Annotated in this window: 78 protein-coding genes and 12 pseudogenes; 47 read left to right on the forward strand and 43 right to left on the reverse strand. The window is 69.7% G+C overall.

Features of this window, described 5'->3' with window-relative positions; all coding sequences use genetic code 11:
- Positions 1 to 127: 127 nt before the first annotated feature.
- Positions 128 to 751 (reverse strand): annotated as a pseudogene (locus ACH5AF_RS25605) (alcohol dehydrogenase catalytic domain-containing protein); the annotation flags it as partial.
- Positions 752 to 2,187: 1,436 nt separating this feature from the next.
- On the opposite strand from ACH5AF_RS25605, the gene ACH5AF_RS25610 reads away from it, so the two are divergent.
- From ACH5AF_RS25610 to ACH5AF_RS25625, 4 genes and pseudogenes are all read left to right on the forward strand, one after another.
- Positions 2,188 to 2,478 carry a helix-turn-helix domain-containing protein gene (locus tag ACH5AF_RS25610; protein WP_398904564.1) on the forward strand — a complete coding sequence of 97 codons (291 nt, stop codon included), beginning with the start codon at positions 2,188 to 2,190 and terminating at the stop codon, positions 2,476 to 2,478.
- A gap of 332 nt (positions 2,479 to 2,810) precedes the next feature.
- Positions 2,811 to 3,092, forward strand: coding sequence for a hypothetical protein (locus ACH5AF_RS25615; RefSeq protein ID WP_398904566.1), 282 nt, complete (start codon positions 2,811 to 2,813; stop codon positions 3,090 to 3,092).
- Positions 3,092 to 4,711, forward strand: a complete 1,620-nt coding sequence (locus tag ACH5AF_RS25620; protein WP_398904568.1) for a cation acetate symporter — start codon at positions 3,092 to 3,094, stop codon at positions 4,709 to 4,711. The genes ACH5AF_RS25615 and ACH5AF_RS25620 overlap by 1 nt, the downstream gene beginning before the upstream one ends.
- Before the next feature lie 67 nt (positions 4,712 to 4,778).
- Positions 4,779 to 5,242 (forward strand): annotated as a pseudogene (locus ACH5AF_RS25625) (IS5 family transposase); the annotation flags it as partial.
- A gap of 12 nt (positions 5,243 to 5,254) precedes the next feature.
- Here ACH5AF_RS25625 and ACH5AF_RS25630 read toward each other — a convergent pair.
- From ACH5AF_RS25630 to ACH5AF_RS25640, 3 genes are all read right to left on the reverse strand, one after another.
- Entirely contained in the window at positions 5,255 to 5,761 is a 507-nt protein-coding gene (locus ACH5AF_RS25630; RefSeq protein WP_398904569.1) for a hypothetical protein, read from the reverse strand.
- A gap of 78 nt (positions 5,762 to 5,839) precedes the next feature.
- Positions 5,840 to 6,073: a ferredoxin gene (locus ACH5AF_RS25635; RefSeq protein ID WP_398904571.1), complete on the reverse strand. Its 234-nt coding sequence runs from the start codon at positions 6,071 to 6,073 to the stop codon at positions 5,840 to 5,842.
- A gap of 82 nt (positions 6,074 to 6,155) precedes the next feature.
- Positions 6,156 to 6,770 carry a DUF6233 domain-containing protein gene (locus ACH5AF_RS25640; RefSeq protein ID WP_398904573.1) on the reverse strand — a complete coding sequence of 205 codons (615 nt, stop codon included), beginning with the start codon at positions 6,768 to 6,770 and terminating at the stop codon, positions 6,156 to 6,158.
- Between the two features lie 597 nt (positions 6,771 to 7,367).
- Between ACH5AF_RS25640 and ACH5AF_RS25645 the strand changes: the two genes are divergently transcribed.
- Positions 7,368 to 7,571 (forward strand): cold-shock protein, encoded by a 204-nt coding sequence (locus tag ACH5AF_RS25645; RefSeq protein ID WP_398904575.1) that lies wholly within the window; start codon positions 7,368 to 7,370, stop codon positions 7,569 to 7,571.
- A gap of 827 nt (positions 7,572 to 8,398) precedes the next feature.
- Positions 8,399 to 8,950, forward strand: coding sequence for a GNAT family N-acetyltransferase (locus ACH5AF_RS25650; RefSeq protein WP_398904577.1), 552 nt, complete (start codon positions 8,399 to 8,401; stop codon positions 8,948 to 8,950).
- A gap of 109 nt (positions 8,951 to 9,059) precedes the next feature.
- On the opposite strand, the gene ACH5AF_RS25655 is transcribed toward ACH5AF_RS25650, so the two are convergent.
- The 6 genes from ACH5AF_RS25655 to ACH5AF_RS25680 form a co-directional block, all read right to left on the reverse strand.
- Positions 9,060 to 9,578: a hypothetical protein gene (locus tag ACH5AF_RS25655; RefSeq protein ID WP_398904579.1), complete on the reverse strand. Its 519-nt coding sequence runs from the start codon at positions 9,576 to 9,578 to the stop codon at positions 9,060 to 9,062.
- On the reverse strand, positions 9,568 to 10,377 hold the full coding sequence (istB, locus tag ACH5AF_RS25660; protein WP_398904581.1) for an IS21-like element helper ATPase IstB: 810 nt from the start codon (positions 10,375 to 10,377) through the stop codon (positions 9,568 to 9,570). The genes ACH5AF_RS25655 and istB overlap by 11 nt, the downstream gene beginning before the upstream one ends.
- A gap of 200 nt (positions 10,378 to 10,577) precedes the next feature.
- On the reverse strand, positions 10,578 to 11,198 hold the full coding sequence (locus ACH5AF_RS25665) for a Mu transposase domain-containing protein (RefSeq protein ID WP_398904583.1): 621 nt from the start codon (positions 11,196 to 11,198) through the stop codon (positions 10,578 to 10,580).
- A 48-nt stretch (positions 11,199 to 11,246) separates the two neighbouring features.
- Complete coding sequence (locus tag ACH5AF_RS25670) at positions 11,247 to 11,714, reverse strand: transcriptional regulator (RefSeq protein ID WP_398904584.1); 468 nt, start codon at positions 11,712 to 11,714, stop codon at positions 11,247 to 11,249.
- A gap of 406 nt (positions 11,715 to 12,120) precedes the next feature.
- Positions 12,121 to 12,645 (reverse strand): helix-turn-helix domain-containing protein, encoded by a 525-nt coding sequence (locus ACH5AF_RS25675; protein WP_398904586.1) that lies wholly within the window; start codon positions 12,643 to 12,645, stop codon positions 12,121 to 12,123.
- A 54-nt stretch (positions 12,646 to 12,699) separates the two neighbouring features.
- The gene (locus ACH5AF_RS25680) at positions 12,700 to 13,113 is read right to left on the reverse strand and encodes a DJ-1/PfpI family protein (RefSeq protein ID WP_398904588.1); all 414 of its coding nucleotides are present in this window, start codon (positions 13,111 to 13,113) and stop codon (positions 12,700 to 12,702) included.
- A gap of 125 nt (positions 13,114 to 13,238) precedes the next feature.
- Here ACH5AF_RS25680 and ACH5AF_RS25685 point away from each other — a divergent pair, with 125 nt between their 5' ends.
- A complete protein-coding gene (locus tag ACH5AF_RS25685) occupies positions 13,239 to 13,562 on the forward strand; it encodes a putative quinol monooxygenase (RefSeq protein ID WP_398904589.1) in 324 nt (107 codons plus the stop codon).
- A gap of 5 nt (positions 13,563 to 13,567) precedes the next feature.
- On the opposite strand, the pseudogene ACH5AF_RS25690 reads toward ACH5AF_RS25685, so the two are convergent.
- From ACH5AF_RS25690 to ACH5AF_RS25700, 3 genes and pseudogenes are all read right to left on the reverse strand, one after another.
- Positions 13,568 to 13,757: pseudogene (locus ACH5AF_RS25690) on the reverse strand (IS256 family transposase); the annotation flags it as partial.
- 172 nt (positions 13,758 to 13,929) lie between these two features.
- On the reverse strand, positions 13,930 to 14,757 hold the full coding sequence (locus tag ACH5AF_RS25695) for a tyrosinase family protein (protein WP_398904591.1): 828 nt from the start codon (positions 14,755 to 14,757) through the stop codon (positions 13,930 to 13,932).
- A 19-nt stretch (positions 14,758 to 14,776) separates the two neighbouring features.
- On the reverse strand, positions 14,777 to 15,175 hold the full coding sequence (locus tag ACH5AF_RS25700; RefSeq protein ID WP_398904592.1) for a tyrosinase family oxidase copper chaperone: 399 nt from the start codon (positions 15,173 to 15,175) through the stop codon (positions 14,777 to 14,779).
- A gap of 878 nt (positions 15,176 to 16,053) precedes the next feature.
- Between ACH5AF_RS25700 and ACH5AF_RS25705 the strand changes: the two genes are divergently transcribed.
- The 3 genes from ACH5AF_RS25705 (at position 16,054) to ACH5AF_RS25715 (ending at position 18,717) form a co-directional block, all read left to right on the forward strand.
- The gene (locus ACH5AF_RS25705) at positions 16,054 to 16,404 is read left to right on the forward strand and encodes a hypothetical protein (protein WP_398904594.1); all 351 of its coding nucleotides are present in this window, start codon (positions 16,054 to 16,056) and stop codon (positions 16,402 to 16,404) included.
- Positions 16,405 to 16,564: 160 nt separating this feature from the next.
- Positions 16,565 to 17,614 (forward strand): hypothetical protein, encoded by a 1,050-nt coding sequence (locus ACH5AF_RS25710; protein ID WP_398904596.1) that lies wholly within the window; start codon positions 16,565 to 16,567, stop codon positions 17,612 to 17,614.
- 2 nt (positions 17,615 to 17,616) lie between these two features.
- Positions 17,617 to 18,717: a hypothetical protein gene (locus tag ACH5AF_RS25715; protein ID WP_398904598.1), complete on the forward strand. Its 1,101-nt coding sequence runs from the start codon at positions 17,617 to 17,619 to the stop codon at positions 18,715 to 18,717.
- A gap of 107 nt (positions 18,718 to 18,824) precedes the next feature.
- On the opposite strand, the gene ACH5AF_RS25720 is transcribed toward ACH5AF_RS25715, so the two are convergent.
- Positions 18,825 to 19,796 (reverse strand): alpha/beta fold hydrolase, encoded by a 972-nt coding sequence (locus ACH5AF_RS25720; protein WP_398904600.1) that lies wholly within the window; start codon positions 19,794 to 19,796, stop codon positions 18,825 to 18,827.
- A gap of 274 nt (positions 19,797 to 20,070) precedes the next feature.
- Here ACH5AF_RS25720 and ACH5AF_RS25725 point away from each other — a divergent pair, with 274 nt between their 5' ends.
- The gene (locus ACH5AF_RS25725; protein WP_398904809.1) at positions 20,071 to 20,247 is read left to right on the forward strand and encodes a DUF6381 family protein; all 177 of its coding nucleotides are present in this window, start codon (positions 20,071 to 20,073) and stop codon (positions 20,245 to 20,247) included.
- A 688-nt stretch (positions 20,248 to 20,935) separates the two neighbouring features.
- Here ACH5AF_RS25725 and ACH5AF_RS25730 read toward each other — a convergent pair.
- A complete protein-coding gene (locus tag ACH5AF_RS25730; protein ID WP_398904602.1) occupies positions 20,936 to 21,544 on the reverse strand; it encodes a YdeI family protein in 609 nt (202 codons plus the stop codon).
- A gap of 706 nt (positions 21,545 to 22,250) precedes the next feature.
- Between ACH5AF_RS25730 and ACH5AF_RS25735 the strand changes: the two genes are divergently transcribed.
- Complete coding sequence (locus ACH5AF_RS25735; protein ID WP_398904811.1) at positions 22,251 to 22,895, forward strand: transposase; 645 nt, start codon at positions 22,251 to 22,253, stop codon at positions 22,893 to 22,895.
- 154 nt (positions 22,896 to 23,049) lie between these two features.
- Here ACH5AF_RS25735 and ACH5AF_RS25740 read toward each other — a convergent pair whose 3' ends face one another.
- Positions 23,050 to 23,988 carry a sigma-70 family RNA polymerase sigma factor gene (locus ACH5AF_RS25740; RefSeq protein ID WP_398904604.1) on the reverse strand — a complete coding sequence of 313 codons (939 nt, stop codon included), beginning with the start codon at positions 23,986 to 23,988 and terminating at the stop codon, positions 23,050 to 23,052.
- Positions 23,989 to 23,998: 10 nt separating this feature from the next.
- A complete protein-coding gene (locus ACH5AF_RS25745) occupies positions 23,999 to 25,189 on the reverse strand; it encodes an NAD(P)/FAD-dependent oxidoreductase (RefSeq protein WP_398904606.1) in 1,191 nt (396 codons plus the stop codon).
- A 651-nt stretch (positions 25,190 to 25,840) separates the two neighbouring features.
- On the opposite strand from ACH5AF_RS25745, the gene ACH5AF_RS25750 reads away from it, so the two are divergent.
- The 7 genes and pseudogenes from ACH5AF_RS25750 (at position 25,841) to ACH5AF_RS25780 (ending at position 32,855) form a co-directional block, all read left to right on the forward strand.
- Positions 25,841 to 26,995 (forward strand): aminotransferase class V-fold PLP-dependent enzyme, encoded by a 1,155-nt coding sequence (locus tag ACH5AF_RS25750; protein ID WP_398904607.1) that lies wholly within the window; start codon positions 25,841 to 25,843, stop codon positions 26,993 to 26,995.
- A gap of 129 nt (positions 26,996 to 27,124) precedes the next feature.
- Complete coding sequence (locus tag ACH5AF_RS25755; protein ID WP_398904609.1) at positions 27,125 to 27,478, forward strand: hypothetical protein; 354 nt, start codon at positions 27,125 to 27,127, stop codon at positions 27,476 to 27,478.
- Between the two features lie 115 nt (positions 27,479 to 27,593).
- Positions 27,594 to 28,124: pseudogene (locus tag ACH5AF_RS25760) on the forward strand (IS701 family transposase); the annotation flags it as partial.
- Positions 28,125 to 28,556: 432 nt separating this feature from the next.
- On the forward strand, positions 28,557 to 29,609 hold the full coding sequence (locus ACH5AF_RS25765; RefSeq protein WP_398904813.1) for a sigma-70 family RNA polymerase sigma factor: 1,053 nt from the start codon (positions 28,557 to 28,559) through the stop codon (positions 29,607 to 29,609).
- A 114-nt stretch (positions 29,610 to 29,723) separates the two neighbouring features.
- Entirely contained in the window at positions 29,724 to 31,190 is a 1,467-nt protein-coding gene (locus ACH5AF_RS25770; protein WP_398904611.1) for a PepSY domain-containing protein, read from the forward strand.
- 15 nt (positions 31,191 to 31,205) lie between these two features.
- Positions 31,206 to 32,477, forward strand: a complete 1,272-nt coding sequence (locus ACH5AF_RS25775) for a hypothetical protein (protein WP_398904613.1) — start codon at positions 31,206 to 31,208, stop codon at positions 32,475 to 32,477.
- Between the two features lie 27 nt (positions 32,478 to 32,504).
- Positions 32,505 to 32,855 (forward strand): hypothetical protein, encoded by a 351-nt coding sequence (locus tag ACH5AF_RS25780; RefSeq protein WP_398904615.1) that lies wholly within the window; start codon positions 32,505 to 32,507, stop codon positions 32,853 to 32,855.
- Positions 32,856 to 33,124: 269 nt separating this feature from the next.
- Here ACH5AF_RS25780 and ACH5AF_RS25785 read toward each other — a convergent pair whose 3' ends face one another.
- From ACH5AF_RS25785 to ACH5AF_RS25795, 3 genes are read right to left on the reverse strand one after another with little or no spacing between them, the layout of a single operon-like run.
- The gene (locus tag ACH5AF_RS25785) at positions 33,125 to 34,171 is read right to left on the reverse strand and encodes an ABC transporter ATP-binding protein (RefSeq protein WP_398904617.1); all 1,047 of its coding nucleotides are present in this window, start codon (positions 34,169 to 34,171) and stop codon (positions 33,125 to 33,127) included.
- Positions 34,168 to 35,754, reverse strand: a complete 1,587-nt coding sequence (locus ACH5AF_RS25790; protein WP_398904619.1) for an ABC transporter permease — start codon at positions 35,752 to 35,754, stop codon at positions 34,168 to 34,170. The genes ACH5AF_RS25785 and ACH5AF_RS25790 overlap by 4 nt, the downstream gene beginning before the upstream one ends.
- 5 nt (positions 35,755 to 35,759) lie before the next feature.
- Positions 35,760 to 36,779, reverse strand: a complete 1,020-nt coding sequence (locus tag ACH5AF_RS25795) for an iron ABC transporter substrate-binding protein (protein ID WP_398904621.1) — start codon at positions 36,777 to 36,779, stop codon at positions 35,760 to 35,762.
- Between the two features lie 214 nt (positions 36,780 to 36,993).
- Here ACH5AF_RS25795 and ACH5AF_RS25800 point away from each other — a divergent pair, with 214 nt between their 5' ends.
- Positions 36,994 to 39,564, forward strand: coding sequence for an AMP-binding protein (locus ACH5AF_RS25800; protein WP_398904623.1), 2,571 nt, complete (start codon positions 36,994 to 36,996; stop codon positions 39,562 to 39,564).
- 255 nt (positions 39,565 to 39,819) lie between these two features.
- Here the strand turns inward: ACH5AF_RS25800 and ACH5AF_RS25805 are convergent.
- Together ACH5AF_RS25805 and ACH5AF_RS25810 are read right to left on the reverse strand one after the other, a co-directional pair.
- Positions 39,820 to 40,128: pseudogene (locus ACH5AF_RS25805) on the reverse strand (transposase); the annotation flags it as partial.
- Between the two features lie 153 nt (positions 40,129 to 40,281).
- A complete protein-coding gene (locus ACH5AF_RS25810; protein WP_398904625.1) occupies positions 40,282 to 41,082 on the reverse strand; it encodes a CAP domain-containing protein in 801 nt (266 codons plus the stop codon).
- Between the two features lie 545 nt (positions 41,083 to 41,627).
- Here ACH5AF_RS25810 and ACH5AF_RS25815 point away from each other — a divergent pair.
- A pseudogene (locus ACH5AF_RS25815) lies at positions 41,628 to 41,852 on the forward strand (IS5/IS1182 family transposase); the annotation flags it as partial.
- On the opposite strand, the gene ACH5AF_RS25820 reads toward ACH5AF_RS25815, so the two are convergent.
- The gene (locus tag ACH5AF_RS25820; protein WP_398904829.1) at positions 41,846 to 42,049 is read right to left on the reverse strand and encodes a hypothetical protein; all 204 of its coding nucleotides are present in this window, start codon (positions 42,047 to 42,049) and stop codon (positions 41,846 to 41,848) included. The pseudogene ACH5AF_RS25815 and the gene ACH5AF_RS25820 sit on opposite strands and share 7 nt — an antisense overlap.
- Before the next feature lie 136 nt (positions 42,050 to 42,185).
- On the opposite strand from ACH5AF_RS25820, the gene ACH5AF_RS25825 reads away from it, so the two are divergent.
- The 3 genes and pseudogenes from ACH5AF_RS25825 (at position 42,186) to ACH5AF_RS25835 (ending at position 44,630) form a co-directional block, all read left to right on the forward strand.
- On the forward strand, positions 42,186 to 42,512 hold the full coding sequence (locus ACH5AF_RS25825) for a winged helix-turn-helix transcriptional regulator (protein WP_398904815.1): 327 nt from the start codon (positions 42,186 to 42,188) through the stop codon (positions 42,510 to 42,512).
- 170 nt (positions 42,513 to 42,682) lie between these two features.
- Positions 42,683 to 43,874: pseudogene (locus tag ACH5AF_RS25830) on the forward strand (IS701 family transposase).
- A gap of 183 nt (positions 43,875 to 44,057) precedes the next feature.
- Positions 44,058 to 44,630, forward strand: a complete 573-nt coding sequence (locus ACH5AF_RS25835; RefSeq protein WP_398904626.1) for a hypothetical protein — start codon at positions 44,058 to 44,060, stop codon at positions 44,628 to 44,630.
- 86 nt (positions 44,631 to 44,716) lie between these two features.
- Here the strand turns inward: ACH5AF_RS25835 and ACH5AF_RS25840 are convergent, their stop codons facing one another.
- The 3 genes from ACH5AF_RS25840 to ACH5AF_RS25850 form a co-directional block, all read right to left on the reverse strand.
- Entirely contained in the window at positions 44,717 to 45,565 is an 849-nt protein-coding gene (locus ACH5AF_RS25840; RefSeq protein WP_398904628.1) for an IS5 family transposase, read from the reverse strand.
- A gap of 69 nt (positions 45,566 to 45,634) precedes the next feature.
- A complete protein-coding gene (locus tag ACH5AF_RS25845) occupies positions 45,635 to 46,054 on the reverse strand; it encodes a RacP protein (protein WP_398904629.1) in 420 nt (139 codons plus the stop codon).
- Between the two features lie 2 nt (positions 46,055 to 46,056).
- Positions 46,057 to 47,067, reverse strand: coding sequence for a DUF6192 family protein (locus ACH5AF_RS25850; protein ID WP_398904631.1), 1,011 nt, complete (start codon positions 47,065 to 47,067; stop codon positions 46,057 to 46,059).
- Positions 47,068 to 48,252: 1,185 nt separating this feature from the next.
- Between ACH5AF_RS25850 and ACH5AF_RS25855 the strand changes: the two genes are divergently transcribed.
- The 3 genes and pseudogenes from ACH5AF_RS25855 to ACH5AF_RS25865 form a co-directional block, all read left to right on the forward strand.
- Entirely contained in the window at positions 48,253 to 49,404 is a 1,152-nt protein-coding gene (locus ACH5AF_RS25855) for a tetratricopeptide repeat protein (protein WP_398904816.1), read from the forward strand.
- Positions 49,405 to 49,475: 71 nt separating this feature from the next.
- On the forward strand, positions 49,476 to 50,522 hold the full coding sequence (locus tag ACH5AF_RS25860; RefSeq protein WP_398904633.1) for a polyprenyl synthetase family protein: 1,047 nt from the start codon (positions 49,476 to 49,478) through the stop codon (positions 50,520 to 50,522).
- 606 nt (positions 50,523 to 51,128) lie between these two features.
- Positions 51,129 to 51,396, forward strand: a pseudogene (locus tag ACH5AF_RS25865) (IS5/IS1182 family transposase); the annotation flags it as partial.
- A gap of 578 nt (positions 51,397 to 51,974) precedes the next feature.
- Here the strand turns inward: ACH5AF_RS25865 and ACH5AF_RS25870 are convergent.
- The 3 genes and pseudogenes from ACH5AF_RS25870 to ACH5AF_RS25880 all read right to left on the reverse strand — a co-directional run.
- Entirely contained in the window at positions 51,975 to 53,207 is a 1,233-nt protein-coding gene (locus tag ACH5AF_RS25870) for a cytochrome P450 (protein WP_398904635.1), read from the reverse strand.
- 1,074 nt (positions 53,208 to 54,281) lie between these two features.
- Positions 54,282 to 54,719 carry a VOC family protein gene (locus tag ACH5AF_RS25875; RefSeq protein WP_398904817.1) on the reverse strand — a complete coding sequence of 146 codons (438 nt, stop codon included), beginning with the start codon at positions 54,717 to 54,719 and terminating at the stop codon, positions 54,282 to 54,284.
- Positions 54,720 to 54,776: 57 nt separating this feature from the next.
- Positions 54,777 to 55,157, reverse strand: a pseudogene (locus tag ACH5AF_RS25880) (IS1380 family transposase); the annotation flags it as partial.
- Positions 55,158 to 55,427: 270 nt separating this feature from the next.
- Between ACH5AF_RS25880 and ACH5AF_RS25885 the strand changes: the two are divergent.
- Complete coding sequence (locus tag ACH5AF_RS25885) at positions 55,428 to 55,661, forward strand: hypothetical protein (protein ID WP_398904819.1); 234 nt, start codon at positions 55,428 to 55,430, stop codon at positions 55,659 to 55,661.
- Between the two features lie 167 nt (positions 55,662 to 55,828).
- Here the strand turns inward: ACH5AF_RS25885 and ACH5AF_RS25890 are convergent.
- A pseudogene (locus tag ACH5AF_RS25890) lies at positions 55,829 to 56,008 on the reverse strand (transposase); the annotation flags it as partial.
- A gap of 128 nt (positions 56,009 to 56,136) precedes the next feature.
- Between ACH5AF_RS25890 and ACH5AF_RS25895 the strand changes: the two are divergent.
- On the forward strand, positions 56,137 to 57,207 hold the full coding sequence (locus tag ACH5AF_RS25895) for a lactonase family protein (RefSeq protein ID WP_398904637.1): 1,071 nt from the start codon (positions 56,137 to 56,139) through the stop codon (positions 57,205 to 57,207).
- 490 nt (positions 57,208 to 57,697) lie between these two features.
- On the opposite strand, the gene ACH5AF_RS25900 is transcribed toward ACH5AF_RS25895, so the two are convergent.
- Positions 57,698 to 58,603: a MerR family transcriptional regulator gene (locus ACH5AF_RS25900; protein ID WP_398904820.1), complete on the reverse strand. Its 906-nt coding sequence runs from the start codon at positions 58,601 to 58,603 to the stop codon at positions 57,698 to 57,700.
- A 127-nt stretch (positions 58,604 to 58,730) separates the two neighbouring features.
- Here ACH5AF_RS25900 and ACH5AF_RS25905 point away from each other — a divergent pair, with 127 nt between their 5' ends.
- Positions 58,731 to 60,236, forward strand: coding sequence for an alpha/beta fold hydrolase (locus tag ACH5AF_RS25905; protein WP_398904638.1), 1,506 nt, complete (start codon positions 58,731 to 58,733; stop codon positions 60,234 to 60,236).
- A 64-nt stretch (positions 60,237 to 60,300) separates the two neighbouring features.
- Here the strand turns inward: ACH5AF_RS25905 and ACH5AF_RS25910 are convergent, their stop codons facing one another.
- Positions 60,301 to 61,620, reverse strand: a complete 1,320-nt coding sequence (locus ACH5AF_RS25910; protein ID WP_398904640.1) for a hypothetical protein — start codon at positions 61,618 to 61,620, stop codon at positions 60,301 to 60,303.
- A gap of 447 nt (positions 61,621 to 62,067) precedes the next feature.
- Here ACH5AF_RS25910 and ACH5AF_RS25915 point away from each other — a divergent pair, with 447 nt between their 5' ends.
- Complete coding sequence (locus ACH5AF_RS25915) at positions 62,068 to 62,307, forward strand: hypothetical protein (RefSeq protein ID WP_398904642.1); 240 nt, start codon at positions 62,068 to 62,070, stop codon at positions 62,305 to 62,307.
- Between the two features lie 91 nt (positions 62,308 to 62,398).
- On the opposite strand, the gene ACH5AF_RS25920 is transcribed toward ACH5AF_RS25915, so the two are convergent.
- Positions 62,399 to 64,543, reverse strand: coding sequence for a glycogen debranching N-terminal domain-containing protein (locus ACH5AF_RS25920; protein ID WP_398904644.1), 2,145 nt, complete (start codon positions 64,541 to 64,543; stop codon positions 62,399 to 62,401).
- A gap of 120 nt (positions 64,544 to 64,663) precedes the next feature.
- On the opposite strand from ACH5AF_RS25920, the gene ACH5AF_RS25925 reads away from it, so the two are divergent.
- The 4 genes from ACH5AF_RS25925 (at position 64,664) to ACH5AF_RS25940 (ending at position 69,188) form a co-directional block, all read left to right on the forward strand.
- Positions 64,664 to 65,722, forward strand: a complete 1,059-nt coding sequence (locus ACH5AF_RS25925) for a LacI family DNA-binding transcriptional regulator (protein ID WP_398904646.1) — start codon at positions 64,664 to 64,666, stop codon at positions 65,720 to 65,722.
- A 137-nt stretch (positions 65,723 to 65,859) separates the two neighbouring features.
- On the forward strand, positions 65,860 to 67,104 hold the full coding sequence (locus tag ACH5AF_RS25930; protein ID WP_398904648.1) for an extracellular solute-binding protein: 1,245 nt from the start codon (positions 65,860 to 65,862) through the stop codon (positions 67,102 to 67,104).
- A 201-nt stretch (positions 67,105 to 67,305) separates the two neighbouring features.
- Positions 67,306 to 68,292, forward strand: coding sequence for a carbohydrate ABC transporter permease (locus ACH5AF_RS25935; RefSeq protein WP_398904822.1), 987 nt, complete (start codon positions 67,306 to 67,308; stop codon positions 68,290 to 68,292).
- Entirely contained in the window at positions 68,289 to 69,188 is a 900-nt protein-coding gene (locus ACH5AF_RS25940; protein WP_398904649.1) for a carbohydrate ABC transporter permease, read from the forward strand. The genes ACH5AF_RS25935 and ACH5AF_RS25940 overlap by 4 nt, the downstream gene beginning before the upstream one ends.
- A 465-nt stretch (positions 69,189 to 69,653) precedes the next feature.
- Here the strand turns inward: ACH5AF_RS25940 and ACH5AF_RS25945 are convergent, their stop codons facing one another.
- The 7 genes from ACH5AF_RS25945 to ACH5AF_RS25975 form a co-directional block, all read right to left on the reverse strand.
- Complete coding sequence (locus ACH5AF_RS25945) at positions 69,654 to 70,748, reverse strand: serine hydrolase (protein WP_398904650.1); 1,095 nt, start codon at positions 70,746 to 70,748, stop codon at positions 69,654 to 69,656.
- A 361-nt stretch (positions 70,749 to 71,109) separates the two neighbouring features.
- Positions 71,110 to 72,405: a phosphatase PAP2 family protein gene (locus tag ACH5AF_RS25950; RefSeq protein ID WP_398904652.1), complete on the reverse strand. Its 1,296-nt coding sequence runs from the start codon at positions 72,403 to 72,405 to the stop codon at positions 71,110 to 71,112.
- A gap of 297 nt (positions 72,406 to 72,702) precedes the next feature.
- Positions 72,703 to 73,581 (reverse strand): STM4011 family radical SAM protein, encoded by an 879-nt coding sequence (locus tag ACH5AF_RS25955; protein ID WP_398904654.1) that lies wholly within the window; start codon positions 73,579 to 73,581, stop codon positions 72,703 to 72,705.
- Between the two features lie 8 nt (positions 73,582 to 73,589).
- Positions 73,590 to 74,936: an STM4012 family radical SAM protein gene (locus ACH5AF_RS25960; RefSeq protein WP_398904656.1), complete on the reverse strand. Its 1,347-nt coding sequence runs from the start codon at positions 74,934 to 74,936 to the stop codon at positions 73,590 to 73,592.
- Positions 74,933 to 75,739 (reverse strand): STM4013/SEN3800 family hydrolase, encoded by an 807-nt coding sequence (locus ACH5AF_RS25965; protein ID WP_398904824.1) that lies wholly within the window; start codon positions 75,737 to 75,739, stop codon positions 74,933 to 74,935. The genes ACH5AF_RS25960 and ACH5AF_RS25965 overlap by 4 nt, the downstream gene beginning before the upstream one ends.
- A 43-nt stretch (positions 75,740 to 75,782) precedes the next feature.
- Positions 75,783 to 76,922: an STM4014 family protein gene (locus ACH5AF_RS25970; protein ID WP_398904825.1), complete on the reverse strand. Its 1,140-nt coding sequence runs from the start codon at positions 76,920 to 76,922 to the stop codon at positions 75,783 to 75,785.
- Entirely contained in the window at positions 76,922 to 77,869 is a 948-nt protein-coding gene (locus ACH5AF_RS25975) for an STM4015 family protein (protein WP_398904658.1), read from the reverse strand. Before ACH5AF_RS25975 ends, ACH5AF_RS25970 begins: the two co-directional genes overlap by 1 nt.
- Positions 77,870 to 78,050: 181 nt before the next feature.
- On the opposite strand from ACH5AF_RS25975, the gene ACH5AF_RS25980 reads away from it, so the two are divergent.
- Positions 78,051 to 78,377: a hypothetical protein gene (locus ACH5AF_RS25980; protein ID WP_398904660.1), complete on the forward strand. Its 327-nt coding sequence runs from the start codon at positions 78,051 to 78,053 to the stop codon at positions 78,375 to 78,377.
- Positions 78,378 to 78,443: 66 nt separating this feature from the next.
- Positions 78,444 to 79,469 (forward strand): DUF6745 domain-containing protein, encoded by a 1,026-nt coding sequence (locus tag ACH5AF_RS25985; protein ID WP_398904662.1) that lies wholly within the window; start codon positions 78,444 to 78,446, stop codon positions 79,467 to 79,469.
- Positions 79,470 to 79,542: 73 nt separating this feature from the next.
- On the opposite strand, the pseudogene ACH5AF_RS25990 reads toward ACH5AF_RS25985, so the two are convergent.
- A pseudogene (locus ACH5AF_RS25990) lies at positions 79,543 to 79,832 on the reverse strand (TetR family transcriptional regulator C-terminal domain-containing protein); the annotation flags it as partial.
- A 138-nt stretch (positions 79,833 to 79,970) separates the two neighbouring features.
- On the opposite strand from ACH5AF_RS25990, the gene ACH5AF_RS25995 reads away from it, so the two are divergent.
- From ACH5AF_RS25995 to ACH5AF_RS26005, 3 genes are all read left to right on the forward strand, one after another.
- Positions 79,971 to 80,198: a hypothetical protein gene (locus ACH5AF_RS25995; protein ID WP_398904664.1), complete on the forward strand. Its 228-nt coding sequence runs from the start codon at positions 79,971 to 79,973 to the stop codon at positions 80,196 to 80,198.
- Between the two features lie 234 nt (positions 80,199 to 80,432).
- On the forward strand, positions 80,433 to 80,807 hold the full coding sequence (locus tag ACH5AF_RS26000) for a VOC family protein (RefSeq protein ID WP_398904666.1): 375 nt from the start codon (positions 80,433 to 80,435) through the stop codon (positions 80,805 to 80,807).
- Positions 80,808 to 80,815: 8 nt separating this feature from the next.
- Positions 80,816 to 81,607, forward strand: a complete 792-nt coding sequence (locus ACH5AF_RS26005) for a DUF6081 family protein (protein ID WP_398904668.1) — start codon at positions 80,816 to 80,818, stop codon at positions 81,605 to 81,607.
- On the opposite strand, the gene ACH5AF_RS26010 is transcribed toward ACH5AF_RS26005, so the two are convergent.
- A complete protein-coding gene (locus tag ACH5AF_RS26010; RefSeq protein ID WP_398904670.1) occupies positions 81,526 to 82,299 on the reverse strand; it encodes an aquaporin in 774 nt (257 codons plus the stop codon). The two genes, ACH5AF_RS26005 and ACH5AF_RS26010, sit on opposite strands and share 82 nt — an antisense overlap.
- Positions 82,300 to 82,509: 210 nt before the next feature.
- Between ACH5AF_RS26010 and asnB the strand changes: the two genes are divergently transcribed.
- From asnB to ACH5AF_RS26035, 5 genes and pseudogenes are all read left to right on the forward strand, one after another.
- Positions 82,510 to 84,363: an asparagine synthase (glutamine-hydrolyzing) gene (asnB, locus tag ACH5AF_RS26015; protein ID WP_398904672.1), complete on the forward strand. Its 1,854-nt coding sequence runs from the start codon at positions 82,510 to 82,512 to the stop codon at positions 84,361 to 84,363.
- A 99-nt stretch (positions 84,364 to 84,462) separates the two neighbouring features.
- On the forward strand, positions 84,463 to 85,155 hold the full coding sequence (locus ACH5AF_RS26020; protein ID WP_398904674.1) for a DsbA family protein: 693 nt from the start codon (positions 84,463 to 84,465) through the stop codon (positions 85,153 to 85,155).
- Positions 85,156 to 85,173: 18 nt separating this feature from the next.
- Positions 85,174 to 85,887 carry an SDR family NAD(P)-dependent oxidoreductase gene (locus ACH5AF_RS26025; RefSeq protein ID WP_398904676.1) on the forward strand — a complete coding sequence of 238 codons (714 nt, stop codon included), beginning with the start codon at positions 85,174 to 85,176 and terminating at the stop codon, positions 85,885 to 85,887.
- A gap of 18 nt (positions 85,888 to 85,905) precedes the next feature.
- Positions 85,906 to 86,255, forward strand: a pseudogene (locus ACH5AF_RS26030) (chorismate synthase); the annotation flags it as partial.
- 1,027 nt (positions 86,256 to 87,282) lie between these two features.
- Positions 87,283 to 88,101: an alpha/beta fold hydrolase gene (locus tag ACH5AF_RS26035; RefSeq protein ID WP_398904678.1), complete on the forward strand. Its 819-nt coding sequence runs from the start codon at positions 87,283 to 87,285 to the stop codon at positions 88,099 to 88,101.
- A gap of 1,816 nt (positions 88,102 to 89,917) precedes the next feature.
- On the opposite strand, the gene ACH5AF_RS26040 is transcribed toward ACH5AF_RS26035, so the two are convergent.
- Positions 89,918 to 90,487 carry an MmpS family transport accessory protein gene (locus tag ACH5AF_RS26040; protein ID WP_398904680.1) on the reverse strand — a complete coding sequence of 190 codons (570 nt, stop codon included), beginning with the start codon at positions 90,485 to 90,487 and terminating at the stop codon, positions 89,918 to 89,920.
- 97 nt (positions 90,488 to 90,584) lie between these two features.
- Between ACH5AF_RS26040 and ACH5AF_RS26045 the strand changes: the two genes are divergently transcribed.
- Together ACH5AF_RS26045 and ACH5AF_RS26050 are read left to right on the forward strand one after the other, a co-directional pair.
- A complete protein-coding gene (locus ACH5AF_RS26045) occupies positions 90,585 to 90,713 on the forward strand; it encodes a hypothetical protein (protein ID WP_398904830.1) in 129 nt (42 codons plus the stop codon).
- Positions 90,655 to 90,951 (forward strand): DNA/RNA non-specific endonuclease, encoded by a 297-nt coding sequence (locus ACH5AF_RS26050; RefSeq protein WP_398904682.1) that lies wholly within the window; start codon positions 90,655 to 90,657, stop codon positions 90,949 to 90,951. Before ACH5AF_RS26045 ends, ACH5AF_RS26050 begins: the two co-directional genes overlap by 59 nt.
- Positions 90,952 to 91,131 lie beyond the last annotated feature (180 nt).

Here is a 91,131-nt window from a genome sequence, read left to right on the forward strand (position 1 = left end):
GTACGTCAACGGGTTGTGCAGCAGTTCTTTGCCTAAGCGGTACAGGTGGTTCCGGCCAGGAGAGCACTGTGGACCCGGCGTCATGGGACGCCGGGCCGGAGCTGGAAACGACCGCAGGAGGGCACCGCAGGACATAGTGGGTTGCGCCCGCCCGGCGGACGAGCTTCTCCTTCGCCGGCGATCCGGGCGGCCTGCAGCGTGGCCAGCCCCACGCCGAACACCACCAGGGACTCGGCTTCGCGGACGCGCGCGGAGTGGTGGACGCACCGTGTCCGGTGAGCACAGCGCAGCCGAGCAGCGCCGCCTCGGTGAGCCGGACCCCGGCGGGCCGGCAGCACACAGGCCGCGGCGACGACGGTCGCCTCGACGAAGGCGGCGACGTTCAGACAGGGATGGAGCTCGGTGCCGTCGTCGGCCCTCTTCGCCTGGACGGCACCCACGCCGGTCAGCGCCTCGGAGCACAGCCGCCTCGCCGAGCGAGCAGGCGTTGGCAACGGCCGCAGAAAAGCGCCCAGTTGCGCACGACCCCGCCGCCGGACGCCGCATGCCTGACGCCCTCGCCGACGGCGGAGGTCCGTACCCGCCCCTCGTGACCCAGCACGGCGGGCACTGGCACCTGGTGTACTTCTCCGCCGCGGTCGAGACGGTGAGCCGGTACGTCAAGGGCAACGCCGACGGCCTGCCCCTCACCGAGAACCCGGTCTTCGCCGAGGCACAGGCCCGCACCGAGGAGTTCGCCTGCGGCGGGCAGATCTGCGTCGACCCGCGCACCGGGGGCTGGCTGCCCGACGCCTGCATCGACATGGGCAGCCCACCGAGAACGTCGCCCAGCTCATGGGGGCTCACCCGTGAGGAGCAGGACACGTTCGGGGTGAGCTCCGGGATCGGTGGAGGCGCTATGCGCTGACTCCAGCGCCATTGGGGCTGGCGTTGAGCGTAGTGGTTGGTCTCGTGCTCGTGGGGTGGGATGTCTCCCTCGCGCTGTGGAGGCGCTGGTTGTTGAACCAGCCGACCCATCCCGCGGTGCCGAGTTCGACGTCGGCGAGGCCGTGCCAGGGCCTGCGGGGCTTGATCGGATCGATCACGTCACCGAACTCTGGCTCCTCATCCAGCTTCCCGGCCGCCGGCCAGACGGCGTCGCCACCAGAGGTCAGAACGCCAGTGCCGATGAGTGGCAAACGGATCCGGCAGCGTGCGCTCGACGTACCTGGCGTCCAGGACACGCACTCGGCGTTCAAGCTCGGCGCGGGGTCTGGGAGGCAACTGCCGCACGACCTCCTCAAGCACGTCGCGAGCGTGCCGCACGTCGTCGAAGGAACAGCCGCGGCACGAACACTCCGCATCCTCCGGATAAAGGGGTCGTCGTCCCGGTGGATGCAGAAACGCCAGATACCGCCGCAGCGCACGGTCGGTGGCGCCGGGGTAGACGTAGTAGTCACCCGAGAGCCTCTCTGCCCGATCTATCGCGACGCTGGTTCGGGCAGAGAGGCCGTGGATCCGGTCTGGAGGCAAGCTCCACGTGACGCGGAGAGACTGTTCAGTGCGCAGGGCGCCGGGCCGCTTACGCGGCATCGGCCCTTCGGTATGTGGACATGAGCATCATCATGCCAGTGTCTACGGTCCGTTGACGGCCGGGAAGCCGCATCCGGCACAGGCTCATCGCCCCTGGACTCAACCCCGCATGCCGTCCGGGCGGCGTAGCGGGACAGCCCTTACAGTAGTGGACTACCCGGGCACGTCCAGCGGCCCGCTGGTGGCATCGCTTCCTCGGCATCTTCTGACGATCATGCATCGAGGACCAAGCCGGTGCCGGTGAGGCAACCGTCGATCACGTGTGGCCGGTACTGGAACTGCTTGAGCTGCTCTTCACCGCCCGGGTGACCTCAACGAGGTGGCGGCGGCAAGGTTGCCGAAGTCACGCTTGACCAGCGACCAAGACCCCTTCAGTCGTATTGAGGTCAGGTGCGTAGGTGGGCACCTGGCCGACACTGAGCCACTCGCAGTTTCCGGCAATGAACTCGCGTGGGCGGGTCACGGGGAGACACACCAACACGATCGGGGCCGCCGAGCTGGACAGGGGTGCGGACGATCAGGTCACGGAAGTCACGCCAGCCGAAGCCCTTCGGCTGCCCGCGGCCTGCCTGATAGCTGGTCTCACGGCCGACCTGTCCGCCGAGCTGCCTGCGGGTGCTCCGGCCGCTGTACGACCTGGAGCCCGCCGACCGCGAAACGCTGATCGACACGCTCGGAGTGTGGATCGGGAAGGGCGGCTCCGCGGTCCAGGCGGCCCGGCACATGCTGTGCCACCGCAACACGGTGCTGAACCGGCTGCGCCGCTGCGAGCAGATTACGGGTCTCGAACTGTCCCGCCCCCGCGATCTCGTACGGCTCACGCTCGCCTTCGACACGCTCCAAGTGCTCGGGCCGGCGGCCGTCCTCGGCTGCGGGGACTCCTGGGACTGCGACCCGGAAAGCTGAAGCCGCACGGCGGTACGCCCGTCTGGCACGCGTGGTCCGCACGGGAGTACGGCTACCTGGCACGCGTGCGGCTTCACCTCGGTGGACAGCTCCCGGCACGCGTATCACCATGACCGGATTCCTTACCGTGGATGGCCGAATGGGCATCGGCACAGTCGGGCCCCTACGGCGTTGGGAGCGGACAACGGGGTGCCCCAAGCGCATGGACTGACTGGTCGGTACGTGCTCTGGTGAGCCCTCATCAGGGGGCAATGCCGTCAGGGGCAATGCCCTCGCCAGGCATCGCCCGAGCGAGGCGATGCGCGCGCATCCCTGCCTGCCCGGAGAGCTCCATGGCCTATCAGCACGCCCATCCGCACACTCCCCCGTTCCATCAAAGACCCCGGCCCCACCGGCCGGGCAGATCCTTCGCGCTCGTCAACGGACTGACCTTCGCGGTCCATCTCCTGCTTGCCTGCGCCGCAGAGGACCTGCTGGCCACCCGTGTCGCCGGACAGATCAACCTCGGCGTCGTCGCCCTTCTCGCGCAGGGCTCGCTCCTGTTGTGGACGGCGGCGCGTTACGACCGCGCCGCCCACGAGGAGGCCGCGTACGAGCCGGAGGAGGAGCACTGATGCTTCCTCAGGCTCTGCTCGCCGCAGGGGATCCCGGCACCCTCGACCTGGACTCGGGCACCCGCTCCTGGGTTCTCGTCGGCTTCCTCGCCTTCATCGTCCCGATCCTGTTCATCTGCGTGCTCAACGGCCCCGAGCGGGACCGGGTCGACGACTTCTACACGGCGGGCCGCAAGCTGCGGCCCGTCCAGGGCGCCCTCGTCCTCACCGGCGTCTACCTCTCCGCTGCGACCGTGCTCGGCACGACGGGAGCCGTCGCAGTCTTCGGCTTCGACGGCCTGTTCATCGCCCTGTGCACCGTGCTGTCGCTCGGCGTCCTGCTCCTGCTGTCCGGCCCGCTGCGGGAACGCGGCACCTACACCCTCGGCGACACGTTCGCCCTGCGGACCCCGGGGCCCGCGGTCAGGATCGCGGTCGCCGTCGTCACGCTGAGCGCGTGCGTCCCGTATCTGATCGTCCAGCTCTCCGGTGCGGGCAGGACCACCGCCATGCTGCTCGGGCTGTCCGGTCCCGGCGCCGAGCAGACCGCCATCGTCATGATCGGCACCCTCGTCGTCTGCGCCACGGCCTTCGGCGGGATGCGCGGCATGATCGCGATCCAGGTGATCAAGACGGTGATCCTGCTCGCCATGGCCGTGGCCGTGGTGGCGGTGCTGCTCCACCGCTTCCACTGGAGCCCCGATTCCCTCATCGAGGCCGCCGGGCGGGGCAGCGGCCGTCCCGAGGGCTATATGCGTCCGGGACTGCGGTTCGCCGCCAGCAGCCCGGTCGAGGGGACGCTCGACTTCATCGGTCTGATGATCACCGTGGTGCTGGGCGTCGCGTGCATGCCCCATGTCGCCACCCAGCTCAACACCGCACCCGACGCCGCCGCGGCCCGCCGTACGGTCCGCCACACCATCGCCATCGTCGGTGCCATGTGCCTGCTCACCACCGTGATGGGATTCGGGGCCGCGGCGCTGATCGGCGCCCCGAAGATCCTCGCCGCCGACCCCGGGGCCACCAGCAGCCTGCTGATGCTCACCGGCGATCTGGCGGGCGGCTCGTCGGCGCAGACGGGCGAGGCATGGCTCGTGGTGCTGGTCTCCTGCGCGGTGTTCCTCACCACGCTGGCAGTCGTCGCGAGCGTGACGCTGGCGGCCGCAGGCTCGGTCGCCCACGACCTCGTCACCAACGTCGTCCGCCGCGGGCGCACGACCGAGGGCCGGGAGGTGGCCGCGGCCCGTATCGCGTCCGCCTTGGTCGGGGTGCTGAGCATCTGCCTCGCGGTGTGGGTGCAGGGGTGGAACATGGGCTTCCTGTCCACGATCTCCCTGGCGGTGGCGGGCTCCTGCCTGCTCCCGGCGCTGGTGTACTCGCTGTTCTGGCGCGGCTTCACGCGCAGGGGGCTGCTGTGGACGCTGTACGGAGGTCTCGGCTGCGCGATCGGACTCCAGGTCCTGAGCCCCATCTTCTCCGGCAGCCCGATGGCACTGTTCCCCGAGTGGGACATCTCCTGGTTCCCGCTGCAGACGGTCGCTTTGGTGTCGCTGCCGGTCGCGTTCCTGCTCGGCTGGCTGGGAAGCGTCACGGGACGGCGGCGTGCGGCCGCGTTGCCCGAGCAGCCCGTCAGGGCCTGACGCACGCATGCGGCGGCCGGCGGAGCGCCCTCACACGCTCCACCGGCCGCCGCCGCGTGCCGCGCCCCGCGGCGGGCTGACGATCAAGATCCACCTCGCCGCCGACAGCCGTTGCCCGCCACTGGCGTTCGTCATCACACCTGGCCAGGCAGGTGACGCACCCGCGTTCACCGAGGTCATGGCCTGCCTGCGGGTGCCCCGGCCGATTGGCCGACCCAGGACCACACCGGAGTGGTCCTGGCCGACAAGGCCTACTCATCCCGCGCGATCCGGACCCGTCTCCGTCGGCGCGGAATTCGGGCGGTGATCCCTCAGCCCGCCGACCAGACGGCCAACCGCAAGCGACTCGGTCGGCTGGGCGGCCGTCCGCCGTCCTTCGACCGCGAGGCCTACAAGCAGCGCAACACGGTCGAGCGGTGCATCAACAAGCTCAAGCAGTGGCGAAGTCTGGCCACCAGATACGACAAGACCGCGACCATCTCCCTCACTGGACTCCACCTCGCAGGGGCCTTCATCTGGTCGGATAGGTGACCCGCAGGCGGTCTAGCCTGCCCGGTCGAGCGTGACTTCGATGTCGATCGGAGCGGACCGCCACATCACGTTGAGGAGTGGGTCCTGTTCGATGAAACGGCGTGTCTCCGCGAGCGCCTCCGCTCTGGGCCCGCCGATGGCAGCATGATCGAAGCCGCTGTCTCCGCCACCGCTGATGTGTAGGTCCGCCCAGGCGGGGTCCTCGGCGAAGCACGCCTGGAACTCCACCTTCCAGTACTGGGGCTGCCAGTACGGATCCTGCCGATCGCCGTCCTCGTTGACGGCCAGCAGCCGCCCAAGAGTCAGGGCAGGCCGATTCCCGGTCCAGTCCCAGACGCCCCACTCAACGATGAAGCCGTCTCCGTCGTCCTCAGGACCCTCGATCCCTTCGACGGGTACCTGCATGAACTCCTCAAAGGCGGCCCACGCCGCCTCCATGGTGCAGGCGCCAGCCGCGACGCCACGCTGGCCCAGAATCTGCTCAAACGCTGCGGCACTGGACCGCCATGGGATGGACATGCCGTCAGGTTAGCCACGTCGATCGGCCTCACCCGACTCAGGGCGGAGATCCTCGTCTCATGATCCGCAGGAAACGGCCTAGTCCTCTGGAGGGAACACGGCCTCGCCCGTTCCGGCCAGCCGCAGGGAAATCGCCTCGACGGGACAGTTCTCCGCCGCCCCCATCAGTTCTTCCGACGCCGGCGTCTCCTGCTCCACCGGATGCGATTGCCGCGCAGAGTCCAGCCGGAATCCATCGGGCAACGCGGCCACGCACATCGCCGACCCGATACAGACCTCCCGGTCTACGTCCACTTGCCACCGCTCACCCATCAGTCCGTTCCCTTCCAGCGCGCGGGCAGGTCATGTGTTCCAGAACGATCAGAGCGCATGCGGGAACGCAATGCTTTCTGGCCTAGGCCAGACCGGTCTCGGGATGGCAGATCTCGCACGGCTTGATGTCCGATTCCCCGAGCGCGACCAGCGCCTCATCGCGGTCCAGCCAGCCCATCGGGTGCTGGTACATGGTGCAGCCGCCACGGCGCAGCACCGCGAAGCTCTCATCGCCCTGAGATCCACGACCCGCAGCTTCTGGAGGCGGACAGCTCGGGCGACGGCTCAGACATGGCAGGGCTCGCGCAGGGGCAGGCGGCGGAGACAAGGACGAGGACGGGTGCCACGGCGGGGAGGGTTTCCTGCTTGAGCCGCATCCGTTCGGCGACCAGGTCGCTCGCGACATGACACCCCCGACCGCCGCACCTCGTACCGAAGAGCGCGACCCCCGCCGCGGACGCTTACGACCTGGTGCGCAATTGCCTCGCGCATGAGCCGCCCCGCGATCTACCCTCGCGGCCATGACGTCACACGATGCGCCTGAAGGCTCCCGGATCGCTCCCGGTGGTGCCGGGCTGGTGATCCGGCAAGAGAGCTGACGATCACCGAGATGTGCGCGAGGTTCATACGCGCGCCTTCGGTGACAGCGATCGGGTTCCCGGGCTCGTGGAGGCACTTCGCGTTGCGGAGGCTGCATTGTCGTCCGCGATCGCCCAGGTGTCCCTCGACTGCCTCCCGTAGGGCGCGGCACACCGCTGCGCAACGCGCTCAGCAAGCACGACAGGCGGCAAGCCCCGAATGTCCCAGCACCTGCGTGACGCGCCCGGAACACCGGTCGAGGATGAACTGGAGCAGTGATTCCGTAACGGCCGCAGCGGCAGCCGTAGGACCCCGACCTGCCGTGCCGGTGTCCGTAGCACGGTGGTCGTCATCACCCAACCGGCGCGAGGAGTTGCTGCGCACACTGCGTGAACTGACGCGTTTCTGCCGGAGCGACCTGTGATCGTGACCCGCGGACGGGTTCAGCGAGCGGCTCTGGTTGGCCGGTGAGGAGGAGCGTCTGGCAAGCTCACCAGAGCCAGCCCCTCAACACAGCCGGTGGCAGACCCTGACCACGGGCGAGGCTTCTCAGACACGTCTGCGAAGGGTTCGTGCCGGCTTCGCCGGCCCGGCGAGACGATCACTCATGTGTGCGGGCGTGTCGGACGCTCAGGACGCCGGGCAGCCGTGACGATCGCTTCGCACCCCCAGACGCGGGTCTTGTCCCGTGTCCGCACGAAGGAGAACAAGCACGATGGCTACCGGCACCGTGAAGTGGTTCAACCCGGAGAAGGGCTTCGGCTTCATCGCCCAGGACAATGGCGGCCCGGACGTGTTCGTCCACTACTCGGCCATCAACTCGACCGGATTCCGCGAGCTCACCGAGGGGCAGAAGGTCCAGTTCGAGGTCGTCCAAGGGCCGAAGGGCCCCCAGGCCGAGAACGTCACCCCCGCCTGACCCCTGCCCCGCACGGGCGCCCCGCGAGCAACCGAAGCGGGGCGCCGCACGTGCCTGTCCCGGGATCGTTAGCGGCCGGCCGCCGGTTACCGCCCCCACGCACCAGATACGCCCCATGTTGGGAGGCGGCCGGTCCTGCCCACACGACGCGGAGGTGGCGCCCCCGAGCGGCGGCCGGCCTGGGGAGATCCTTTCGGCGACTTCGAGGACATGTGGAGCCGGATGGGACGGCTCCGGCCGAGGACATCGGGCCCGACGAGACGGGAAAGCCAGACTGACAAAATCCGGGGCCGGGCGAGGGATCGCGGTATCCCGCAGCTGAAGCTCACGGAACCCGTACCTTGCGATCCGCAGGCGTCGTGGAAAGACCGCCATGCGGACACGCACCAACCCGTCCGAGCTGTCGTACTCCCCATGCCCCCGGCTCTCGGCGGTAGGCAGGTGTCCAGCGTGGGTCCACACCGCCCTGGAAGCGAAAACGAACGCGAGCAGCGGGTGACTGATCAGGTCCACCGTGCCGCAGGGGCGACCAGATCGGCACACCTGGATGCCGCCGTCACCCTTCCGCGGCCCCTGCCCGCCAAGGCGCACGAGCATGACGTGCTGAATGAGGACGTGGCCCGGTCGTCCCCGCTGCACCACGCGAACCTCAACTGCCTGGGCTGTTACAGCTTCCGCTCCTCGCTGATAAGGCTTCTTGAACGTCGCCAGTGATGCTCTTCCCTGCCACTTGGTTGGTTGTTGAAGGGAGTGGTGAGGGTGACGAGCATGAGCACGCGTATGGCTTGTCCTTGCAGGCGACAGGCTGAAGTGGACATGATCGCCTCATGAATCAGCGCTTGGTGGCCCTGGATAAGATCACTTTGGAGGATTGGCCGGCCATTCACTCGTGGGCGTGTCTGGCGGAGGCTTGCCGCTATCAGACGTGGGGGCCGAACACAGAGGACGAGACGCGGGACTTCGTGGAAAGTGCGGTCAAAGCCTGGTCGGACAGCCCCCAGCGGCAATTTTCCTATGTGGCCCGCCTCGGGCGGGATGTGGTGGGCATGGGGGTACTGCATGTTCGTAGTGACATCCAGCGTCAGGCCGAGATCTCCTATGGCGTGCATCCGCGAGTCTGGGGCCAGGGCATCGGGACACAGATCGGGCGGCAGCTTCTTGCTTTTGGCTTCGGCGAGTTGGGTCTCCATCGGATCTATGGAACCTGTGACCCGCGGAATCTCGGCTCTGCCCGGGTGCTGGCCAAGCTTGGTATGACGCATGAGGGACGCCTGCGTCACACGCAGCTGATTCGCGACGGCTGGCGAGACTCTTTGATCTTCAGCATCCTCGAAGAGGAATGGTGCCCTGCTGCGCTGAGCACTGCGCCGGACGAGTGACCAGCTCTGCCGAACGACCCGGCTGGCCCGCCGACCGGCAGTCGGCGGGCTCTGGGCATCGAGATCGGTCGGGCACTGATCGTGCAGTGAACGTGGCTGAGGAATTCGGTCATGGAGTCCTCCGCAGCGGAATGACGTCGGGTCCGGCGGGCATGGCGGGCCGGGCGGCTTCCGGGGTGGCCAGCAGGGCGACGATGGTGACCGGCTGGCGGCAGTGCGGACAGTCGCGGGTCGCGGTGGGCTCCAGCGGGTCTCGCTCCGCGGAGAGCTGGCGTCCCGGGCGGGTGACGGCTTTGGGCGGTGGTGGTAGCTCGGGCCGGGTCGGCGGCGTCTCGCCGAGCCGGGCGGCCCGCTGCTCGTTGCGCTGGTCGTCACGCTGCTTTGCTGCCCGGTGGCGGCAGGCGGGTGAGCAGTAGACCTGCCGGATGCGGGGGTTGGCGGTGAAGGTGCCCTGGTAGGCGGGGCAGGTGTGATCCTGGGGCTCGGCCGGGGGCCTGCGGTGGAAGGCGGATTTGCAGCGGGGCGAGCAGTAGACCTGCCTCGGCTGCGGGATGAACTCGCCCTGGCAGAAAAGGCAGTTGACGGGCTCGGGCCCGGTGGGGGCGGGTGGGACGGTGTCAGGAGACACGGACGTTCACTCCCTTGCGGAGGGATTCGGCCTGGTGCTGGTGTCCGCGCAGGCGGTAGGAAGGGCCGTCGATGCCGACGACCGCGGCCCGGTGCAGGAGGCGGTCGAGCATGGCGGCGGCGACGGTGGCATCCCCGAAGGCGCCGGCCCAGTCGGCGATGCCGACATTCGTCGTCAAGATCGTGGAGGACTTCAGATACCTCTGATTGATCACCTGGAACAGCGCGGAGGCCCCGTCCTCGGGCAGCGGCAGGTAGCCAAGCTCGTCGATGATCAAAAGCTTGGGTCCGGCGAAGAACCGCATGCAGGTCTTCCAGCGGCCCTCCAGAGCGGCCTTGTGGCACTTGGCGGCGAGCTCGGCGGCGGTGGTGAAGTAGACGCGGTGGCCCGCGTCGACCGCGGCCCGCCCCAGGGCGACGGCCAGCATGGTCTTGCCGACGCCGGGCGGGCCGACGAACAGCACGTTGGAGGCGTCGTCGAGGAAGCGCAGGGTGGCCAGGTCGCGGATGAGTTTCTCATCCACGCCCGGCTGGGCGGCGAAGTCGAAGTCCGGCAGCGTCCAGGGCTCCGGCAGGCAGGCGAACCGCAGCCGGGAGGTCAGCCGGCGGGCCTCGGTGGCCTCGACCTCGAGTTCCAGCAGACGTTCCAGGGCCGCGGTCAGCGACAGCCGTTCCGAGCGGGCCTGGTCCAGCACCCGGGGCAGGGCCTCGGCGGCGTCGTTGAGTTTCAGATAGGACAGGTGGGCTCGCAGCTGCTGATAGCGGCGTGCTTCGCTCATCTGCATCGGCGTCGTACTCACTCCTCGTTCTCCTCCTCCTTGGGCGGGGAACGTGCCGCAGCCGGTCGGCCACGGCGGCATAGCGGGACAGGTCGATCACGACCCGTTCGGCCGTCGACCCGGTGGCCCGCTGCTCGCGCAGCCGCTCGGCCTCCGCCAGCGCCGCCTCGGACGGCGGGCGGCGGACCTTGGACTTGCAGGGCGCCCGGTCGGAGAAGGACTCAAGCTCCTTCCGCTCCAGCGCGATCACGTGACCGGCGTCGCGGACGGTCTGCCCGGCTCCGCGCGGGGGCGAGCCGGTGGCGGGCGATGACCGCCCGGGACGCGGTGGCGATGGATACCGTGTCCTCGCCGAGCCGGTGAATCACCCGAACCCTCGCCCCGGGCAGGCCCGGCGGCACCGAGTAGAAGTTCCCCTCGAAGGCCACCAGTCCCTGCGGCGTCACCGTCCGTTCGACGACGAGCTCGGCCGCGAACGGCAGAGCTGGAAGCTCCAACAGAGGCTCAGCATCGGCGAGTTCAGCAACCGTGACCCTTGCCCCGTCGACGGTGCGGCGCCGCTCGTCCATTCGGACGGCGAGTTTGTCCACCCCGGACTGAGCCTGCTCGACGCTCAGCCCGTCCGGGACCGTGCGCCACCACCGCTGGGCAGCGGAGTGGTTGACCTTCTCCACCACCCCCTTGCGGTTGCCGCGGCGGGGCGGGCAGATCGACACCGACACCCCGTAGTACTTCGCAACCGACGCGAACACGGAGGTCACCTGCCCGCTGGAGGGGTAGCAGACGGTGGCCATCCGGTCGAAGCGCCACCGGCGGGCGGTCCCGCCCAGCTTGCGCACCACCGCATCAAGCGCCTGGACCAGGTGGGGGAAGTCCTCACACTCCGCGAGCTAGGCCCGCCACCGGCCCGAATGCGCAAGCGCCCCGACCAGCAGATGCGCGTGCTCACCAACACCCCAGTTCTCCGGCGGGGTTGGCAGCTCCAGCCAGTCGAACTGAATCTCTTCGCCCGGCGGATGGGAGATGACCGCGACGTCCCGACCCTTGACCGCGTGACACGGCTCGCAGTGCGGCCGCACCTTGTGACGCCGAAGGGCCCGGGTGAAGGTCGAGTAGCCGCCCTGATAGCCGAGTTCGCGGACCTCGTCGAAGAGCGTGCTCGCCCACAGATGCGGGTCATCGGCGAGCCGCTGGCGGCAGTACTCCAGAAACGGTACGAACGCATCCGGCGCCTGCCGGCGCTGACCGGGCACCTTCTTCCCGTTCAGATAGTCCCTGATCGTCTGGCGGTCGCGGCCCAGATGCCGGGCGATCGCCGAGATCGTCCACCCCTGACGACGCAGAGCGTGAGTGTCCACGTCTTCCTCCCACGTGAGCATCCAGGCCCCCGAACAGGCCGGCCTTCAAGCACACGCAGGCTCTCCAGGACACACCGCCGCCAGTTCGACACGCCGGACGACTTCACACGAAGAGACCGAAAAAACGTCACACGAAGGATGGGGAGATCAACTGAGCAGGTTTGCCGACACCCCTGAGCGCCCCTGGCGATTTTCAGAGATCGCCATCACCGCTACCGCAGGCGATGATCTGCTCCCCCTGCGCGACCTGGATGCGGCTGAAGACGATGAGGACGCTGAGGCATGAGCCGGGCGGTACTGCGGAGTGACGGCCCACTGGAGTGGTGAGCTCGCACGCGGTACGGCTTGGCTGTCACGGTGAGTGGTCGGCGAGGGCCTTCGGCGATGACCGGAGCCGGAGCAAGGGTCACGTTGACCCGCGAGAGGTACCGGCGGGCGTCGCTCCGCTGCGCAGGCGGCCGGGGGTGGTGCCCAGGCGTTGGCGCAACAGTGTGGTGAGCGTGGAGGCGTTCTCGTATCCGACGCGGCGGGCGACGGTCTCGGTGGGGAGGTCCGTGGTGCGCAGCAGGTGGGCGGCCTGTTCGAGCCGGATGCTCTGGGCGAACCGCAGGGGTGAGATGCCCAGTACCTTGCCCACGGCCCGTTGGAGGGTCCGTTCGCTTGCCCCGACCGCCCGTGCCGCTTCGGCCATCCGCAGCGGCTGGTCGAGGTGCGCGCGCACCCAGCTCTCGAAGGCGCTGACGGTGGGATCGGTGCGGGCGAGGTGGCTCGCAGTGGCGTAACCGGCCTGGGTGGGGCGGTGGTCGACCACGAGGTAGCGGGCCGTCAGGTCCGCGAGGACGGGGCTGGCCTGCCTTACCAAGGAGAAGGCGAGATCGAGGTGCGCCATGGCGGCTCCGGCGGTGGTCACCCCCGGGGCGTGGGCCAGCATGTGGCTCTCGTCAAGGGCAACTTGGGGGTACCTCTGCCGGAAGGCCGGGGCCAGTCACCAGCTGGTGGTGGCGGCGAGCCCGTCCAGCACGCCCGCCTCGGCGAGGAGGAACGTACTGGTGCAGGCTGCGGCCAGGGGGACGCCGTCGGCCCGGGCCCGCCGGACCGCTTCGCGTTCGGGTCCGCGTTCCGGGGCGGCCACCCATTCCAGCAGGGGTGCGGGCTGTTGGGGGCCGGCTCCGGGAACGACGAGGAGATCGGGCCGTGGGGCGTCTTCGACGGCTTGGGCCTCGATCACGTGCCCGGAAGCCGTACGGACGGCACCCTGCCCGCTGACGCGGGTCAGCTCCCAGCGCGGTGGGGGGTGGGGCAGTTCCTCCCGCAGCTCATTGGCCATCTGCAGGACGTCGAGGACCGTGGCCAGACCGGAGTCGAAGAGGTCGTCCATCACCAGTACCGAAATCCTCATGTCGCAAACGGTAAAGCATCCGGCGGATCCGCCACTGCCTGCAGTCCCCCGGCCGCTCATACGGTGATCACATCGCACAACGCCGCGGCACCACACCGCACTCACCATGCACCGAGGAGCACTCCATGACCAACGCCCTTGTCCCCGACACCGCCGGCGTCGGCCTGCTCGCCCGTATCGAGGCCAAGCCGGACTACGCCAGCGAAATCGAGGAACTGCTCACCGCAGCCCTCCCCCCGGCCCGGGAAGAGGCCGGCACCACCCTCTGGTTCGCGCTGCGCCTGGGCCCCACCACGTTCGGCATCTTCGACGCCTTCGGCACCGAGGAGGACCGCACCGCGCACCTCCAGGGCCAGATCGCGGCGGCGCTCATGGACAACGCCCCCAAGCTGCTCGCCGAGGCCTCCGAGATTCTGCACGTCGAGGTCCTGGCCGCGAAGCTCTCCTAGCTGCCGCGTTTCCCGTCGCGGGAGTTGCCGCCGTTCTTACCAGCCGGGTCGTGCTCGTCCTGGCCGAGGTGGCCGGTGACCTCGCCCTCGAGGGCGGACTCCAGCAGTCGCTTGGTCAGCTGCTGCAGCAGCCCGCCCTCGCCGGTCAGTTGCAAGACCCTCGGTCTGGGCCCGGCCCACCAGCTCGCCGATCAGCTGGCGTCCACGGACTTGGCCGGCTGCGGCTCAGTCGACTCGACGTTCTCGGGCTCGGTCTTGTCGTTGCCGGTCCTCGGTGCCTCTTCCTTGATCGGGAGTTGCACCGAACGATTCACAGTCCCACGGGCAGCCGCACCGCGCCGTATCCGGCCTGGTCCCTGGGGCTGAGCTACGCGGCTCGGTCGTAGGTGTAGTGCGAGGTGTGGTCGAGCATGTCGACCGGGGTCACATCGTTCCAGGGGCGCATGGTGTCGTGGAGGTCGACCACGTTCGCGGTGCCTGCCTGGGGAAGGTACGGGGAGTCGGGGTGCAGGGCCTGCCACTCGGTCCAGAGCTTGTCGATGAAGGCGTGGTGCAGCCAGAACACCGGGTCGTTCGGTGAGACTCCGGTGGCCATCTGGCCGCCGACCCAGACGTGCACGCGATTGTGCAGGTTCACTCCACGCCAGCCTTCGAGGTGGTTACGGAAGCCGTCGGACGCGCTGTTCCAGGGGGGCATGTCATAGCTGCTCATCGCGAGTACGGTGTCGACCTCAGCGCGGGTGGGGAGTTGGCGGCCGCCTGCGCCGAGCGCCCGGCGCAGGTAGCCGCGTCCGTCGACCCGTATGGAGATGCTCCAGCCGCCCGTGGCGGCGGCGAACGGCCCGTCCATTACCTGTCCGTCCCTGCTGCGGCCGCTGCCGCCGAGGAAGTCCGCCGCCCAGAGCGAGGCGGCGGGGGTGCGGTCGGCGGTCCAGTCCCAGTACGGGAGGGCGACGGACGGGTCGACGGACTGGAGGGCCTGCTCGAATTCGATGAGGAAACGTCTGTGCCAGGGCAGGAAGGACGGGGATCGGTGGCCGACCCGGTCGCCGCTGTCGGTGTCGCCCATGATGAAGGCGTTGTGGGTGGTGACGAACGAGTCGTACCGGCCGCTGCGCTTGAGTGCGAGGAGTGCGTCGACGAAGGCGCGCTTCTCGGTGCTGGTCAGCTCTGCCTGGTTCTTGCGTACGGTCATGGTGGCTGGTGCTCCGGGCTCAGGAGAGGTCAAGGGGGACGAGGGCTGCGCCCTGGAGTTCGCGGACAGCGGCGCGGGCCGCGGCGCGCGGGGTGGAGAGCGGCTCGTAGTGGGTGACGACGCTGATCCAGGTGCCGTCGGCGTTGCGCATGACGTGCAGTTCCTCGCCGTCGATGTGCACGGTCCAGCCGCCGCCGTGGTGCTCGTGGTGACCGCCGCCGTGGCTGGGCGCGCCCTGGATACGCCGGCCCAGGTAGACCTCGTCGAAGGCACCGGATGCGTCGTGGGTGTGCGGCGTGGCCGGCGTGTGCGGTGCTCGGTCATGTGCGCTGCCGACGGCGGGCGCGGCACTGATGACCGCGAGGCCGGCGGCGGCGCCGACGGCGCTGAGGGCTTGGCGGCGGGTGAATCGGGACATGGAGGTGCTCCCCAGGTGCAAGGTGTTTCGGGACTGCAGTGCGATCGGATCCGCAGTCGCCATGCCTACCTGGGCCCGGCCGGTGAGCCGAAACCGGCGGAACGGGGTTGGTCGCCAAATGGACAATTAACCACGTGAGGTACAGACTTGAACAAAGTTGATCTTGCTTTGGCGCCACCTTCACCTCATCCGTGAAGCGAATATTCCGCCGCCGACAGGGGCATGATGTGAAGAATTTGTGGCGAGGGGCCGCTAGTTGTGCCCATCCTCACGTTCTCAATATGACCGGAAGATATGTACGCGCCGGTGCCGCGGGCGCTCGTGCGCCCGCGCCGTCAGCGCCTGACCTTGCGGGTGGCCCGCAGCCGCTCCCGGTTCATCGCCGCGATCGATCGCCTGCGCCGTCCCGCCGTATCCAGCAGCGCGTCTGCATCTGCCCGCAGCGCCTCGCCGGGGTGTCACGGCCCGTGGGTTGCACCACTGTCAGCAGGCCAGTACCGCCTTGGTTTCCAGCCTGTAGCGGGCTGCGAAGCGGCAGCTCAACGACGAGGTGCTCTCTCTGGGGAAGGGGGTCACGCGCCTTCCTCGGCCCCAGGCATCCGGCCCGCCCCTCGCCCCCTTCTGAGACCCGGCCCACGGCCCCGCCTCGCGCAGCTCCACCAACGACGTCGACCAGCTGCTGACGTTACGCCCAGGCCCCTGGCGAGCGCTGAACGCGCCCACCTCGTCGCCTCGTCCGCGCCGGAGCCCGCTTCGAACGCGGCCACCTCGCCGAACGCCCGGAGACTCTTGCAGCATGGTTGATCAACCAGAAATGGCAACACCCCGAACCCATATGCTCCACTCGCCTGGGAACGAAGAACGCCGGAGGAGGCTCGATGGGGGACGTGCGAGGTGTTCCCTGGCGTGAAACAGCACGGGTCACGGCACTGTGCTGGGTGGTCTGCGCAGTGGCCTACGCCATTCTCAAGCTCCTCGATCAGCCGACCCTGCCCATTGCCGCGCCCGTCGTGATGCTCCTGGCGCGCTGGTTCTGGGACCGGCACCGGAACTGGGCCGCGGGCGCTGCGGCCGCCTTCGCCGGCTCGGCCGTCGCGTTCGTCCTGACGGACGTGGTACGGCTGCAGTGGGACCGAATCGCAGCGGATGCATTGACGACGACAGCAGGAGCAACAGTGGCCCTGATCGTCTTCACCGGGACGTCGCGGCTGATGCCTCCAGCTACCTGATCAGGCCCGCGTGATCCACAACTCTTGACAATTACTCCGTGGCTCCAGGAGTCCCACGACACGGTGGGCCTCGAGAGGGAACCGTGATCGCCCGAATGCCGCCTGTTCACGGGTGTATGAACGCCAATACCCTGTGGGACCTTCGCGTTCTGGGGGTCTCATGAACGGTCTCCGTGCGGTCATTGTCTGCCTCGTGATCGTGTGCGCCGCGGTGGTGTCGCCGGCCGCGGCTGTGACGCCGAGCTGGTCGGCGCTGCCGGTGCCGGCAGCCGCCCCGCCGGTGACCGTGTCCGATCTCGCCGCCCGCGGGCCGGGCGAGGCGTGGGCGACCGGGTACGAGCACGCCACCGATGGACTGCGGCCGATGCTGTACCGGTGGGACGGCACGGCGTGGAGCCGGGACACAACCTTCCCCGGCGCCGGTGAGCTGGGCTGGCTCGGCAAGGTGCAGCTCGTCGGCGAGGAGGTGTGGATTCTCCAGAACCGCGTGGGGGTGGGGAAGATCCTGCGCCGGTCGGCGGGAGGGTGGAGCGCCGTCCCGCTGCCGCAGACCCTGCGGATCTACCAGGACTTCACCGCGGTACCGGGTGCCGCGTGGGTCGTCGGTGAGGACGACACCGGGCTGAAGGTGTTGCACTACGACCGTTCCGGCTGGACCACACAGTCCACCCCGGACGGTGTGCTGTTCCTGATGGGGATCACCGCGCGTACTGCCACCGACGTCTGGGCCTGGGCGGACACCAGCACCGGGACCACCGTCCTGCGCTGGGACGGCACGGTGTGGCGGGACTCGAAGGTGTCGCTGCCGCCGAACAGCAACGTGCACACGATCATGCTCGAACCGTCCGGCCGGGTCACGATCGGCGGCAGCCAGTACACCGACGGCGTGGCCCGCACCTACCTGATGACCTGGAACGGGCATGCCTGGCGCACCACCTACCCACCGCTGGGCGACACCCACACCGAGGCCATGGTGCGCGGCCCAGACGGCGCGCTGTGGCTGCCGGTGCGCAGCGACCGCGCGTTCCAGTCGAAGTACACACGGGTGGACGGCTTGCGCACCACCTTCACCTACGGCCCAAAGCGCACGAACGCGATCGACGTCAAACCGCGTGCACTGGCGAAGGCCGGGTTCTCACTGCTGTCCTTCGGGACCGTCGAGACCTACGGCTCGAAACCAAACCTGATGAGCGAACGGCTGGGAGGCTGACCATGCCCCGCCGCCTTCTCGTCGCGGCCCTCGCTGTCGCCATGACCATCATGAGCTCGGCCGCGGCGGAAACCCTGTCCTGGCAACACGTTCCGGTCCCGGCACAGGTACGCCCACAGGCCGGGCTGAACGAGGCCGTGGTGTTCGGGCCGGACCGGGCGTGGGCGGTGGGTGCAGACGCCGTCGGTCGCGAGGCGCCGGGCTTCCCGCTGGTGCTGCGCTGGGACGGAACCGCGTGGCAGCGCCAGAGTCTGCCCGGGATCGGCTGGCAGGGAGAGCTGCTGTCCATCTCCGCGACCTCACCGACCGCCGTCTGGGCGGTTGGCCGCGACTCGGGGGGCGGCGCCCACCTGCTCCGCTTCGACGGCATCGCCTGGTACGAGAGCCGGCCGCCGCGCGGTGTCGTGCTGACCAAAGTCGTCGCCAGCGGCGGTGAGACCTGGCTGATTGGTTCGCGGGGCGGCGCGCAGGTATTGCTGCGCTGGGACGGGCGCGGCTGGCGGGACGTGCCGGTGCCGCCGGGATCCGTGTACGGCCTGCACATTCTGGCGGCCAACGACGTCTGGGCCGCGGGCGCCACCGACTCTGGTGCGGCCGTGTCGCACTGGAACGGGCAGGCGTGGCAGCAGACGATCGTGGACGGGTTCCCGCGGTCGGCCGTGGGCAGTGTGCTGGCGGTCTCGCCGACGGAGGTGTGGGCGGGTGGCACAGCCGGGTTCGTCGGCGGCCCGCCTGGCCGGCCGGTTCCACCACTGCTGGTCCGCTGGGACGGGCAGGCGTGGAGCCGGGTGACCGTGCCCACCGATTTCGGCTCGATCAGCTCACTGGCGCCCAACACGTCCGGCGCGCTGGCATGGGTCTCGGTGACCCGCTCGCAGAAGTGGGGCCCGCCGGGCAGCTATCCGCCGTTCGTCCCCGGGCCGGATTTCCTTGCCTGGAACGGACAGTCGTTCACCGAGTACAGCGAACCGGCGGTGGCCGGGGAGGGTGACTCCTGGGTGCTGCGGCTGGCGCCGGTGCCGGGCACGGCGACGGTGTGGTCGGTCGGCCGCGCCGACGGCCCCGAGGGCACCTTCACCCCACGCGTCCTGCGATTCGGCTGAGAAGACGAACAGGGCTCCGGGAGCCAGCAACTCCCACTCGACAGCGATGAGTTCGTGTCGCCGCACCCGACCATGATCCATCACCTAGTGATCTTTGAAGACGGACTCTAGCTCTCCGAACCGTCCCGGGCAGGGGCGGCCACCGACTCGACGGCTTCGACGAGAGCGTCGGCGCCTTCCCAGTTGATCATGTGGCCCGCGCCGGGCACGGTAACCAGCCGCGCACCGCGTATGCCCGCGGCCATCCGTTGCGCGTGGACGGGCGGTGTCGAGCGGTCGTCGGCGCCGACAACGACGACGGTGGGCACAGTGATCTCGCCGAGGCGCGGATAGCGGTCCTCCGCGGCGAAGGCCCGCACCACCGGCAGCAACGGGCGGTGGTCCTGCCGCAGGAAGACATCGCGGTAGACCGAGATCATCGCCGGGGACGGCCGGCGGCCGCACTGGGCGGCGCCGAAGAGGAGCGCGCCGGTTCGCGTGCGCATCCAGCGCTGGATGATGCCTGCTCTGATCAGCGGGACCTGCAGCCGGTTCTGCGGCGCTCCGTCGTAGATCCGGCCCGCCCAGGTGGCGACGAGCACCAAGCCGCGCAGGCGCCGGACGACCTCGCCGTGGTCCAGCACCGCACGGATCGCGAGGAAGCCGCCCATGGAGTGACCCACCAGCACACCGTCCGTGACGTCGAACTGCTCCAGCACGGCGGCGTAGTCTGCCGCCATGGGCCCGGAGCCGGCGCCGTCACGGCCGAGCGTGGACCGCTCGTGGCCCCGCTGGTCGAAGGCTATGACACGGTGGCCGGCCGATCGCAGTTCCTCCCAGATCAGATTCCACTCCAGCAGTGAGGCGCCGTAGCCATGGGCGAGCACGACCGCCGGTCCCTCCCCGGCCACGAGAGCCCGCAGCACCGTCCCGTCCGGCCGCGGAATGAACACCTCTTCGCCTTCGGGCTCCCGCGCGAGCCGGTCCAGCGGATACGGATCGGGGTTCCGCGCGATCCGATCGGCGGCGGCCCGTGCCGCCGCCACACCGGCAACGCCCAGAACGGCGAGGGCGGTGCCGCCCGCTCGTATGCCCTTCATCGCATGCCCCTCCCCGACCGGATGACTACGGGGAGTCTACGCAGCGCGCCCCGAAGAAAACCGGGAATCGCCCCCTTCCGTCGGTTGTCCACACGAGGACGAACGCTCCCGGCCCGGGGTATGAGCGGAGCCCGCAACTACCTCTCCACATCGGTGAGTTCATGTAACCGCAACGATCCATCACCTGGTGATCCTTGAAGACGGAATCCGGGGGCGTCGCTCCGCTGAGTTGCCCGCTCTCCCCCATATCAAGGAGTGATCACGAGCGTTGCAGGTGACCCCCGGCGGCCTTGCCGAGCAGATGCGCCAGCAGGCGCAGGACCTGCAGGGTGCCGCCGAGCGCGCGACCGACCCGGACGAGCACCGTCGGCTCCCGGGCCAGGCCTGCTTGCTCCGCCCGCAGACCAAGCAGGCCGACCGCACGGGCGGCGTGGACATCGACCCCATGTAACAGCCCGAACCGGCGGCAGCTCCTGACTTTTTGATCAACCCTCACGGCCGCCGGACGTTTGATCGCGGTGCAGACCGCGCTCTGGCTGCAACCGCCCGCGACCGACCGCGGCACTGGCGGCCCTCCTCCCCAGCCGGTGGAAGGGCCGCCCTGGCGTCCGACGTGCACGTTGCGCGCTTGCACGAGCGCCGCGGGGCCCGGGCGGCATTCACGGTCCCCCGCCGAGCCGAAGCCCGGCGGGGCCGAGAAGAGTTGCGTTCGCCAGTGATGAGAGGGCGACACCGGCTACGTGGAGTGAGGTGGCCCGCGCCGCACCGGTCACACGGAGGCGAGTGGTTTCAGGTGACTCACGGGATCGCGATCACCTACGGAACGGGCCGGTGACCTCGTAGGTGATGCCGCCGCTGGAGCTGCCGGTCGTGCCGCGCTGGCTGGAGACGACTTCGAGCGATAGGTGGCCAGGGGTGCTCGGATCCGCCCTGGTCAGCCCTCCCCTGGTCAGCCCTCCGTGACGATGGGCAATTGGCCTTCGTGTCGACCGATAGTGGGTCTTCGATCTTGAGCGGTGCGCCTGCTCAGGGCCTTTGGCGTTTCGTTACGCTCGGTGAGGGCATTTGGTGGCTGCTGCCGGGGCCGCAGGCGCGCCGGGACCCCAGGGCACCACGCGGCCATGGTCCCCTTCCCGTGACTACGGGTACAGCTTCTCGCCCTTCGCCAGCATCGCTACGTACTTCTCGATCCGGCGCGCCCGGGTCTCGGCCTTCTTGGCGTCCTGGATCCGGTACAGGATCGCGTAGCGGTTCTGCCGGTCCAGTGTCTCGAAGAACTCCGCCGCGCCCGGGTCGGCGGTCAGGGCCGCCGCGAGGTCGTCCGGCACCGTGGCGGTCTTCGCACCGTCGTAGGCCGCCTCCCAGCGGCCGTCCGCCTTGGCGCGGTCGACCTCGGCCTGTCCCGGCGGACGCATCCGCCCCTGCTCGATCAGGGCGGCCACCTTGTCCCGGTTGACCTTGGACCACTTGCTGCGCGGCTTGCGCGGGGTGAATCGCTGGAGCCACCACTGGTCGTCGAACTTGCCCTTCTGGCCGTCGATCCAGCCGTAGCAGAGTGCCACGTCGAGCGCCTGGGCGTAGTCCAGCGCGACGATTCCGGGGCCCTTCTTACGAAGCTTGAGCCAGATGCCCGGCGAGACGGCGTGGCTCTCACCGAGCCATGCCTCGAACGCCTCGGCGGATTCGAATGCAACGATCTCCAAGTCCTGAGTCACCTCAGCAGCGAACCACACCCGGCCGATTGTCATGACGCATTCGGGCACGGCCCCGGATGCAGGATGCCCGTGGACCTGCCTGATCATTTCTGTTCTCGACGCAGAACGATCATGCAGGAGCCACGAGCTTGGTCAACGATACGACGTTGCTGCTCGACCTCGACGGGGTGTCCGTCGCGCGGGTTGAGCGGCTGGCCGACGGAAGGCGCCGAGTTCACCTGGTCACGGCCGACGAGAGGGCCAGGGCCTGCCCGGCCTGCGGGGTTTTCGCCACCCGGGGGTGAAGGGCTCGGCGGTGACCCGGCCGCGCGATCTCCCTTACGGCGAGAGCGGATGGGAGTTCCGCTGGCACAAGCGCCGCTGGTGGTGCCGCGAGGCCGACTGCCCTCGCCGGTCCTTCACCGAGCAGATCCCGCAGATCCCGGCCGGTGCCAGACTGACCGCCCGGCTGCGGGGTGCGGCCGGGCGCCGCACACGGGATGCCGGCTCCACGGTCATCCAGGCCGCGCGGGATCTGCATCTGTCCGGGCCACCGCGATGGAAGCCTTCCGCACGCAAGCCTGCGACGTCACTGAGGCACCTCTGCCGAGGGTCGCAGTCCTGGGCATCGACGAGACCCGCCGCGGACGGCCCCGCTGGGAGCAGGATGCGGATACTGACAAGTGGCATCTGACCCGGGACCGGTGGCACACCGGCTTCGTCGACGCCCTCGGCCACGGCGGACTGCTGGAGAAAGGGCATCGGCTACATCGCCATCGACATGTCGGCCACCTACCGTGCCGCGATCCACATCAGCCTGCCGCACGCCACCGTCGTGGTCGACCACTTCCACGTGGTCCAGCTCGCCAACAAGATGCTGTCCATGGTCAGGCGCCGCACCACCGCCGAGACCCGCGGTCGGCGCGGACGGGCGAGCGACCCGGAGTGGAAGGCCAGACGGCGGCTTCTACGCGACCGCGAGGACCTCACCGACGACCAGTTCGCCACCATGTGGGACACCCTCCTGGGCGAGGGGAAGATCGGACAGACGCTGCTGACAGCCTGGATCGCCAAGGAGAACCTGCGCACCCTCCTCGCCCTGGCCCGCACCGGAGCCGACCGCCACCAAGTCGGCCACGCCCGCTGGAAGTTCCTCACCTGGTGCGCGGACTCCGACATCCCCGAAGTCCGCCAGCTCGCCGCCACCGTCGACCGCTGGTGGCCCGAGATCGCCGGGTTCATCGACACCGGACACAGCAACGCCAAGAGCGAAGGGATCAACCGCGTGATCAAGCTCGTCGCCCGCAACGCGTTCGGCTTCCGCAACGCCGAGAACCAACGCCTACGCACACGCTGTGTCACCACCCGCCGAGCCCGCGGACACCTCCACACCGCTCAACTTTGAAGACCCCCGATAGTCGGCCATCGGGGATCAGAACCGCACGGCCGAGTCCGCTTCGGGAGACCGACGTGCTTCGGCCCCGCGCTGCTGTGCAGCGCGGGGCCGAAGGGTGCCGTCCTCATTCCCACTCAGGTCACTGGATTCCGGTGGCTCTGAATCACCATGCGTTGATGACCGGCGCGTCGGGTTCGTGCTGCCGCCAGGCCCCGCTCAGGCGCGCGAGCCGGTCCGCGGCGGCGATGCCGCGCAGGGACGCGACCTTGCCGTCGCTGACCTCGAACGCCACGGCGCCCACGACCCGGTCCTCGATCACGGCGAGGACGGCCGGGGAGCCGTTGACCAGCGCGATATGGATCGCAGGGGAACCGCCGGCCAGCCGCCGCTTCGCCGGAGTGGGCTTGAAGCCGGCCCGCACGTAGGAGGCGACGCGCTCGCGCGTCTTGTACCGCAGCAGCCGCCTGGCCAGTCCGGCGCCGTCCGAGACCGCGGTAGCGTCGGCGGTGAGCATCGCCACCAGCCGTTCGGTGCGCCCCGACGTTGCGGCGGCGAGGAACTCCTCGACGATCCGGCGCGCGGACGCGGGGTCCACCTCGTCGCCGCCGCGGCGCTCGGCGGCGACCCGGCGTCGGGCCCGGTGTACGTGCTGCTGGCTCGCGGACTCGGTGATGTCGAGGATCCCGGCTATCTCGGCGTGGGGGTACGAGAAGGCCTCGCGCAGGACGTAAGCGGCCCGCTCGACCGGCGAGAGGCGCTCCATGAGGGTCAGTACGGCCAAGGACACCGATTCGCGCTGCTCGAAGGTATCGGCAGGGCCGAGCATCGGGTCGCCCTCGAGGAGTGGCTCGGGCAGCCAGTCTCCGACAGCGCGCTCATGGCGCGCCTGCGCCGAGCGGAGCCGGTCGAGGCAGAGATTGGTGACGACCTTGGTCAGCCACGCCTCCGGCACCTCGATACGTTCCCGGTCCGCGGCCTGCCAGCGCAGGAACGCGTCCTGTACGGCGTCCTCGGCGTCGGCCGCCGAGCCGAGCAGACGGTACGCGAGCGCGGCCAGCCGGCCCCGGCTGGCCTCGAATCGATCGATGGCGACGCTGTCCATGCGGAACAGGCTAGGCGGCGACCCGAACACCGGACCGGTCCGGTGTGGTGGCCAGGCGGCGCTTACGCTTCGGCATGCCGAAGGTCGGGTGGGCGATGCCCCAACCGGCCCCCTTGAGCACGCCCGACTTGAGCCGCGCGGCGGTCCGGCCGCCCAGGTACCAGGACTTCGACCGGGCGTCCCCGTCCACCATCTGGAAGATCGCGTCCCGCCGCCCGAGGCTGATGTGGTTGCCGTGGTACTTCAGCCCGATGGTCGGGACCTCGCTGCCCGTCAGGCGCGCGATGATCGCGGCGGTAGCCTGCATGTTGGTGAAGCCGGCCGAGGCGCAGGACATCGGCAGCGGCCGGCCGTTCTCGCCGATCGCGTGGGCGCAGTCACCGGCTGCGTAGACGTCCGTGTGCGAGACCGAGCGCATGGTGCGGTCGACGACGATCTGGCCGGTCTCGGCGACCTCCAGGCCGCTGGCGGCCGCGATGGGGTGCACCGCGAACCCGGCCGACCACACGGTCACGTCCGCCGGGATGGACGTACCGTCGGCGGCGATCGCCCGCGTCGGCTCGACGGCTTCGATTCCGGTGTGCTCGTGGACGGTGATGCCGAGCCGGTCGAAGGCCTGGCGCAGGTGACGGCGGGCCTTCGGGGAGAGCCAGGCGCCCAGCTCGCCGCGGGCGGCGAGAGCGACCGAGAGGTCGGGCCGGGACTCGGCGAACTCGGTGGCGGTCTCGATGCCGGTCAGCCCCTCACCGACGATCAGCACGGTGCCGCCCCCGCCCAGGCTGTCCAGGCGCTCGCGCAGACGCAGCGCCGAGGACCGGCCGGTCACATCGAAGGCGTACTCGGCCACGCCGGAGACGCCGTGGTGGGCGACGGAGCTGCCGAGCGCGTAGAGAAGCGTGTCGTACGCGAACTCGCCGTCGCCGTCCTCACCGGTCACGGCGACGGTCCTGCGCTCGGGGTCGACGCCGGTGACGCACGCCAGGCGCAGCCGCACCGCGGTACCGGCGAACACGTCGGCGAGCCTGCGGAACACGAGGTCCTGGCCGATCGCGAGCTGGTGGAGCCGCATCCGCTCGACGAAGTCGGGCTCGGCGTTGACGACGGTGATCTCGGTGTCGGCGGGGGAGAGCCGGCGGGCCAGGTTGCCGGCGGCGAAGGCCCCGGCGTATCCGGCGCCGAGTACGACGATGCGGTGCTTCATGGCGTTGCTCCTGTCTCGTTCGCGTGCCCCTTGAACGAGACAGCGACCCGATTGCTGACAGGAGCCGGGTGTGACGCGGGTCACCGAACCGAGATGAGTGGCTGAGCCTCCGACAGGAGGTTGGGCCTGCGTCGGGCAGTCGAAACGGGGCACTGGGGGTTCATGCTGCTGAGCTCGCCTATTCCACTGGCGCCAGTTCTTCGAGGGTCCGCCCTGGTTGGTGACCGTGTGTGGTCGCCGGGGCCTATTGAAGCCGAATTCCTCTGGCCTTGGCACTGCTGCGGGATGTCAACGGGGCATGGAACGACGCCCTTCCGGTGAAGGGGAAGGACGGAGTGGGTCTCCAGGCAAGGGGGCTGGTCCCTTCGGGTGGTCTGTGCTGTGCGGCATCTCGATAGAGGCCGTTTGGGGTAATGGCCTGTCGGCGCGCGCGGCCACCTTGCGTAACCTCGTCACCAGAAGGGCACCGGACAGCTATTCCGCCACCGCTCCGCCGGTCGCGGTGCAAAGGGGTGCTGGATGTCGATGACGAGTCGGCGCGGTCTGCTGGCGAGATCTGCGGGAGCGGTGGCGGTCACCCTCGTGCCCAGCTCCGGCGCGGCAAGCGTGAACACACCGCGGGAGCGGCCGGTCACCACGGTCGACGGGCGGGTGGACTGGGACGCCTTGCGGGCGCAGTTTCGCCTGGAGCCGGGATGGGTGAACCTTGCGTTGTTCTATCTGGCCTCGCATCCGAAGGTGGTGCGGGATGCGGTGGATCACTTGAGGGCACAGGTCGACGCCAATCCTCTCTCGGTGCCCACGGGGCTGGCGCTGCCCGACGGTCCTACCGGATGGCCCCGGGTACGCCAGGCGCTCGCGGCCTATCTAGGAGGCCGGGCCGAGGACATCGCGATGACGGCGAGCACGAGCATCGGGCTGGGTGTCTTCTACAACGGCGTCGTGACCCGTCCGGGACAGGAGTTCCTGTTGACCGAGCACGACCACATCTCCCACCGCACCGCCGCCCGACTGGCCGCCGACAGGCATGGCAACACGCTACGGCTGGGCTCCTGGTTCGCCGATCCGGCCACCGCGACGGCGGACGGCATCGCGGCGGCAGTCGGCGAGGCGATACGCCCGAACACCAGAGTCGTGGGGATCACCTGGGTGCAGTCGAGCACGGGGCTTCGGATGCCGGTGCGTGCGGTGGCCGAGGTGGTGCGCCGAGCCAATGAAGGCCGCAGCCCTGCCGACCGGTGCCTGCTGGTCGTCGACGGCGTGCACGGGCTGGCGGCGATCGACGAGGATGCCGCCGACCTGGGCGCGGACGTGGTGATCGCCGGAACGCACAAATGGCTGTTCGGTCCAAGGGGAACGGGGCTGGTCTGGGTGGCGCCGGATGTCCTCGACCAGCTGCGGCCCACCTTCGTGAGCTTCATCAGGGGCGGGGGCGCAGCGCCGTTGTCGCCCGGCGGGTTTCTGGCGTTCGAGCATGCCTTCGCCCTGCCGGTGGCGGTAGCGCTGCATGAGCAGCTGGACCGGGCACGCGTCGCCGCCCGCATCACACAGCTGTCGACGCGGGTGAAGCAAGGACTGAGCCGCATCCCCGGGGTCACCGTGCACACCCCTGCCGACGCGGAACTGTCCGCGGGCATCACCTGTTTCAGCGTGGCCGGACACACCCATCAGCAGGTAGTCGACCGCGCCGCCGCCCAGCGCGTGCGGCTGTCCACCTCGACCTACACCCGGATCGGTACCGCCGTCATCAACACTCCGGCCGAGATCGACGCCGCACTGAACAGCCTGGCTGACCTCACCCGCTGAAAACCGTTCTCGGACTCCGTCGCCTTACCGCCTTCAGGGAAGTCGGCCTCCGCGTTCACCGTCCTCATGCTCCAGTGCGACTTCGTGATCGAGTCGGTGGTGTCAGTAGCGTCACTTACTGTGGCAGTCATGGGCTATGGCGTACACATCACCAGGCGTACGCCGTGGTGGGAGGAAAAGGGTGAGCAGATCACCACGCAGGAGTGGGCGGCGGTGGTCGCTGCCGACCCCGACCTGGAGATGGTGCAGGTGGCCCGGGTTTCTCCGCGATGCCAGGACGTGGTGTGGGAGTACCGGCACGAGTGGCTGGCGCAGATGGCCACCCACCCGCAACGGGACACTCACGAGGCCTGGTTGGACTGGGAAGGGGGGCAGATCGTGGTGAAGAACCCGGATGAGATTCTGCTCAAGAAGATGCGGGAGATCGCAGGGGTGCTGGGGGCGCGTGTCCAGGGTGACGACTGTGAGTACTACGACGAGTGAACGCTGCCCGCCCGCAGCACGAACGGCCACCGATTGATCATCGGGGGTTGTGTGGACTCCTGAAGATCGTGCGGTGGCCGCGGGCCGCAGCGTAGACGCTGCCCGCCGGCGAGCCATGTTCGACCAGGCCGCAGCCCGGATCGCGGGCCGGTTCCGGCGGGTGGAACCCCGGGCGACCGCCCGCGCCTGTCTGCTCGGGCTGCTGTCCGGCGTCGAACGCAAGAACCAGTGGCGGCTGGCCGAGCAGGCCGGCGATGCCCGGCCCGGGCAGATGCAGCGCCTGCTGCGCAGTGCCAGCTGGGACGCCGATGCGGTCCGCGACGATGTCCGGGCCTACGTCACCGAACGCCTCGGCGCGGGCGGGATGCTGATCGTGGACGAGACCGGCTTTATGAAGAAGGGCCGCGCCTCGGCGGGCGTGCAACGGCAGTGCACCGGAACCGCAGGCCGGATCGAGAACAGCCAGGTCGGCGTCTTCCTCGCCTACGCCACCACGCGCGGACGGGCGCTGATCGACCGTCGGCTGTACCTGCCCGAGCACTCCTGGTGCTCCGACATCGAGCGGCGCCGTGCGGCGGAGGTCCCCGACGAGGTGGAGTTCGCAACCAAGCCCCGTCTGGCCGGGTTCATCTCGGACCCGTCGCTGCGCCGCCGCGTGACGGCGGCCACCAACGAGGCCGGGCACCTACGCCACCACGGAGCAGACCGTGCGCCGGATGCATACGACCCGTACCCGGACATCGAGTTCGAGACGGCGGAGGGAAGAGCCCGCCGCGGCCTGAAAGCCGCACCGCCCGCAACTTTCACGCCGCTGAGGGTGGGCACGCCTGCAGGGGTTGCAGTACTTCTCACCGCGGCCGACCGGGGGGAGGTGTCGATGCCCTGGTCGGGGACCACCAACGGCAGGCCGACGCGCCCCGTGGCCGCGGGGCGTGCTGGATTTCGGCGAGAGGAGGCTCACGTCTGTGATCGCTCCCCCGGACAGAGCCCGCCATGGCCTCGGGTTAGATTGCCGTCCGAGTCTCTAGCAGGATGGCGCTGGACTCCCTGGCCCTGGTGGAAGAGTCGAGGTTGGTGTATGCGTGAGATTCCGGATTCCGGGCCATCCGGAATACCTGCCGACCGATGGCAGCAGATTTGGAACCACCGCAAGCAGTTGCTGAAGGTGGCGCAACGACGGTCAATGAGTCTGCAGGACGCCGAGGACGCGGTTCACGAGGCAATGGCCAGAGCCGCGGAACGCCCGCACCTGGACGCTTCCCGGCTCGGCGCTTGGCTGACCTCGGTCACCATCCGGCTGTGCATTGATCAGCACCGACAGCTCAGCCGGGATGCGGGGATATGCCGGCGCGTCGGCTCGACGCTGACCGTCCCCAGCACGGTGCCGCACGAGGAAGCGGTGTGCGACCGTGCGGAGGCGCGGTGGCTGGCTCTCCAGAGTGTCGAGCTCCCCAAGAATCAGGTGGAGGCGCTGCGACTGAAGGCGCAGGACCTCGATGTAGCGCAGGTCGCGCAACGCATGGGCTTGACCTACAAGGCTGCCGAATCCCTACTGGGCCGGGCACGGCGGACACTGCGGGCTGCGCTGGCAGCGACACTGGCCGTCGTCGTGGGGATGTGGCGGGGCCGTCCCCGTCTGGTCGGCGGTACGCCGACTGCCGCGCCGCCGGCAGTGCTGGCGTCCACCGCCGTGACGCTGATGATCGCGGGCCTTGTCCTGACGTCCCCTTCCGAGACCGACGGGGTGATCGCTCCTCGGCCCGACCGGGACCAGCGCTCCGGTGCCGTGAACCCGGCGTCACATGACAAGCCGGATCTTCCGGCGTCGAGAAGACCGACCCCTGTCTCGGATCCGCAGGGCCCTGGGGCGCTGGTCCTGCCAGGACCAGCGGGCCGAGCGGTGGGCAACCCGCCGACAGGGAGTGGTCCCACCCCTGCTGATGGATTCGTGCCGGAACAGCCGCAGCTGCCCGGCCAGCCCTCCACCGGGCTACCGACACTGCCGCCCGTGCCGCCTCTGCCGATACCGGCTGAGCCAGATGTCGTCGTGCGGCCGGATGATGCCGTACCCGTCCCGCCTTACCTCCCTGGCCCGCCGTCGTCGGATGTGCTGCCCCAGCCGCTGCTCTGACCCTGGCGCGCGAGAAAAAGTCCCCAATCTTCGCGAGGGACCTGCCGCCTGACTTCGTAGAGCAGGTGACAGGCCGCTCCACCACCTGGAGCGGCACAGAAGTGCGGAGAGTCAATGCGATACACAACCCACGGCAGGCGTCGTCGCCGTCGTGCACTGCTCGCAATACCCATCGCCGTCGTCTGCGCTCTGACGGTCGGCACGCTGCCCGCCCAGGCAGCGGTCGAGGAGACCAGCCTCGGCAGACGGTTCAACGACGGCCTGGACACCCGGCTCAGCGCCACGGCGTTCCGCGATGCGGCCCGCTCGCTCGGCTACACGGGCACCAGCTACACCGCCGGGCGCAGCGCGGACGACGCGTGGTCAGACGGATTGGACTCAGGCGTCTTCGCCCTGTTCGGGCACGCGAACGGCGGCATCTTCCAGACCGACGAGGGGCCTTCGGACGACCAGGACGCGGTCCTCGTCGCCGGCCGGACGCAGGACGTCCTCCCGCTCTATGCGAATGTGCGGTTCTTCACCGAGTACCTGCCGTATACCGACGTGGACGACATGCGGCTGCTCATCCTGGCAGGCTGTGACACCGCCCAGGCCGGACAGCTCGGGGACTTCAACAAGGTCGTGGTCTCCCGCGGCGTCGACTCGGTCATCAGCTTCAGTGACCTGGTCTACTACCCGGCGACCGCTGCCGGGACGTCGCCGAGCACAACGAACTACTCCGGCAACTACTTCTGGAGCCGGTTCTCCTATCACGTCACCACGGGCGTGACTGTGTCCACGGCGCTCGCCAGGGCCCGCACCGACCTCGTGGCCAAGGAGGGTTCGGCGGGCGGCTGGGACCGGTACGTGATCCGTGGCGCGGTGGCCAGCCCTGGAGCCGTCAAGCTCCAACCCGCGGGCGAGGGCGAGCCGTGGAACAGCCAGCCTCTTGCCACCCCGCAGTTCGCCACCACGGCCTCCCTGACGCCCGTGAACACGACCACCATGCAGGGACCGGCGGGCGAGCCGCTCACGACCGTCCAGACCGCCGAGGGAGTCGACTACCGGCTGGCCGCCGACGGATCACTGGTCGACCTCGTGGGCACTCCGGCGACCAGTGGGGACGTGCGGCTCGGCGCGGACGAGGCCCGCGCTGCCGCGAAGCAGTTCGTCCAGCGCAATGTCGCCGGATGGGACGCGAGCTGGGATCTCGTGGCTGAACAGCCGGTCAGCCACATCGAGGGCGATGCCCTCACCCTGTTGACCTGGCGCCCCGTCCAGGACGGCCACGCAGGCGCGCGCGAGGTGACGGTGGAGATCGACCGCCGCACAGGAGCCGTCACCTACCTGGCGAGCACCCAGGGCACGGCCTCCGCGACGGCCTTCGCGATCAGCCGGGACGAGGCGATCGACGCGGCCCGCACCGCGATCGGCAACGACCAGGGCTCCACCACCGCCCTGGCCGACACATGGAACGCCAGCCGATGGACGGTCACCGTCGACCGCGGCCTCACCGGCCGCCCCGGGGCGGAGGTGCCGGACGTGGAACGCGTCGAGATCGACGCCCGCACCGGCGACGTCCTGTCCCGGACGAAGAGCTGAGATCAGGAGATATACGTGAAGTTCCGTTCGCTGACGCTGGGAGCCGCGGCAGCCGCCGGCTGTCTGGCGCTCACCCTGCTGCCCACTACGTCCGCCACCGCGTCGACGGCTGAGGAGCAGCCGCCAACCTCCGTCACGGTGAGCGCCCCGCAGGTACAGCCCAAGGTGACGAGGCTGCTGTTCGCCGTTCCCCAGACCCTCGACGAGCTGAAGATCAGTCTCGACGGGCTCAACCCCTTGCTGCTGCGCTACACCGGCGACATCGGCGGCGGCGACCAGCCGGGCCCCGGAGTTCCGGCCGACCAGGCCATCGAGAGCATGCGCAAGAGCGTAACCGCCGAGTTCGGCGTGGAGCCGCTGGTCTTCCTCGTCGTGGTGGACGGCGAGGTGTCCACCGCCCAGCTCACGGCGCTGGGCCCGGTCCTCGCCCGAGCCCAGGTCTTCGACTCCAACGCGCCGGGCATTGACCAGCTGCCTGCGGGCACCCTGGACCAGGCCGCCGCGGCAACCCGGGACCGCGAGACGCTCCTAGGCCGCCGCGCGGAGATGAGGGCAGCCGCCGAGAAGAGCCAGCAAGACGCGCCCACCACGGACCAGCCAACGGCCCCGGCGAACATCGGCAAACCGTGGTCACCGTGGTACGGGACGATGCAGGCCTACAACAACCCGTACGAGTCCCCCACCGATATGCCGCGCCACTTCCGGCACTACCTTCGCTGGTACTCCTCCAGCGACCTCGCCGCGTTCGGCGACGACTTCGGCTACGAGCACAACCTGTCGCTGTACAACTACGACTTGGTGGACATCGCCCCGCGCCCGTACTGCGCGGACAGCGCCTACACGCAGTTCTGGGCCGGATGGTCGACCGGGTTCAAGTGGAACGCGGTGAAGTACGGCTGGACGTTCCCCAGCAGCTCCATCCCTTACTGGGACTGGGACGACACCACCGACTCTTGCCAGAAGCTGGACTTCTCCGTTGGCGTGGGCTACCCGAAGAAGCTCAGCGCCGGGGTGACCTACTACTTCTGGATCGCAGCGGAGAAGGGGGCGAAGTCCAGCTCCCCGTACGGCATGGACGCCCAGAAGCTCAGCAACGACTGCAACGACATGGGAATGGATCCCGGCAGTTCCTGCATGGGACTGAACTTCAACCGGTTCGGCTCCGACACTGAGCGTCTGGTGAGTAAAGACCGTGGCTGGCGTGTGCCGAGCTGCGCGGACTGGGTGCGCGGGGGCTCGCCCACCTACAAGTCCAACGGCACATATGACTGCCCCGCCAACCGCTGACGTCTGGAATTCGAGGATGATGACCGCATGAGCGCACAAGACCCGCAGATTCCCGACCGGAACCGATTCCTGCGACGGATGGGCCTGACCGGTGCGTTCGTGCTCGCTGGACTGGCCGCGCTGCTGTGGCTCGGGGCCGATGTCGTCGGGACCAAGGAATGCCTCGACAACGGCTACGGCATCGTCGTCGAAGGCGGCGGCATGGCCATGACCAAGGAGGGCGATTGCCGGATCACCGTGCCGACCACCCTGGGAGTGTTGAGCGGAGTGCTGCCCACCCTCAGTGAGCCGATTGCGAGGGCGGCGCTGCTCGCGGGACTGGCCGGTGCCGTACCGCCCAGCATCTGCCTCTGGCTGGCGACCCGGCGCCCGCGCTGACGGAAGCAGTCCCTTGTCTTCCCGGCTCCAGCCGGGAGGACAAGGTTCCGGGGCCACCCAACGGCGGACTGAGCATCCGCTGCCTCGCCGTCGCGATCTCCCGCTCGGGGTGCAACCACCGATTACGGGGACAGAGCCGAACGATTTACGGTCCCTGCGTCATCACCGAAAGTGCGACAGAGCCAATCGAGCGGTGTAACCAGGGCGCTCGAAGCCGCGGCAGCTGGCGGGCTGCGGAGAGGCGGCCGCAGTACAACGGAGCACCGGCATCACATGGCAGCGGGGTGGAGGGTTGCCTCCCCCGTCACCTCGATGCCCGTGCGCTCGCCGGGTCGGGCAGCAGCCTGGCCGGGGACGCGGACGTCGATGGCCCCGTCGATGCCGTCCACGGCGACGCTGACCATCGCATCATGGCCGTAGAAGCGGACGTCGGTCACCGTGCCACCTGCTTCCGCCGCATCCGGGTCGACCAGACGAAGCTGCTCGGGACGGAGCAGCACCACGCCCTGGCGGAGCTCGCCGGTGGGGGCCGCGAGCGGGATACTGCCCAGGGCGGTTGCCACCCTGTTGTGGTCCGCGGTGCCGGTCACGAGTACCGCGTCGCCCACGAAGGCCGCGACCCAGGGGTCGGCGGGCCGGCGGTAGACCTCGTGCGGTGTGTCGCACTGGGCCACCCTGCCGCCGCGTACGACGGCGACGAGGTCGGCGGTGGAGAGCGCCTCCTGCTGGTCGTGGGTGACCAGCAGCGCCGTGGCGCCGGTGGCATGCAGGGCTGCGCGCACGTCGGCCCGTACGCCAGTGCGCAGGGCGCTGTCGAGGGCGTTGAACGGCTCGTCGAGCAGGACGAGGGCCGGCTCCGGAGCCAGCGCCCGGGCGAGGGCGACGCGCTGCTGCTGGCCGCCGGAGAGCTCGTGCGGCATGCGGTCGCCGTAGCCGGACAGGCCGACGAGTTCGAGCATTTCCTCGGTGCGGAGCCGCCGGGTGGAGCGATCGGGGCCGGGGAGGCCGAAGGCGACGTTGCGGGCCACGCTGAGGTGCGGGAAGAGGGCGCCCTCCTGGGGGACAATGCCGATGCGGCGCTGCTCAGGGGGAAGGTGCACGCCGGGGCCGCTGAGGGTGCGTCCGCCGATGGTGACGGTTCCGGCGTCGGAACGCAGGAAGCCGGCGATGATGCGCAGCAGGGTGGTCTTGCCGCATCCGGAGGGGCCCAGCAAGGCTGCCAGGGCGCCCCCGGGCACGGTGAGGTCGAGGCCGTCGAGGACCGGCGCACCGGGGCCGTATGCCTTGGTCAGCCCGGTGATCTGCAGGTCGGTCATGTGCGGTGCCTTCCGAGGAAGTAGGACGGGACGGCGGCCAGCAGGATCAGGGCGGCGGCGTAGGGGGCCGCGGCGGCGAACGATCCGGTGCCGGTCTCGGTCCAGAGGCGGGTGGCCAGGGTGTCCATGCCGGTGGGGCGCAGCAGGAGGGTCGCGGGAAGCTCCTTCATGCAGACCACGAAGGTGAGGGCGGCTCCGGCGGCCACGCCCGGGGCGGCCAGCGGCACGGTCACCTCGCGCAGCACCTTCAGCGGACTGCGTCCGAGCGAGCGGGCGACGTCCTCCAACACCGGGGGCGACTGGAGCACGGCGGCGCGGGTGCCGGCCACGGCAACGGGCAGGAACAGCACCGCGTACGCGCAGACGAGGAGAGGCAGTTCCTGGTAGAGGGGTTCGGCGTAGCGGACGGCGAAGAAGACCAGGGACAGTGCGACGGTGATGCCGGGGAGGGCGTGGCCCGCGTAGGCGGAATGCTCCAGCAAGGTGGCGGTGCGGCCGCGATGACGGGCGGCGATCACCCCGACCGGCAGCGCGAGGAGCGTGGTGAGCGCGGCGCCCGCGGCGGCGACGCCGAGGGTCGTGGCGGCAGTGTCGGCAAGCCTATCGGGGTCCCAGGTCGCGGAGTTGCCGGCAGCGAGCCAGTAGCCGAGGGTGGCCAGCGGCGTGAGGACGGCAGTGCCGGTGACCGCCGCGCACCAGCCGAGCGCGGGGAGTTGCCACCGGCCGAGCGCCAGGGTTACGGCCGGGCGTGCGGTGCCGGTGCCCGTCCGGGCGTGGCCCGCGCGGCCGCGGGTACGCGCCTCTGCGGCAACGAGCGCGATCGTCATCACGACGAGGACGACGCTGAGAGCGGCGGCTGGGGTGCGGTCGAAACTGGCCCGGTAGGAGGTGTAGATACCTCGGGTGAAGGTGTCGTAGCGCATCAGGGAGACGGCGCCGAAGTCGGAGAACACGTACAGCGCGACGAGTACCGCACCGCCGGCGGCCGCGGGGCGCAGCTGCGGCAGGGTGACGCGCAGGAAGGTCTTGAGCGGGCCGTGGCCGAGCGAGCGGGAGACCTCTTCCTGTGCCGGATCGGTCCCGCGCAGGGCGGCGGTGACGGGAAGGTAGACGTACGGGAAGCTCACCAGTGTCAGGGCAACGGCTGCTCCCGCGAAGCCCGCGAGGTCGGGGAAGGCGGACAGCCAGGCGAACCCGGCGACATAACTGGGCACGGCCAGCGGCAGGGTCACCAGCACCGACCAGGCCCGGGCACCGGGCAGGGCGGTGCGGGCGGTGAGCCAGGCCAGCGAGACGCCCAGAACCAGGCAGGCGGCGACGACCACGGCGGCCAGACCCATGCTGCGGCCGAGGAGTTGGGCGGTGCGTTCGTCGGCGATGACGTCCCAGGCAAAGGCCGGGCCGCGTTCCAGGGAGCGTATCGCGAGGTAGCCGAGGGGCAGGAGCGCGAAGACGGCGGCGACGGCCGCCGGGACGAGGAGGGCAGCCGGTGGACGACCGGCACGCGACCGCCCGGCCGGCGAGGTGGCGCCGGTCGGGCGGACGGCCGGATCCGTCTGCGCGAGGGGATCCGTGGGATGCATCCGGATCAGACCATCCCGGCGTCCTGAAGCATCTTCAGGGTCTCCTGAAGCGATTCCAGCTTGCCGAGGTCGATCGTGGGCGAGTCGAGGGAGGCCAGCGGCGGCAGGCCCTTGACCGTGCTGGTCACGCCCGCGGCCAGGGGGTACTCCTTGGTGTCCTCTGCGAAGTACTTCTGCGCCTTCTCTGACAGCAGGAAGTCGACGGCCTTCTGCGCGGCCGGGGCTTGGTCGCTTCCCTTGACGATGCCGACGCCTGCGGCGTTGACGAGGGCGCCGGGGTCTCCGCCGGGCAGGAAGTGGATCTTCGCCTTGACCTTGTTCTCGCCCTCCTCGGCGACCCGCTCGTACCAGTAGTAGTGGTTGATCAGGCCGAGCGAGACCTCGCCCTCGCCGACCGCGTCGAGGACCTTGAGGTTGTTGTCGTAGACCTTGGGCTCGTTGGCCTTCAGGCCCGTGAGCCAGGCTCGGGTGGCGTCGTCGCCCTCCAGGACTCGCATGCCAGTGACGAATGCCTGGAAGGAGGCGTTGGTCGGGACGTAGCCGATCTTGCCCTTCCACTCCGGCTTGACCAGGTCGTGGACGGTGTCCGGGACCTTGGCGACCTGGTCGGGGTGGTAGGCGAGAACGCGGACCCGTCCGGAGGTGCCCACCCAGTCGCCCGCGCCGCCGCGGAAGGCCGGGTCGACCTTGTCGAGCGACTCCTGGGGCAGCTTCTGCAGCAGGCCCTTGGTGGAGAGGGCACCGAGTGCGCCCGCGTCCTGGGAGAAGAAGAGGCCGGCCTTGGTCTTGGCGCCCTCTTCCTGGATCTGGGCCGCAAGTTCGGCACTCTCGCCGTACCGGACGGCAACCGTGGTGCCGACGGCCTTCTCCAGCTCGTCGAGGAGCGGCTCGACCAGCTTCTCGTTGCGGCCCGAGTAGATCACGAGCCCTGCGTCGTCCTCGTCGACGCCGCAGCCGGCGACGGCGGGGAGGAGGAGTGCCGCCGCGAAGAGCGCGGTCAAGCGTCGGGCCAAGGGGCGTCGCATGGGGAGCCTTCCTGCAACAGCAGCAGAGAACGTGAACGCCCCATAAGTAAGGTAAAGCTAACCTAAAGGTCAAGGGTGATGCACACAACAATTCGGCTCCGCCGGCGCATCGGCGGAGCCGAGCATACCGCTTACCTTCTTGTGGATCTCCAATGAGCCACCTGTGACTTTCCTGTGACTATCGGGCGAGGTAAGGCTTTCCTAAGATGCGCCCGTGACAGTCCTTCCCGACCTGTGTTCAGGCAGCAAGTCCGTCCCGTTCGTCCTCGGCCTCGCCGCCCACGGCGACCGGACCGCGGTCATCACGGCCGACGGCCGGGTCAGCTACGCCCAACTGGCCCACCGGGTGGACGTGATGGCCCGCCGCCTCGGCAGCGAACGCCGTCTGGTCATGCTGGTCGGCGCGAACACCCTCGACGCCCTCGTCATCCACCTCGCCGCCCTCGCGGCCGGGCACCCCCTCCTCCTGGTGCCGGGCGGCCACGACGAAGCCGTCAAGTCCCTGATCGACGCGTACGACCCGGACGTCGTGGCCCACCCCGATGGCAGCGCATGGGTGCTCGACGAGCGTCGCCCGGGTTCGGTCCACGACCTGCACACCGACCTCGCTCTGCTCCTGAGCACCTCCGGTTCGACCGGATCCCCGAAGCTCGTGCGACTGTCCCACGAGAACCTCCAGGCCAACGCCAAGTCCATCGCCGACTACCTCGAAATCCGCGACACCGACCGCGCCGCGACCACCCTGCCCCTGCACTACTGCTACGGCCTGTCCGTCGTGCACAGCCATCTCCTGCGCGGCGCGGGGCTGATCCTGACCGACCTGTCGGTCGCCGACACCTGCTTCTGGGAGCTGTTCCAGACCCACCGCGGCACGACTCTCGCCGGGGTCCCGTACACCTTCGACCTCCTCGACCGGGTCGGCTTCGCCTCGATGGAACTCCCCCACCTGCGCTACATCACCCAGGCAGGCGGACGGCTCACCCCCGACAGGGTCAGGCGCTACGCCGCGATGGGCCGCTCCGCCGGCTGGGAGCTGTTCGTGATGTACGGCCAGACCGAGGCGACCGCCCGCATGGCCTACCTGCCCCCGCACCTCGCCGAAACCCACCCCGCGGCGGCCGGCATCCCCATCCCCGGCGGCTCCTTCCGGCTCCAGCCGCTACCCGACCAACCCGATGAGAACACCGGAGAGCTGATCTACACCGGCCCCAACGTCATGCTCGGCTACGCGCACACACCGGAGGATCTCCGGCTGGGCCGGACCGTGAACGAGCTCCACACCGGCGACACCGCGCGCCGCACCCCCGATGGGCTCTACGAAATCACCGGCAGACTCAGCCGGTTCACAAAGATCCTCGGCTTGCGCATCGACCCCCAGCAGATCGAGGCGATGCTCGCACGCGACGGCGTCACCGCCCTGTGCACCGGTGACGACGAAGCGCTGTCCGTAGCCGTTGTGGGAACCGATACCTCCGAAGCCCGACGGATACGCACGCTCGTCGCCGACGAGTGCGGCCTGCCGACCCGTGCGGTCCACGTGCACATGGTGGCGGACCTCCCCCGCCTGCCCACGGGCAAGCCCGACTACCGAGCCGTGCGCGCACTGAGCCACGCGGCCGCCGCAGCCCGTACGGAACGCACCCTTCCCCCAGGCGACCGCACTGCGGATCTGTGCCTGCTCTACGCGGAGGTGCTCGACCGGAGGGATGTCACGGCGAACTGTTCCTTCGTCAGCCTGGGCGGGGACTCGCTCTCGTACGTCGAGATGTCCCTCCACCTCGAAGAGCGGCTCGGCCACCTGCCGGCCCACTGGCACACGACGCGGATCAAAGACCTCCGGGCGTCCGAGCCGCCGGACCTCCCCTCTCGCACGCGAAGGCTGGAGACCAGCGTTGCCCTCCGCGCGCTGGCGATCTTCTGCATCGTCGGCTCGCACATCCACGTGTTCGGCATCAAGGGCGGAGCACACATCCTGCTCGCGGTCGCCGGGTACAACTTCGCCCGCTTCCACCTCACCACCGCCGACCGGCGCGTTCGCGTACGGCGGGTCTGCACCAGCATCACCCGCGTCGCGTTGCCGAGCATGACATGGATCGGTTTCGTACTTCTCCTCAACGACGACTACACACTCGCCAATCTCTTTCTGCTCGACAGTGTCTTCGGGCCCGAAGACCTCAAGACCGGCATGCACTTCTGGTTCATCGAGGCCTTGATCTACATCCTGATCGCGGTCGTCGCCCTGATCTGCCTGCCTGTGGCCGACCGGGTGGAGCGCCGCTTCCCCTATGCCCTGCCTCTGGGCCTCGCGGCCCTGGGGCTCCTCACTCGATACGACCTCGTCGGCCTGCCCCATCGCACCGAGATGCCCGACGCGGTCACCGTATTCTGGCTGTTCGCACTCGGGTGGGCAGCGGCGAAGGCCGGCAACGTACGCCGCAGACTGCTGGTCACCGCCGCGGCACTGGCCACCGTGCCGGGCTTCTTCCCCGGCGACCCCGGCCGGGAAGCAATCATCGTGGCCGGCTTCGTGCTTCTGGTGTGGGTGCCCACCCTGCCCAGCCGAGAACGCCTCAACCGGCTGGCAGGGCTCCTGGCCACCAGCTCGCTGTACATCTACCTGACCCACTGGCAGATCTTTCCGCTGATCGACGGTTTCTCGCGGCATCTGGCCTTCGTCGCCGCGCTCCTCTTCGGCATCGCCTACGCCGCCGGCGCGAGCCGCCTGATGAAGGGGCTGCCCGCTCTGCCATCACCGGCCGGCCGGCGTTACGGCAGCTCCGGGTGAAGCGTTCGCACACATGCCTGGAAGTCAAGGGCGAGGCACGAACAACCGGCCGATCACAGCGGTGTGATGGGACACGGCGAGCACGTCGACGAACTTCGGCTTCGAGTCCTTGCCCACCGGACTGATCGCGTCCGTCGTTTCCCCTCGGGCATGCCACCCACGGGCCGGCGGGCATGTGCTGCCAGGTCGACCGGTTGCGGTGACAGCGAACCACTGCCCGTTGGCGTGGTCCTCCAAGACCGGCATGACGGCCGCCGACGTCGATGTCCACCGGAACCCGGTTTCCATCAGCTCCAGCGATAGGGCGTACTTCCAGTCCAGACGCGACTGAACCGCGTACGCGGCCTGCCGGTCGGTCAGCCCCTCGACGAACTGCAACACCGACACCAGCGCCAGACCGTGACGCGACACCGCCGGACGCCTCCGCACGGGGAATCATGCTCTCAAAATCGTCATCGGCGAACACCGGCCTGAGCACATCCGCGCCAGCATCGCCAGGCAGCCCTTCGGGAACACCGCACGAGTCACCCGCACGGTCTCCTCCGGGATCTCCGCCCGCTCCACCCACGCAACGACCCCCCGAACACGACGAGGGCCTGCACAACCCCAACGGGGTAGTACAGGCGGTCGTCACGCGAGCCCTCACGGATTTGCCAACAGCGTCCGGCTGATCACGGCAGGGCCTCCCGCTGTCGCTCCAACCTTTCGCAGCGCCGCCTATCGGGCCGTGCCGAAGTCCTGCGTCCAGTAGTCACCGGGCTGCGCGAGGCCGACTCCGATCTCCTTGAACGCGCAGTTGAGGATGTTCTCCTTGTGGCCGGGGCTGGACATCCAGCCCGCCATGACACTCTCGGGGGTCTCGTAACCGTAGGCGACGTTCTCGCCGTAAGTGCTCCAGTTGTAACCGGCGCGCGTGATCCGGTCACCCGCGTCCGAGCCGTCGGAGCCCGTGTGGGACATGTTCCGGTGGGCCGCCATGTCCTCGCTGTGATCCTGCGCGGCCTTGCTCAGCTTCGCGTTCAACGTCACAGGGGAGCAACCGGCCTTGCTGCGCTCACTGTTGACGAGTTCCACAACGCGGGCGACATCACCGGACGCGGGTGCCGCGGTGGACGGCGAGGCCGGCTTGGGCGCGGCCTTCGTCGCGGTGGGCTTGGGCGCGGCCTTCGTCGCGGTGGGCTTGGGCGCCGCCTTCGTCGCGGTGGGCTTGGGCGCCGCCTTCGTCGCGGCCGGCTTGGGCGCCGCCGGCTTCGGGGTGCCCTGCGTCGCCGTTGGGACATGCGACTCGTGCGGGGACGCCTTCCTGGCCCACTTGTCCCCGTCCCACCACAGCTCGGACTCGTTCCCGTCCCATCCCTGCGCGGAACCTGCACTCTCCCACTGGCCGTAGGACCGTCTGTGCTCGGTCCCCTCCGAGTCCATACAGGCGATGGCGACAGAGGGCACACCCACGGCCGCCATGGCGACGGCAGCGATGGCTATCTTCCGGTGATGCGTCGTTCTGCGGTGCTTGCTCATGTGTGACCTCACTCGTCATCGCGGAGCGCCACCGAGAGCGGTTGGCCCGGCCCATTCTGTGCGTGACCTGCGGGGACGCCTTTGCGGGCAGCCATTGTTAGGACCACTGCGCGCTGAGGGCAACGCCCCCCTTCTACTAGCAGCGATAGTAGGAAGGGATGCCCTTGCCTTGTGCATACGGGCGTGCTGGCCCGCGTGCGGAACCTTCCGATCCTTTTGACGCCCCGTCAAAAAAGCCTGCGCGATCGACAGGCGGGCGCATGCGCCGAGACGACCGAAGCCGACCAAACGCCGCCCAGGGCATGTCCGTATCGAGATGGACAAATAACCTTATATCCACAAGGGGTCATCTACTATCGATCCCCCTGTCGCCTGAAATGGCTGTGACAGATATCACGGAATCACTCGTTCCGTTTCATTGCCGGCCTGAGCGCCGTAGATGCCCTCCGGGCCGCCACCAATGAGGTCGAGCAGTACCAGCGCGTGCAGCCACGCGGACTTGTCACGCGGACGTCGGCGGCCAGGCAATGAACGACATTGCTCAGCACCGCCCCGACGAGGCGCTCGGCCGGTCCAGAGGAGGTCTGACCACGAAGATTCATCTGGCCGGAGACGGCGGCTGCCGGCACCTGGCGGTGCTGATCACGCCCGGACAGTGGGCCGACGCACCTCAGCTAATCCCGGTTCTTGAGCGCGTTCGCGTACCGCGGCCCGGTGGCGGTCACCCGCGCACCCGGCCTGACCATCTCAGCGGCGATAATCCTTACTCACCCAGCGACCGGTCAGGGTGCTGCAGGTCGGCGGTGCCGAGGCCAGTATCGACCAGGACGAGCCCGTCCGAATCCGTCTCGATGAGCAGGCAATGGCAGACAGCGGCCAGCTCCCGGTTCACGACGCCTGCCGTGGGTTCTTCGCCGAGCGGTGGAATCTTGCGGAGGGAACCGCAGTTGAGGTGGTGGATACGCACAGGGCCCCCTGGAGACAAGTGGGCGGACTGTTCGCGACGGACGTTAGGACGGGCCTTCGTGACTCACCAAACGGTTGGACACGCACCGGCGGCTGATCAGGACGGTCCCCTGGCGGACTGTCCTGATAGCGCCCTCGTGCCGCCGGGCCACGAACCGCGATGCCCTGTCGACATCACCCTCGCCACGCTGAGCGGCCGATGGACGCCGCTGGTACTCCGCGAGTTCCTACGCCGCGGTCAGGCCACATACTCCGAGCTGTCCGCCGCCCTGCCCGCTCTCTCGGACAAGGTCCTCTCGGACCGGCTGGCCCAGTTGACCAGTGCGGGCGTCATCGAGCGCCACGGCAAACCCGGTTGGCCTCCCCGGGTCCGCTACATTCTGACCAGCCAGGGCCGGGCGCTGGAGCCGGTGGGGCGCAGCATGTGGGAGTGGGGTATGGCGCGACGGGACGCCCTTAGCTGATCACCAGACCCATCGGACACGGCCTAATACTCCAGTGTGACTTCGTGATCTTGGGTCGGACCCGGGTGAGAACTGGAACGGCCACCGCGTGATCATCAAGGGTTGTGTGGACTCATGACGATCGTGCGGTGGCCGCAGGTCACAGCATAGACGGCGCCCGATGGCGGGCGATGTTCGAGCAGGCTGTGGCCCGGATCGCGGGCCGGTTCAGCCGAGTTGAACCCCGGGCTACCGCCCGCGCCTACCTGCTCGGACTGCTGTCTCGTGCCGAGCGGAAGAACTGCTGGCAGTTGGCCGAACAGGCAGGCCATGCGCGGCCGGGCCCGATGCAGCGGCTGCTGCGCTGCGCCCGCTGGGACGCCGACGCCGTCCGCGATGACATCCGCGCCTACGCCGTCGAACACCTCGGCGCCCAGGGCTCGGTGCTGATCGTGGACGAGACCGGCTTCGTGAAGAAGGGCCGGGCTTCGGCGGGCGTGCAGCGCCAGTACACCGGTACCGCCGGGCGCATCGAGAACTCCCAGGTCGGCGTCTTCCTCGCCTACGCCACCAGCCGGGGACGGGCCCTGATCGACCGCCGGCTCTACCTGCCCGAACAGTCCTGGTGCTCCGATCCCGAGCGCCGCCGGGCGGCCGGGATACCCGAGACTGTGCAGTTCCAGACCAAGCCCCGCCTGGCCTGGGAGATGATCGCCGCCACGCTGGACGCCGGGGTGAAGGCACCGTGGGTGACCGGCGACGAAGCCTACGGGCAGGACCCTCAGCTTCGTGCCGCCCTGGAGACACGCGGGACCGGCTACGTTCTCGCGGTCGCCTGCTCCACCCGGGTGCGGATCAACTTGGACCGGACCACCATCCGCGCGGACACCGTCGCCGAACGGCTCCCCGCCACCGCCTGGCAGCGGCACAGCGCCGGAGCCGGTGCGAAAGGCCCGCGTTACTACGACTGGGCCTGGATCCACATCGGCACCGGCGAACACCGCCACCTGCTGATCCGACGCAACCGCACCACCGGCGAACTCGCCTTCTACCTGTGCTGGTCACCTGCCACGGTGCCCCTTGCGGAACTCGTCCGGGTCGCCGGTGTCCGCTGGAGCGTCGAGGAGTGCTTCCAGGCCGCCAAGGGCCAGGTCGGACTCGCACTACCAGGTCCGCAACTGGACCTCATGGCACCGGCACATCACGCTCGCCATGCTCGCCCTGGCCTTCCTGACCGCCCTCGCCGCCGACGCAGCCCCCGACCGGCCCATCGATCCCCACCACCCCGCCCGCGGCAGCGACCCGATCACGCTGACCGTCCCCGAGATCCGCCGCCTACTCATCGTCGCGCTCATCCCGCCGGCCGTGAGTGCGTGTTTCTGATCCTGGGCTGCCCTGGTCATCTGGCCGAACGGGACACAGACTCGCGCTTCCCCTGCCCGGGGGAACACGAGCAGACGACGTGGCCTGCCTCGAACATGCTGTGCGCGAGATGATCGAGCCGCTGATCTGACTCTTCCGCCGCATCAGGGTAGTTGTCAGTCCTGATCATTAGGCTCCAGGCGCATGACCTACATCTTCGATGTCTTCACTGGTGCACGCCGGGGCGCCACCCTCACCGGCACCGTGCAGTACCGCGATCCCGACAACTACGGGTTCTCCCAGGGGCCCGTGTTCGGCCTGCAGCTCATCATGGATGCCTGGAAGGAGGGTGGTGACTTCGGTGCCGGGCCTGTCTCCGCCGCGACGGAATCCGAGTTCAAAGAGCTTTTCGAGCTCTATTGCGGCGGTGAGGTACGCGTCGATGAGGAGGGCTACCGGCTCGAAGACGGCTCCGCCAATGTGCGCATACCCCGCGTCAACGTGGTAGAGCGCTATAAGGACCAATTCGGAGGACGGAGCTACCGCTCCCACGGACAGCGCTACGTCATGCTCCGGCCCCAGCCCGCCGAGTTCGCACGCCGTACCGAAGAGATCATCGTCTCCTGGGAGATCCGCCAGGACGACCCCACCGATCTCGACGAAGACGAGGGGACGTCTGCCGACTTCACCCTCGAAGTGAGTGACCCCCGCTACCTTGAGCACTTCACCAAGAACACGTACTTCCAAACGGCCTTCACAGGCCACCTCCCCTCGTAGGTTCGACCTAGCCGGAATTTCACCGTCGTCCGGTGGCCTTCTGGGCTGCCGGACTTCGGGTCAGGCGCCGAGTAGAAGAAGCGCCGTCAGGTGTCGGCCTGCGCCGGTTTCCTCGGCCAGCTGGGGGTGGCGCCCTTCCGGGCCAGACGCCTGGTCATGAGGGTGATGGCAGCCCATGTGATCAGCGTCTCGGAGTGCTGGACGAGCCGTTCGTAGTCCCTCGCGTGGCGGCGGGCGTGCATCATCCACGCGAGCGACCTCTCGACGACCCACCTGCGGGGCAACACGACGAAGCCGGAGGCGTCCTTGGGACGGCTGACCGGCTTGATCGTCAGGTTCAGGTGCTCCTTCGCCCAGTTCACGAGCTTGCCGGCATAGGCGGAGTCGGCCCAGACGATGGTGATTTCGGGGTGCATGAGGCGGAGGCGGAAGAGGACTTCCTTCGCCGCGGCGGAGTCGTGCAGGTCGGCAGGGGTGACCATGACCAGCAGCGGCAAGCCACGCGTGTCCACGATCATGTGGCGCTTGCGGCCATTGATCTTTTTGCCCGCGTCATAGCCGCAGGAGTCCCTGCCGACGGTCTCGGCGGCCTTCACCGACTGGGAGTCGATCACGGTGGCCACAGCCCTGGGCCCCTTGCCCATCTCGCGGCGGATCCGGCTGGTCAGATAATCGCGGATCTGACCGATCACGCCAGCGGCGGCCCAGCGGGCCATAAATCCCCAAACCGTGCGCCAGGGCGGAAAATCCGCAGGCAGGGCCCTCCATTTGCAACCGGTGTCCACGACATAGCGGATCGCATCCACGATCTCCCGGCGGGGATGCTTCTCGGGCCGCCCGCCTCGGCTGGTCTCGCAGGCCGGGGTCGGCAACAGCGGTTCGATTAGGGCCCATTCGGCGTTGGTGGTGTCGGAGGGATAGCGGCGGTGACGCATGACGACTTCCCGTCCGGTCAGCGCAGGGTGGGGGCGCCCGGCCCTTGGCCGGTCGCCCCTCACCGGCGGTCAGGAAGAGACGACGAGATCGAGGGTGGATTCGATGGAGTTGAGCTGGGCGATGATGTGCTTGACCCACTTGTCGCCCGGGTGGGCGGCGGCGTGCGGGGCGACCGTGCCGGTCAGGAACCGGCGGAACTCCGTCAGCTTCTCGGTGAGCACGGCCCGCTCGTATGCCTGAAGCGCGGCCGGCTCAGCCCCGAGCTGATAGCCGTCGGCTCTGGTCCAGATCAGCGGCGGCCAGCCATTCTCCGCGATGATGTCGCGCAGACAGGCGAGACCCGCCCGGACCTGACTCGCGGACAGGTCGCTGGCGCGTACCAACTGAGGGAACAGCAGCCCCGCGGGCCTGGCCTCGAACAACACGAACCGCAGGGTGTCAGCATGCCGCTGAGCGGCCTCGCCCCGGCGCCGTGAGGCGCGGGGCATACCTACTCGCCCCGCAGCATGCGGGCCAGCTCGCCGTCCATGTCGACCTTGCCCGTGTCGACCGCGGTCTCGATCCAGTCCAGCGTCGCCCGGACCTTGGCGATGTTCTCGTGCACGATCGTGCGCTCGTCCTCGCCCAGTGTGCGGTCCCGCAGGCCAGGGACCGCCCGGCCGGCCGCGGCCACGAAGGAATGGCAGGCGGTCACCAGGTCCAAGAACTCCACCGTCCGGTCGATGTGGCGGACCGCTGGGGCGACCGGGCTGGTGTCCTCGAACTCATCGCGGGTCTGTCGGCCCCGCTCGACCTGGGCATAGTTGACCTGGTGGCGGGCGGTGTCATCGCTCATCGCCTTGAAGGCGACGTCTGGGCGCCGCAGCAGTCCGGTGGTCACCTGGGCGGCCACGTTCTCGTCGCGGGTGAACTCCTCCACTACCCGGACCCTGTCCTCGGCCTTGACCTGGGCGGCGACCGCCGGCCGCCGCAGAAAGTCGGTGGTCACCGTCGCGGCGACATCTTCGTCCTGGGCCAGGGTGTGGATCGCGGTGACCTTCTCCTGCGGCGAGATGGGGTGCTCGACCTGGCGTCCCACCTGCCGGTTGGCGTCGTCGACCGTCCACCGTTTCTTGCCCTCGGGCGGCTGCTTGATCGCGGCGAACCGCTCTTCCTCGTCAGGAATGCTGCCCAGGACCCGGTGAACTGTGAACGAGGCCCCCGTCTGGCGGTGTTCCTTCGGCCACCGCGACGCCGTCCACCGCGCGTTCTCCACCGTCGTGCGCCTGAGCCCGATGTCCTCGGCGAGCCGGGTCAGGGCCTGGCGAACAGTGAACAGATCCCGTCCCGGCAAGGCTTCCCGGCCATCGTCGGGAACACGCATCGGTTCGATCTCCAGCGCGCGGTCCCCGATCGTGAACTGGCCCTGGGTCTGCTGCTCGACCACTTCCCGCAGCTCGGCCACGATCTGCTCGTAGCGCTGCTGGCTGACGTTTCCGACCTTGTCGATCTCCTCCGGCATGGTGTCTCACCACCCATGCGGGCCGGGGTACGGAGCTGAAGTCCGTGACGTGGACACGACCCGCTCATCACCGAGAGTCAGACCGCAAATCCGGAGATCACAACGAACGACCGAAAATGACCGATTGCTGACCGAAGTTGGACTCAGGATGCGTTCGCGATGCGGTTACTGTGACCGTCCGCCGAACGTTTCCTTCCGGCGCCTCCAGGCCCTCACCTTGCACCGCGGCCCGCAGTACAAGGCCGTCGCCCTCCGGTCGACGCCGGCGATCCACCGGGCCCCGCACTCGGGACACTCGACCTCGCCCGCACCGCCCTGCACGGCCGCCAGGCGCTTGCGCAACCGCCGGTCCGTACGCCACTGCCTGGCGCGACAAGCCGAGGAACAGAACGAGGCGTCAGGCCGGGCCCCCAGCCTCAGCCGTTCGCCACATGCCCGACAGTCCCTCTCCCCGGCCCGCCCGGTGCCCTTGGACACCACGCCAGCGTAGAACCCAAGGCTACTCAGAACCCTGGGATCCGAAACACGCACTGACAGCGGCCAGGCTCCTGCACTGGTCCAACTGGCGCCGACGCCACCAGGCAACAGCCCGCCGCAGCCACTACCGACAACGGTCAACTGACCAACTCACCGGATAGATCACGAAACCGCACTGGAGTACTAACCGGCTGGCGCAACCACGACCACGACCGAGCTACGCGACGAGAGCATGCCGGCCCCGTGTGCGTACCGGGGACACCGTCACGGCGCCCGCTCGGCCAGCAAGCAGTAAGCGATATCGCGACCCTCTCCCAGCAAAGGGTCCCAGGACGGAGTATGGAGGAGGCTGGGTCGGGGTCCACCCCCTGACTGTGCCACGGCCACGCAAGTACGTCTCCAATCCCAGCCGTTGGTCCACCTGCGTCCGCTGGCGGCGACTGCTGCCCCACCCCCGGGCACTGGCCTGAGGGCATCGTCCGTCGCTACTGCGTCCGAGCCGCATGCACCCGGCAGGAGCACCTGCTCGGAGGTAACCCGGCGGTGCCGGGCCGGAGGCTGTCGTAGGTCTTGATGACGAGTCTTCAGTGCGCTGCGTACCACTCAAGGATGACCCGGCACCCGTACGGAGATGGACTTCTCGGCCTGTGGGGAACCTCGGCCTTCCGTCGGCGTCTTGATCACCAAAGTCGACTGGAAGGGATTCTGATGGTGGGTCAGGTAAGTGAGGCGGGGCGGGCGAAAGCGTCCGCGCCGGAGTACCAGGGGGCTCTCGGCTCGCTGTCGGTGAACGCCTCCTTGGCCGAGGTGCTCGACCGGGGCGTCGAGGAGCTGCAGGCTGCGGAGCGGGCAGGCGACCGGCGGGAGGCGGCGCGCTGCGGGCTGGCCGTCGCGGAGGCGTACCGGAGGCTGGGGCGAATCGAGGAAGCCGACCGAGCGTGGAAGGCAAGCTATCGCGCGGCGCGTTCGGCCGGTCACGAGGGTGCGATGGCGTGGGCTCTGTGGAGTGGCGGCACGCTTGCCCGGCAGCGGGGGGCGTTGCGGCTGGCGTACCGGTTGCTGCGGCTGGCGGCGGAAATGGGTGAGCGGGGCGGTGACGTCGTCGTGCGGGGCTATTCGCTGGCGGGGCTTGCCGAGACGGGGCGCATACAGGGCGATTACGCGGCTGTGGGCAGGCTGCACGAACAGTTGCTGGCCGAGGCCCGTCGGCGCGGTGAGGCCCGGCACACGGTGTGGGCGCTGGAGGGCATCGCGCAGATGCACCGCAACACCGGCGCTTACGACGAGGCGCTGGCGCTGTTCGAGGAGGCGGCCGAGACGGCGTTGCGTGCCGAGGACCGGCGCGGATGGGCCTGGGCGCTGCGGGGCATCGCCGATGTGGTGTCCGTGCGTGACGGGGAGGTGGAGCGTGCCCTGTCGCTGCTTTCGCGAGCGGAGGAGACCTGCCGGGAAATGCGGTTGTCGAGCGCGCTCGCCTACAACCACAAGATGCGTGGCAACGTGCTGTATCGGGCGGGCCGGTACGCGGAGGCGCTTGAGCTGTATGAGCGGGCGCTCGAGGAGTTCCGCGAGATGGAGGAGCCGCGAGGGGCGGCACTGTCGCGGCTGGGGCTGGTCAAGGCGCATGCCCGGCTGGGCCGGGACGCCGCGCAAAGCGCCGTCGAGCTGGCGGAACTGCGCTCGATGCTGGACCGTATCGGGCTGCGGCACGCCCGGGACATGGTGGAGAAAGCGGCGGCCGAGCTGGGGGTGGGGCCGCTGCCCGACGATGCCGGAGGCGGGCCCGGGGCCGGGGGGCCGGTGCTGCCCGCGGGCGGCGCGGAGGCGCTGCGGACGGCCGATGTGAAGGGACTGCGGTGACTTCTTTCCTGACGTCATCGTCACCGGTGTGCTCGCCCACTGGCTCGCAGGGCGTGACGCCCGCTGCCGCGGTGGCTGCGTCCCACGGCCACCGCGCTACGGCGGCCGGTGTCCTTGCGCGCTGCCGTGAACTGGTGCGACCCGCGCTGGCGGAGGCTGTGGGGCGGCTGCATCCCTGGGCCGGTGAGATGGCGGCGTACGCGCTGGGCTGGAGCGATGCGACCGGGACCCCGGATCCGGGCGGCTCCGAGGGCAAGGGAGTACGGGCGGCGCTCGCCGTGCTGGGGGCCGAGGCCGTGGGGGCGGACGGCGGCGTCGCGGGTGCGGTGGCCGTGGAACTGGTGCACACGTTCTCCCTGATACACGACGACATCATGGACGGCGACGGCCTGCGTCGGACGCGCCCAGCGGTGTGGAAGGCCTACGGGACGGGTCCGGCGGTCCTGGCCGGCGACGCGCTCCTCGCCCTCGCCGTGCAGAGTCTGGCCGAGGCGCCGGGCCCCTGGACGGCAGCCGCGGTCCGGCACCTGTCCGGGACCCTGAATGCGCTGGTGTCCGGGCAGGCGGAAGACCTGCGGTTCGAGCAGCGCCCCTGGAGCGGCCCCGGCGCGGTGGAGCCCGAGCAGTACCGGTCGATGGCGGAGCACAAGACAGGGGCTCTGCTGGGCTGTGCGCTCGGGCTCGGTGCGGTCCTCGGCGGTGCTCCTGCCGGGACCGTGTCGGTGCTGGAACGGGCCGGGCGTCACCTGGGCGTCGCCTTTCAAGCGGTGGACGACCTGCTCGGCATCTGGGGTGACACGGCGGTGACCGGCAAGCCCGTCCATGGCGACCTGCGGCAGCGCAAGAAGACCTATCCGGTGCTCGCCGCGCTGGTCGGCGGTGGGAAGGCCGCGCAGGAGCTGGCCGTGCTGCTGGAGTCTCCCGGGCTGCTGGACGGCACGGCGGCGGCACGCGCGGCCGCGCTCGTGGAGGAGGCGGGCGGACGGACCGCTACCCGTGAGGAGGCGCGCCGGCATCTGGACACCGCCCGACGCAGTCTGCGGGAGGCGTCGCTCACGCCCGCGGCCGCCGGGGACCTGGACACGTTGTTCACGTCCTTGCTGGACCGCAGCAGGTGATGCGCCGGCAGGACATGCGCCGGCGGTGTGCCCTGGCGGGCACGGCCCTCGGCGCGATGTGGGGCGGTGCAGTGTGCGGCAGAGGTCCGCGCCCGGAGCGAGAGGTGGAACCGCGCCACGCTACTGCCGGCGCCTGGCAGCAGCGCGTCGGCACGGGCTGGACCAGTAGCCCTCGCCGCGCTGCCGGGCTTGGCACCGGTTACGCCCTCGCCTCCGCTGTACTCACCGCAGCCGCGCTGGAGCGCATGGCCATCGCCGAAGCTTGCGCCACCCGCCCGTCCGCCGCCGCAGCCCCCGTCCGCGGCCTTTCTCGCGGCGCTCCGCGATAAGTTCCTTCACGCCGCGCTCTGTTCTCGACGAGCCGGAGGCGCCGCTCTCCTTCTCTTCGTGCCTCGAGCTGATCGGGCGCATCGACCGGTTGGCCAAGGAGGGAGCCACGCTGCCCCGTTGCCGACCGCCGTGCCGGGCGCGGACACCGCTGAGGTGACGTGCACGGCATACGGAGGGTCGCCTGGCGGGAGCGACGGACGCGGACGGGATCCGGGCCGCTCCGCTGTGCGCCGGTCTCCGGCGGGGCGGCGGCGACCGGATCGCCGAAGTCGCTCCCGCCGCGGACGAGGGCGACGCAGACCGGGCAAGCTCCACGCAGACAAGGGCTACGACTTCCCACCCGCGGCGATGGCAACGGCAGCAGGGCATTACCCACCGCATCGCCCGCAAGGGAATCGAGTCCTCACAGCGGCTGGGTCGCCACCGGTGGACTATCGAGCGCACCAAGGTCTGGCCCGCGGGCTGCCGACGTCTCCACGGACGCTACGAGCATGAAGCGGAACACTTTGTCGTCTCCACGAGCATCGCCTGCACGCTCATCTGCTACCGCAGGCTCGTGCCAACCGAAGCCCCACGACTCAGGTGTTGGCGGCGCCATGGCGCAGGGCATCGCCCTGTGGAAGCAGGTCCGATGTCTCGTGTCTGCGGCAATTCTCCTGCCAGCGCCGATGCGTCGGTGCAACCAGAGACCTCCAGGCCGATGTCCCCCAGGCTGAAGGAGGCAGTCTTGAAAGTCCCGGTCCTGATGGCGGCCAGCCAGTCGTCCATCACGTTGGACCTGAAGAACGGCTGACCGTCCCAGTACGCAAGTCCCGCGTGATCCAGCGCACCTACGGGGACGTAAAAGTCCAGCCGGTCGCCGCTTTCATCACCGCCGCGGATCGCCACGCAACCACACACGACCAGTTGGCCCGTCGGCAGACGAACCTGACCGTGAAGGTGGCCCAACTCGGTCAGAGCCAACCGTGCACGGCATCACCCCGAGGCCGCGCCCGAGCGGGCGGCGGCCCGCTCCGGCGATGCGACCCGCCCGGACTTCAGGCCCGGTCAGCGCCGCTCGGCTGGGCTGAGCGGTGTGAAGGGGCAGTGGTGGTCATGACGGTTTCCTGATGGGTTGGGGGGTCAGCGAGCTGCCGGTCGCAGGCGCACGGGCAGGGCCTGGTGCCCATTGCTGATCAGGGAGGGCAGCGGCTTCAGCTCGTCGGCGGGCACGGCGAGTTCGATCTCGGGAAACCGCTCGAAGAGCTGCTGGAGGGCGGTAGCGACTTCGAGGCGGGCGAGCGGGGCGCCGAGGCAGAAGTGCACGCCGTGTCCGAAGGCCAGGTGCTCCTTCGTCGGCCGGGTGACGTCGAAGCGGTCGGCGGATTCCCCGTGCCAGTCAGGGTGGCGGTTGGCGGCGCCGTAGGAGGCGAGGATCGCCTCGCCCTGGGCGATCGTCTGCCCTTCTGGCAAGGGGATGTCCGTGAGGGCGTAGCGCAGGGGCAAGTGCTTGACCGCGGGCTCGTGCCGCAAAGTCTCCTCGACGACACCGCTCCAGTCGGCGCGGCCGGACTGGAGATGGGCGAGCTGCTCGGGGTCGGTCAGCAGGGCGGTGACGGCCTGGTCGATCACGTTGACGGTGGTCTCGTACCCGGCGGAGATCATCAGCAGGAGCGTGTCGCGCAACTCGTCGTCCCCGAGGGCGCTGCCGTCGCCTTCGTCGTCGCGGGAGGCGATGAGGAGGGAGGTCATGTCCTCACCGGGCTCGGCGCGCCTGGCCGCGATCAGCTGGTTGAGGGCCTCGTACAGGGCGGCTGTGTTCGCGGTGGCCTGTTCGGTGGTGAGGGTGGTGTCGAAGACGCCGTCGACTTTGGCGCGGAAGCCGTCGCGCTGTTCGTCGGGGACGCCCATGAGCTGGCCGATCACTTCGATCGGCAACGGGTAGGCGAGGTCTTTACGCAGGTCGACCGCTTCACTGGCCGGCTTGGAGTCGAGGTCGTCGAGGAGCGTGGTGACGACCTTGTCTACTGCGGGCCGCATGGCCTGGATGCGGCGGGCGCTGAACGCCGGCGCGACCATACGGCGAAGCCGTCTGTGGTCGCCGCCGTAGGCGGTGAACATGTTGTTCACCGCGATCCACAGGGCGAGGGGCCAGGTGGAGACGGTCTCGGCGAAGGCCGGCCAGTGGGCGCGGGCGTCCTTGGAGACCTGCGGGCTGGTGAGGAGTTCCTTGAGGAGAGTGGGATCGGTGACGGACCACGCGGTCACACCGAGGATGTCCACGCGGGTGGCCGGACCGCGGGCGCGCAGAGTCTGGTGCTCGGCGTGGTGGTCGGAGCCGGTGGGGTCCAGGACGAGTATCGGCTGCTGGGACACTGCGTTCTCCTTCAGCGGGCGGTCAGCAAGCGGACGGGGAGGGCTCCCAGGGCGCGGTGGGAGGGGCCGGGTCGCCGGCGCACCTCAGCGGCGGGGACGGCGAGGTCTGTTCCGGCATGGCATCGAGCAGGCAGCGGATCGCGGTCTCGGCGATGACGACGGGCTGGTGTGTCGGGAGCAGGACGGCATCGATGTTCGCGGGCTAGGAGGACAGGTGATGCAGTGATTCGCCAGCGGCGGACAGAGTCTAGGGGACGGTGTCGAGAGCGTCACGCATCGTGGTCTGGACTGCGTGCAGACTGGCGGAAAGTCGCTGGGTGTTGGCGATGAGAGCCGCGCTGGTTCCCCCCGGCCCAGCCGCTCGCCGCTCCCTGGTACGCCAGCGTGCGCGGAGTGCGGCGAGTGCGGCGAGTGGGCGAGTGGGCGAGTGGGCGAGTGGGCACCGCATCCCAACCGGCACCGCGTCCGACAAGTTCGACGTCGAGCCGCGCCCGTACCCCCCGTGGAACCCCCAGGGCGTCGCGAGCCGTCAGCCGTTCCCGCACCATGGGCGCCGCTACACCGTCGCGTGCCCCGCCCTCCGGAAGTCCGCCCCTTCTGCACCGAAAAACCGACGCGGGGCCGTGCCCTCGTGCCCGCCTCGCGTGGCTTGCCCTCGTTCCGGTGGCTGTCCTTCTCGTCCGGCCAGCTACCGGCGGGCCTCCGACCACCACGGAAAGGGGCCTGTGCTCACCGCCCACGACGAATTCCGGCCAGCCACTGGTCCCTCCCACACCCGGAGCGCCTCTACACCGCGCTCATGGCCTCCCCCGCCCCAGGCTGTCCGCACGACCCCGACGACGAGGCCACCCGACTCGTGCCCTTCGAGCAGATTCCCCACATCCGCAACAGCCCGATCAGCGGCTGCCCGGCTGGGGCATCTCTTCCGAGTGCAGGACAGTAGTCAGTTCGCTGGCCCGCGGCGATGGAGGGAATGCGGGTGCCCCGTCCTGGCCGGAGCCGGCCAAGGGTGCGCCCGGCTCACTCGGAAAGCCCGCCTCGTGAAAGCGCGAGGCCAATTGACCCGATCAGCCGTCAGTTCTTCTTCAGCTCCTCGGCGAGCATCACAATGATGCCGCTGGGACCGCGGACGTACGTGAGCTTGTAGACGTCCTCATAGGTCGCCACACCGCGAAGCGGACGGCATCCGTGCTTTGCGGCTGTCTCAAGGGCTTTGTCGATGTCGTCGACTGAGAAGGCGACGCGATGCATGCCGATCTCGTTGGGACGAGTGGGCTTCGACTCGATCGCTTCGGGGTGGATGTACTCGAAGAGCTCAAGGCGACCGTGACCGTCCGGCGTCTGGAGCATCGCAATGTTGGCGTGATTGCCATCAAGGCCGACGGCGGTGTCGGTCCACTCACCACTGACCGTGTCACGGCCGACGACCGTGAGGCCGAGGCCGGTGAAAAAAGAGATCGTTGCTTCGAGGTCGCGAACGGCGATGCCGACGTTCTCAAGTTTGATGGCCATGCGTTTCATGCTACCGAGCCGGGCCGATCGGGTGCTTCCGGCGAGGACGGAGCCGCGTACCAGGGCACCGTCGAGGTCGACCTGACCTGTCCGCCGGCGTCCGGAGCGTGTTTGCCCCCCAGCGACCAGACCCGGTTACGCACCTCGGACCGTGCGGACCGGATGGCCTGCAGGGCCTTCTCGCCGGAGGCGGTATGGACGTCGATCAGGCGGGAGACCGGCGGGTCGGAGGCGACCGGGCCGAGACGGCCGGCTCGCACCGCCGCATCGCGACATCCACGAGGCAGTCACCGCCGAGCGCGACCGCCAGGGCGACGTCCAGGAGGAGCTTGTCCTGCGGACCGTCTCGACCAGCAGTACCGCACCGGCTTGCGAAACCACTCCGCGACCGCCGCCCTCGACGCGGACACCCGGGTAGGACCCGATACGCTTCGTCATCTGGAAAGTGCCTCCGACGGTGGCGGGAACAAGGACCTCAACAGTCCTCATTCTCACTGGTCAGAGGCACTTTCTGCTTTCTTGACCACCAGTCGGAGAGCCCGCCTCGTGAAAGCGCGAGGCTCAGGTTCATCGACGGAAGCCGAGCGGGGCCGGGCGGGTGTTACATGTAGGCCCATCGGCCGTGCGCACCTCCGTGTCGGCACGGCACGGGGAGGCCCGCTCGCTACCTTCCAGGCACCTACACCCGAGATCATGAGGGGTTCAGCCATGGCCAAGTGCGAGGTCTGCGGCAACGACTACGAGATGTCGTTCGAGGTGCACGCCAAGGGAGCGGTGCACACATTCGACAGCATCGAGTGTGCTGCCCAACGGATGGCACCGATCTGCGAGAACTGCCAGTGCCGGATCCTCGGGCACGGTCTGCAGGCCGACGGGCAGTTCTTCTGCTGCGCGCACTGCGCGCGAGAGAAGGGCTACGCGCAGCTCGCCGACCACGCCTGATCCGCTCCGGACGCCACGGCCGGTGAGCCCTCTGACGCGCCGGCCGTTCCGCCCATGGCGCGAGGAGCGTCCTAAGCCCCGCCGCCGTACGCCTCCTGTGCTCCGCATGACCCGTGGGACCGAGGGCGCGCGTCGTGACTCCGTCGGCTGAGAGCGCCGCGCGGGAACATGCCGGCCCGCCGGCACCGTTCTTGGCCGTCCGTCCAGGAGGTGGGCGGATACAAGCGGCGGTCGATCAGCGTGCGCCCGCGTGGAGATGCATAGGCGGGGAGCACGCCGATCTGGCAGTTCCCCGTCCGCCCCTCATCCCCCGAGTGCTGCCGTTGCACCCCCGCCGAACACACCCCCTGCTCAGCACCTCCATCCGCGGTGCCACGCCTGCAGTCGACGGCACCGTGACCACAGCGCCCGGCCATCGTTGAGCTCCGAGCGGATCCGGAACGGGGGATCCGGTGACGGCTGGAGAGGGCATCCCATGGGCGGCGCGGAGCGCAGGACGGACCGGAACAGCGGGCACTGGGCGTACATCGGCTCGTTCACCTCGGGAGGCGGCCACGGCATCACTGTCGCGGCCGTGGACCCGGCGACCGGAGCGCTGACCCCGCTCACGGCCGTCGACACCGTCGTGAACCCCTCGTGCCTGACACTCGATCCGGAAACCGGTGTGCTCTACGCCGTGAGCGACACGACACCGGGCGAGGCCGCGGCCTTCCGGCCCGGGGCCGGGGCTCTCACCGCACTCGGCCCGGCGGTCGAGGTGGGTGGGGCCGGCCCCACCCACCTCAGCGTGGCCGGGCGCCGACTGCTCACCGCCAACTACGCGTCCGGCAGTGTGAGCAGCCTGCCGGTGGCGGCCGACGGCAGCCTGTCCGGACCTCCCGCCGTCCTCGCGCACCAGGGCTCGGGCCCTGACGCCGACCGGCAGCAAGGACCGCACGCTCACCAGGTGCTGCCCGACCTCAGCGGCCACTGGGTGCTCACGGTGGACCTGGGTACCGATGCGGTACGCGTCTGCGCGCTCGACCCGGCCACCGGTGAACTGCGTACACGAACCGAGACGGTGCTCCGGCGGGGATCGGGACCACGTCACCTCGCCTTCCACCCCGACGGCGAGGTGGTCTACGTACTGCATGAGCTGGCGCCACAGCTGACCGTCTGCCGCCTGGATGCGGCGTCCGCGCGGCTGGAGCCGCTCTCCGAGGTCGCGATCGACACCGACGGTGCTCCCGAGGACGTACGGGCCTGCCCCTCGGTCGTCTCGGTCTCGCCCGACGGGCGCTTCGTCTGGGCCGCCGTCCGGGGCAGCAACACACTCCTCACGCTCTCGCTCGCCGACGGAGCCGAGAAGCCACGGGTCACGAGCAGTGTGGCGTGCGGTGGCAGCTGGCCGCGCGATCTGGTGGCCGACCCCTCGGGACGCAGGCTGTACGTCGCCAACGAATGGTCCGGGGACGTCACCTGGTTCGATGTGGACCCGCTCAGCGGGCAACTGCACCGCGCAGGCGCGGTAGCGGTGCCGGCCGCCGCCTGCGTGGTCTTCTCCTGACCCCCCGCAGGCTATGGCGCGAGCGCCGTATTTCCCGAACCGTCGCCGCACTGAACCGTGGGGAAACCGTCCGGATCCGCTGCGACGCACGATTCCGCAACGCCGGCGGAGAGCGACACCGTGCTCGCCTCGTAGTGAAAGCCGAAGGGCTCTTCCTTTCCACCATTGACGGCACCGTCTCGAACCCGCTGACGGAACCTCCTCACCCGCCATGACTACGACGCGACGGCCCCCATCTGGCCGACTCCGATGAGGACCGCCCGGAGAGCAACCGGGCGTACAGACGACGGCTGGTATCGATGCTGAAGCCCAAGGAGCCGCGCATGGCCGAACGGCTCGTCGAGGACGTCTTCACCACACTCGACGAGCAGCCCATCGTCGTGCCCGGACACGCGGCACCACCCCCGTAAACCCTTGCCCGGGGTCGTCGCCCAGGTGATGCGACGCCGGCCAGGCCAGGCCCCATGGGCGCGGCGCGCGGGGGCGTGGGTCAGGCCGCGGGACGGGCCGTCCGGGAGTCGAGGGCGGCGCAGAGCCAGTCGTGGGCGGCCCCCGCGGTGGGTTCCGACGGGCCTCGGAGTTCGGCGGTCAGCTGCCAGTAACCGTCGATACGGGGATCCGCGGCGAGCCGGCCGGCGAGCCCGTGGCGGAACGCGGGAGTGTCGCGGGCGCCGCACGCGTGGGCATAGGCGGAGACGAAGCAGTCGAGTGCTTCTCCCTGGTGCGGTGGCCGCTGCGCCAGCATCTGCGCCGACGCCAACGCGTAGGCCTCGATGAGACCGTCGTAGAGCACGACCGGGCGGAAGCCCGTCTCCGGCCGGTGTGCCGCGGGCTGACAGGGGCCGGTGCCCGAGCAGTCCGCGGAGGTGAGGGCGTGCAGCCGGGCGAAGGCCAGTACCTGTTCGGGGGCGGGGTCGTCGGGCGGCTGTGGGACCGCCTCATCGACGATCGCGGAGACCAGCCGCGCCGGGAGCCGCGCGGGCAGCAGCCAGCGCCGCCAGAAGCGGGCCATCGGCGCGGTGCTCGGCGGGACGGGCACCGCCCCGATCAGGCGCAGCCGGTCTGCGCGTTCCCCGGGAGTGGAGTCCCGGAGCAGTTGGAGCGCGGCCTCACGCCAGCGCAGTGCGGCCAGTTGCGAGCCGACCTCCCGCAACTGCCTCGCGACGACGTCCTCCAGCGCATCCTCCCGGTCGAGGATCCGGCCGACGTCCGGGACGGGCAGGTCGAGGGTGCGCAGCGAGCGGATCAGCCGGAGGCGGTCGACCGCCTCGGGGCCGTACCGGCGGTGGCCGCCGCTGCTGCGGGTCGCTTCGGGCAACAGGCCGCGGTCGGAGTAGAAGCGGACCGTCTTGACGGTGACGCCGGCCCGTTCGGCGAGTTCTCCGATGCTCCACATGCCGTCGCGGGGTGCGCCGTCGTCGGACAAGGCTTGAACCTCCCTCAGGGGGAGTTCCTACCGTACCGGCGACGGCGGCCGGCCGGTGGGGCCGGTCGTTGGGACCGAGGTATGCGAGGAGACGTTCATGACGGCATTCGTCCTGGTGTCGGGCACCTTCACCGACGGCTGGGTCTGGCAGGAAGTGGCTGCACGGCTACGGGAGTCCGGGGCGGAGGTCCATCCGGTGACGCTCACGGGGATGGGCGACCGCCGGCACCTGGCGGGCCCCGACACGGACCTGGAGACGCATGTCGACGACGTGGTGCGGCTGATCGACGAGGTGGCCTCATCCCAAGTGGTGATCGTCGGCCACGACTACGGCATCCACCCGGTACTCGGTGCCGCCGACCGGCGTCCGGAGCGGATCGCCCGGGTCGTCCACCTGGACGCGGGCATCCCCCAGAACGGCGAACCGGCAGCCCAGTCGGTGACCGACCAGGCGGTGCGTGACCGCCTGGTCGGTCGGGCCGAGTCCGACGACGACTGGCGCATCCCCCCGCCGGCGGCCGACGGATGGCAGCGCTGGGGCAGCACGGCCGGTGTCCCCGAAGACGCACTGACCCTGCTTTCCGACCGTGCCGCACCCCAGCCGCAGGCCACTCTCACCCAGCCGCTGCGCCTGTCCGGAGCGGTGTTGGAGCTGCCGTCGACCGGTGTCCTGTGCACGGCGAACGGGTCGAGCATCGCCATCGTCCAGGCCATGGTGGGACTGGGTGACCCCCGTCTGAAGGCGCTCACCGACCCGCGGGTGACGTTCTTCGAACTAGCCACCGGGCACTGGCCGATGCTGTCCGCCCCTGGCGAACTGGCCGAGGCGCTGCTCCGGGCCGCCGCAGGCGAAGGACACCGACTGACCGAGGCAGTCGGCGAACAGCCCCCGCATCTACGGCCCTTCCTGCTGGACGTACCCGAGCAGCACCGCGAGCGGGTGGGCCGGGTCGACCTCCATCTGCCGGATGCCGACGGCCCGCGGCCCGCGGTGGTGTTCGTCCACGGCGGCCCGATCCCCGCCGAGACGCGGCCGACACCGCGTGACTGGCCCGGCTTCGTCGGCTACGCCCAGTACGTGGCGAGCCTGGGAGCGGTCGGCGTGACGCTGGACCACCGGCTGCATGGTGTCGGCGACTACGGGCGGGCCGCCGAGGACGTCACCGCGGCGGTCGATCTCGTACGAGCGGATCCGCGCGTCGACGCAGAACGCGTCGCGCTCTGGTTCTTCTCCGGCGGCGGACCGCTCTCCGCGGACTGGCTCGCATCGCCTCCGCCGTGGCTGCGGTGTCTGGCGGCGACCTATCCCGTACTCGCTCCCCTGCCGAGCTGGGGGCTCACCGATACGCGCTTCCGGCCGGCGGCCGCGGTACGGAAGGCGGAGCGCCTGCCGATCGTGCTGACCCGGGTGGAGCTGGAGATCGCAGAGATCGCGGTGACGGTCGGGGAGTTCCTGGCCGCCGCCGAGGACTGCGACGCGGCTGTCGAGATCGTCGACGTGCCGGGCGGCCATCACGGGTTCGAGACGATCGACCACACCGAGCAGGCACGCGATGCGGTGACCCGAGCGGTGCGGGCCGTGCTGGGACACCTGCGGAGCTGAGGCTTCCGCAGTGGGCGGCGGCCCGCGATCTGCCGCCGCCCACTGCCGTCGCCCACTGCTGCCGTCAGCCGCGCAGTCCGGTCGCCTCCGCGAAGTCGTCGCGCGCCTCTGCGTACCGCTTTGCGGCGACAAACAGCGTGGACCTGTCCGTCAGTGCCCTGGTGAGCACCGCCCGGCCCTTGTCTTCATCCGCCTCGGCCAGTCGGCGCGCGAGAGCGACTCCTTCGTCGAACAGGGGCCGGAGGGGCTCCAGAATGCGATGAGTGCGACGCTCCCAGTAGAACACCGAACGGATCGTCAGCCGCCGATGCACGGTGACCAGCTCCTCCAGGTAGTTGCCCGGATCGGCGGCGGCCAGTGGCGCGAGCGAGGCGGCGACCGCCTCGAGGCCGGCCCGGCCCTCGACGTACGCCGCCCACAGGCCCGGAGACCAGCCGAGCGTGTCGGAACCGAACGGCAGCTCCGTTTCGCCCGGCTGCGCCTGCTCGTGTACGCGTCCCGACAGTCCCAGCAGGATCCGCCACCACGCGAGGATGGAGCTCCAGCTCTTGCGCTCGCCACTCGCCGCCAGTTCGGTGAACAGCTCTCCGGCCTCCCGCCGTGCGGCACGGGCATCGGCGGACCGCCCGCGGGAGTCGAGCATTTCGGCGAAGCGGACCAGTTCCCACAGCAGGTTCGCGAGTGACGTGCGTCCGTCCTCGACTTCGCGGCGACTGGTCGAGACCAGCTCTCCGAAGGCGTCGAGGGCCGCCTCGTGCCGGCCGGCCGCGTCCAGCTCGGCCGCCCACTCGACCATGTCCCAGAACGACGGGCCCCTGCCCGAGCCCTCCTGACGCGCGGCGGCCACGATCCTGCCGCACAACTCCGCCGCCTCCCGGTGTCGCCCCTCCTCGGCCAAGGCGGTGGCCATGGGGCCGAGACCGTACACGGGGCTTTCCACCTGCCCCGTTTCGAACGCCCGGCGGCCGGCCAGCGCCATCTCCTCCCGTGCCGAGAGGCCCTCCGCCCGCCGGCCGAGCACGTACAGCTGCCGCTGGTACGCGTCCAGCGCGTCGACGAGCGGTTCGGCCCGTCGTCCCGGCTCCATTCCGTCCAGCCGCCGGGCCGCCTCGACCGCTTCGGCGCACACGCTCAGGCAGGCCTGCGGATGAGCGCCAAGTTCGTAACTGAGGCTCAGCAGAGCCCTTACCAGGCGCGGCAGATACGCCAACGGGCTCACCACCGAAAGTGTCCGGCAGGCGTCCGCCTCCTGACGACGACTGAGCCTGCCGGAGCCCAGCAGCGCCGTGCGCGCTCGCAGTACCGCGTCGTGATCGATGTTCTCGGCATGGGCGGTCCGCCCCGCGTGACCGGACTGCCCTGCATGCTTCGTCGCGGAATTCATGACGGTGATTCTGCGAGCTGCGGACAGCGGCCAACAACGTTTCCGGGCTGTGCCGTTCGTCCTACGAAAACCCCCGCTGACCTGTCATGATGGAAACGTCATCACCCCCGTGGCGGGCTCCCAGCCCTCGACGCCCTGGCGCGCGACCCGGTGCCCGAGCTGACGGATACGCCCAGCAGCAGCGAATACGTCGCAGGACGGGATCCGCGCGGGCGGGGTGCCATCCCGGTGGGTGTCCCAGGCGAGCCCCCGACGTCCGACACCGTCCCTCGTTGTGCCCACCCCCAGTACGCCAGTGGCAGCCCCGTCAGCCTCGCCCAAGCTCACGCCCGTCACCATCGGCGACTGGCGCTATGGGCACGCCGGGCTGGGTTTCTCCACTGACGTCAACGGCTGGGGCGGGCAGTACGACAAGCCCGGCGTTGCACGTCACGCTGACGGTGGCCGATGACCGTCACCGACGAGCGACGACCGCCGCGCACACCGCACGGCGGGACGCACTGCGAGGCCCACCACCGCGAACAGCCCGCCGACAACCGGTCGGCCGCGCGTGCCGTGCTGCACGGCGTTCGCGTGCACCATGCCCACGAGTCGCGACAGCGGGAGGGCGGCATCACGTGGCGCGGTGAGCAACGCAAGAGGCAACCGCAACCGGCCGTGCCCCTGAGAGGTCTGCTCGATACGTGAGACCACGTCCGCCCCACCGCCGCGCCGAACCGCGCGGACTGCGCGGACTGCGCGGACTGCGCGGACTGCGCGGACTGCGCTTGTGTATCAGTCAGCGGTGGCGATGGCTGCCCCCGACCACCACCAGCCCTTCCGGAGCGACCACATTCGTCGTGCCGTCCGCGGCTACGGTGACGTGCATCGGGCATCCGGCGACCTGAAGTTCCGTCACCGTCAAGGGCCCGTATTCGTGGGCGAAGGTGGGCGCGACCGTCACCGTGCCCGCGGGGACGTCCGCGTCGAGGCCAAGGGCCGATCGGAGCACGAGGACCGACGACGCCGCCGCCCACGCCTGCGGCCGGCAGGACGCGGGATAGGGGGCAGGTTGCGTGCCCGCTTGGCTGCCGTGGCCTGCAAAGAGTTCGGGCAGTCGGGCATCGAAGGCGGCGGAGGCAGTGAGCAGGCCGGCCGCCAGTGCATCCGCCGCGTGCGGGAAACCGGCCCGGACGAGCCCGTGCACGGCGATCGCCGTGTCGTGCGGCCAGATCGAACCGGTGTGGTACCCGTATGGGTTGAAGCCCACCGACTCACTGCTCAGCGTGCGCAGCCCATGGCCGGAGTCGAGGTCTGGCGCACTGAGGCGGGCCGCCAGCAGGGCACTCTCCTCATGGTTCAGCAGTCCCGTGCCGAGCAGGTGACCGAAGCCGGAGGTCACCGAGTCCGCCGGTCGGCCGTCGCGGTCCAGTGCGACCGCCGGGTAGGGGCCGTGGGCGTCCTCGACCCAGAAGCGCTTGCGGAAGCGGTCGGCCAGCCGTTCGGCCCACTCCTCCCACTCGTCGGCCCCCGGGCGGCCGAAGGACCGCAACAGCGCCGCACCGCCCCGCGCCGCCTCGTAGGCGTACGCCTGGACTTCGCACAGGGCGATCGGCGGACGGGCAAGGCGGCCGTCGCGTTGGCGGATGGAGTCGTCGGAGTCCTTCCAGCCCTGGTTCGACAGGCCATAGCCGGTCTGGTCGATGTACTTGAGGAAGCCGCCGCCGTCAGCGTCCGCCTGGCCACGCATCCATGCGAGCGCCGACTCGGCGTGCGGCAGCAGCTGTTCGACCTCCTGGGGATCCAGGCCCCAGCGCCAGGCGTCGTGGAGAAGGGTGATCCACAAGGGGGTGGCGTCGACGGTGCCGTAGTACACCGGGGGGAGCGAGAGCTGGTGCGCGATCTGCAGGCTGCCGCGGCGCACTTCGTGCAGGATCTTGCCCGGCTGTTCCTCGGTAGCCGGGTCGGTGACCCCGCCCTGGCGGCGGGCGAGTGTGCGCAGGGTGCCGGCGGCGAGGTCCGTGCCGAGCGGGAGCAGCATTCGGGCGGCCCAGAGTGAGTCGCGGCCGAAGAGGGTCAGGAACCAGGGGGCTCCGGCGGCCAGGAACTGGTCCGGGCGGTCCTCATGCGGCGACTGCGGGTCTGTGAGGCGCAGGCGGTCCAGGTCGGCGAGGGACTGCTGGAGCCACTGGTCGAAGCGGCGGTCCGCGCTGCGTATTACGGGGGTGCGCCAGGGCAGTGGTTGTGCCGGCGGGGCCGGGAACTGGTCGCCGTCGGCGTAGGTCGCTGTGCAGGTCAGTGTCACGCTCCACGAGGTGCCGGGCTCGAGGTCGATGTCGTACGACAGCCGGACCGTCGGCACCTCGAGCACGTCCGGTGCGGGCTCGCAGGCCAGGCTGACGGTGAAGTCGTCGCCGGTCCAGGTCAGGCCGACATCGTCGGCGTCAGCGACCTGCGGCTCAACCGTCTCCAGAGCATGCCCGGACTTCACCTGCTCCATCGTGGCGAGGTCCGTGCCGACGGTCAGTGTCAGCCGGAAACGGACGTGCTCGCTGCCTGCGTTGGTGACCTCGAAGACCTCTTCCAGCCGGCCTGCCGCCGTGCTCCGGCTGCGGTGCAGGGCGACGGCGGGGTCCGCTGTCACCTCGCCGAGCCCGCGCAGGATCGCCCTGAAGTCGGCCCGGTCCGCTCCCCGCGGCCGGCCATGGACCGGAGCCAGATGGATGCCCTCGGCGGCGACGGTCAGGCGGGACAGCGCCCTGCGGTCCCCGTGATAGAAGCCGTCCGCGCCCCCGCTGAGCTGCCCGTCCGGATGCGAGATCACCAGGCTGGGGGCGTGCAGCGTGACGGCTGCGTCGTGCAGGAACGGCTGCAGGCCCCCTGCCGCAAACGGCGGTGCCGTGACCGTTCCGTTGGTTTCCTGGGTCTTGACAGTGGAGTCCAAAGGAGTAGAACCTCTCCGTGTTAGATCGTTCCAAAAACACTAAGTGACTCTTCAGGGCACTGGCAATGTGTTTGGAACGCTAAAATCCAGTCACATCTCCTCTGTAAGTCGGAGACCCGTATGCCCCGCTCCAGCAGCAGTTCCTCGGTCAAGGCCGGCCCGGTGACCCTCGCGATGGTCGCCAGCCGGGCCGGGGTCTCCCCGCAGACCGTGTCGAACGCGATCAACTCGCCGGACATGCTGCGGCCCGAGACCCTGGAGAGGGTCCGCCGCATGATCGACGAGATGGGCTATCGCCCCAGCCGCGCCGCGCAGACGCTGCGCACCCGCTCCAGCAAGCTGATCGGCTACGGCATCCAGCCCGTGCCGTTCAGCAGCCCCGTCCTGGACCGCTTCCTGCATGCCCTGTCGCACGCCGCCGACGAGGCCGGTTACCGGATTCTGCTCTTCGCCTGCCCGTCCGGCGAACCGACGCTGGAGGGGTACGAGGAGCTGCTGGGCCAGCACGAGGTCGACGGCTTCGTGCTCAGCGGAACCGAGCGCGGCGACCCGCGCCAGGCGTGGCTGGCCAAGCGGGGCGTGCCGTTCGTCGGCTTCGGCCGGATGTGGTCGGGACGGCAGATCGGTGACTGGGTCGACGTCGACGGCGCCTCGGGCACGGACGCCGCGGTCGAGCACCTCGTCGCCCAGGGACACCGCAAGATCGCCTTCCTGGGCTGGGAGCGCGGCTCCTCCGGCGCCGGCGACGACCGCGCCGAGGGCTGGCAGCGCGCCATGCGCCGGCACGGCCTGTCCACCCGCGGGCGGCGCGGCCAGAGCGTGAACGACATCGACGCCGCCCGCGCCGCCGTCGAGCCGCTCCTGGACGCGGGCGCGACCGCAGTGGTCGCGGCCAGCGACATGCTTGCGCTCGGCTGCTACCAGACGCTGCGCGAACGCGGTGCCACCCCAGGCCGCGACATCGCCGTGGTCGGCTTCGACGACTCGCCGACCGCCGCACTCCTCTCCCCCGCCCTGTCCTCCATCGCCCAGCCGCTGGAGGACGTCGGCCGGGAGTGCGTGCGGCTTCTGCTGGCGCGAATCGCCTCCCCCGGCACACCGCCCGAGCGTCTCCTGCTGGAGCCGTCCCTGGTCGTCCGCGACAGCACCACCACGACGCGGTCCGCCCCAACCGAGTAGGCGCCACCGGGTGCCCCCGACCGCCGGCACCGCCTCACCTTCGAAACTTCACCCTCCGCTCCCCCCCACCCCGGACCCACGTCCCCGTGCCGCCCGGGTGGAGCCGCACGTACCGCCCCGCACCACCGGAGGAAGTCATGCAAAACCGTACGGCCGTCGCGGCCCTTGTCACCTGTGCGGCCATACTGACCGCCACAGGCTGCTCGTCGAGTTTCGGCGGCGACAAGAAGACCGCGCAGGACTCCAGCTCCAAGCAGCACCTCACCGTTCTGATCGCTTCCTCGGGCGACGCCGAGACCAGGGCCGTCAAGGAGGCGGCCGCCGCATACGCCAAGAAGTCCGGCAACACGGTGACCGTGGACGTCGCCAAGGACATCAACCAGCAGCTCGCCCAGTCGTTCGCCGGGCACAAGCCGCCGGACGCCTTCTACGTCGACTCCAGCCAGTTCGCCAACTACGCCAAGGGCGGCTCCCTGTACGCCTACGGCGACCAGATCAAGGACGCGGACGACTTCTCCGCCCAGCTGCGCGCCTCCTTCACCTACAACGGGAAGCTGGTGTGCCTGCCCAAGGACACCTCCACCCTCGCCCTGGCGATCAACACGGACCTGTGGATGAAGGCCGGGCTGACCGCGAAGGACTACCCCACCACCTGGGCTCAGCTGAAGACGCTTGCCGCCAGGCTGACCAAGGGCAATGTCACCGGGCTGGTCATCAACGGCGAGTACGCGCGGGTCGGCGTCTTCATGAGAGAGGCCGGCGGCTGGATCACCAACGCCGACCAGACGCAGATGACCGCCCACAGCGCACAGAACGCTGAGGCGCTGGCCTACGTGCAGTCGCTGTTGAAGTCCGGCTCCCTGAAGTACGCCAACCAGGTCGACACCAACTGGGGCGGCGAGGCCCTCGGCAAGGGCAAGGCCGCCATGACCATCGAGGGCAACTGGCTCACCGGCGGCATGAAGGCCGACTACCCGAACGTGAAGTACTCAGTGGTTCCGCTGCCCGCCGGCCCGTCCGGAAAGGGCACCCTCGCCTTCAGCCAGTGCTGGGGCGTGGCCCAGGACAGCACCCACCGGACAGCGGCCGTGGACCTGGTGCGGCACCTGACCTCCGCCACACAGCAGTTGAAGAACGCGGATGCCTTCGGCGTGATGCCCTCCCGCACCAGCGCCCTCGGCGAGTACGCGAAGAAGAACCCGTCCGCCAAGGCGTGGGCCGACGCCACCGCCTACGCCCAGGGCCCGGTGACCGTCGCCGGCTTCGACAAGGTCCTCAACCAGTTCAACACCGACCTCGCCAAGCTGGGCACCAGCGACCCGAAGAGGATCCTCGCCGACCTGCAGCGCAACGGCGATCAGGCCCTCACGAAGGGCGACTGAGCCTCCATGTCCCCGCGTACGTCACAGCACCCTCGCCCGGTCCCGCGTTCGCGCGCGGGCGGGGGTCCCCGTACGGCCGTCTCGCCGGGCGAACCTGACACGCCCGGCGGGCCCGGCCCGGCCGCGGCGCCCCGCGCCAAATCCGCCCCGCGCGCGGGGCGCCGCGCCGAAGGCACCTGGGGCTGGTTGTTCGTCAGCCCCATGGTGATCGTCCTCGGCCTGTTCCTGGTCCTGCCGACCCTGATGGCGCTGTGGGTCAGCCTGTTGAACTGGGACGGCCAGTCCAACCCTTTCAACGGAGAGGCGAAGTTCGTCGGGCTCGACAACTACCGGAACCTGCTCATCCGGGACGGACTCGACCGCACCCTCTTCGCCACCTCGCTGCGCAACAACGCCTACTACGTGCTGTTGACCGTGCCGCTGCAGACCGTCCTCGCGCTGGCGCTGGCGATCATCGTCAACCAGCGGATGCTGCGCGGCCGTGGCGCCCTGCGCACCGCGTTCTACTTCCCCTCCGTCACCAGCTCGATCGCGGTCTCCACGATCTTCCTCTTTCTCTTCCAGGGCAGCGGCGCCGTCAACACCGTGGCGTCCTGGGTCGGAGTGAGGGGCCCGAACTGGTTCAACGACCCCCGCGGAGTGCTCTCTCTCCTCCTCGGCGCGCTGGGCATCGTCGACATCGACCACCCCTCAGGCGCCCTGGCCGAACACTCCATCATGGGCCTGTCCTGGTTCGAGTGGCTGTCCGGCCCGTCCGTCGCGATGTGCACGATCATCCTGCTCGCCGTGTGGACGACCTCGGGCACCTTCATGCTGATCTTCCTCGCGGCTCTCCAGGGCATCCCGCGCGAGCTGGAGGAGTCCGCCGCCATCGAAGGTGTCAACCGGTTGCAGATGCTGCGCTACGTGACCCTGCCCGCGCTGCGCCCCGTGCTCTTCCTCGTCCTCACCCTCGGACTGATCGGCACGTGGCAGGTCTTCGACCAGGTGTACGTCATGGGCCAGGGCGCCCCCGGTAACACAACTCTGACCCCGGCGTACCTGTCCTACTCGTCCGCCTTCGGCGACGCCGACTTCGGACAGGGGTCGGCCATCGCCTTCATCCTGCTCACGCTGATCCTGACCATGACCGCCCTGCAACGCTTCGTGCTGCGCGAGCGCACCAATCGCCCCCGGAGGACGCGATGAACGCCAAGGCCGCGGCCGTCCGGGCGCCGGGACTGCCGGTACTCGGCCGCTTCCCCCTGACGCTGCGCATCCTCGGATACACGCTGGTGGCGGCGCTCGGGACGCTGTATCTGATGCCCTTCGTGATCCAGCTGGTGACCGGGTTCAAAACGGACCCGGAGGCAGCAGCACACCCCCTCGGGCTGATCCCCACCACCCCCACGACCGCCGCCTACCAGCGGCTGTTCGGACTGAGCCAGGCCGGTGACGGTGTGCCGTTCCTGCGCTGGCTGGGCAACTCGGGTCTCGTCGCCGTCGTCGTCACCGCCGGACGTGTCCTGTTCGACTCGATGGCCGGCTACGCACTGGCCCGGCTGCACTTCCGCGGCCGCACCCTGCTGTTCGGCTTCATCATCGCCGTCCTCGCGGTCCCCAACGTGGCCTTGCTGATCCCGAGATTCCTGGTCCTCAACACCTTCGGGCTCTTCGACACCTACACCGGCATGATCCTGCCCCTGATGGTCGACGCGGCGGGCATCTTCATCATGAAACAGTTCTTCGAATCCATCCCCCGGGAAGTGGAGGAAGCCGCCCGCGTCGATGGCGCCGGGGTCTTCCGCACCTTCTGGTCGATCGTCCTGCCCATGGCCCGGCCCGCCCTGATCACCTTGACCATCCTGTCGTTCCAGGGCTCGTGGAACGAATTCACCCACTTCCTCGTGGCCACCCAGTCCAGCCAGTACGAAACCCTGACCACCGGACTCGCCCGGCTCGTCTCAGGCAGCCTCGGCGGTGGCACCCAGTACCCGCTCAAACTGGCAGCGGCCCTCCTGGCCACCCTGCCCGTCGCCGCGCTGTTCTTCTGCTTCCAGCGCTACTTCGTCCAAGGCGCCAACGCGGGAGCCGTCAAGGAATAGCAGTCGCCGCCGATCTGTGCCGACCCGGGGCCGCGGACCGACGCGGGCATCCCGCGCGAGCACCGCGTGAGCACCGCGTGAGCGGGTGGCCCGGTCACCCGCTGTGGTCGGGAGCGGAATCTCCGGCGCCAGACCACCGCTGACCCCGCCCTCGCAGGCGTCGGCCTGACCTGGTGACCCAGCGCCCGCCGGTCTGCCTGGGGCTGCCACCCGCCCGGGGGAGTTGGCGTCTTGAACCGCCGAAAAGGCTGCTGTGTGGTGACAACCCGCGCATCTGCGGGTCGCCGTGGTCGGCCCAAGGGATGCACGGCCCACTTGGTAAGCGGACGGCGCCGGCCGAGAACGCGGCCACGACGACAGCCGGACCAGTCACCTAACGAGTCGCCTGACGCAGGCGGCGGGGTTCGCCACCACCAGGACCCGGCGCGAGCCGGGAATGGGACCCGAGTGGTACTCGCCCACGCGTCACCGGCCGGGGTACAGATTCCGGTGGATGGCTTGGGCCACGCTTTCAATCGTGTCCATGCCATAGTCCCATCCCGCTTCCGGATGCTCGTCCTCAGGGACCCTGTTGTTCTCGGTCAGGACCACCAGGCCGTAGTCGTGCGCGCGGCCGGTGATCGCGCTCATGCTGTGGACCTTCCAGTCCCCGCGATCCCAGGGGTTCCTGAGGTTCTCTTCGGAACGCTGAAGCCACCCGTTCTTCACCTGGACGTCGGCATCCGACGGAGCTCCGGCGGGCGCTCCCCACCGCTGATCCTCCTGCACGTCCCGCATGAGGTCGAGGATGTAGGCGCGCTCCTCCTCGTCCAGGACCGCATCGTCCTCGCCCGTGAGCAGTTCGAGCAGGGTGGCCTGGTCCCTCGCAGTGACCTGCGTCAGACCCATGAAGCCCGCTTCGTCGATGGTCGTGTTCATCATTCCGGCCTCGTCCAGGAAATCCTGGATGCTGTCCGGGCCGACCATGTCCCACAACACGTACGTCGATTCGTTGTCCGAGTTCACGATCATCTTCCTCGCGAGATCCTGCTCCTCTTCGGACAGGCCCTCTCCTCTGGCATGAAGCAGAGCGCCAAGGACGATCGGTTTCACAATGCTCGCCGAGTCGTAGTGCTTGTCGGCGCGGTATGCGCACGAAGTACGCGTGGACCGGTCGTACAGCGCGATGGACGCCCGGCTGGCGCGACCGGCCAGGGCCCGGGCTATGTCCCGGGTCAGGGCGCGGGCGAGCCGGGGTTTCTTGGAGGTGCATTCGATGACCCCGCCCATGAGCCGCTGCACAGCATTTTCCGATTTCCCGGTTCGACGGGAAGTCGAGGGAGCGTGAGCGGGGGCCAAGGCCGAATCCGAAGGATCAGCCGCAGCTGCAGGCGGGTCAGACTTCGAAGAGGGAACTCGAGAGGGCACCGAGACGGATACGGCAAAGGCAAGGGAGACCGCGACGGAAATCGCTCCCCAGGTCACTTTCGATGTCGTCTCACTGAGCATCAGCCCGTTGCCCTTCGTCTGTCCGCCCGCCTCACCGACTTGTGCAGGCATCGATGCGGCACCGGTCGGCACCGCGCAATCGACGCTACAAGTGGGGTGCGCACCTGACCTCTTCGGTCGGCCGACAGGTCTAAAGGTTGGCTCGCAGAGCCGAGCAGTGGGGCACCCCCGGCGTGGACCTGGGCGGACATGCAGCCCGGTTCCCGCTTCGCCGTCGGTTGCTACGCGGTGGTCACCGCAATCGCGAGGGGGGGTCGACACTGGTCACACAAGAAACGCGGCATTCTGCAGATTGGACACTGCCGTGAACAGCGAGTTCATTGCGTTGGTCACGTACTCGGCCCGCGGGTGGAGTCGACGCGGCCGGCGAGGTATCCGCCACCTGAGAAGGCAACCCGCGAGGCGCTCAGCCCACGACCCGCCGCGACATGGCTCAAATCAGTTCGGGCTGCGGTTCGGGCTGCGGTTCGCGTCGTGGTTTCGGCAGATGCGCAGACGCAGCCTTCCGTTCCCAGAGCTTGGTGGTCCGTACGTAGCCGTAGACCACTGAGGTCATCGCCAGAATGAGCAGCGGCCCGAACACCCACGGATGTCCGGCCATCTCCACCGACAGATAGCGGTACGACGCCAAGAGCGCAGCGAAGACCGCGGCGCCGTAGACGACCAGCTGGATTCCCGGCCGGTCCCAGCCGCGGTCGAGTGCGCGCAGCGCCGTCTCGATCGTGAGCGTGAACACCACGCCGGCGACGATGTCCGCGCCGTAGTGGTAGCCGAAGCCCAGTGTTGCGCCGAGCGTGGCGATCAGCCAGAACGCGCCTGCGAATCGCAGAGCCCGTGGGCCCTTGCGGGAATGAATGAAGATCGCGGTGGCCCACGCTGTGTGCAGGCTGGGCATGCAGTTGCGCGGGGTGATCTCGTCGAAGGGCATCGGATGCGGGGTATTGAGCGGCGGCGGCGTGTCCGGCCACAGGTGGGCCACCGCCCAGTGCCCGCCTTCGGCGCCGTAGGCGAAGACCGGTCCGACCACCGGGTAGATCATGTAGATGGCCGGCCCGAGCAGGCCGATGACCAGGAAGGTGCGCACCAGGTGATGGCCGGGGAAGCGGCGCTCGACCGCCACGTTACGCAACTGGTACAGCGCGACGACGACCGCGGCCACCCCGAGCTGAACATAGACCCAGTCGAGAACGTGGAAGCCGACCGTGCCGGTGGCCTCGACGATCCGGCCCACCAGCAATGACGGGCTGCCCAACGCGTGATCGGCGGCTGCCACGTACTGGTCGAGCACCACCGGACGGGACTTCGACGTGATCAGCAGCCAGATGTCGCCGGTCTTACGACCGGCCACCAGCAGCAGGGCCAGTCCGACGCCTTTCAGTAGCAGCACACGGTCCCGGCCGGTGCGGCGTGTGAGAGCGATGACGCCATGGGCCAAGACCACCCACAACGCGCCGTTGCCGGCCATCATCTTGGCATCGACCACCCACCGCACGAGCCAGAAGACGACATCGATGCCGATCGCGGCGCCGACCGCGACGAACCGCTGCCGCCAGGTGAGCACCACCATCATCAACGCCATACCGGCGTACAACAGCGGCCCTGACTTGGGGGCGAATATCACCTCTCGCACCTGGTTGCTCATCGGCCCCCGCACGCCGTACCGACGCGCGGCGATCTCCAGTGCAATGAGGAATCCGAGGGCCAGCACACTCACCGCGGCCCACAGCATGACGCGTGGATGACGCCATGCAGCCAACCGAGGGCTGCCGCCTATTCGCGAAAACACTCGCGTTACCGTAGATATCAATTTTCAGCCGATTTGTGATATTTCAACATGATCGTTGTGAGCTCGAACATGCTAGCGGAGCGGGCGGGTTCCCGATCGCGGGTACGTCGAATACGCCATCGACTCCTGTTTGCCCACGGCCACGGCGGACATGAAGCGCCCCGCGGAACCGGATTCGGCGGCGGCGATCATGTGGAGGCCAAGCGCCCCGACCTGCTGCCGCTCTGAGCACGGAGCAGGTCAGGCGCGGGGGGTACCGGAGAGGTGCGCCGGGGGAATCGCCGCGGGGATCCGTTCGAGGACTCCGCCGGCGAAGAGGTCGTACAGCGGCAGCGTCTCCAGGTGGACGTAGCCGATGTGGCAGTCGCAGACGGCGAGCGGGCAGGACCGGGGCAGAAGCGCGCGGCGGAACGAGCCGTCGTAGAGGTTGCCCAGCTCGGCGCGGACGAAGTGGCAACGCCGGACGGTCCCGTCGCCATCCACCGAGATCACCGACTCGCCGGTGCGGCACGGCAGCCCGGCGGAGCGGTGCGGACGGCGGCTGTAGGGGAACAGCGGGTCCAGCTCCGTCCAGGCGTCGGCCTCGGCGTCGGAGAGCTCCTGCCCCTCGGGCGCGTTCACCCAGAGGTAGATGTGCGGCGGCAGATCGGCGCGGAGCCTGTGCGCCTGCGCGAGATGGGCGGGAAAGCCGACGATGCCGACGCTGAACCGAATCTCCCGCCTGACCAGATCCCGACACTTGGTGATGAACCGGTCATAAGGAGTTTGGCTGGGGTGATACGTGCACCACAGGGCGAGCTTCGCCGGATCCGCGTCCGCCATCCAGTCGGTACGGCAGCTGAGGTTCGTCTGGATCGCGACCCGGCGGATGTGTGGCAGATGTGACAGCTCGGTCAGTGCCTTGCGGTACCAGGAGCGGACCAGGCCCTCTCCCCACGGGGTGAACAGTACCGACAGCCGGTCATCGGTCTGCGCCGCGGCCCAGGCCGTGAAGCGCTCCAGCGCCACCCGGTCGGCGCGCAGTTGCTCCCGGCTGTCGCGCCGCTTCGCGAACGGGCAGTAGGGGCAGTCGTAGTCGCAGGAAGCGAGCGGGCCCCGGTACAGCACGGTCAGATCCATGGCCCCGCTCACTTCGGCTCGTACGCGGCCATCGCGGCGCGCACCGCGGGCGAGAACAGCTCGGGACCCAGGGCGTCCGAGTGGGCCAGGCCCTCGGGAGACAGCCGCAACCGGCCGGGGGCAGCGGCTGCGTCCAGCCAGCCGAGCGCGGCGAACCGCTCCAGCTCCGCCGGGAAGTGGTCGGCGGGAGCGGCGCCGAACCGCTCGCGGTAGCAGGCCACCTCCATCCCTTCCGCCTGCAGCAGTGACTGCAGGAGATGGCGGCGGCGCGCCTCGCCCTCGTCGACCCAGCGGCCCACCTTCGCGCGGGAGAAGTCCCTGGTGGTGGTGAAGTCGTCGATGATGCGCCGTATCTCGCCCATGCCGACGGCGTAGTCGAAGGAGTAGTGCAGGGCCGACGTGTAGGAGCGGGCGCCGCAGCCCAGCCCGATCATGCCGTCCGTCTGGCACGCGTGGTCGTCGGCGGCGGAGGGCGGGGCGCCGGCACGGCGGAACATGCGCATGGACACCTGCTCGTACCCGCGGGCGAGCAGATGATCGCGGCCCGTGCGGTACAGCCGCAGCCGCTGCTCGTCCCAGGCGGCGTCGGCCGCGGCCCCGAGGCGACCGAGACCGGTCAGCGGCCGGACGTACAGCGGATACAAATACAGCTCCTCCGGCTCCCAGCCGAGGGCGGCGTCGAGCGAGGAGAGCCAGGTCCGCTCACTCTGGCCGTCGATGCCGTAGATGAGGTCGATGTTGAGGACGGGGATCTCGGCGTCCCGTATCCGGCCGAGCGCGGCCTCCACGTCGGCCCGGCGCTGCGGACGGACCGCGGCCCGTGCCTCTGCGTCGACGAAGCTCTGCACGCCGATGCTGACGCGGGTGGTGCCGCGCTCGGCGAGCACGGCCAGCCGGTCGGCCGTTGCCGTCGCCGGGGAGGTCTCGACGGAGAGCGGCACCGCCGTCAGATCCGCCCCCATCCGCTTCTCCGCGATGTCGCAGAGCCGCTCCAGCTCACCCGCCGTCAGGAACGTCGGTGTGCCGCCGCCGAACGCGGCCGCCGCGAACCGGACCGGGCCGTCGTCCCCGAGCGCCTCCCGCACCGCGGCCGCCTGGCGGTCGAGCGCGTCCAGGTAACGCCCGGTCAGCTCGTCGGGAGCGCCGATCCTGGTGAACAGGTTGCAGAAGCCGCACCGGACCTCGCAGAACGGTATGTGCAGATAGAGCGAGAGGGCGTCCTTGGGCTCGTGCGCCCACAGCTCGCGCAGCACGGGCCGGCTGTCGCCGAGGGGGCGGTAGGCCGTCTTGTGCGGATAGGCGTAGACGTAGCTCTGGTAGGGGCGCGGACGGAACCGCGGTACGGGGGTACTCATGCGGAGGCCTCGAGGAAGAAGTGGGCGTAGGGGACCGTCCAGACGGCCTCGTGGCCGATCCGGTGGCCGGTGAAACCGCCGTCGCCGTAGGCGGTGCCATGGTCGGAGCAGACGATCGCGAAGCAGCGGCGGCGGCTGCTCGCGGCGGCGAAGAGCCGCCCGATGTGGCGGTCCACGTACTCGAGGGCCGCGGCGTGCGTCGCACGCGAGTCACCGGCGGCGCGGGTGGCACCGGGCAGATGGAACCAGTTGGGCTGGTGCAGCGAAGGCACATTGACGAACAGGAACAGCCTGCGGTCGGCCGGCAGCGCGCCCACCACCTGCTCCGCCCGCCCCACCTGTGCCTCGAACGACGTGGGCGAGGCGACACCGAACTCCGGCTCCCAGTGGCTCTCCTGGAACAGAGCAGGCAGCACGGAACCCAGCGGTCCCTGCTTGTTGAAGAACCCCACACCGCCGATGCACACCGTGCGGTAACCGACCCCCGCGAGGGCGGAGACCAGATCCGGGGTGTCGAAGACGAAGGTACGGCCCGCGGTCGTCTCACTGCCCGCGAACCGGGCGGCGAACAGCCTCGGATGAGGCCCCTGCGCCGCCGGGGTGGGCAGGAAACCCGCGAACATCGCCTGATGGGAGGCGTAGGTGAAACTGCCCGGCGCGTGCCTCTTCTCCCAGACGCCACCGGGAAGATGACGGGCCAGATGGGGGATCCGACCCTCGGCCGCCAGCTCGGCGGCGACGTCGAAGCGCAGGGTGTCGAGCGTGACGAGCAGCAGATCGTCCCGCCCGACGACCTCGTTCATGTCGGGCGGCTCGGCGGCCTCGCGGCCATGGAGCGTGTCGTGGTCAGGCAGATGCACTCTGATGGTTCCTCGTCCTGCTCAGTACGGTGGCGACCTGCGCCGCATAGGTGTCCAGGCCCTCCGCGCCGCTCCCGGGCAGCCCGGTGAGCCGCGGCAGAAGATCCCCGAACGCGTTGACCTCCCCGACGGCGAAACGCCGCCAGCCCGTCGCGGGCAGCAGGTCGACGCCTACGCGCGACACCCCGGGGAAGCACTCCGCGGCCCGTTCGCAGACCGCGAGCGTCTCCGCCCAGCTTCCGCCGGCCGCCTCCGTCGCCGCCCGGGCGGCCGCGAGGTCGCCGCGCCCGCCGCCCAGATGGAGATTGGTCATGGGAAAGCGGCTGGTACGCACCACCGCGTGGGTGACACGGCCCGCGACCACCACCACCCTCAGATCGGCGACCCGCCCGTCCTGCGACGCCTTCGGCAGCCAGCGCTCGATGTGCAGACCGTCCGGTGCGAGGGCGTCGATCAGCGCGGCGACCTCGCGCTCGCCGCTGTAGCGCCGGACCCGCAGATTGTTGAAGAGCCGTCCGCTCGCGTCCCGTTCGACCGAGGTGGTGGCCTGCACCCGGCCCCGGCTCGCCGTCTCCAGGGCCAGCACCCCGGACGCGGACGAGCCGTGCGCGAGCTTGACGAACACCCGCCGGAGGCCGGTCGCGGCCAGCAGCGCGCGCACGTCGTCCCAGCCGCCGGCCTCGGGCGCACCGGCGCCGGACGTCGGCGACTCGGGCACCGGAACGGCCGCCGCCGACAGGGCCGCGTGACACAGCCGCTTGTCGAACAGCACGGCGAGCCCCGCCGGATCGTCGAGCAGCTCCGCCCCGCCGGCCGCCGCCAGCGCCGCGATCTCTGATACGGCGGCGGTGAACCGCTCGTACCAGAGCCGGGTGCCCTCCACGCGGGTCGGGTCCTCGACCCCGCGCAACGCCCTTTCCACTTCGGCGTCCCCGCCCGGAGAGTCGATCCGTACCAGCTCGCCCGCCCGGAACTCCGCCCGGCCGCCCAGCACATCGAGCCAGGGCACCACCCGCGCGGCGGGCAGGCCCGCGGTGCGCAGCGCGTCCTGGAACAACGCCACACGGCGGCCCGTCGGAATGCCGACGACCGCGAGAGGGGGGCCGGTGCGGCGGACGGAGCCGATCACTCCGCGACAGCCGTGTAGCGGTCTTCCCTACCGCCGGAGCCGTCGGCCTCCGACTCCGACACGTCGAGCTCCACACCGGCCGGCACCAGGGCGTCGGACAGGCGCTGCACCATCGCCTCACTCATGAAGTGGTGGTGCAGATCCAGCTTCTTCAGATGGGTCATCGGCTGGCCGTTCAGCAGGGCCTCGGCGCCGTCGTCACCGAGGGTGCCCATCGACAGGTCCAGGATCTCGAGGCGTGCGACCACCGGCGCACCGGCCACCGCGACGGCGATCTCGTCCTGTATCTCGCTGTTGCGCAGCGCAAGATGCCGCAGGCGCGGCAGCCTCGTGCCCGACAGGAACGGCTCCAGGTCCGACACGTCCGCGTTCGCCCCGTACCACGACGTGCCGAGCCAGAGGTCGAGCTTCTCCAGCGCCGACAGGTCACTCGCGGCGATGCCGCGCACCACGCCCGCGTCCAGCCCGCCCGTCTCGACGACGAGGGAGCGCAGCCGCTCGTGCTTCACCGCGGAGAACCCCAGCCCCTGCCCGCCGCGCACACCGAACTCCTCGAGGTCGGCGAAGGCGTCGAGCAGCCCCGTCACCTCGCCCTGGTTGATCCAGGAGATCTCGCACTCCTCGAAGGTGATGTCACCCAGGAACAGCCCGCGCAGCCGCGGCAGTCGGTCCTTCGCCCCGGTCAGCGCCTCTATGACGTCGTCGGGAGACGAGTCGTAGGCCTCGCTCCACGAGCCGACGATCAGCGCCCGCACCTGTGTGGTGTCCACCGCGGCGGCGAAGCGGGCGAACGCCTCGGGCCACTCCTCCTCGCTGTCGTACGAGTCGACGGAGATCCGCCAGGCGACGCTCTCCGGCGCCGGCAGCGCGGCCTGGGCCTCGGCGTCGGGGAAGTCGAACGCGGGCAGGCCGTACCACTCCTGCAGATGGTCCGAAATGGTCATGACGGGCTCCAGACACCGGTGAGGCTTGATCGCTGACGTGCGAGCAAGTTCTACCAAGCGCCACTGACACTCCCGCCCGCGGGGGCGGCCAGCCCGCGACGCCGAACGCCGTTGTCAGACCCGCCCCCTAACGTCATGAGCAGGTCGGACGCACACGGCGCCCGGCGGGAAGGGGAGAGACATGTACCGGCAGGGAGACGTGCTGATCGTGCCCGTCGCAGGGGAGGCCGTGCCCTCGCACGTCGCGGAAGCGCCGGGCGAGGCACGGGACGCACGCGGACGCATGGTGCTCGCCCTCGGCGAGGTCACGGGCCATGCCCACGCGGTGACCGGGCGCGGCCGACTGGTGCGCGAGCCGGGGCCGTTCGGGCCGATGCTGCTCCATCTGCCGGAAGGCGGCCGGGTGGTGCACGAGGAGCACGCGGCGATACCGCTGCCGAAGGGGTGGTACCGGGTGGTGCGCCAGCGCGAGTACCTGCCCGGAGCGGTGCGGATCGTCGCCGACTGACCCCCGCGGGGCGTGGCGGTGACCGGGCACGAGATGCGGAACGACAACAGGGGACGGGACTTTCACATGCAGTATGCGGACAAGTGGCGGGCCATCGCGGCGGCGACCGGACCGGCGGACCGGGCGGCCGCCGAGGAGGGCGTACGGCTCGCGTACCGTACGGCCGGGCTCACCGCGCCCGAGCGGATCGTCTGGGCGGGCTCGCCCCTCGCGGGCGTCGAGGCCGTGCGGGCCCTCGAGGAGCCGGGACGTTCGGTGCGCGACGACGTGCGTACCCGCCCCTGGGCGGACGAACGGCGCCGGGTGCACGACGAGATGGGTCCCGGCGGCTGGACCGCACTGTGGAGCACGACCGGGGCGCTGCTCTGGGACGGCACCCGCTCGCTGGCCGAGCGGATACGGACAGGAGTCGTGGACGCCCTCCTGGAGAAGGCGCCGGAGGACACCGCCGGCCGCGCCGAGGCCGAGACGAACCTCCGTGTCGTCCTGCTCGACGCGGTCCTCGGGCAGCACGACGCGGCATGGCTGGCCGCCTTCGACGGCCGCGGCGAGCGGCTGGAGGGACTCGCGCGCGTCGCCGCCCACGCCGGCTGGTGGTGGCCGTACGAGAACGCGGTCGTGATCTGCGAACGGCCCACGCAGCTGCACCGCGACGAGGCGGGCCGGCTCGACAACGGCGACGGCCCCGCCCTGCTCTTCCCGGACGGGTTCGCCCTGCACGCGTGGCGCGGTATGCCAGTGCCCGCCGAGTTCCTGCACGAGCTGACGGCACTGACCCCCGAGCGGATACGCACGGAGGAGAACGCGGAACTGCGCCGCGTGATGCTGGAGTACCACGGTTACGACCGCTACCTCGCGGAGTCCGGCGCCGAGCCGGTGCATCGCGACGAGAGCGGGATCCTGTGGCGGATCGCGCTCGCGGACGACGAGGACGTGGTGATGGTCGAGGTGGTCAACTCCACGCCGGAGCCGGATGGCACCCACCGTACGTACTGGCTGCGCGTGCCGCCCACGACGCGCACGGCGAAGGAAGGCGTCGCCTGGACGTTCGGACTGCACGCCGCGGCCTACGAACCGCTGCGGGAGACCTGAGCCGCCGAGGGGTCCGGTCGGCGGTGGTGCCGGCGTGCCCCTGGACGGGCCGGTGCGCAGCGTGCCGTGGCCGTCAACGCGGCCTGGTCGATGCCCAGCGTGCCGTGGCGGTCAACGCCGCCTGGTCAATGCCCATGCACGAGCGAGAGCCTCATCGGTCCACTGGAACATCGCCGCCGGGACAGTGACCGGCGTGCGACGTCATCTGGACGGCCAGCCCGTCCAGGCGCGCCGTCAGCCGCCAGGCTGCCGCCGCCATCCTCGCAACGGGAACTCCCTGGCGGCCGCACCCTCCGCCATGACCTTCGTCAGCGCCGACTTCGAGGGCTGGTCGAGGCCGCGGGAGACGTTCCGCAGCGCTGGTCGCGAACTGCTGAGCGGTCGGCCCCTGTCGGCACCTGCGAGCCCGCTGGCCCGGGAGAAGCTGTACGTGGTGCTGGACACTTCTCCCCGCACCGGCACGCCGAAGTCCGCGCCTGGGCCGCTGACAACGACGTCCAGTTGGTCTTCTCACCGACCTACTGCTCGTGGCCGAACTGGATGGAGTCGGAGTTCGCGACCTGGCGGTACTTCACGCTGAACGGCACCGACCATCGCACCCACAACGAACAGAACGCCGCTATCGCCGACTACATCCGCTGGCGCAACACCCGTGCCGAGCCGAAGACCACCTTCGCCCCTGACTCACCCATCCGTCAGTGGACCGCATACCCGGCCAAGGCCGCGTGACGAACCACCCAGCAGCCGATCGCCATCCTGTTGTCGCAGCCAGCGAGATCACGTAAGGTAAACCAACGTGAACACCGGACCGGCGCTACGCCACGCACAGATTGGCCACCCGGTGGAGGGCTGATCGCACAGCGGGTGCGCAGAAGGCCACCCCCTCAGTTCGGCACGCGGACCTCCCAACGCTCGTGCACCGAGAGTCCGTTCTTCGTGTCGAACAACAATGAGGTCAGCTGAATGACAGTCACGTTCAACCACACCATCATCGCCGCCAAGGATCGCAACGAGTCGGCTCAGTTCTTCCGCGAGCTGTTGGAACTCCCGGAAGCGCCGTCCTGGGGCCCGTTCACCAACATCCAGCTCCCCGACGGCGTGCTGCTTCAGTTCGCCGAGCCGCCGGTGGAGATCCAGATGCAGCATTACGCGTTCCTGATCGACGACGAGCTGTTCGACCGTGCGTATCGGCGGCTGTGTGACCGAGACATCGAGCACTGGGCCGATCCGCAGATGCGACGCCCAAGCGAGATCAACAACGAGCACGGCGGTCGAGGGGTGTACTTCAAAGACCCTGCCGGTCACGCAATTGAGCTGATCACCCGGCCGTACCTGTAACCGAGTGAGTGTCTGGTCGGGCACCCGAAACGCGGCGCCCGACCAGACAACCGACTGGCGAAACCCGTTGCCCCAGGGCGCCACGGCGTTCGGGCAAGCCATGCGAGCGACGAACCTGGTCTTCGACTTCTTCGGCACCAACGACTCGCGTTCACGCCTTCCACGAGCGGCTCCCCAAGACCGGCTCCACCTACACGGCGTTCTCCTACGCGCTCCTTGTCGCCACCCGGCAACCCGGCCCGCAGCACGACCTGGCCATCGCCTTTGACAACGCGGCGGGCAAGGCCACCTGGAAGGCCGACGGCCGCGAGGTCCTCGGCGCCGACGACCTCGGCCGCGTCCCGGCCGACCGCGGCCACCTGACCTCGACCATGGCGGCACCGAGGGAGAAGGCCTCGCCGCGTCATCTGTCCCGCGGCATCGGCATGTTCACGCTCCTCGACGGCAGAGGGGCCCGACCGTCGCGGCCTGGTGAAGCTGAGCGACCGGCCCGACCACTACTACGACCCGGACCGCGGCGCCCGGGCCCCGAGCGGTTCCTCGACGAGGCGAGCCGGTCGGGCAACCGGCTGTGGTGCAGGGCGTCCAGCTCCAGGTGGGCAAGGTCGCCGTCGACTCACGGCCGGGCGCGCTCTGACGCCGCGAGCGGCAGCCCGGCAACGCCGCAGGGGGTGGCAGCCGGCCGACAAGCCGGCTGCCGCCCCCTGTGGCGTCTGCTTCAGCGCGCCGGGGCCCGCCACTTCAGCAGTCCGGCCACCAGGGCCGCCAGCAGCGACCCCGCCACCGGGGCGAGTACATAGACCCACAGCAGCCCGGTCGTGCCGGAGACCAGCGCGGGTCCGAACTGGCGCGCCGGGTTGGCGCCGCCGCCCGAAAGCGGCCCGAGAAAAATGATCACGGCGGCGACGCAGGCGCCCACCACCGCGGGCAGGTACGTCAGCAGGTGCGGGCGCGTCCCGGCGAAGGCCACGATCAGCATGATCACGGCCATGGCACCGGCCTCCGCGGCGAACACCGCCCCGGTGCTCCAGTCGGCAGCCGGCGTCAGCGCGGCGTCGCCGACCCGGGCGGCCGCGTCACCCCAGACCAGGCGCGCGAGACCCACTCCGGCCACCGAGCCGGCCAACTGCGCGACGACGAACGGCAGCACCGCCTGGACGGGGAAGACCCGCAGCAGCCACAGGCCGATGCTGACGGCCGGGTTCAGGTGCCCGGCGGTCTCCCGGCGCATGGACGGCCCGAGCACGAGCATGACGATCACACCGACCAGCAGGCCCATGGCCACGAGCTGGCTGGTCAGCGTCGGGAAAAGATCCGCGAGGGGCGTGCCGGGTCCCGCCATCCAGCGGACGGCCGTGACCACGGTGAACAGCATGCCGGTGGACAGCGCGAACTCGTAGAGGGCGACCTCCAGGACGCGGGGCACCCGCCTTCGCGCGTGCAGGGGAGGTTCTTTGGTCCGTGGACCGGTATCGAGGAAGGTCCTGGTCATGCTCGGAAATGTCCTGCCCCGCCCGGGCCCCGGCAACGTCGGGTGCGCCACTTCGTCAGGTGCCGCGGACCTGAACGAAGAAGTCCCGGTCACGTGACGAAGTGAACCGGCGCCGATGGACCGGCCCATCCGCCGTGGAGCACATTCATGCCAGTCGGCCAAGGACCCCTGGCCCGGCCCCCGCCCTTGAACGAGAGGAACCGATCATCTATGTGCGGCCTTGCCGGATGGGTTAGCTTCCAGCGCGATCTTACGGCGCACACCGACACCGCGTCCGCCATGACGGGCACCATGGAGTGCCGCGGCCCCGACGCGGGTGGGCTGTGGACCTCGACCCACGCGATACTCGGCCACCGCCGCCTGGCGATCATCGACCTCGAGGGCGGAAAGCAGCCCATGGTCGCGGACGCCGACGACGATACGCAGCCGGTGATCACGTACACCGGCGAGGTGTACAACTTCCAGGAGCTGCGCGAGGAACTGCGCGGTCTGGGCCACGAGTTCCGCACCACCAGCGACACCGAGGTCGTCCTGCGCGCCTACGTCGAGTGGGGCGCCGACTTCGCCGAGCGCCTCAACGGCATCTACGCCTTCGCCATCTGGGACCCGCGCACCGAGGAACTGCTCCTCATCCGCGACCGGATGGGCGTCAAGCCGCTCTACTACTACCCCACCGCCGACGGCGTGCTCTTCGGCTCCGAGCCCAAGGCGATCCTGGCCCACGACGAGGCCGAGGCCGTCGTCGACGCCGAGGGCCTCAAGGAGATCTTCAGCATCGTCAAGACCCCTGGACACGCCGTCTACAAGGGCATGCACGAGGTCAAGCCGGCCACGATCGTCCGCTTCACCCGCGAAGGCCGCAGCGAGAGCACCTACTGGGAGCTGAAGGCCCAGCCGCACACCGACGACCTCGACACCACGATCACCAACGTGCGCGACCTGCTGGAGGACATCGTCGAGCGCCAGCTCGTCGCCGACGTCACCGTCGGCACCCTGCTCTCGGGCGGCCTGGACTCCAGCGCCGTGACCGCGCTCGCCGCCAAGGCCCTCACCAAGCAGGGCATCGAGCAGCCCATCCGGGCCTTCTCCGTGGACTTCGTCGGCCACGACGAGCGCTTCGAGGCCAACGTCCAGTGGGCCGACCCGGACACGCCGTTCGCCGTCGAGGTCGCCAAGCAGGTCGGCGCTGAGCACATCATCGTCGAGCTCGACAACGAGGACATCCTCGACCCGGAGGTGCGCAGCACCGTCCTGCGGGCGCAGGACCTGCCGGTCTCCACCGGCGACATGGAGTACTCGCTCCTCATCCTGTGCCGCGCGCTCAAGGAGCAGATGACCGTCGCGCTGTCCGGCGAGGCGGCCGACGAACTCTTCGGCGGCTACACCTGGTTCCACGACAAGGAGGCCGTCGAGTCGGACAGCTTCCCGTGGCACCACCCCTTCGAGAAGGCCGGCGGTATCGGCGCGCTGAAGACGGTGGGCCTGTGGGACAAGCTCGGCCTCACCGAGTACGTCAAGGGGCGCTACACCGAAGCGCTGGAGGAGGTCCCCCGCCTGGAGGGCGAGAGCGGCCTCGAAGAGCGGATGCGCGAGGTCACGTACCTCAACCTGACCCGCTGGGAGAACTTCCTGCTGGACCGCAAGGACCGGATCAGCATGGCGGTCAGCCTGGAGGTGCGCGTCCCGTTCACCGACCACCGCCTCGTGGAGTACGTCTACAACACCCCCTGGGCGATGAAGACCTTCGACGGCCGCGAGAAGAGCCTGCTGCGCGCCTCCATGCGCGGTCTGCTGCCGGACTCGGTCCTCGACCGCAAGAAGAACCCGTACCCCTCCACCCAGGACCGCAAGTACGAACTGGCTCTGCGCGAGCAGGTCGAGTCCCTCCTGGTCGAGGACGCCCCGGTGCTGCAGCTCGTCTCCGAGGCGGACATCCGCAAGCTGCTCGACGTGCCCGAGGGCTCCTACGGGGTCGGCGGCCCGTGGAGCGCCCGCGCCGTCCTGGAGCGCCTGATCGAGTTCAACACCTGGGTCACCGAGTACGACGTCCGCGTCGAGCTCTGACCGGCGTGCGCTCGGCCGCCGGGCGGCGGCCGGGCGCAGCCGCACCCGTACCCCCGTACCCACGGAGCCCGTACTCATGAAGGACGTGAAGGAACGGACATGGAGAACGACACCGCCGCCTCCACGGTGACCGTCTGGTCGGACATCGGCTGCCCGTGGGCGAGCCTCGCCCTGCACACCCTGCACGCCGCCGCCGAGCGGCGGGAGCTTGCCCTGATCATCGACCACAAGGCGTTCCCGCTGGAGCTGTTCAACCGGGAGCCCACCCCGAAGTTCATCGTGGACCCGGAAGTCCAGGCGATCGCGGCGCACCGGCCCGAGCTCGGCTGGCGGCTGTGGAACGGCCCGGCGCACGCCTACCCCGTGACCACACTGCCGGCGCTGGAGGCGGTCCAGGCCGCCAAGGAGCCCGGGATCGGCGGGCTGCGGGGCAGCGACGAGCTGGACATCGCGCTGCGCAAGGCCTTCTACGCCGACAGCAAATGCATCAGCGTCCACGCGGTGATCCTCGACCTCGCCGAGCAGTGCGAGCACGTCGACGCGCGGGCCCTCGCGGCGGCGCTGGCCAGGGGCAGCGGACGCGCCGAGGTCTACGAGCAGTGGGCCACGGCCAAGGGTCCGCGGATCCAGGGCAGTCCGCACTTCTTCGCGGCCGGCGGGTACGCCGCGCACAATCCCGGCGCCACGTTCACGTGGACGGGATCCCCCTACGAGGGCGGCCTCCCGCGACTGGAGGACTACAGCACCGCGTGGGCCGATGAACTGCTCGACACGATTCACCGAGATCAGTAGAGAAAAAGGAGCTCGATCATGTCCGCACGATTCGCTGGAAGGGTCGCCCTGGTCGCCGGAGCCGGCGACGGCATCTGCCAGGCGGCGGCAGTCGCGTTCGCCCGGGAGGGCGCACGCGTACTGGTGGCTGGGCCTGACCCGGAGGAACTCGCGGGCACGCTGAAGCTGATCCGCGATGCGGGAGGTGAGGCCGACAGCGTCGTGGCGGACATGACGCGGGGCGGCTCGGCCGCCGCCGCGGACATGGTTGCGGCGGCGGTGAAGCGGTTCGGCGCGCTGGACATCGCGTTCAACAACGCGACCGTCACCGGGCCGAACAGCAACGTCGCCGACATCGCCGAGGACGTGTGGGCCGACATCCTCGCCGCCAACCTCACGGGGGTCTTCATGGCGATGAAGCACGAGCTCGCGCACATGGAGTCGCGCGGGCGTGGAGTGATCGTGAACACCGCCTGCAACATGGCGAGCAGCGGGCGGCTGGTGGGCATGAGCGCCTACGCGGCTTCGAAGGCGGCGCTGAGCGCGTTGACCCGTACCGCCGCGCACGAGTACATCGGCAAGGGCATCAGGATCAACGCGATCAGCCCCGGGCCGGCGCACGAGGCGGGGACGAACCACGCCGACGGGGCGACCGCCGCGGAAGTCGCCGAGACGGTGGTGTGGCTGTGTTCCGACGAGGCCTCCTTTGTTGTCGGCCACGACATGGTGCTCGACAAGAAGACCGTGGTCTGAGAATCCGGAGAACTTGTACTGAGCAGGTTGTGCCGGCCGACCGAAGACGAGTCCCACGGTCCCGCGTCGGTGGCGACACTGGAGGGGCTTCCCGTCGGCGTACGGTCACCATCGAGCTGGTGTCCGCCCACCTGGCGCGGCGCCGGCTCGGCTACGGGTGCGGTGCCCAGACAGAGTTCGAGTAGACGAGATCCTTTCTCGGCGGCGTCCGCCACGGCCTGTCGCTCGGTATCCCGGTTGCCGTCGTGATCGGCAACAGTGAGTGGCCCGAGTGGGAGAAGGTCATGCAGGCCGAGCCCGTGGACCTCTCCGGGCGTCTTCCTCCTCGTGGCGCCGGATCAGCGCCTCGAAGACCGGCCAGCCACCCGGAGCGCGACGGCGGCGGGCCGCCCAGCCGGGATTCGGCGGCGGGGCGGGTCCGGGGATGAGCGCGTGCGAGCGGCGGGGTTCAGGGCGCCTCGGTCGAGGCGCCACATTTCGTGGAATTCGCGGCGGATCTGGTCACGCACCACGGGCGGGTCGTGCGGGTAGAGGGTGGTAACGGTGGCACAGGCGCCATTCGGCCCGGGGGACCGCCTCCGGGGGTCGCAGGGCCTCTGACCGGCCGGCGATCGGCTCGCCGTATCGACCACGGGGCAGCGCTCAGCGGTACTGTGCGACAGGACTCACACCGCCGCTGACAGGCGGCAGGAGAGGCCACTGCCCGACTGCAACACGTGGTTCGCACCCGTCGGCAGCCCGGCATCTCTCACGACTGACAGCGCCGCCCCCAGGGCGCTCCATCAGCTCACGGCACCCGGCCGCCACATCGACGACGTCTGCGACGGCACCTCGGACCCAGCCTGCGATGTCCTGGACGATGTATGGGAGGGGCGGGACCTGGAAGGCTGCCACTCCAAGGGGTACGCGGTCGCGTCCCCGGCCGCGATGACAGGTGTGGCGGCCTTCGGACCCGGCCGCCTGTGGGCGCGAAGACCTTCCGCAGGGCCTTGACTGCTCCCGGCACCGCCCCCGCCCGAGGCACGTCGGCCACCTGGCCCGCATCGAGGACCCCGGTTGCCCCGGAGCTGTCTGGACGACATCGCCGGGCTGGGCTTCCTCTCCGCGACTTTGGGCCGCTGGGCGGCCTCGGGGCCGCCGAGCCAGGTCACAGCGGGGGTCGGATTTCGGACGGCCACAGGGTTGACACGTGAGTAACGTGCGCGCAAAATCGCCGCACCGGACGACATTGCCGAACGGCGTTCGGATCATGGAACGAGGGTGATCCCCAGCCCTCTCTCCACCGATGGCTGCAAACAGCGCCGAATCCCCCGGAGACAAACCGGCACGCCCATCAGTCATCTCCAGCCACGGTCTGTGGTGTGCACTCCCGTTCCCCCACGAAAGGGCATACTCGTGCTTGGCCTGCGCTCGATCCTGACCGTCCTCGCTCTGGCGGTCACCACCATCGCCTGCCCGCTTCCGTCCGCCGTCGCCGACACCACCGACGTTTCTCCGCCCGGCGCCAATGACTGGTCCTGCAAGCCCACCGCCGAGCATCCCGACCCAGTCGTGCTCGTACACGGCACCTTCGAGACCATGGCCAAGAACTGGCCGACGCTGAGCCCCGTGCTGAAGCAAGAGGGCTACTGTGTCTTTGCCCTCAATTACGGTGGCAATGCCATGGGACCCATCGCCGAGTCGGCGAAGGAGCTCGACGCGTTCGTCGACGCGGTGCTGGGGGCCACCGATGCCCGCAAGGTCGACCTCGTCGGGCACAGCCAGGGTGGAATGATGCCCCGTTATTACATCAAGAACCTCGGCGGCGCTACTGAGGTCGACGACCTCGTCGGGATCGTTCCGTCCAATCACGGCACGGAGAACGCCATACCCCGGCCCGTTGAGTTCCAGGACAGTCCCTGCCCGGCCTGCGACGAGCAGCAGGCGGGGTCACAGTTCCTGACCGACCTGAACGCAAAGGACGAGACGCCGACCGGCCCCGACTACACCGTCGTCACGACCAAGTACGACGAGGTCGTCACGCCCTACACCAGCGCGTTCCTCCAAGGCCCGGCTCGCGAGGTCACCAATGTCACCCTCCAGGACGCCTGCCCGCTGAATGCCATCGAGCACGACCAGGCGCCCAACGATCCGGTGGTCCACCAGTGGGTCCTGCACGCGCTGGAGCGCACCGGCCCGGCAGACCCGGCCTTCCTGCCCTCCTGCATCGTCTGACGCCCTGCGTCTCTTCCCGGCAAGAACCACGCCGGGAACGGAAGCCCCGGAACCGGCCGCCGGTTGCGGGGCTCCCGCCGTTCACGGCGACAACACCTGCGGGCGGCACGCCGTCGATCACGGTGCGACCTCAGGCATCCACGGCGCCCTCTCACCTACCGCGCTGCGACGGCCCTGCAGTCGGCAGGCTGTCGCAAGGGAGGCTCACACTTACGTCCGCAGGGCCGCCAAGTCGGCGCTCCACTGCGTCGGCAGCTCATTGACGACTGCGCGCTGGATGCTCACGCAGAGGGCATCGAATGCGGTGACGGTCACGGTCGCCGGAACGGGTCGACCAGCTCCTCTGTCCGCCGCCCAAGCCCGTCCGTGACGCCGTCCCACCAAGAACCGCCTGCGCGGAGGAGCAGGGCCTCCGTGACGGGGTGGGCGTTCCAGGCCGAGGGATCCTTCCAGTTGGCGAGAATCCCCGCGCCGCATAGGACGATCGGCCCCCGGAGATGTCGCAGTCGGCTCGATGGAGCCGTGACTGTCGGCTCGGACACCGAGGCGAGGCGCCGGCGTGACCAGTCGTAAACCTCAAGGGAGTTACGTATCCCACGTTTGAGGTCAACGCTTGAACGGCGCTACACCCCGCCCCGTTTTCCTCGGTAACCGGTGACCCACCTGCACCGGTGAGTGAGTGAGGTTCGCACATGCCGAGGATTCTTTCGAAAGACACCAGGCGTCATCTTCCCGCCGCCGGTGGCTGCTGTCCGGCCGGGTCGGCGGCGCACGGTTCCTTCCAGCGACTCACGCACTGATCGGTCGAGCGCATGGACTACTGCCTTCCCTGCCGCCGTACCCTCAACGGCACCGTGACGTGCCCGGAGTGCGGGGCGTACGAGTCCGACACGTCACCGTCGAGCGATCGGAGCACGGGTGCTCCGGCAGCCGACGCGGCGGTGTGGGAGGTCCTCCTCAGCGAGGGACCTGGCTCCTTGGAGTCCCCCGAGGTTTCCTGGTCCCCCACTTCCTCAGCCGATGTGCCCGTAGCCCGGCGCCGCTGTCCGCCGCGACTGAAGAAGTACGGTGGTCGGACTCTTGCCGCGGCCACCTTCGCCATGCTCGGCGGCCTGGCCGCCGCATCGCTGCTGCCCCAGCACTCCGCCGGCTCCCCACGGGCAGTGCCGGTCCCGGAACAGGCGTCTCCCGACGAGCCCGATGCCCAGGTCACCGAATCCTCACCGACGGCCTCACCTCCACCGGAACGCCCGGCAACGCGCCCGGCCAGAGGAGGAGGCGTCAGGGACCGGAGCGGTGCCGGGACTCGGCGTCCTCGCGCGACGTCCACTCCCAGGGAGTCACCGGTTCCCCACGTTCCCGATGCCACCAGTCCGCCCCCACCCGTGAAGGCCCGACCGACCCCCCGTCCTTCCAACGGCCGTCCCAGCCACCCCCCCACCTCCCCCACGGCGACCCCTCCCGCAAGTCCCTCCCCCAGTGTCAGTGCCTCTCCCACGGGGAGTCCCACGCCGAGCCCCACGGGTGTGCCGGTACCCGATGGGCAGCCGAGAGGGTGACACCGTGATCGCCTCCGGCCGGCAGTGCAACGCCGCCGGGCAGCACCGGATCGCGACGAATTCGGTGCAGTGGCCGCGATAGGTCTCCACGAACGTCGACGGTGGTCGCTACGGCCCGACCGGTCTTCTCCCGACGAGCTCAGCCCGTTGCGGCGACCGCGGCCACCGCGTCGTCACCGGGGAGGTCAGACCGAGAGCGGCGAGGGCGACGGCGGTGGCCGCCACGATCCTGGCCGTACGACGCAGAAGGTGCGGGGTCACTGTGCTCCTTCAGGCGGTGCGGACGCTTCCGGGGTGGGGAGTTCACTGCTGCACGTGGTCCGGCCGAAGGCGCCGGTGGCGGTGGCGCGTTGGACGTGCTTGCCGCGTACGGCCAGGGTGCAGCTGGCCGTGCCGCCCTTCTCGCCGAGGGTGACGCTGACGATCGGGGAGGCGCCGAGCGGCACGCTCACGGTCTTCCGCCACGGCAGGCCGGCCTTCGTGACGACATTCGCCTTGTCGTCGTCGGCCCCGCGGTAGGAGATGTCGGCCGCGCCCTCGCCGAGCACCTCGTAGGTCACCTCGGCGGTGGGCGTGGTCGCCCGCCTGTCCGCCGGGTCGTCATCGGAGTCGAGGACTCCGTAGGTGACGAGCGCGCCGCATGCGAGCAGCAGAGCCGCGGCGACGGCGATACCGCGGCGGTCGATGCGGCGGTCGTCCGGGGTCCGGGAATCCCCGGTGGCCCCGACGGCCGGGTACAGGCCGAGGTATCGGCGGTGCCGACGGCGTACCGGTCGGGGAAGTCGTGGAAGGACATCGATCCCGAGCGTCACCCCGACCGGCGCCAAGGGCTACGCCTTCGCCAACACCACGAACGCGGCCAGTAGTTGGTTCGGGGCCACTGCCGACAGGCTGCTCCGCTTCGAGTCCGGTGACGGACATGCGGTGACTCTGGGCCTCGATGGCGCGGGCAAGCTCACCCCCGTCGCCAAGGGCGACACCGTCACGTACAAGGATGCCGTGGCCGGTGCGGACCTGGCCTACGAGGTCGGTCGCTCACCTGATCGCCCGTGAATTCGGCGGCACCCACCTCCGGAAGAACATCGTCCCCACGACCGCCTACGCCAATCAGAAGGAGATGCGGTCGGTGGAGTACGAGATCGAGAGGCGGCTCAAGCTGGGTGAACGGGTGTATCACCAGTCCGTTCCGATCTACATCCCGAACCGGGTGACTCCGATCGGCGTGCACATGTACGTGTCGAGTACCTCGGGTACATTCTCACGCCTGATCAACAGCGGAGTTCACGACTGACAGGCTCCGGAGTCATGAAACCCTTGACTGACTGATCCGGTACGGCCGAGGCGGGGGGGGGGGGGGCCGGGGGGGGCCCCCCCCCCCCCCCCCCCCCGGGGGGGGGGCCCCCCAGGAAACAAAAGGCCACGGCCCCCGGGGGGGCCCCGGCGCCCCCCCCCGCCCCGCGGGCCGGGTACG

The organism is Streptomyces sp. NPDC018833, assembly GCF_044390825.1.
Taxonomy (GTDB): Bacteria; Actinomycetota; Actinomycetes; order Streptomycetales; family Streptomycetaceae; genus Streptomyces.

Excerpts from the sequence above, each read along its gene's own strand:
- ACH5AF_RS25615 (WP_398904566.1), top strand. The coding sequence starts at position 2,811 with ATGGCCTATCAGCACGCCCATCCGCACACTCCCCCGTTCCATCAAAGA.
- ACH5AF_RS25620 (WP_398904568.1), top strand. The coding sequence starts at position 3,092 with ATGCTTCCTCAGGCTCTGCTCGCCGCAGGGGATCCCGGCACCCTCGAC.
- ACH5AF_RS25630 (WP_398904569.1), bottom strand. The coding sequence starts at position 5,761 with ATGTCCATCCCATGGCGGTCCAGTGCCGCAGCGTTTGAGCAGATTCTG.
- ACH5AF_RS25635 (WP_398904571.1), bottom strand. The coding sequence starts at position 6,073 with ATGGGTGAGCGGTGGCAAGTGGACGTAGACCGGGAGGTCTGTATCGGG.
- ACH5AF_RS25640 (WP_398904573.1), bottom strand. The coding sequence starts at position 6,770 with ATGCAGCCTCCGCAACGCGAAGTGCCTCCACGAGCCCGGGAACCCGAT.
- ACH5AF_RS25645 (WP_398904575.1), top strand. The coding sequence starts at position 7,368 with ATGGCTACCGGCACCGTGAAGTGGTTCAACCCGGAGAAGGGCTTCGGC.
- ACH5AF_RS25650 (WP_398904577.1), top strand. The coding sequence starts at position 8,399 with ATGAATCAGCGCTTGGTGGCCCTGGATAAGATCACTTTGGAGGATTGG.
- ACH5AF_RS25675 (WP_398904586.1), bottom strand. The coding sequence starts at position 12,645 with ATGCTGGCCCACGCCCCGGGGGTGACCACCGCCGGAGCCGCCATGGCG.
- ACH5AF_RS25680 (WP_398904588.1), bottom strand. The coding sequence starts at position 13,113 with ATGAGGATTTCGGTACTGGTGATGGACGACCTCTTCGACTCCGGTCTG.
- ACH5AF_RS25685 (WP_398904589.1), top strand. The coding sequence starts at position 13,239 with ATGACCAACGCCCTTGTCCCCGACACCGCCGGCGTCGGCCTGCTCGCC.
- ACH5AF_RS25695 (WP_398904591.1), bottom strand. The coding sequence starts at position 14,757 with ATGACCGTACGCAAGAACCAGGCAGAGCTGACCAGCACCGAGAAGCGC.
- ACH5AF_RS25700 (WP_398904592.1), bottom strand. The coding sequence starts at position 15,175 with ATGTCCCGATTCACCCGCCGCCAAGCCCTCAGCGCCGTCGGCGCCGCC.
- ACH5AF_RS25705 (WP_398904594.1), top strand. The coding sequence starts at position 16,054 with ATGGGGGACGTGCGAGGTGTTCCCTGGCGTGAAACAGCACGGGTCACG.
- ACH5AF_RS25710 (WP_398904596.1), top strand. The coding sequence starts at position 16,565 with ATGAACGGTCTCCGTGCGGTCATTGTCTGCCTCGTGATCGTGTGCGCC.
- ACH5AF_RS25715 (WP_398904598.1), top strand. The coding sequence starts at position 17,617 with ATGCCCCGCCGCCTTCTCGTCGCGGCCCTCGCTGTCGCCATGACCATC.
- ACH5AF_RS25720 (WP_398904600.1), bottom strand. The coding sequence starts at position 19,796 with ATGAAGGGCATACGAGCGGGCGGCACCGCCCTCGCCGTTCTGGGCGTT.
- ACH5AF_RS25730 (WP_398904602.1), bottom strand. The coding sequence starts at position 21,544 with ATGACAATCGGCCGGGTGTGGTTCGCTGCTGAGGTGACTCAGGACTTG.
- ACH5AF_RS25740 (WP_398904604.1), bottom strand. The coding sequence starts at position 23,988 with ATGGACAGCGTCGCCATCGATCGATTCGAGGCCAGCCGGGGCCGGCTG.
- ACH5AF_RS25745 (WP_398904606.1), bottom strand. The coding sequence starts at position 25,189 with ATGAAGCACCGCATCGTCGTACTCGGCGCCGGATACGCCGGGGCCTTC.
- ACH5AF_RS25755 (WP_398904609.1), top strand. The coding sequence starts at position 27,125 with ATGGGCTATGGCGTACACATCACCAGGCGTACGCCGTGGTGGGAGGAA.
- ACH5AF_RS25765 (WP_398904813.1), top strand. The coding sequence starts at position 28,557 with ATGCGTGAGATTCCGGATTCCGGGCCATCCGGAATACCTGCCGACCGA.
- ACH5AF_RS25770 (WP_398904611.1), top strand. The coding sequence starts at position 29,724 with ATGCGATACACAACCCACGGCAGGCGTCGTCGCCGTCGTGCACTGCTC.
- ACH5AF_RS25780 (WP_398904615.1), top strand. The coding sequence starts at position 32,505 with ATGAGCGCACAAGACCCGCAGATTCCCGACCGGAACCGATTCCTGCGA.
- ACH5AF_RS25785 (WP_398904617.1), bottom strand. The coding sequence starts at position 34,171 with ATGACCGACCTGCAGATCACCGGGCTGACCAAGGCATACGGCCCCGGT.
- ACH5AF_RS25790 (WP_398904619.1), bottom strand. The coding sequence starts at position 35,754 with ATGCATCCCACGGATCCCCTCGCGCAGACGGATCCGGCCGTCCGCCCG.
- ACH5AF_RS25795 (WP_398904621.1), bottom strand. The coding sequence starts at position 36,779 with ATGCGACGCCCCTTGGCCCGACGCTTGACCGCGCTCTTCGCGGCGGCA.
- ACH5AF_RS25810 (WP_398904625.1), bottom strand. The coding sequence starts at position 41,082 with ATGAGCAAGCACCGCAGAACGACGCATCACCGGAAGATAGCCATCGCT.
- ACH5AF_RS25835 (WP_398904626.1), top strand. The coding sequence starts at position 44,058 with ATGACCTACATCTTCGATGTCTTCACTGGTGCACGCCGGGGCGCCACC.
- ACH5AF_RS25840 (WP_398904628.1), bottom strand. The coding sequence starts at position 45,565 with ATGCGTCACCGCCGCTATCCCTCCGACACCACCAACGCCGAATGGGCC.
- ACH5AF_RS25845 (WP_398904629.1), bottom strand. The coding sequence starts at position 46,054 with ATGCCCCGCGCCTCACGGCGCCGGGGCGAGGCCGCTCAGCGGCATGCT.
- ACH5AF_RS25850 (WP_398904631.1), bottom strand. The coding sequence starts at position 47,067 with ATGCCGGAGGAGATCGACAAGGTCGGAAACGTCAGCCAGCAGCGCTAC.
- ACH5AF_RS25855 (WP_398904816.1), top strand. The coding sequence starts at position 48,253 with ATGGTGGGTCAGGTAAGTGAGGCGGGGCGGGCGAAAGCGTCCGCGCCG.
- ACH5AF_RS25875 (WP_398904817.1), bottom strand. The coding sequence starts at position 54,719 with ATGGCCATCAAACTTGAGAACGTCGGCATCGCCGTTCGCGACCTCGAA.
- ACH5AF_RS25885 (WP_398904819.1), top strand. The coding sequence starts at position 55,428 with ATGGCCAAGTGCGAGGTCTGCGGCAACGACTACGAGATGTCGTTCGAG.
- ACH5AF_RS25895 (WP_398904637.1), top strand. The coding sequence starts at position 56,137 with ATGGGCGGCGCGGAGCGCAGGACGGACCGGAACAGCGGGCACTGGGCG.
- ACH5AF_RS25900 (WP_398904820.1), bottom strand. The coding sequence starts at position 58,603 with ATGTGGAGCATCGGAGAACTCGCCGAACGGGCCGGCGTCACCGTCAAG.
- ACH5AF_RS25905 (WP_398904638.1), top strand. The coding sequence starts at position 58,731 with ATGACGGCATTCGTCCTGGTGTCGGGCACCTTCACCGACGGCTGGGTC.
- ACH5AF_RS25910 (WP_398904640.1), bottom strand. The coding sequence starts at position 61,620 with ATGAATTCCGCGACGAAGCATGCAGGGCAGTCCGGTCACGCGGGGCGG.
- ACH5AF_RS25915 (WP_398904642.1), top strand. The coding sequence starts at position 62,068 with ATGACCGTCACCGACGAGCGACGACCGCCGCGCACACCGCACGGCGGG.
- ACH5AF_RS25925 (WP_398904646.1), top strand. The coding sequence starts at position 64,664 with ATGCCCCGCTCCAGCAGCAGTTCCTCGGTCAAGGCCGGCCCGGTGACC.
- ACH5AF_RS25930 (WP_398904648.1), top strand. The coding sequence starts at position 65,860 with ATGCAAAACCGTACGGCCGTCGCGGCCCTTGTCACCTGTGCGGCCATA.
- ACH5AF_RS25935 (WP_398904822.1), top strand. The coding sequence starts at position 67,306 with ATGGTGATCGTCCTCGGCCTGTTCCTGGTCCTGCCGACCCTGATGGCG.
- ACH5AF_RS25940 (WP_398904649.1), top strand. The coding sequence starts at position 68,289 with ATGAACGCCAAGGCCGCGGCCGTCCGGGCGCCGGGACTGCCGGTACTC.
- ACH5AF_RS25950 (WP_398904652.1), bottom strand. The coding sequence starts at position 72,405 with ATGCTGTGGGCCGCGGTGAGTGTGCTGGCCCTCGGATTCCTCATTGCA.
- ACH5AF_RS25955 (WP_398904654.1), bottom strand. The coding sequence starts at position 73,581 with ATGGATCTGACCGTGCTGTACCGGGGCCCGCTCGCTTCCTGCGACTAC.
- ACH5AF_RS25960 (WP_398904656.1), bottom strand. The coding sequence starts at position 74,936 with ATGAGTACCCCCGTACCGCGGTTCCGTCCGCGCCCCTACCAGAGCTAC.
- ACH5AF_RS25965 (WP_398904824.1), bottom strand. The coding sequence starts at position 75,739 with ATGAACGAGGTCGTCGGGCGGGACGATCTGCTGCTCGTCACGCTCGAC.
- ACH5AF_RS25975 (WP_398904658.1), bottom strand. The coding sequence starts at position 77,869 with ATGACCATTTCGGACCATCTGCAGGAGTGGTACGGCCTGCCCGCGTTC.
- ACH5AF_RS25980 (WP_398904660.1), top strand. The coding sequence starts at position 78,051 with ATGTACCGGCAGGGAGACGTGCTGATCGTGCCCGTCGCAGGGGAGGCC.
- ACH5AF_RS25985 (WP_398904662.1), top strand. The coding sequence starts at position 78,444 with ATGCAGTATGCGGACAAGTGGCGGGCCATCGCGGCGGCGACCGGACCG.
- ACH5AF_RS26000 (WP_398904666.1), top strand. The coding sequence starts at position 80,433 with ATGACAGTCACGTTCAACCACACCATCATCGCCGCCAAGGATCGCAAC.
- ACH5AF_RS26010 (WP_398904670.1), bottom strand. The coding sequence starts at position 82,299 with ATGACCAGGACCTTCCTCGATACCGGTCCACGGACCAAAGAACCTCCC.
- asnB (WP_398904672.1), top strand. The coding sequence starts at position 82,510 with ATGTGCGGCCTTGCCGGATGGGTTAGCTTCCAGCGCGATCTTACGGCG.
- ACH5AF_RS26020 (WP_398904674.1), top strand. The coding sequence starts at position 84,463 with ATGGAGAACGACACCGCCGCCTCCACGGTGACCGTCTGGTCGGACATC.
- ACH5AF_RS26025 (WP_398904676.1), top strand. The coding sequence starts at position 85,174 with ATGTCCGCACGATTCGCTGGAAGGGTCGCCCTGGTCGCCGGAGCCGGC.
- ACH5AF_RS26050 (WP_398904682.1), top strand. The coding sequence starts at position 90,655 with ATGCCGTGGCCGGTGCGGACCTGGCCTACGAGGTCGGTCGCTCACCTG.